At 63.9% G+C, this 108,999-nt stretch carries 92 protein-coding genes; 49 read left to right on the forward strand and 43 right to left on the reverse strand.

The window, feature by feature from the left end; genetic code table 11:
- The coding region (locus CHB90_RS08840) for a transposase (RefSeq protein WP_141135832.1) at positions 1 to 297 on the forward strand (297 nt) is incomplete at its 5' end.
- 337 nt (positions 298 to 634) lie between these two features.
- Here CHB90_RS08840 and CHB90_RS08845 read toward each other — a convergent pair.
- Both CHB90_RS08845 and CHB90_RS08850 read right to left on the reverse strand, forming a co-directional pair.
- A complete protein-coding gene (locus CHB90_RS08845) occupies positions 635 to 2,200 on the reverse strand; it encodes a 2-isopropylmalate synthase (RefSeq protein ID WP_089277509.1) in 1,566 nt (521 codons plus the stop codon).
- Between the two features lie 12 nt (positions 2,201 to 2,212).
- Complete coding sequence (locus tag CHB90_RS08850) at positions 2,213 to 2,569, reverse strand: cupin domain-containing protein (RefSeq protein ID WP_089277510.1); 357 nt, start codon at positions 2,567 to 2,569, stop codon at positions 2,213 to 2,215.
- Positions 2,570 to 2,933: 364 nt separating this feature from the next.
- On the opposite strand from CHB90_RS08850, the gene CHB90_RS08855 reads away from it, so the two are divergent.
- Positions 2,934 to 4,178 (forward strand): hypothetical protein, encoded by a 1,245-nt coding sequence (locus tag CHB90_RS08855; RefSeq protein ID WP_089277511.1) that lies wholly within the window; start codon positions 2,934 to 2,936, stop codon positions 4,176 to 4,178.
- A 95-nt stretch (positions 4,179 to 4,273) separates the two neighbouring features.
- A complete protein-coding gene (locus tag CHB90_RS08860; protein ID WP_089277512.1) occupies positions 4,274 to 7,186 on the forward strand; it encodes a calcium-binding protein in 2,913 nt (970 codons plus the stop codon).
- Between the two features lie 18 nt (positions 7,187 to 7,204).
- On the opposite strand, the gene CHB90_RS26515 is transcribed toward CHB90_RS08860, so the two are convergent.
- Together CHB90_RS26515 and epsE are read right to left on the reverse strand one after the other, a co-directional pair.
- Positions 7,205 to 7,363, reverse strand: coding sequence for a hypothetical protein (locus CHB90_RS26515; RefSeq protein ID WP_170941016.1), 159 nt, complete (start codon positions 7,361 to 7,363; stop codon positions 7,205 to 7,207).
- Between the two features lie 143 nt (positions 7,364 to 7,506).
- Positions 7,507 to 8,730, reverse strand: coding sequence for an exopolysaccharide biosynthesis GT4 family glycosyltransferase EpsE (epsE, locus tag CHB90_RS08865; protein ID WP_245823204.1), 1,224 nt, complete (start codon positions 8,728 to 8,730; stop codon positions 7,507 to 7,509).
- 138 nt (positions 8,731 to 8,868) lie between these two features.
- On the opposite strand from epsE, the gene CHB90_RS08870 reads away from it, so the two are divergent.
- From CHB90_RS08870 to CHB90_RS08900, 7 genes are all read left to right on the forward strand, one after another.
- Positions 8,869 to 9,744, forward strand: coding sequence for a glycosyltransferase family 2 protein (locus CHB90_RS08870; RefSeq protein WP_245823205.1), 876 nt, complete (start codon positions 8,869 to 8,871; stop codon positions 9,742 to 9,744).
- On the forward strand, positions 9,741 to 11,102 hold the full coding sequence (locus tag CHB90_RS08875; RefSeq protein WP_089277514.1) for an oligosaccharide flippase family protein: 1,362 nt from the start codon (positions 9,741 to 9,743) through the stop codon (positions 11,100 to 11,102). The genes CHB90_RS08870 and CHB90_RS08875 overlap by 4 nt, the downstream gene beginning before the upstream one ends.
- 179 nt (positions 11,103 to 11,281) lie before the next feature.
- A complete protein-coding gene (locus CHB90_RS08880; RefSeq protein WP_089277515.1) occupies positions 11,282 to 17,749 on the forward strand; it encodes a type I polyketide synthase in 6,468 nt (2,155 codons plus the stop codon).
- Between the two features lie 5 nt (positions 17,750 to 17,754).
- The gene (locus CHB90_RS08885; protein WP_089277516.1) at positions 17,755 to 18,771 is read left to right on the forward strand and encodes a glycosyltransferase family 2 protein; all 1,017 of its coding nucleotides are present in this window, start codon (positions 17,755 to 17,757) and stop codon (positions 18,769 to 18,771) included.
- A gap of 5 nt (positions 18,772 to 18,776) precedes the next feature.
- Positions 18,777 to 23,276: a MupA/Atu3671 family FMN-dependent luciferase-like monooxygenase gene (locus CHB90_RS08890; RefSeq protein WP_089277517.1), complete on the forward strand. Its 4,500-nt coding sequence runs from the start codon at positions 18,777 to 18,779 to the stop codon at positions 23,274 to 23,276.
- Positions 23,248 to 23,955 carry a 4'-phosphopantetheinyl transferase family protein gene (locus CHB90_RS08895; protein WP_089277518.1) on the forward strand — a complete coding sequence of 236 codons (708 nt, stop codon included), beginning with the start codon at positions 23,248 to 23,250 and terminating at the stop codon, positions 23,953 to 23,955. Before CHB90_RS08890 ends, CHB90_RS08895 begins: the two co-directional genes overlap by 29 nt.
- A 231-nt stretch (positions 23,956 to 24,186) precedes the next feature.
- Positions 24,187 to 25,515, forward strand: a complete 1,329-nt coding sequence (locus tag CHB90_RS08900; RefSeq protein ID WP_089277519.1) for a GumC family protein — start codon at positions 24,187 to 24,189, stop codon at positions 25,513 to 25,515.
- 21 nt (positions 25,516 to 25,536) lie between these two features.
- On the opposite strand, the gene CHB90_RS08905 is transcribed toward CHB90_RS08900, so the two are convergent.
- The 6 genes from CHB90_RS08905 to CHB90_RS08930 all read right to left on the reverse strand — a co-directional run bounded on the left by CHB90_RS08905 (position 25,537) and on the right by CHB90_RS08930 (position 33,779).
- The gene (locus CHB90_RS08905; RefSeq protein ID WP_245823206.1) at positions 25,537 to 27,030 is read right to left on the reverse strand and encodes a CpsD/CapB family tyrosine-protein kinase; all 1,494 of its coding nucleotides are present in this window, start codon (positions 27,028 to 27,030) and stop codon (positions 25,537 to 25,539) included.
- A gap of 217 nt (positions 27,031 to 27,247) precedes the next feature.
- Entirely contained in the window at positions 27,248 to 29,350 is a 2,103-nt protein-coding gene (locus tag CHB90_RS08910) for an NAD-dependent epimerase/dehydratase family protein (protein ID WP_089277520.1), read from the reverse strand.
- Between the two features lie 10 nt (positions 29,351 to 29,360).
- Entirely contained in the window at positions 29,361 to 30,326 is a 966-nt protein-coding gene (locus CHB90_RS08915) for a glycosyltransferase family 2 protein (protein ID WP_089277594.1), read from the reverse strand.
- Positions 30,323 to 31,591: a glycosyltransferase family 4 protein gene (locus tag CHB90_RS08920; protein WP_089277521.1), complete on the reverse strand. Its 1,269-nt coding sequence runs from the start codon at positions 31,589 to 31,591 to the stop codon at positions 30,323 to 30,325. The genes CHB90_RS08915 and CHB90_RS08920 overlap by 4 nt, the downstream gene beginning before the upstream one ends.
- Positions 31,588 to 32,622, reverse strand: coding sequence for an NAD-dependent epimerase/dehydratase family protein (locus tag CHB90_RS08925; protein WP_089277522.1), 1,035 nt, complete (start codon positions 32,620 to 32,622; stop codon positions 31,588 to 31,590). Before CHB90_RS08925 ends, CHB90_RS08920 begins: the two co-directional genes overlap by 4 nt.
- Entirely contained in the window at positions 32,610 to 33,779 is a 1,170-nt protein-coding gene (locus CHB90_RS08930) for a Gfo/Idh/MocA family protein (RefSeq protein WP_089277523.1), read from the reverse strand. The genes CHB90_RS08925 and CHB90_RS08930 overlap by 13 nt, the downstream gene beginning before the upstream one ends.
- A 175-nt stretch (positions 33,780 to 33,954) precedes the next feature.
- Here CHB90_RS08930 and CHB90_RS08935 point away from each other — a divergent pair, with 175 nt between their 5' ends.
- On the forward strand, positions 33,955 to 34,719 hold the full coding sequence (locus tag CHB90_RS08935; RefSeq protein ID WP_089277524.1) for a WecB/TagA/CpsF family glycosyltransferase: 765 nt from the start codon (positions 33,955 to 33,957) through the stop codon (positions 34,717 to 34,719).
- Here the strand turns inward: CHB90_RS08935 and CHB90_RS08940 are convergent, their stop codons facing one another.
- From CHB90_RS08940 to CHB90_RS08950, 3 genes are read right to left on the reverse strand one after another with little or no spacing between them, the layout of a single operon-like run.
- Positions 34,720 to 35,484, reverse strand: a complete 765-nt coding sequence (locus CHB90_RS08940) for an SDR family oxidoreductase (protein ID WP_089277525.1) — start codon at positions 35,482 to 35,484, stop codon at positions 34,720 to 34,722.
- A complete protein-coding gene (locus CHB90_RS08945) occupies positions 35,481 to 37,034 on the reverse strand; it encodes a GMC oxidoreductase (protein WP_089277526.1) in 1,554 nt (517 codons plus the stop codon). Before CHB90_RS08945 ends, CHB90_RS08940 begins: the two co-directional genes overlap by 4 nt.
- Complete coding sequence (locus CHB90_RS08950; protein WP_089277527.1) at positions 37,031 to 39,082, reverse strand: acyltransferase family protein; 2,052 nt, start codon at positions 39,080 to 39,082, stop codon at positions 37,031 to 37,033. Before CHB90_RS08950 ends, CHB90_RS08945 begins: the two co-directional genes overlap by 4 nt.
- A gap of 173 nt (positions 39,083 to 39,255) precedes the next feature.
- On the opposite strand from CHB90_RS08950, the gene CHB90_RS08955 reads away from it, so the two are divergent.
- Complete coding sequence (locus tag CHB90_RS08955; protein WP_089277528.1) at positions 39,256 to 39,744, forward strand: serine O-acetyltransferase; 489 nt, start codon at positions 39,256 to 39,258, stop codon at positions 39,742 to 39,744.
- A 93-nt stretch (positions 39,745 to 39,837) separates the two neighbouring features.
- Here CHB90_RS08955 and CHB90_RS08960 read toward each other — a convergent pair whose 3' ends face one another.
- From CHB90_RS08960 to CHB90_RS08970, 3 genes are read right to left on the reverse strand one after another with little or no spacing between them, the layout of a single operon-like run.
- On the reverse strand, positions 39,838 to 40,362 hold the full coding sequence (locus CHB90_RS08960) for a GNAT family N-acetyltransferase (protein WP_089277529.1): 525 nt from the start codon (positions 40,360 to 40,362) through the stop codon (positions 39,838 to 39,840).
- Positions 40,359 to 41,645 (reverse strand): glycosyltransferase, encoded by a 1,287-nt coding sequence (locus CHB90_RS08965; protein WP_089277530.1) that lies wholly within the window; start codon positions 41,643 to 41,645, stop codon positions 40,359 to 40,361. Before CHB90_RS08965 ends, CHB90_RS08960 begins: the two co-directional genes overlap by 4 nt.
- Positions 41,646 to 41,656: 11 nt before the next feature.
- Complete coding sequence (locus tag CHB90_RS08970) at positions 41,657 to 43,054, reverse strand: hypothetical protein (RefSeq protein ID WP_089277531.1); 1,398 nt, start codon at positions 43,052 to 43,054, stop codon at positions 41,657 to 41,659.
- 211 nt (positions 43,055 to 43,265) lie between these two features.
- Here CHB90_RS08970 and CHB90_RS08975 point away from each other — a divergent pair, with 211 nt between their 5' ends.
- From CHB90_RS08975 to CHB90_RS09000, 6 genes are all read left to right on the forward strand, one after another.
- Positions 43,266 to 44,456, forward strand: a complete 1,191-nt coding sequence (locus tag CHB90_RS08975; protein ID WP_089277532.1) for a glycosyltransferase family 4 protein — start codon at positions 43,266 to 43,268, stop codon at positions 44,454 to 44,456.
- 161 nt (positions 44,457 to 44,617) lie between these two features.
- A complete protein-coding gene (locus tag CHB90_RS08980) occupies positions 44,618 to 46,024 on the forward strand; it encodes a selenium-binding protein SBP56-related protein (protein WP_089277533.1) in 1,407 nt (468 codons plus the stop codon).
- A gap of 81 nt (positions 46,025 to 46,105) precedes the next feature.
- Entirely contained in the window at positions 46,106 to 46,759 is a 654-nt protein-coding gene (locus tag CHB90_RS08985) for a hypothetical protein (protein ID WP_089277534.1), read from the forward strand.
- Positions 46,760 to 46,841: 82 nt separating this feature from the next.
- Complete coding sequence (locus CHB90_RS08990; RefSeq protein WP_089277535.1) at positions 46,842 to 47,681, forward strand: SHOCT domain-containing protein; 840 nt, start codon at positions 46,842 to 46,844, stop codon at positions 47,679 to 47,681.
- Positions 47,682 to 47,801: 120 nt separating this feature from the next.
- Positions 47,802 to 49,595, forward strand: a complete 1,794-nt coding sequence (gene xsc / locus CHB90_RS08995; protein WP_089277536.1) for a sulfoacetaldehyde acetyltransferase — start codon at positions 47,802 to 47,804, stop codon at positions 49,593 to 49,595.
- A gap of 3 nt (positions 49,596 to 49,598) precedes the next feature.
- Positions 49,599 to 50,753, forward strand: coding sequence for an acetate/propionate family kinase (locus tag CHB90_RS09000; protein WP_089277537.1), 1,155 nt, complete (start codon positions 49,599 to 49,601; stop codon positions 50,751 to 50,753).
- A 4-nt stretch (positions 50,754 to 50,757) separates the two neighbouring features.
- Here the strand turns inward: CHB90_RS09000 and CHB90_RS09005 are convergent, their stop codons facing one another.
- The gene (locus tag CHB90_RS09005) at positions 50,758 to 51,609 is read right to left on the reverse strand and encodes a phosphate acyltransferase (protein WP_089277538.1); all 852 of its coding nucleotides are present in this window, start codon (positions 51,607 to 51,609) and stop codon (positions 50,758 to 50,760) included.
- Positions 51,610 to 51,842: 233 nt separating this feature from the next.
- Between CHB90_RS09005 and CHB90_RS09010 the strand changes: the two genes are divergently transcribed.
- The 3 genes from CHB90_RS09010 to CHB90_RS09020 all read left to right on the forward strand — a co-directional run bounded on the left by CHB90_RS09010 (position 51,843) and on the right by CHB90_RS09020 (position 56,396).
- Entirely contained in the window at positions 51,843 to 54,656 is a 2,814-nt protein-coding gene (locus tag CHB90_RS09010; RefSeq protein ID WP_089277539.1) for a molybdopterin oxidoreductase family protein, read from the forward strand.
- A 118-nt stretch (positions 54,657 to 54,774) separates the two neighbouring features.
- The gene (locus CHB90_RS09015) at positions 54,775 to 55,524 is read left to right on the forward strand and encodes a 4Fe-4S dicluster domain-containing protein (protein ID WP_089277540.1); all 750 of its coding nucleotides are present in this window, start codon (positions 54,775 to 54,777) and stop codon (positions 55,522 to 55,524) included.
- Positions 55,524 to 56,396, forward strand: coding sequence for a dimethyl sulfoxide reductase anchor subunit family protein (locus CHB90_RS09020; RefSeq protein WP_089277541.1), 873 nt, complete (start codon positions 55,524 to 55,526; stop codon positions 56,394 to 56,396). The genes CHB90_RS09015 and CHB90_RS09020 overlap by 1 nt, the downstream gene beginning before the upstream one ends.
- An 8-nt stretch (positions 56,397 to 56,404) precedes the next feature.
- On the opposite strand, the gene CHB90_RS09025 is transcribed toward CHB90_RS09020, so the two are convergent.
- The 3 genes from CHB90_RS09025 to CHB90_RS09035 form a co-directional block, all read right to left on the reverse strand.
- On the reverse strand, positions 56,405 to 57,019 hold the full coding sequence (locus CHB90_RS09025; protein WP_089277542.1) for a DUF1523 family protein: 615 nt from the start codon (positions 57,017 to 57,019) through the stop codon (positions 56,405 to 56,407).
- A 14-nt stretch (positions 57,020 to 57,033) separates the two neighbouring features.
- A complete protein-coding gene (locus CHB90_RS09030) occupies positions 57,034 to 57,303 on the reverse strand; it encodes a hypothetical protein (RefSeq protein ID WP_089277543.1) in 270 nt (89 codons plus the stop codon).
- A 108-nt stretch (positions 57,304 to 57,411) separates the two neighbouring features.
- Positions 57,412 to 57,744, reverse strand: a complete 333-nt coding sequence (locus CHB90_RS09035; RefSeq protein ID WP_089277544.1) for a hypothetical protein — start codon at positions 57,742 to 57,744, stop codon at positions 57,412 to 57,414.
- A 117-nt stretch (positions 57,745 to 57,861) separates the two neighbouring features.
- Here CHB90_RS09035 and CHB90_RS09040 point away from each other — a divergent pair, with 117 nt between their 5' ends.
- On the forward strand, positions 57,862 to 58,413 hold the full coding sequence (locus CHB90_RS09040) for a hypothetical protein (protein ID WP_089277545.1): 552 nt from the start codon (positions 57,862 to 57,864) through the stop codon (positions 58,411 to 58,413).
- A gap of 67 nt (positions 58,414 to 58,480) precedes the next feature.
- Here CHB90_RS09040 and CHB90_RS09045 read toward each other — a convergent pair whose 3' ends face one another.
- The 3 genes from CHB90_RS09045 to CHB90_RS09055 all read right to left on the reverse strand — a co-directional run bounded on the left by CHB90_RS09045 (position 58,481) and on the right by CHB90_RS09055 (position 61,761).
- Positions 58,481 to 59,683, reverse strand: coding sequence for an aminopeptidase P family protein (locus CHB90_RS09045; protein ID WP_089277546.1), 1,203 nt, complete (start codon positions 59,681 to 59,683; stop codon positions 58,481 to 58,483).
- Positions 59,684 to 59,932: 249 nt separating this feature from the next.
- Entirely contained in the window at positions 59,933 to 60,295 is a 363-nt protein-coding gene (locus CHB90_RS09050) for a hypothetical protein (protein WP_089277547.1), read from the reverse strand.
- Positions 60,295 to 61,761, reverse strand: a complete 1,467-nt coding sequence (locus CHB90_RS09055; protein ID WP_089277548.1) for an NAD-dependent succinate-semialdehyde dehydrogenase — start codon at positions 61,759 to 61,761, stop codon at positions 60,295 to 60,297. The genes CHB90_RS09050 and CHB90_RS09055 overlap by 1 nt, the downstream gene beginning before the upstream one ends.
- An 80-nt stretch (positions 61,762 to 61,841) precedes the next feature.
- Between CHB90_RS09055 and CHB90_RS09060 the strand changes: the two genes are divergently transcribed.
- From CHB90_RS09060 to CHB90_RS09075, 4 genes are all read left to right on the forward strand, one after another.
- The gene (locus CHB90_RS09060; protein WP_089277595.1) at positions 61,842 to 62,627 is read left to right on the forward strand and encodes an alpha/beta hydrolase; all 786 of its coding nucleotides are present in this window, start codon (positions 61,842 to 61,844) and stop codon (positions 62,625 to 62,627) included.
- Between the two features lie 138 nt (positions 62,628 to 62,765).
- Positions 62,766 to 63,296 carry an RNA polymerase sigma factor gene (locus CHB90_RS09065; RefSeq protein ID WP_089277596.1) on the forward strand — a complete coding sequence of 177 codons (531 nt, stop codon included), beginning with the start codon at positions 62,766 to 62,768 and terminating at the stop codon, positions 63,294 to 63,296.
- On the forward strand, positions 63,293 to 65,395 hold the full coding sequence (locus CHB90_RS09070; protein ID WP_089277549.1) for a vWA domain-containing protein: 2,103 nt from the start codon (positions 63,293 to 63,295) through the stop codon (positions 65,393 to 65,395). Before CHB90_RS09065 ends, CHB90_RS09070 begins: the two co-directional genes overlap by 4 nt.
- Before the next feature lie 216 nt (positions 65,396 to 65,611).
- Positions 65,612 to 67,771 carry an esterase-like activity of phytase family protein gene (locus CHB90_RS09075; RefSeq protein ID WP_089277550.1) on the forward strand — a complete coding sequence of 720 codons (2,160 nt, stop codon included), beginning with the start codon at positions 65,612 to 65,614 and terminating at the stop codon, positions 67,769 to 67,771.
- An 83-nt stretch (positions 67,772 to 67,854) separates the two neighbouring features.
- Here CHB90_RS09075 and CHB90_RS09080 read toward each other — a convergent pair whose 3' ends face one another.
- The 8 genes from CHB90_RS09080 to CHB90_RS09115 all read right to left on the reverse strand — a co-directional run bounded on the left by CHB90_RS09080 (position 67,855) and on the right by CHB90_RS09115 (position 75,477).
- Complete coding sequence (locus CHB90_RS09080) at positions 67,855 to 68,769, reverse strand: LysR family transcriptional regulator (RefSeq protein WP_089277551.1); 915 nt, start codon at positions 68,767 to 68,769, stop codon at positions 67,855 to 67,857.
- A gap of 107 nt (positions 68,770 to 68,876) precedes the next feature.
- Complete coding sequence (locus tag CHB90_RS09085) at positions 68,877 to 69,356, reverse strand: Hsp20 family protein (RefSeq protein WP_089277552.1); 480 nt, start codon at positions 69,354 to 69,356, stop codon at positions 68,877 to 68,879.
- A 133-nt stretch (positions 69,357 to 69,489) separates the two neighbouring features.
- Positions 69,490 to 70,296: a trypsin-like serine peptidase gene (locus CHB90_RS09090; protein ID WP_089277553.1), complete on the reverse strand. Its 807-nt coding sequence runs from the start codon at positions 70,294 to 70,296 to the stop codon at positions 69,490 to 69,492.
- Positions 70,293 to 71,015 carry a trypsin-like serine peptidase gene (locus CHB90_RS09095; RefSeq protein WP_089277554.1) on the reverse strand — a complete coding sequence of 241 codons (723 nt, stop codon included), beginning with the start codon at positions 71,013 to 71,015 and terminating at the stop codon, positions 70,293 to 70,295. Before CHB90_RS09095 ends, CHB90_RS09090 begins: the two co-directional genes overlap by 4 nt.
- Positions 71,016 to 71,171: 156 nt before the next feature.
- A complete protein-coding gene (glcF, locus tag CHB90_RS09100) occupies positions 71,172 to 72,455 on the reverse strand; it encodes a glycolate oxidase subunit GlcF (protein ID WP_089277555.1) in 1,284 nt (427 codons plus the stop codon).
- A gap of 1 nt (position 72,456) precedes the next feature.
- Positions 72,457 to 72,795 carry a hypothetical protein gene (locus CHB90_RS09105; protein ID WP_089277556.1) on the reverse strand — a complete coding sequence of 113 codons (339 nt, stop codon included), beginning with the start codon at positions 72,793 to 72,795 and terminating at the stop codon, positions 72,457 to 72,459.
- Entirely contained in the window at positions 72,795 to 73,925 is a 1,131-nt protein-coding gene (locus tag CHB90_RS09110) for an FAD-binding protein (protein ID WP_089277557.1), read from the reverse strand. Before CHB90_RS09110 ends, CHB90_RS09105 begins: the two co-directional genes overlap by 1 nt.
- Positions 73,926 to 74,028: 103 nt before the next feature.
- Positions 74,029 to 75,477, reverse strand: a complete 1,449-nt coding sequence (locus CHB90_RS09115) for an FAD-linked oxidase C-terminal domain-containing protein (protein ID WP_089277558.1) — start codon at positions 75,475 to 75,477, stop codon at positions 74,029 to 74,031.
- Positions 75,478 to 75,615: 138 nt separating this feature from the next.
- Here CHB90_RS09115 and CHB90_RS09120 point away from each other — a divergent pair, with 138 nt between their 5' ends.
- From CHB90_RS09120 to CHB90_RS09130, 3 genes are all read left to right on the forward strand, one after another.
- Positions 75,616 to 76,026, forward strand: coding sequence for a CopD family protein (locus CHB90_RS09120; RefSeq protein ID WP_089277559.1), 411 nt, complete (start codon positions 75,616 to 75,618; stop codon positions 76,024 to 76,026).
- The gene (locus CHB90_RS09125; protein WP_089277560.1) at positions 76,026 to 76,733 is read left to right on the forward strand and encodes a DUF599 domain-containing protein; all 708 of its coding nucleotides are present in this window, start codon (positions 76,026 to 76,028) and stop codon (positions 76,731 to 76,733) included. Before CHB90_RS09120 ends, CHB90_RS09125 begins: the two co-directional genes overlap by 1 nt.
- 69 nt (positions 76,734 to 76,802) lie before the next feature.
- Complete coding sequence (locus tag CHB90_RS09130) at positions 76,803 to 77,150, forward strand: hypothetical protein (protein ID WP_089277561.1); 348 nt, start codon at positions 76,803 to 76,805, stop codon at positions 77,148 to 77,150.
- A 176-nt stretch (positions 77,151 to 77,326) separates the two neighbouring features.
- Here the strand turns inward: CHB90_RS09130 and CHB90_RS09135 are convergent, their stop codons facing one another.
- The 4 genes from CHB90_RS09135 to CHB90_RS09150 are packed head-to-tail and all read right to left on the reverse strand — an operon-like array spanning position 77,327 to position 84,032.
- Complete coding sequence (locus CHB90_RS09135; protein ID WP_089277562.1) at positions 77,327 to 79,366, reverse strand: glutamine amidotransferase; 2,040 nt, start codon at positions 79,364 to 79,366, stop codon at positions 77,327 to 77,329.
- 12 nt (positions 79,367 to 79,378) lie between these two features.
- On the reverse strand, positions 79,379 to 82,141 hold the full coding sequence (locus CHB90_RS09140) for a DUF4159 domain-containing protein (RefSeq protein ID WP_089277563.1): 2,763 nt from the start codon (positions 82,139 to 82,141) through the stop codon (positions 79,379 to 79,381).
- Complete coding sequence (locus CHB90_RS09145; protein WP_089277564.1) at positions 82,138 to 83,016, reverse strand: DUF58 domain-containing protein; 879 nt, start codon at positions 83,014 to 83,016, stop codon at positions 82,138 to 82,140. The genes CHB90_RS09140 and CHB90_RS09145 overlap by 4 nt, the downstream gene beginning before the upstream one ends.
- The gene (locus tag CHB90_RS09150) at positions 83,013 to 84,032 is read right to left on the reverse strand and encodes an AAA family ATPase (protein ID WP_089277565.1); all 1,020 of its coding nucleotides are present in this window, start codon (positions 84,030 to 84,032) and stop codon (positions 83,013 to 83,015) included. The genes CHB90_RS09145 and CHB90_RS09150 overlap by 4 nt, the downstream gene beginning before the upstream one ends.
- A 69-nt stretch (positions 84,033 to 84,101) precedes the next feature.
- Here CHB90_RS09150 and CHB90_RS09155 point away from each other — a divergent pair, with 69 nt between their 5' ends.
- Positions 84,102 to 84,680: a DUF1285 domain-containing protein gene (locus CHB90_RS09155; protein WP_089277566.1), complete on the forward strand. Its 579-nt coding sequence runs from the start codon at positions 84,102 to 84,104 to the stop codon at positions 84,678 to 84,680.
- 95 nt (positions 84,681 to 84,775) lie between these two features.
- Positions 84,776 to 85,225 carry a ribose 5-phosphate isomerase B gene (rpiB, locus tag CHB90_RS09160; RefSeq protein WP_089277567.1) on the forward strand — a complete coding sequence of 150 codons (450 nt, stop codon included), beginning with the start codon at positions 84,776 to 84,778 and terminating at the stop codon, positions 85,223 to 85,225.
- Positions 85,226 to 85,250: 25 nt separating this feature from the next.
- On the opposite strand, the gene CHB90_RS09165 is transcribed toward rpiB, so the two are convergent.
- Positions 85,251 to 86,066 carry a sulfotransferase family protein gene (locus CHB90_RS09165; RefSeq protein WP_089277568.1) on the reverse strand — a complete coding sequence of 272 codons (816 nt, stop codon included), beginning with the start codon at positions 86,064 to 86,066 and terminating at the stop codon, positions 85,251 to 85,253.
- A 130-nt stretch (positions 86,067 to 86,196) separates the two neighbouring features.
- Here CHB90_RS09165 and CHB90_RS09170 point away from each other — a divergent pair, with 130 nt between their 5' ends.
- A complete protein-coding gene (locus CHB90_RS09170; protein WP_089277569.1) occupies positions 86,197 to 87,771 on the forward strand; it encodes a DUF5928 domain-containing protein in 1,575 nt (524 codons plus the stop codon).
- Between the two features lie 118 nt (positions 87,772 to 87,889).
- A complete protein-coding gene (locus CHB90_RS09175) occupies positions 87,890 to 88,258 on the forward strand; it encodes an HIT domain-containing protein (protein ID WP_089277570.1) in 369 nt (122 codons plus the stop codon).
- 168 nt (positions 88,259 to 88,426) lie between these two features.
- Here the strand turns inward: CHB90_RS09175 and CHB90_RS09180 are convergent, their stop codons facing one another.
- Entirely contained in the window at positions 88,427 to 89,362 is a 936-nt protein-coding gene (locus CHB90_RS09180) for an ABC transporter ATP-binding protein (protein ID WP_245823207.1), read from the reverse strand.
- A gap of 67 nt (positions 89,363 to 89,429) precedes the next feature.
- On the opposite strand from CHB90_RS09180, the gene CHB90_RS09185 reads away from it, so the two are divergent.
- The 4 genes from CHB90_RS09185 (at position 89,430) to polA (ending at position 94,493) form a co-directional block, all read left to right on the forward strand.
- The gene (locus tag CHB90_RS09185) at positions 89,430 to 89,609 is read left to right on the forward strand and encodes a zinc-finger domain-containing protein (RefSeq protein WP_089277572.1); all 180 of its coding nucleotides are present in this window, start codon (positions 89,430 to 89,432) and stop codon (positions 89,607 to 89,609) included.
- 111 nt (positions 89,610 to 89,720) lie between these two features.
- Entirely contained in the window at positions 89,721 to 90,632 is a 912-nt protein-coding gene (locus CHB90_RS09190) for a pirin family protein (RefSeq protein ID WP_089277573.1), read from the forward strand.
- A 178-nt stretch (positions 90,633 to 90,810) separates the two neighbouring features.
- Positions 90,811 to 91,506, forward strand: coding sequence for a PAQR family membrane homeostasis protein TrhA (gene trhA, locus CHB90_RS09195; protein ID WP_089277574.1), 696 nt, complete (start codon positions 90,811 to 90,813; stop codon positions 91,504 to 91,506).
- Positions 91,507 to 91,685: 179 nt separating this feature from the next.
- Positions 91,686 to 94,493, forward strand: coding sequence for a DNA polymerase I (polA, locus tag CHB90_RS09200; protein ID WP_089277575.1), 2,808 nt, complete (start codon positions 91,686 to 91,688; stop codon positions 94,491 to 94,493).
- 3 nt (positions 94,494 to 94,496) lie between these two features.
- Here the strand turns inward: polA and CHB90_RS09205 are convergent, their stop codons facing one another.
- The 3 genes from CHB90_RS09205 to nth form a co-directional block, all read right to left on the reverse strand.
- A complete protein-coding gene (locus CHB90_RS09205) occupies positions 94,497 to 95,684 on the reverse strand; it encodes a S8 family serine peptidase (protein ID WP_089277576.1) in 1,188 nt (395 codons plus the stop codon).
- 148 nt (positions 95,685 to 95,832) lie between these two features.
- Positions 95,833 to 96,822, reverse strand: coding sequence for an adenosine kinase (locus tag CHB90_RS09210; RefSeq protein ID WP_089277577.1), 990 nt, complete (start codon positions 96,820 to 96,822; stop codon positions 95,833 to 95,835).
- On the reverse strand, positions 96,819 to 97,463 hold the full coding sequence (gene nth, locus CHB90_RS09215; protein ID WP_089277578.1) for an endonuclease III: 645 nt from the start codon (positions 97,461 to 97,463) through the stop codon (positions 96,819 to 96,821). The genes CHB90_RS09210 and nth overlap by 4 nt, the downstream gene beginning before the upstream one ends.
- A gap of 219 nt (positions 97,464 to 97,682) precedes the next feature.
- Here nth and CHB90_RS09220 point away from each other — a divergent pair, with 219 nt between their 5' ends.
- The 3 genes from CHB90_RS09220 (at position 97,683) to CHB90_RS09230 (ending at position 100,027) form a co-directional block, all read left to right on the forward strand.
- Positions 97,683 to 98,525: a methylated-DNA--[protein]-cysteine S-methyltransferase gene (locus tag CHB90_RS09220; RefSeq protein WP_089277579.1), complete on the forward strand. Its 843-nt coding sequence runs from the start codon at positions 97,683 to 97,685 to the stop codon at positions 98,523 to 98,525.
- Positions 98,526 to 98,702: 177 nt separating this feature from the next.
- Positions 98,703 to 99,371: a YiaD family glycine zipper/OmpA-like lipoprotein gene (locus CHB90_RS09225; protein ID WP_089277580.1), complete on the forward strand. Its 669-nt coding sequence runs from the start codon at positions 98,703 to 98,705 to the stop codon at positions 99,369 to 99,371.
- Positions 99,372 to 99,475: 104 nt separating this feature from the next.
- On the forward strand, positions 99,476 to 100,027 hold the full coding sequence (locus tag CHB90_RS09230) for an NADPH-dependent FMN reductase (RefSeq protein ID WP_089277581.1): 552 nt from the start codon (positions 99,476 to 99,478) through the stop codon (positions 100,025 to 100,027).
- Positions 100,028 to 100,048: 21 nt separating this feature from the next.
- Here the strand turns inward: CHB90_RS09230 and CHB90_RS09235 are convergent, their stop codons facing one another.
- Complete coding sequence (locus CHB90_RS09235) at positions 100,049 to 100,447, reverse strand: VOC family protein (protein WP_089277582.1); 399 nt, start codon at positions 100,445 to 100,447, stop codon at positions 100,049 to 100,051.
- Positions 100,448 to 100,484: 37 nt separating this feature from the next.
- On the opposite strand from CHB90_RS09235, the gene CHB90_RS09240 reads away from it, so the two are divergent.
- Positions 100,485 to 101,288, forward strand: coding sequence for an HTD2 family dehydratase (locus CHB90_RS09240; RefSeq protein ID WP_089277583.1), 804 nt, complete (start codon positions 100,485 to 100,487; stop codon positions 101,286 to 101,288).
- Between the two features lie 61 nt (positions 101,289 to 101,349).
- Here CHB90_RS09240 and CHB90_RS09245 read toward each other — a convergent pair whose 3' ends face one another.
- On the reverse strand, positions 101,350 to 102,039 hold the full coding sequence (locus CHB90_RS09245) for a sugar transferase (RefSeq protein WP_245823208.1): 690 nt from the start codon (positions 102,037 to 102,039) through the stop codon (positions 101,350 to 101,352).
- A 977-nt stretch (positions 102,040 to 103,016) separates the two neighbouring features.
- Here CHB90_RS09245 and CHB90_RS09250 point away from each other — a divergent pair.
- The 8 genes from CHB90_RS09250 (at position 103,017) to CHB90_RS09285 (ending at position 108,726) form a co-directional block, all read left to right on the forward strand.
- Positions 103,017 to 103,631, forward strand: a complete 615-nt coding sequence (locus CHB90_RS09250) for a ribonuclease D (protein WP_089277585.1) — start codon at positions 103,017 to 103,019, stop codon at positions 103,629 to 103,631.
- Between the two features lie 13 nt (positions 103,632 to 103,644).
- Positions 103,645 to 104,259 carry a hypothetical protein gene (locus CHB90_RS09255; protein ID WP_089277586.1) on the forward strand — a complete coding sequence of 205 codons (615 nt, stop codon included), beginning with the start codon at positions 103,645 to 103,647 and terminating at the stop codon, positions 104,257 to 104,259.
- Positions 104,256 to 104,750, forward strand: a complete 495-nt coding sequence (locus CHB90_RS09260; protein ID WP_089277587.1) for an LptA/OstA family protein — start codon at positions 104,256 to 104,258, stop codon at positions 104,748 to 104,750. Before CHB90_RS09255 ends, CHB90_RS09260 begins: the two co-directional genes overlap by 4 nt.
- Entirely contained in the window at positions 104,747 to 105,508 is a 762-nt protein-coding gene (gene lptB / locus CHB90_RS09265; protein WP_089277588.1) for an LPS export ABC transporter ATP-binding protein, read from the forward strand. Before CHB90_RS09260 ends, lptB begins: the two co-directional genes overlap by 4 nt.
- Before the next feature lie 268 nt (positions 105,509 to 105,776).
- Positions 105,777 to 106,340 (forward strand): ribosome hibernation-promoting factor, HPF/YfiA family, encoded by a 564-nt coding sequence (gene hpf / locus CHB90_RS09270; RefSeq protein WP_089277597.1) that lies wholly within the window; start codon positions 105,777 to 105,779, stop codon positions 106,338 to 106,340.
- A 62-nt stretch (positions 106,341 to 106,402) separates the two neighbouring features.
- Positions 106,403 to 106,867, forward strand: coding sequence for a PTS sugar transporter subunit IIA (locus tag CHB90_RS09275; protein WP_089277589.1), 465 nt, complete (start codon positions 106,403 to 106,405; stop codon positions 106,865 to 106,867).
- A 255-nt stretch (positions 106,868 to 107,122) separates the two neighbouring features.
- Positions 107,123 to 108,250: an RNA ligase RtcB family protein gene (locus CHB90_RS09280; protein ID WP_089277590.1), complete on the forward strand. Its 1,128-nt coding sequence runs from the start codon at positions 107,123 to 107,125 to the stop codon at positions 108,248 to 108,250.
- Entirely contained in the window at positions 108,247 to 108,726 is a 480-nt protein-coding gene (locus tag CHB90_RS09285; protein WP_089277591.1) for a hypothetical protein, read from the forward strand. The genes CHB90_RS09280 and CHB90_RS09285 overlap by 4 nt, the downstream gene beginning before the upstream one ends.
- Here the strand turns inward: CHB90_RS09285 and CHB90_RS09290 are convergent.
- Positions 108,680 to 108,999, reverse strand: a 320-nt coding sequence (locus CHB90_RS09290; RefSeq protein ID WP_141135833.1) for a transposase domain-containing protein, incomplete at its 5' end; no start/stop codon positions are given. The genes CHB90_RS09285 and CHB90_RS09290 overlap by 47 nt on opposite strands.

The raw sequence follows: 108,999 nt of genomic DNA on the forward strand, positions 1-108,999 counted from the left end.
CATGCCGTCATACCGCCGCGCAAGAATGCCAAGCCGTGGAAGCCATCGACTGCAGGGGCTATCGCTCGGAACGAGGCGCTGCGCGCTTCGAAATACCTTGGCCGCGCCATCTGGAGAAAATGGAGCGGATACCACCGACGAAGCCGCGCCGAGACGAAGATGCATTGCGTGAAGCTGCTGGGGCAGAGCCTCATGGCGCGCGACTTCGATCGTCAGGTCGCCGAACTTCAGATCCGCGCCGCCGTGCTCAACGGCTACACCGCGCTCGGCATACCCGTCACAGAGCCTGTGGGATAATTGCGTCCGGGGAAAGGGGAACTCCGGACGTTACCGACTTTGCGCAACAAAGCCCTGGAGAAATGTCGTACAAAGTTCCATCAGACCGTTCCGCATAAGCCGACAAGGATTTAAGGACCGGTAACCGTTTTGCGCCAAAATTGTTCCAATCGGCTTGATCAAGTACAGTGTAGAGTGGTCTGATTTGCGACAAAAGTTCTGGGGCGAATTCGATTTCGGCGGCTTGGGTTGAATTTGCACCCAGCTGAATAAGGCAAAACGCCAATATGAGTTTGAACATTTTCATGACAAAAGAAGGCCGGGAAAACCCCGGCCTGTCAATCGTGATTTTTCGGTCTCACACGTCCTTGTAGCTGATTTCCCGCGTGTCGGCACCGGGGCCAACGCGGTTGCGGCGCACGATCAGTCGGTTGAGCGCCTGGATATAGGCCCGGACCGACGCCACAACCGTATCGGTGTCCGCCGATTGGCCGGTGGCGATCATGCCGTCCTCTTCCAGCCGGACAGAGACCGTCGCCTGCGCGTCGGTGCCTTCGGTCACGGCATGCACCTGATACAGCTGCAACAGCGCCTTGTTCGGGAACACCTCGCGCACTGCTTTGAAAGAGGCGTCAACCGGGCCGTCACCTTCGCAGGTGGCCGACAGATCCTTGCCCTCTATCTCCATCTCGATCTGCGCCTCGGCGGGACCGCCGGTGCCGCAGACGACGCGCAGATTGACCAGTTGCAATGCCTCAGGGCCGTCCGTCGTGGCCGAGACAAGCGCAAGGATGTCATCGTCAAACACCTCTTTCTTGCGGTCGGCCAGATCCTTGAACCGCACAAAGATGTCCTTGAGCTGGTTGTCGCCCACATCGGTCCCAAGCTCTTTGAGCTTGGCGCGCAGCGCCGCCCGGCCAGAGTGTTTGCCAAGCGGGAGCGAGGTGCCCGCCAGGCCCACGTCCTCGGGGCGCATGATCTCAAACGTCTCGGCGTTTTTCAGCATGCCGTCCTGGTGGATGCCGCTTTCATGGGCAAATGCGTTCTTGCCGACGATCGCCTTGTTGAACTGCACCGGAAAGCCGGACACGGTCGAGACGCGGCGCGAGATGTGCATGATCTTCTTGGTGTCGATGCCGGTGTAGTAGGGCATGATGTCCCAGCGCACCTTCAGCGCCATGACCACCTCTTCCAGCGCGGTGTTGCCGGCGCGTTCGCCAAGGCCGTTGATGGTGCATTCGATCTGCCGCGCGCCGCCCGCGACGGCGGCCAGTGCGTTGGCCGTCGCCATGCCAAGGTCGTTGTGGCAATGGGTGGCAAAGACAACCTCATCCGCGCCCGGCACCGTTTCGATCAAGCGCTTGATCAGATCGGCGCTTTCGACCGGGGCGGTATAGCCCACGGTATCGGGAATGTTGATGGTGGTGGCGCCCGCCTTGATGGCGATTTCAACGGTGCGGCACAGGTAATCCCATTCGGTCCGCGTGGCGTCCATCGGCGACCATTGCACGTTGTCGCACAGGTTGCGGGCGTGGCTGACGGTCTGTTCGATACGATCAGCCATTTCGTCCATCGTCAGGTTGGGGATGGCGCGATGCAGCGGCGAGGTGCCGATAAAGGTGTGAATGCGCGGCTGCGCGGCCTTTTTTACCGCCTCCCAGCAGCGGTCAATGTCGGGCAACTGCGCGCGGGCAAGGCCACAGATCACCGAATTACGGGACCGTTCGGCAATTTCGGAGACAGCACGGAAATCGCCCTCGGAGGCGATGGGAAAGCCCGCCTCGATGATGTCGACACCCATGTCGTCCAGCAGTTCGGCAATCTCGATTTTTTCGGCATGGGTCATGGTGGCGCCGGGCGATTGTTCGCCGTCGCGAAGGGTGGTGTCAAAGATGACGACCTTGTCCTTGGTCTGTTCAGTCATGGCGTGAGATCCTCAGATACTTGGTTTCGGAGCAGGCGGAATATCCGCGTCCCCGGAGTTGGGTTCGCCCTTGGGTTCGATCAGCAGCACCTTGACCTCTGCGGCGGCTTGGGGCCGGTGCATCTGACCTGCGGGCACGATCACGATTTCCCCGGCGCGCACTGTCACGGGCGCGCGGTCGGGGTAGTCCATCTGCATTTCCCCTTCGAGAACCAGAAAGAAGTCATCGGTGTCATCGTGTTTGTGAAAGGGAAATTCACCCTGGAATTTCACCACCATCACATCATTGCCGTTGTAACCGGCGACCACATGGGGATCCCAATGGGTGGAAAACAGCGCCAGCTTTTCAGCCAGATTGATCGCGTTCATGGGTTTGTCCTAACTCGGGTGTGGGGGTCTTCGGCGCGTCACACACATCCTCTGAGCACGCGCGCCGAGGGGGCCACGCTCAGAGGCGAGTTAGCAGCAGATCGGCACCATACGCGACGGCCGCCGGAAGGCGGGTCAGACGGAGGATATGGCGGTCAACGATCATGGCCGTCACTATACGCCGCGATTTTCAAATGAAAACCCACCATTTGCACGAAAACGTCGATGCCAAGTACACGCCTTTAGGGCGATTCGAGGTAGTGAACAAACGTTTAAGTGGAAATCAAGTATTACCAAAAAAGCGAATCTCGGTACAATTTTTCACTCTATAGTTGATTCTATTGGGCGGGAGGCCCTTGCAACCATGAAACGCATTCTATTTTTGATTTCAGCCCTCTGTTTCGCGCCGCCGGTGGTGGCGCAGCAGGTCCATAGTGACAACGTCACGAAATTGGCCACGGTCACCACGCAGCAATGGGTGAACTGCGCCAAAGAGGGCAAGGACTGCGCCCCGGGCACCGACGATCTGGTGATCGTGCGCTATGGCATCAGTGAGGATTTCACCTTTTTCGTCACCAAGGGCATTGAAAAAGTGCCGTGCAAGAACTTTTGGGGCGACCCGTCAAAAGGGACGGACAAGGAGTGCGCCTTTATCCTGGAAAACCTGTTCGGCGTCCCGGAGGCCGACACGTTTTCCAAGGTGGCCGATGAGGGCAAGGATTTCACCAATCCCAATAGTGAATTTCGCTGGGTGCGGTACGGCGCGGATGGCAAGTGGACCTATACGCTGATCGAAGGGTCGGATCAGCAAAAGCTGGCCTGTACCAACGACTATTTCGGCTTTGACCCGGCCAAGGGGACGGACAAGACCTGCCAGATGGGCGGCGCCTATACCCTGAGCGAAGGGGACATCGTGGAATGTGCCACCGAAGACCGTGAATGCCAGATGGACGTCGGAGATGTCGTCATGGCGCGGTACGGGGCGGACAAACGGTATGACATCCGCTTTATCAACCACACGGGAAATAAATTTCCTTGTGACAACAATTACTTTGGTGTGGACCCGATCCACAGCAACAAGCGGTGTTATTATCAGGCGCAGGTGCCGGTTTCGGTCAACACGGTGGGGCGCTGGCAAAAGGTGATCTCATGTGACGGGCTGAATTGCCCGATCAGCCATCAGATCTCTGTCGGGACGGAACGCACCAACAGCTGGACCACAACCCAGCAGTGGAGCATCACAGTCACGGAATCGATGGAGGCGGGTCTGACCATCTTTGGCACAGGCGTCACGGCATCGGCCTCTATCGCAGAGGGGTATGCGGGGTCTTATGCCTATAGCAGCGCGCTGTCGCAGTCGGTGACGCAGAACTACACCGCCACCTGTGACCCCAGCGGAAGTTACACCAGCCGCGCGCTGTGGCAGTTTTCGACCGGGACCGAGACCAGCTGTCTTGAATCCGGCACCTGCGACGGGTCGACCTTTACGGCAGAATACCTCTGTGTCGGCGATGCGCCGTCAGGTTACACAGGACCGGTCTGCATCCCCGGGTATTGCGCCAATGAACTGTGCAGCGCCTGTACCTATGAGGATGCCTCTGACCAATAAGTCTGCTGTCTCTGAATGGGGCGCGCCCGCGCCCCATTTGCTCAGCGGGAAACATCAGGCATACTGCCCCCGAGGCATAAAAAACGGGGCAGGGCATGAAACGGATCCTGACAGCGCTGGTAGCGCTATGGGCTAGCGTCGGGGTGGCGGCAGGGCGCGATGAGGCGCGCGTCTACGTCTTTGGAAATTCTCTGGTCCACCATCTCAGTGAGACCTCTGACCTTACCAATGTGCCGCATTGGTTGAACGAAATGGCCAAGGCTGACGGGCGGACGCTGGCGCTGGACGGTCAATGGGGGTTCCTGCGGAACTTTGCCGACGGGTTGCCGCCGACCGCGAACTGGGGCTTTCCCGGTGTAGCGGGAGCGTGGTCGCCCGGGCAGGGCAGCTTTCGCGACGGGCGCTTTGACGCGGTGATCGTGACGCCGGCGAACTTTATCCAGTACCAATTGCCTGACGTGCCCTACGACGGTGAGAACCCGACTGGCGAAAGCCCGCTGGGCGCGTTGCAACGCTTGTTCGACTGGGTCGGGGCCAACAGCCCGGGTACGCGCCTGTTCATCTATGAAGGCTGGTCGACGATGGACGGCATCGCCGCTGTCTTTCCCCCGAACGCACAGGAAACGCAGGCCTTTCACGCCTATAACGTGGGTGAGTACCATCAATGGTATCGCGACCTGCTGAACGTGATGAAAATCACCCGCCCCGACACGCAAGTGGAGCTCATCCCGGTCGCGTCGGTTTTGGCGGGTTTCTTGGCCGATGGTGGATTACTGGAGAATATTCCGCCGCAGGCACTGTATACGGACAGCGCGCCACATGGCACGCCGACGCAATACTTTCTGGCCGCCATGGCCACCTATTCTTGGATCTTCGACGCGCCTCCGCCCGCCGATTTCACGCCGCCGGCGACACTGCATCCCGATGTGGTGGAAAACTATGACGCGCTGGCCAAGGCGATCTGGCAGTCGGTGCCACCGCGAGAGGCGCGTGCGCCGGAGGCGGACCCTGAAACGCCGGTCGCACTGGCACTGCCGGAACGTCAGCCGGTGTCCCTGCCGCCCAGCGGCATTCGCCCGGACGGCATCCCGGCGCTGGCGATGGGGCTGAACGGCATTTCCGACTGGTCGACGCAGCACCCTTTTCTGGACCTGATGAAGTCCTCTCGTGGGTGGGTCGGCAATATCGGCGATACATGGGGCGCGGTCCGCACAGAGGAACTGCGCGAACGCGGCGATCTGGACGAAAACGACTGGCCGCTGCGGATGCCCGAGGGGGTCGATGCGCTGGAAACCGTAATCCTGACCAACCAGCCCACCGGGGCAGAGTCTCTGCGCGGCGACTATGTGCTGACCTATGACGGCAATGCCCGCGTGAAGCTTGTCGGGCGGGCCAAACGTGTACGCCGTGAGAATGGCCGCATCACCTTTTCCTATGAGCCAGGTGAGGGTCTGGTGGCGCTGTCGATCACCGGCATTGACACCAAGGACCCAATCCGCAACATCGTGATCCTGCGCAAGGAACATCAGGCCCTGTATCAGGCCGGGGCGCTGTTCAATCCCGCGTTTCTTGCCCAGATCGAGGACATGCGCGTGCTGCGCTTTATGGACTGGATGATCACCAACGGCTCTCCTGTGACGGGGTGGGACGCGCGCCCGACCATGGAAACGGCCAATTGGTCGGAATGGGGTGTCCCGGTCGAGGTCATGGTGCGGCTGGCCAATGTTGTTGGCGCGGACCCGTGGTTCAACATGCCCCACCTTGTCGATGACGCCTATATCCGCCAATTCGCCGAAGTGGTGGAGCGCGATCTTGACCCCCGGCTCAAAGCCTATGTGGAATTCTCGAACGAGGTCTGGAACCTCGGCTTTCCGCAGGCAACATGGGTCCGTCAACAGGCTGATGCGCGCTGGGGCGCTACGGGGGAGGGCTGGACCCAGTTCTATGGCCTGCGGTCGGCGCAGATCATGGACATCTGGACAGAGGTCTTTGGCCAAGGATCGGACAGGCTGGTGCGGGTGGTATCAACGCACACGGGCTGGCCGGGGTTGGAAGAGCAGATATTGCAGGCGCCGCTGGCCTTTCTGGAACTGGGACGCATGCCGGTCGACAGTTTCGACGCCTACGCGGTGACTGGCTATTTCGGCTATGAGATCGGCGGCACCGAGATGGCGCAGCGGATGGACGGCTGGCTGGATACGGCAGAAAAGATGGCACGCGACGCCGGTGAGGCAGAGGGACTGCAACGCGTCGCATTGCGCGAATACGTCCGTGAACGGCGCTTTGACGGGGCGATCGCACCCGTGGCGCAGGCATTGGCAGAGGGGTCGGTGCGGCAGATCGTGAAAGAGGTCTTTCCCTATCACGCAGGCGTCGCCCGCAAGAACAATCTGCGCCTGATCATGTACGAAGGCGGCACGCATCTTGTTGGCCACGGCGCGCGGGTCAACGATGAACGGCTGACCGATTTCTTCAACGCGTTCAGCTACACGCCGGAGATGGCCAAACTGTATGAGCAGTTGCTGGCCGGTTGGGTCGATGCGGGAGGCGTATTGTTCAACGCTTTTGTGGACGTGGCCCCGGCGACGATGTGGGGCAGTTGGGGTGCCAAACGGTATCTGGAGGATGAAAACCCGCGCTGGGACATGCTGATGGCCTTCAACGCCTCTGGCCCGAACGGCTGGGAAAAACGCGACGTTCAGGCCTTTGCAAACGGGGCGCGGGTGCTGGACGGTGCGGGCCGCGTCGAAGGCACGCCGCAAGAGGACTACATCGTCACCGGCGATGGCGATGATGTGCTGGTCTCTGGCGGTGGTGCGGATGTGCTGGCGGGTGGGCCGGGCCGCGACGTGGCGGTGCTGCCCGGCGCACGGGACGCCTATCAGATCACGCAGGACAGCGACCGACTGGTGGCCGTGGGTCCGGATGGTCCCGTGCGAATGATCGCGATTGAGGCGCTGGTGTTCCAGGATGCGCCCGAGGTGGAGGTGCCCGTCGCAGGGCTATGACGACGGCGTTGCCGACGCTCACATATGGGGCGCGCAGTCGATCGGCTCCATCTGTTTGACCGGGTCGTCGGCAGAGCAGGTCTTGTGCGTGATCGGATAGGTTCCGTCTGTCGGTCCTTCGCAGGCCGTCAGGGCAAAGATGGCCAGAGCGCAGAGAGGCAGGGCAAGACGTGTCATTTCAGGATCCACATGATTGTTCGGCCTCGATGGCCGCATTCTTCTTCCAGATCCGACAATAGGGGAAAGGGAAAAGGTTCGCCGTTGATCTTGGTCAAGCCAACGTGGATTTCGATAAAAGCATCCGGATTCAACGAGGCAGGCTAGACGTCGGCATTGCCTTCTTTCAGGCGCTGGATCTCTTCCACCAGCACCTCGGCCCCCAGCGAGGCGCGAAAGTTTTCCACAACATGTTCGCGTCCTGCCTGCGACAGGCGCAACAGCGCGTCCGGGTCATTGACCAGCGACCGGATCGTGCGGGTCAACTGGCCAGGGTTCTTGGGTTCGACCAGATAGCCGGTAGAGCCGTCGGTGATCAGCTCGGCCACACCGCCTGCATCGGTGCCGATGGTCGGCACGCCCATTGCCATCGCCTCCATATAGGCGACGCCCAGCGGTTCATGCCATGAGGCCAGCACAAACAGATGCGCCTCTTCCAGCTTGGCCTTGACTGCCCCTGCGTCAATTGCGCCAAGCAGTTTGACGTGATCCTGAAGGCGCAGTTTTTTCAGCGTGTCCTCCAGTTCGGAACGATAGCCGGTGCCGCCTGCGTCATCCTCTCCGGCGATTTCCAATCGCACGTCCACGCCCTGATCCAACAATTGCCGGGTGGCGGCCATGACATCCTGATGGCCCTTGACCACATTCAACCGCCCACAACTGAACAGGCGGATCGGGCGGCCATGTTCGGGGGGCACATAAGGCGTGGACCGCTTGAGCGCCTCTGTGTCGACACCCATCGGGCGGATGACTCGGCGGTCGGGCAGATAGTCGGCAAGGCTCTGCTCGATCTCGTCCAGAATCTTGCGGGTGATGATGGTCGCGAAACTGGCATGCCGCCATTTGATCCGCTGGCCGGGGCCGTAATCTGACAATGGCCCGTGCAGGGTCAGCGAATAGGTCGGCCCACCCATGAGGTGACAAAAGGTGGCGATCAGCGCGGCGCGACCACAGGAATGCGCGTGGATATGATCCAAACTGCGCGCCGCAGCCTCGCGCCTCAACCGTTCAGCGGCGGCCAGCGTGACCAGCGCGTCCTTGGTGAATCCGACACCTTCGCGCAGCATCCACAGCGGCAGGCCCTTTGCCGACATCTTGCCAAGGCCAATGGCGGCGGGGATCGGATCGACCCGGCCAAGATAGGCGGTGCGGGCGATCGCCTCGGCCGACCAGTCGTGTGAGATCAGCTTGCGCGGCGGCTTGCGGGTGGAAAAAACGTGAACGGCATGCCCCATCTCTTCCAGCGCCTGGATTTCGCGCCAGAAGAAAACATGTGTCTGTCCCGGGAATTGCGGGACGATATACCCGATACGCAAGCCTTGCGTCACCTGTTAGTCCTTGAGATGGCAGCCGCACCGCCGCTGGGGCGTTGGTCTCTTACAAACCTAAGTGATTCCACGCTTTGGCCACAGTTCCGGAGCAGTTTCCAGTGTGGGACATGGTGTATTTTTTCAAGGTGTGGCCACATGGGTACGGGTGTGGGCAGGGATATGGATCAGGAACATCAATCGCGCGGCGCGGATCTCTCTGTGATCGTGCCGGCCAGCAATGAGGCGGCGCTGATCGGCGGCTGCCTGAAGGCGTTGCTGACGTCCCGGATTTCCGTCCCTGTCGAGGTGATCGTGGTGGCCAACGGCTGTGTGGATGACACCGCGTTGGTGGCGCGGTCTTTTGCGGGGCAGGCCGCCGAACGGGGTTGGCGCCTACAGGTGATCGAACGCGCAGAGGGGGGCAAGCCCGGCGCCCTGAATGCAGGCGACGCGGCTGCGTGCGGGGCCATCCGGGTTTATCTGGATGCCGATGTGACGGTGACGCCTGACCTGTTGGGGCAGTTGGCCACGGTTCTGGATGTCGCCGTGCCGCGCTATGCCAGCGGACAGGTGGATATTGCCGCGACAACCGTGATCAGCCGGGCCTACGCGCGGATCTGGCGGCGCGTGCCGTTTATGCGCGATGTGGTGCCGGGCTGTGGTCTGTTTGCCGTCAACGCGGCCGGGCGCGCGCGCTGGGGCGGTTTTCCCGGCATTATCGCGGATGATGTCTTTGTCCGTCTGCAATTTGCGCCTCAGGAACGGTTTGGCGTCCCTGCCGCCTATCGCTGGCCGATTGCCGAGGGCATGCGCAACCTGATCAAGGTGCGGCGGCGGCAGAATGCGGGTGTCGCAGAAGTGGCAGCCCGCTTTCCCGGCCTGATCCGCAACGAGGACAAGCCTGCATTTCCAGCAGCGGACAAGCTGCGGATTGCCCTGGGGGATCCGCTGGGGTTTTTGATCTATGCCGGGGTCGCTTTGGCAGTCAAACTGACCCGGCGCAGCGATCAGGACTGGAGCCGGGGACGATGACCACACTTGCCAGGCTCAGAGGCGGGTCGATCACTGCGCGCGCCATGCGTTCTTCGTTGCTCACGATGGGCAGTTTTGGTTTTGCACAGGTCTTGCGTCTTGGTTCAAACCTGATCCTGACCCGTCTGCTGTTCCCCGAGGCGTTTGGTCTGATGGCGTTGGTCATGGTGTTCCTGATGGGGCTGGGACAATTTTCCGACGTCGGCGTGACCCCGTCGATCATGCAATCCAGACGCGGCGACGATCAGCGCTTTCTCGATACCGCATGGACCATTCAGGCGTTTCGGGGCGTCGGGTTGTGGCTGGTGGCCTGTGCGCTGGCCTGGCCGATGGCGTGGTTCTATGACCAGCCGCTGCTGGCGCAGATCTTGCCGGTGTCCGCGCTGACGCTGCTGATCACCGGGTTTCGCCCGACGCGGATGATCACCGCCAACCGGCATTTGATGCTGGGCCGGGTGACGGTGTTGGACATCGGAACGCAGGTGGCCGGAGTGCTTGCCGCAGTGCTGCTGGCCTGGTGGTGGGGGTCAATCTGGGCGCTGGTGGTGTCGGGTGTGATCGGCGCACTGATCGAGGTTGTGCTGAACTGGCGCTTTCTGCCCGGACCGGGCAACCGGATGCGCTGGGAGCGAGCGGCGGCAAAAGAGCTGATCAGATTTGGAAAATGGGTGTTCCTGGCCACGGTCTGCGGGTTTTTCTTTACCCAGGCCGACAAGATGCTGATTGGCAAGTTCATCGCGCTGGATGCCTTTGGCGTCTACAACATCGGGTTTTTCTGGGCGTCCTTCCCGCTGATGCTGGGCAATCTGGTGACGCACAAGATCCTGATCCCTGTCTACCGGGAAACCCCGCCGACCCACAGCCGTGAGAATTTCCTCAAGCTGCGCAAGATGCGCTTTGCCGTCTCGTCCCTTTTGATCGGGTTCGTGGCAGTTTTTGCCCTGCTTGGCGTCTGGTTGGTGCAGACGCTGTATGACGTGCGCTATGATGAGGCGGGCGCAGTGGCCGTGGTGCTGGCCTGCGCGCAAATCCCCATGCTGATCGTGATGACCTATGATCAGGCGGCCTTGGCGGCCGGGGATTCGCGGCGTTACTTTTACCTCGCCTTTGCGCGCGCGGTCCTGATGGTGGGCTGTGTTCTGATCGGCTTGCAGGCGGCGGGGCTGATCGGGGCTTTGATCGGTCAGGCGGTGGCTTTTACGCTGGCTTATCCAGTGGTTGTCTGGCTGGCGCGGCGCATGGGGGCCTGGGACGGGCTGCATGATGCGTTGTTTGCCGGGGTCGGCCTGTTGCTGTCGGCGCTGGCGCTTTGGCTGAACTGGGGGCCGATTCTGCACCTGGCGCAACAGGGGGGATAGGCGCATTTTCCCACCCGGCAACAATCTCGAAAAGATGGCGGCTTTGTTCCGACGCCGTTACAGTTATCCCCATATCTTGGCCCAATTGGGGCGGATTCAGGCGAAAACTCCTAAAAATCGCCGCAATCGCCGGGCAATTGTGACGGTGGGTGGAGGCGCAAATGCATTCGGAGTCAGCAATGACCGATGACAACGCCCGCATTGGTGAAAACGATATCGCTATCGTGGGGATGGCGGCGCATCTGCCGGGGGCTGCGGATATCGCGGCCTACTGGCGGAATTTGCGTGACGGTGTGTCGTCGATCCGGCGTTTGTCCGAGGAGGATTTGCGCGCGGCGGGCGAAGACCCCGGCCTGATGCGGCACCGCGACTATGTGCCCTTTGCTGCGCCGCTGGATGATTTCGACCACTTCGACGCCGAGTTCTTTGGATTCAGTCCAAAAGAGGCGGCGATCATGGACCCCCAGCACCGCCAGTTTCTGGAATGCGCCTGGGAGGCGCTGGAGACGGCGGGGCATGTCCCGGAACGCTTTGATGGGCAAGTTGGTGTCTTTGCCGGTTGCGGCATGGGCTCGTATTTCTATTTCAACGTCTGTTCGAACCCTGATTTGGTCGAGAATACCGGCATGTTCCTGCTGCGTCATACCGGCAATGACAAGGACTTCATGACCACCCGGCTGAGCCATGTGCTGGATCTACACGGGCCGTCGATCAACCTGCAAACCGCCTGTTCAACCTCGCTGGTAGCGACGCATTATGCGGCGCAGGCGCTGCTGAACGGCGAATGCGATATGGCGCTCGCAGGCGGCGTGACCATCGAATTGCCGCAGGGGCGCGGGTATCTCTACAAGGAGAATGAGATCCTGTCGCCGGACGGCGCGTGCCACGCTTTTGACCACCGGGCACAGGGAACGGTGTTCGGCTCTGGCGCGGGGGTTGTGGTGCTGCGGCGTCTGGCGGATGCGGTGGCCGATGGCGATCACATCTGGGCGGTGATCAAGGGGTCCGCCGTCAACAACGACGGCGCGCAAAAGGCTGGATATCTCGCGCCAAGTGTCGAGGGACAGGCTACTGCCGTAGCAGAGGCGCAAGCTATAGCCGGTGTGAGCGCGGACACGGTGGACTATGTCGAATGCCACGGCACCGGCACCTATCTGGGTGATCCGATCGAGGTGGCGGCGCTGACACAGGCCTTTGGCGAAACGCCCAACGCGGTGGGTCACTGTCGCATCGGATCGGTCAAGACCAACATCGGCCATCTGGATACGGCGGCGGGTGTGGCATCCTTGATCAAGGCGTCCCTGGCCCTGCACAACCGACAGATGCCGCCCTCGCTGGGGTATGAGGCGCCGAACCCGGCGATTGATTTTGACGGTTCTCCTTTTGCGGTGAACGACCGACTGCGTGACTGGCCGCGCGCCATGCATCCGCGCCGTGCCGGGGTGAATTCATTGGGGGTTGGCGGGACAAACGCGCATGTGGTGCTGGAGGAAGCCCCGGAGCGTAGGACAAGTACCGAGTCCGACTGGCCGTTCCAGATCCTGACGGTGTCAGGGCGCAGCAAGGCGGCCTTGGACGGAAATGCCGCGCGGTTGGCCACGCATCTGCGGGCGCATCCGGAACAGGAACTGGCGGATGTTGCCTGGACCCTGAAAGAGGGACGGCGCGCGTTTGAGAAACGCCGCGTCGTTGTGGCGGGGTCGCATGAAGAGGCCGCCCGCCTGCTGGACGGGGCCGAGCCGCGGCGGGTGTTTGACCATCTGGCGCTGGACCGGCCCGAGGTCGTGTTCATGTTCCCCGGCGGTGGCGCGCAATACGCGGGCATGGCGCGCGATCTGTATGAGACAGAGCCGGTCTTTGCCGAGTGGATGGACCGGGGGCTGGATCACCTTGAGCGGATCTCTGGCGGCGCGGTCGAAGAGGGTATTTCGGCAGAAAAGAAGCCGGGGGTCCGGGAATTGTGGCTGCCCGCGCGCGGCGCGGAGGCGGTGGCGGACACCGCCCTGCTGACGCCGTCGCTGCAACTGCCGCTGATCATGATTTGCGAATACGCGCTGGCGCAGCTGTGGATCAGCTGGGGTGTGACCCCTGTGGCACTGACCGGCCATTCGATGGGGGAAAACACGGCCGCCTGCGTGGCGGGCGTGATCGGTTTTGAGGACTGCATCGGGCTGGTGCATCTGCGCGGGCGGTTGTTTGACCGCGTGCCTGCGGGCGGGATGCTGTCGGTCGGTCTGCCAGCGGATGCGTTGCGGCCCTTGTTGGGCGATGATCTGGATCTGGGCGCGGTGAACGGGCCGGAATTGTCGGTGGCCACGGGGCCGCAGGCGGCGCTGGACATCCTGCAGGCAGAGTTGGAACGGCGCGAGGTGCAAAACACCCGCATCGGGATCGACATCGCCGCGCACAGCCGGATGCTGGAGCCAGTTTTGGCCGAATTCGGGGATTACCTGCGGTCGATAGACCTGCGCGCGCCTCAGTTGCCGCTGACGTCTAACCGGACAGGTCAGTTGATGACGGCGGAGCAGGCTTGCGACCCGGACTATTGGGTGGCGCATCTGCGCGGCACGGTGTTGTTTGCCGATTGCGTGGGGGCTGTGGCGGCCGAGAACCGGGTGTTACTTGAGGTCGGTCCGGGCAAGGCGTTGTCCTCTCTGGCGCGGCAACACGGGCAGGTGACCGGCAATCAGGTGCTGTCCTCGCTGCGCCATCCGGATGAGGCGATCGCCGACGACAAGCACATGTTCGAGGTGCTGGGGCGGTTGTCCGCGCTGGGCGTGGATATCGACTGGGGTCAGATCTGGGGTGAGGGGCAGCGCAATCGCGTGGTTCTGCCGACCTATGCCTTTCAGCGCAGCCCCTATTTTATTGCACCGGGCAAAGCAGCGACTGACAGCGCGCCGAGTTTTCTGATGCGCAACGACGACCTGTCCGAATGGGGCTGGCAGCCGGTCTGGCGACCGCGGTCCGCCCCGGTTGAGGTGGATGTGGTTGACGGGCTGCATGAGGCCGCGCCTCAGGTCTGGCTGATGTTCATGGATGAGGCTGGCGTTGCAGCGCGCGCGGTCCTGCGCCTGCGCGCGGCTGGCCATACTGTGGTCGAGGTGCGCCCCGGCGATGCCTTTGCCCGTGTCGGTGAGGGCTATGTTCTGGCACCAGAGCGCGGGCGCGACGGCTATGACCTGTTGTTGCAGGATCTTGGCGCGCGCGGGATCGCGCCCACGCGGATCGGGCATTTCTGGTTGTTGACAGTAGGTCAGGGGCATCGCCCCGGATCGAGTTTCTTCCACCGGGTGCAGGAGCAGGGGTTTTACGCGCTGATGTTCCTTGCGCAGGCCATCGAGGCCGAGGGCCTGCCGCGTCCGCTACACATGACGGTCGTCACAAATGGTGCCGCGCAATTGCGCGATGAGCCGTTGCCCTATCCCGAAAAGGCGACTTTGGCGGGGCCAGCGCGGGTGATCCCGCGCGAATTGCCGGGGGTGAGCGTCTCGACGTTGGATGTACCACTGCCGATGCCGTTGGAGGCGTCTTTCTGGACGCGCGCAAAGGTCCAGACGGCCCACGAGAGCGCAATGGAGGCGCTGGCGATGCGGGTACTGGAGGAACTGGTGAGCGACCCGGCCGACCGGATTGCAGCCCTGCGCGGCGACCGGCGCTTTGAGTGTGCGATGCGGCCCGTCGCATTGCCCGAGATGCCAAGACCCAAAGACGGTGGCGTCATACTGATCACCGGCGGGTTTGGCGGAATTGGCCTGACACTGGCGCGGGATTTTGCGGCGCATGGTGCGAAACTGGTCCTTCTGACGCGCAAATCGCTGCCCGACCGTGTCGATTGGCCCGATTACCTGCGCCGCCACGCGCCGCAAGACCGCATCGCCCGGCGGATCGCCTCTGTTCAGGCGCTGGAGGCGGCGGGGGCCGAGGTCATGGTGCTGGCGGCGGACGTTTGCAATCTGGGCCAGATGCAAGAGGTGCGGCGCGTGGTCGAGGCGCGGTTCGGTGCGCTCACCGGTGTGGTTCACGGCGCAGGTGTCATTGACGATGCGCCCTTGCTGACCAAGACGCCCGCCAGTGTCGAGGACGTGTTCACTCCCAAGATCCACGGCGCGCTTGTGTTGGCAGAGGTCTTTCCCGACGGCGTGCTGGAGTGGTTGGCGCTGTTTTCGTCCTCCTCCACCGTCACAGCGCCTGCCGGACAGGTGGACTATGTCGCCGCGAACGAGTTTCTGAACGCCTTCGCCCGCGCCCGCACCGGCAAGACGCGGGTTGTGGCGATCAACTGGGGCATCTGGAATGAGGTCGGCATGGCCGCCGAGGCGGTGGCCGCGCGCGCAGGGGACCTGCCGAAACCCCCGGTCGCGCCGGTCATGCAGGAGATGCTGGCAGAGGCCACCTTTGACAACCATGGCAACCGCGTCTTCAGCGCGCGCTATTCCACGGATGATTGGTTCATCGATCAGCACCGCACCAAGGCGGGCGATGCGCTGTTGCCCGGCACCGGCTATCTGTCGCTGGCAGCGCAGGCGCTGTTGGCGCATGGCGAGGCGGGCGCGTTCGAGATCCGTGACCTGTCGTTCCTGCGGCCCTTGTGGGTGGCTGAGGGTGGCGCGCGGGATGTGCGGCTGCGGCTGCGGCGGTCGGATGAGGGCTATGGCTTTGATGTACTGGCGGATGCCACGTTGAACGGGCGGCACGGCTTTGCCCTGACGGCGCAGGGCGCGCTGTCGCTGATGCCAATGGCGCGGCCCGCGCGGCTGGATCTGGCGGCGATCCGGGCGCGTTGCCCGGCCCATGTGGACGGCGAGGGGGGCAAGCTGACTTCGGCGCAGGAGGTGCATCTGGACTTTGGCGATAGCTGGAAGGTGCTGGATGCCCGCGCGCTGGGCCACGGCGAGGGGATCGCCGATCTGTCCTTGCCCGCACATTCCGCTGCGCCAGACACGCCTTTGCACCCGGCGTTGATGGATATTGCCACCGGCTGGGCGATGGAACTGATCGCGGGCTATCAACCCTCGCACCTGTGGGTGCCAGTCCGGTATGGCCGTGTGCGGGTGCATGGGCCATTGCCTGCGCGCGTCGTGTCCTGGGTCCGCAACGCGGCCGAAAACCGCGCCGATCGTGAGACGGCGAGCTTTGACATCACGCTGTGTGACGCGGCAGGAGAGGTGCTGGTCGAGGTCACCGGCTTTACCATCCGCAAGCTGTCCAGCGCCGATGTGCTGAAGGCGGCCCCGCCGCTGACTGTTGCGGAGCTTGAACTGGACGATGCCGATACCGCGCATCCGCTGTCCGCCGCCGAGGAACGGCTGGCCCATAACCTGAGCCAGGGCATCCTGCCCGCCGAGGGGGTCGAGGCGTTTCACCGCGCACTGGCGCTGGGCGCGCGGCAGGTGGTGGTGTCGTCGATGGATCTGGACGCGCTGACGCGTCAGGCGGCGGCGTCGGTCGCCGAGGCGACAAGCGGGCAGACCTTTGACCGGCCGCAACTGGAAAGCGACTATGTGGCCCCCGAGGGTGAGATCGAGGAGCGGCTGGCCGGGTTCTGGGAGGACCTGCTGGGCGTGCAGAATGTCGGGGTGGAGGATAGTTTCTTCGACCTTGGCGGGCATTCGCTGATCGCGGTGCGCCTGTTTGCAATGGTGAAAAAGGCCTTCCGGGTGGATTTCCCGATCTCTGTCCTATTCGAGGCCCCGACCATCCGCACATGCGCGGCGCTGATCGAGGCACAGATTGGCCCCGTTGGTGCAGAGCCCGGCACCAAACCCGCGCCAGAGCGCCGGTTTACCCATCTGGTGCCGATGCACGACGGCGACGGTGGTGCGCGGCGGCCTTTCTTCCTGATCGCCGGGATGTTCGGCAATGTACTGAACCTGCGGCACCTCGCGCATCTGCTGGGTGCGGACCGGCCATTCTACGGGCTTCAGGCGCGTGGTTTGTATGGCGGTGAGGCGCCGCACGACAGTATAGAGGCGGCGGCGCGCGACTATATCGCCGAGATGCAGCAGGTGCAGCCGCAGGGGCCCTACATGATTGGCGGCTTCTCGGGTGGCGGGATCACCGCCTATGAGGTGGCGCGGCAACTGGAGGTCATGGGCGAGGATGTCTCGCTTGTGGTGATGCTGGACACGCCTTTGCCACAGCGGCGGGCGCTGTCCCGGCGCGACAGGCTGATCATCCAGTGGCATCAGGCGCGCGAAAAGGGGCCTTTGTATCCGTTTATCTGGGCGAAGAACCGCATCGCGTGGGAGATCGCCAAGCGGCGGCAGGTGGCAGAGACTGGCCCGCAACACGGATTCCACAACGCCGAGATTGAGGCCGCGTTCTACCGCGCCATCGCGGCCTATACCGTGCGGCCTTGGGACGGGCGTGTGGTGCTGTGCCGTCCGCCGCTGGTGGGCAGATGGACGGTTTCCAATGGCGCGTTGGTGAACTCTGAACGCACCTATGTAACCGATGACAACGATTGGGGCCTGATGGTGCCCGGGGTCGAGGTGCATGAAGTGCCGGGCGACCATGATAGCATGGTGCTGGAGCCGAATGTGCGGGTCTTGGCCGCGCTGATGCGGGACGCGATCGAGGGGGCAGAGGCCGCATCCAGCGGCAATGGCGAAGTGGTGGCCTTTCCCAGCCACGCGGCGGAGTGATCGGCATGGCGCGGGTTCTGGTGGTGTCCCTGAACTACAAGACAGCAGAGATGACGCTGCGGTCCATGCGCGCCGCCTTGCGGGCGATGGATGGCATGGACGCTGAATTGGTGGTGGTCGACAACGCCTCTGGCGACGGGTCGTTTGAGCGGATCTCGCAGGCGGTTTCATCCGAGGATTGGGCGCAAGGCGTGCCGATCCGGGTGGTCCAATCAGGCGTGAACGGCGGTTTCGGCGCGGGCAACAACGTGGGTATGCGGGCAGGGATGTCCGACGGCAGCGCGCCGGATTATGTGTATCTGCTCAACTCCGATGCCTTCCCCGCGCCGGATGCGATCTGGCAATTGCACGATCATCTGGAGGGCCATCCAGAGGCGGGCTTTGCCGGCAGCTATATCCACGGCGAAGAAGGTGACGCGCATGTGACGGCCTTTCGGTTTCCGTCGATCTGGTCGGAACTCGAAGGGGCGGTACGCTTTGGCCCGGTCTCGCGGCTGCTGTCGGGCAAATCCGTGCCGATTGGTGTGCCGAAGGCCACACAACGGGTCGACTGGCTGGCCGGGGCGTCGATCATGATGCGGCACAGCGTGTTGGAGGACATCGGTCTCTTCGATGAGACGTTTTTTCTGTATTTTGAGGAAACCGACCTGTGCCTGCGCGCCGCGCGGGCGGGATATGAGACACATTATGTGCGCGACAGCGAGGTCGCGCATATTGGATCGGTCTCGACCGGCATGAAAAAATGGACACGCATTCCGGGGTTCTGGCTGGACAGCCGCTGGCACTATTTTTCCAAGAACCACGGGCGGGGATACGCGGCGCTGGCAACGCTGATGCACGGGCTTGGCGGCGCGGTCTGGCGGTTGCGCGTTCTGGTGCAGGGCAAAACCCCGTCTCCCCCGCCGCACTTTCTGCGGGATCTGCTGGCACATGATCTCAAGGCGCTGTTCCGGCCTCTGCCGGGAAAGCACAAGGCGGCCCCCCAAAGGGTACGGGTCGCGGCTGAACTGGAAACGGAGTGAACAAGATGGGTTTTTCCTGCGTCGTCTGGGGCAATGAATCGCTGTTGGTGCACTGCGCCGAGATGGCGCGCGCGCGTGGCAACACTGTTCTTGCCGTTGTGACCGACAGCGCCGAGGTGCGTCGGTGGGCCGAAGGGGCAGGCCTGCAGGTTGAGGCGCCGGGGCAGGACCTGGCAGCGCGGTTGCCGGGCGGATTTGACTGGCTGTTGTCCATCGCGAACCTGTCGATCATTCCCGAGGACGTTTTGGCCCTGCCCACCAGGGGGGCCGTAAACTTTCACGACGGACCGCTGCCGCGCCACGCCGGTGTGAACGCGCCGATCTGGGCGTTGATTGAGGGCGAAACACGGCACGGTATCACCTGGCACCTGATCGAGGGCGGCGTGGACAAGGGTGATATTCTGCTACAGGCGGCGTTCGACGTGACGGGGCAAGACAGCGCGCTGACCTTGAATGCCCGCGCCTATGAGGCGGCGCTGGGGTCGTTTCCCGCGCTGCTGGACCAGCTTGAATGCGGCGATCTGCGCCGGGTCAAACAGGACTTGTCACTGCGCAGCTATCACGCATTGGCCAAGCGGCCCGCTGGCTTTGGCCTGCTGGATTTCGGGCGCCCTGCGGTGGAACTGGAACGGCTGGTCCGCGCGCTGGATCACGGCGGTTACTGGAACCCGCTTTGCGTGCCAAAGATCCGCGCACGAGGGGCCATCTGGCTGGTGGGCCATGCCCGTTTGGCAGAGGCACACGCCGCGCCGGGCACCGTGCTGGAGGTTGGCAAGGATCATCTGACAGTGGCTTGCGGCGAACATGCGCTGGTGCTGTCGGCGCTGACGCGCCTGTGCGGCGCGCCTGTGGGCGCTGATCAGATCGGTGCCGTGGGGGATGTTCTGGACCTGCAGGATGCGGAAAGCTGGGCTGCAATCGACGCGGAGATGGGCAAGGTCGCCCGCCATGAAGGCCGAATGCGCAGCGCCATGGCGTCCTTGCAGCCCGCCGAGTTGAGCGGGTTGGAGGCTGGCACGACCACATTGAACACCCGCACGTTGAACGTGCCTGATGGCGACGTCGGCGTTGCGCTGGTGTCCCGTTGGGCGGACCGTTTGGCCGGGCAGGGCGCGGATCTGGCCTGGGCCGACGGTGCGCTGGTGCAGATGGCGATGGGCGGGTTGATCCTGCCCTGGGCCCCGCTGCGCGCGCGACACGCGATGGCGACGGATCTTTTTGCCCGCGCCCCAGAGCTGAATTGGCCAGATGTGCCACAGATTGGTGTCGCCGTGGATGGCGCGGGCCATGTGCCCGGCACCGTGGTGACGGTGATCTTTGGCGACGAGGTCCAGTTCAGCTATGATGAAGGACGGTTGCCGCCTGCCTTTGCGGAACTTCTGGCCGCACGGCTGGAACTGATGGTGGTCGCGCCGGAACAGACTTTGCCCGATCATGAACGCGATCTGGTGCTGAACCGCTGGAACGCGACAGAGACGGCGCATGACCGCACCCTGACCATGCACCGTGCATTTGAGCGCCAGGCGGCGCGCACGCCGGACGCTGTTGCGCTGATCTTTGAAAACCAGAGTCTCACGTATGCTGATCTGAACGTCCGCGCCAATCAGGCCGCGCATGTGTTGCGCGACATGGGCGTGACAAAGGGGCAGGTCGTGGGCCTGTGCTGCCGCCGGTCGATTGACCTGATGGTCGGCGCGCTGGCGATCCTCAAGGCCGGCGGGGCCTATTTGCCGATGGACCCCGGCTATCCGGCGGACCGCCTGCAGCATTTTGTTCAGGACAGCGGCGCGGGCGTGATCGTGACGCAGGCATCGGTGGAGCCATTCTTGCCCCGCCACACAGCCCAAGTCTTGGTTCTGGACGCTGAGCCGCGACTGGCATCGCAGCCCACGGGCAACCTGCCCGACACCAGCGGGCCAGCGGACCTTGCCTATCTGATCTATACCAGCGGATCGACCGGCAAACCCAAGGGCGTGATGGTCGAACATCGCAATGTCTGCAACTTTTACACCGGGATGGATGCCCATATCCCGCATGACGGCGGGACGTGGCTGGCGGTGACGTCGCTGTCATTCGACATCTCTGTGCTGGAACTGTTCTGGACCACGGCGCGCGGGCTGACCGTGGTGCTGACTGGCGATGAGGATCGCGGGTTGATTTCGAACGGGCCGATGCCGCGCGGCAATGGCATGGAGTTTTCGCTGTACTACTGGGGCAATGATGACGGCGCGGGCCGGGACAAATACGCCCTGCTTCTGGAGGGCGCGCAGTTTGCGGACGAACACGGCTTTGTCGCGGTCTGGACGCCGGAACGGCACTTTCACGCCTTTGGTGGCCCTTACCCGAACCCTTCGGTCACGGGGGCGGCGGTTGCGGGTGTGACCAAGAATATCGGTGTGCGCGGCGGGTCGGTCGTGGCCCCTTTGCACCATCCTGCGCGCATCGCCGAGGAATGGGCGGTGATCGACAACCTGACCAACGGGCGCGCGGGCATGGCGATTGCCAGCGGTTGGCAGCCGGACGATTTTGTCCTGCGCCCGGAAAACACCCCGCCAGAGAACAAACCCGCCATGATGCGCGATCTGGATATCGTGCGAAAGCTGTGGCGCGGTGAGGCGGTCGGTTTTCCGCGTCAGGACGGCACGGTGCATGAGGTGGTGACGCAGCCGCGTCCGGTGTCCAAGGAACTGCCGGTCTGGGTCACAACTGCGGGCAATCCCAAGACTTGGCAGGAGGCGGGGCAGGCGGGCTGCAACGTGCTGACCCACCTACTGGGTCAGACGGTCGAGGAAGTGGGCGAAAAGATCAAACTGTACCACGCGGCCTTGCGTGAGGCGGGGCATGATCCGGCGCAGTTTACCGTGACGCTGATGCTGCACACCTTCCTCAGCGACAGCCGCGAGCACGCCCGCGAAATTGCCCGCGAACCGATGAAGGACTACCTGCGCTCTGCCGCCGGGCTGATCAAGCAATACGCCTGGGCCTTTCCGGCCTTCAAACGGCCAGAAGGCGCGTCAAATGCCTTTGACTTGCAGTTGGACGGGTTGGAGCCGGATGAGCTGGAGGCGATCCTGGATTTCGCGTTTGAGCGGTATTTCAACGATAGCGGCCTGTTTGGCACGGTCGAGGATGCGATGGCGCGAACGGAGCAGGTGCAGGCAATCGGCGTGACGGAAATCGCGTGCCTGATCGACTACGGCATCGACCGTGAGACGGTCATGGCGGGGCTGCACCCCCTCGCCGAGGTGGTCGCCCAAACGGCTGGCCCGGCAGACCTGGCCGACGATGATTTCAGTATCGCGGCGCAGATCGTGCGCCACGGGGTGACGCATCTGCAATGCACGCCGTCGATGGCGCGGATGATCGCGATGAACGACGAGGCGCGCTTTGCGTTGAAGGGCGTTCAGCATGTGTACCTTGGCGGTGAGCCGTTGCCGGGTGCCTTGGTCGAAGAGTTCTCTCAGATCACGGATGCGACCGTGACCAACATGTACGGACCGACGGAAACGACGATCTGGTCCTCTAGCACGCAGGCCGCACCGGGGGAGGCAGTGGTCAATATCGGCACACCGCTGGCCAATCAGCAGCTCTACGTCCTGGATGAGACGCGCCAGCCTGTGGGCGTTGGTCAGGAAGGCGAGCTGTGGATTGGCGGTGAGGGTGTGACGCGTGGCTATTGGCAACGGCCTGATTTGACAGCGGAAAAGTTTACCGCCAACCCGTTTCATCCGGGTCAGATGTACAGCACAGGCGATCTGGTGCGGCGGCGCGTGGATGGCAAGATCGACTTTGTCGGACGGGTGGATCATCAGGTCAAACTGCGCGGTCACCGGATCGAACTGGGAGAGATCGAAGCCTGCCTTGAGGCGCTGGACGGCGTGTCGCAAGGGGTGGTGATTGCGCGTGAGGACACGCCGGGTGACGTGCGGTTGGTGGGCTATTTCACCGGCGCGGTGAAACCGGAGGCCGCGCTGAAGGCGGCGATGGCGCGGGATTTGCCCAGCTTTATGGTGCCGGGGCGGTTTGTGCATCTGGACGCCTTCCCACTGACACCAAACAAAAAAATCGACCGCAAGGCGCTGCCCGCGCCGCAGGCGGTACAGGCGAAACCTGTGTCTGTTTCGGTGGCCGCGCCGACAGGTTCCGGTGACGCGCACCAGGTTGAGGCTGCGATTGCCGCGATCTGGCAACGTACCTTGGGTGTCAGTGCTACGGGGCGTGACAATTTCTTTGACCTTGGCGGACATTCGCTGCTGGCAGTGCAGGCGCATCGCGCCATCCGTGAGGAACTGGGGGCGGTGAAGCTGTCGATCACCGACATCTTCCGGTTTCCGGTGCTGGCCGATCTGGCTGATCGGGTTGCCGGGTTGGTCGACGGGCTGGTTGACGGGCCCGTTTTGGCGAAATCCGCTGCAACCGCCCCTGTGGAAACAGCGACCCGCGCCCAATCGCGCAGCGACGCGATGGCCCGCCGCCGTGAAATGCGCGCGCGTCGCCGGGCCTGACACGATGCGGGCTGCACAGCTAGACCTGTTGATCCGCCGGATCGGTGGCCTTCGTGGGCTGGCGTGGGGTGTTGCGGACTTCGGCGAGGATGACCTGTTCCCCGAGGAAGCCGCCGTGATGACCCGCGCGTGCCCTGCCCGCCGGGCAGAGTTTGCCGCTGGGCGCCAGGCGGCCCGCCGCGCCATGGCGCGGCTGGGTTTGGACCCCACGCCGATCCCGATGGGGCCGGACCGCGCGCCGGTCTGGCCGGATGGCATTGTCGGCAGTATCAGCCATGCGCAGGGATTGTGCCTGGCGGTCGTGGCCCGCGCGCGGGACGTTCTCAGCCTGGGGGTCGACGTTGAAGGGGATGCCCCCCTGACCGCCGAGCTGATTCCCGAAATCTGCCTGCCCGAAGAACTGGCTTTGCTGCCAGACGCCGCCCGCCCGGCGCTGGCCACGCGGTTGTTTTCGGCCAAGGAGGCCGCCTACAAGGCGCACTATCCCTTGGCGAGCCATGTATTCGGATTTCATGGGCTTGCGGTTGATCTGACAGAGGGCCGCGCGCGGTTTACCGATCATCCGGAAGTTGCCGCAATTCCGCCCGAATCGCGCATGGATCTTCCCCTGCGCCAGGCGACAGGTGGCGGGTTGATCCTGTCGCTGTGCGCCACTCCCGCACGCGCACCGTCACACTAAGCCACAATTGCGCCGCATTTGCCCGGTGTATCCCTGTATCCTGCTGAAAATGAGGCGAAAATGTGACCGTGGTTCCCGTCTGGGACACGCAGTGTTTCCAGCATTTGCGCGGCAAGCTCATGGCAAAATTTAGGCAACTTCGATAGATTGAGGCCAGAAGATGACTTTGTTGGGCCGTGTGGCCCGGAGAGTTGTCTCCGCGCCGGGGGCGGTTTTGCGGGAGTTTTTGAGATGATGCAGTTTCAGTCGATCGGCGAAGTTCTGGTGGCCTTGCGGCGCCGCGCCCTTTTGATTCTTGTGGTGACCTTTCTTGGCTGTCTTGGCTCGCTGTATTACGCGCTGGGTCAGTCCAAGGTTTATGAGGCCACTGCCGTGGTCCAGATCGAGGACGCGCAGGTGCCAGACCAATTGGCCGGGGCGCTGGCCACCAACACCGACGCCGCCCGCCGCATTCGGCTGATCGAACAGCGGCTGATGGCACGCGACAACCTTGTACGGGTGATGGAAAAGCATGTGCTGTTCGCCGACAATCCGGCGATGACAATGACCGAGCGTGTGGGAAGGATGCGCGACGCGGTGCGCATTCAGCAACTGGTCAGCCAGGCGCAGACCTTCGCGCCGGGTGGCAATGCGCCTTCGGGTCTGATGATCACGGTACGGCTGGACGATCCGCAAAAGGCGGCGGATGTGGCCAACGAATTGATGCAGCTTGTGATCGACCAATCGCGCACACGCAGCGTCAGCCGGGCGCGCGACACCTTTGACTTTTTCGCCGCCGAAGAGGTTCGTGTCGGGGCCGAAATTGAGGGTCTTGAGGGCCGGATGGCCGCGTTCAAACGCCAAAATGCCGAGCAACTGCCCTCGGGGGTGGCGGATCTGCGGGCGCAACTCACCGGGTTGCGCGCCACGGATCTGGACCTGGACCAGCAGATTCTGACCATCGAAACCGCCAGCGACCGGACGCGGGACGACGTGCGGCTGCGCCAGATCGCGGCGTTGCAGGAGCAAAAGGCGCTGATTGCCTCGCGCATTGCCGAGATCGAAAAACTGATCCTGGGCGCGCCCGAGGTCGAACGAGAGTTCAACCGGCTGGAACGCGAGATGACCATGCTGCGCGAACAATACGAGGTGATCACCCGGCGCAAGGCCGAGGCGGAACTGGGTCAGATGCTGGAGGACCGTCAGGCAACCGACAGGTTCGAAGCGCTGGAAACCGCCCTGCCGCCCGAATTTTCCGTTTCGCGCAGCCGTAAAAAGCTGGCCCTTATGGGCGGCGTGGCCAGCGTGCTGGTCGGTCTTGCGGTGGCCTTTGTGGTCGAGACGATGAACCCGGTGATCCGATCGGCGGCACAGATGGAACGGATTCTGGGTATTCAACCGGTTGTCGCCATCCCGGTGGTGGCCACCCGGCAGGATCGCAGCCGCGGTGGGCTGAAGCTGATGGCAAAACTACTGGCGATCTTTGCCCTTGCCGGGTTGGGCCTGCGGCTGATCTGGGAACGTTCGCCGGTGCTTGCCGGGTTTGCGGAACGGTTCCTGCCCCGTGCGATCCGCCAATAACGGCGGCTGCGGAGGCCGGACCTAGTAGGTGTAGCGGCTGATGTCGGTGCCTTCGGCCATGTTCAGGACCATGCCCAGAATCGGCATGGAGTCGCCAAGGCGGCGCTCGACCTCGGAGATTTCGCTTTCGGTTGTCAGGCCGCCGCCAACCACCAGCAGCACGCCGTCAAACAGCGGTCTGGCAGCAATCACATCGTCGTAGAACAGCGCCGGCGGCAGGTCGAACAGGACCACATCCGGGGCAAACTGCTCTTCGATCGCGCTGAGCGTTTCCGCGCTGCGCGGGTCTTGTAGCAGTTCCGAGGCATAGGCCTCGGGGCGGTCGTTCAGCGCAAAGGCGATATTGCGTCCGGCGTTGATCGGGTTGCGGCCCATGCGGTGCAAATGCGTCTCTGGCGGGATCATGCCGCGCAACATGTCCCCCACCGATCCCGGCGAGTCGACGCCCAGAACGCGGTGCAGGCTGGGCCTGCGCATATCGAGATCCATCAGCAACGTGCGGCAATTTTCCTGTCGTGACAGGCTGATGGCCAGATTGGCGGCGGTAAAGGTCTTGCCGCAGTCCTTGCCTGGCGAGGTGATCGCCACACGCCGCCAGCCGTTTTCCGACAGGGCTTGCAACAGTCGGGTGCGCAACACGTCAAACGCGCCATGCGCCGGATCCTCACGCGTGGCGGTGATGATCCGGTTGCGGGCAAGATGTGCCTTCTCAACCGTCAATTCGGGCAACACAGACCAGGCGGTTTCGACATCCGCGACGGGTTGTGCGGTGGGTGTCACGGGCGCTGGTGCGGGGTCCGGGGCCGGTTCGGCGCGGCGCGTGACAGGGATCATGTCGGTCAGCGGCAAGACAGGCGCAGGGGCCTGCTGCGCCTTGCGCCGAGCGTCTTCCTCGACGCGCCGCACCTCTGCGTCGCGCGCCTCGGCGTCGGCCTTGCGTTGCGCTGCTTCGGCCAGGCGCTTGGCCTCTGCCTCCGCGGCGCGTTGGTGTTCATCAGCCAGCCTTTTGGCCTTGGCCATTTCGGCGTCGCGCAGCGCGGATGCGGCACGGTCCTCGGCATCGCGCTCGGCCCGCGCGCGCCGCGCGGCCTCTTTGGCGGCGCGTTTTTCGGCCTGTTGCCGAATTTCTGCGGCGTCTTGCGCCGCCTTTGTCGCCTCCTGACGGGTTCTGGCCTCTTCTGCCTCGCGGTGCTGGCGCTCACGCTCTTGCCGTTCGGCGTCTTCACTGGCTTTCAGAGCGTCGGCTGCGCGTTGTTCGCGGGCAGCCTTGACCCGGCGCAGTGCCTCAACTTGGGCGCGTTCCTCAAACTCGGCCTTGCGACGTGCCTTTTCCTCGGATTTTGCCTGTTCGGCGGCTTTGGCGATGCGCTGTGCCTCTGCCTCTGCCCGCAGGCGTGCGGCTTCTTGCGATGCCGCCTTGACGGCGGCGTAAGGCGATGCGGCATCCGCCGCGGGGTGGGGGGCCGTGGCCGAAGTGCGTTTGCGTTTGAATTTCGGGCTGTCCATCATGTTCATGCCCCATGCTCCGCGACGTGCCAGATGCCGCCGCTGTTCTGCGCCGCTGCCTGACCTTTTCCCTTGTCCCGGTTCATGACCCGATCTGACCCCATCTGCATGGCCACTGATCCCGAACGGAACCCGGCTTGCCGCCTCTTAAATCAGCCAATTCTGGCCAGAATAAGGTGGATTTGTCTGTATTGTTCACCAACCGAAAGCGATTTGGCGTTGCACCCTAGAAGCCAAAGAGATTGGCCTTTGTGATCGCCTTTTCAACAAAGCGCGCTTTTTCGTGTTCCGGCTGCCAGCCCAGATCCTGTTTGGCGCGGCTGTTGTCGAAGGGTGAAAAATGAGCCCGGCTTTGCCAGTCGGCGCGCGACGGGCGAATGACGCCCTTTTTGCGCAGGGCATGTTTCTTGAGCAGGTATTTCACCGAGTCCGAGGCGTAAAACGCGGTCAGATTGCCCGGGACAACCCGAATCTTGGCGCCCAATGCCTGATGAATGGCGTTGAAATAGCCGCGCGCTGACAGCATGGGTTCCCCGACGAGGTTAAAGCTTTGGCCCACCACTGGCGCGTCGATCATCCGCACCAGCCCGTCGACCACGTCGTCGATCAGCACAAACGGCAAGATGTTGCGCCCATGCCCCCAGATGCGCACCGCGCCCGCGCCATGCCAGCGCCCGATACCCCAATGCTGCAGTGGGCCGCCTTTGCCCACGACGATGCCGGGCCGCGCAATGACCAGCGGGAGGCCACGTTTGTGGTGCAATTCCAACAGCTTGCGTTCGCATTCCGCCTTGGATCGGGCGTACAGGTTGCGATCGGTCATATCCTCGGCAAATCCTGTGTCCTCGGTGATCTGAACGTTCGGGTCGGACATGTCATAGCTGGCGATGGTGCCGGTGTAGATCAACCGTTTCACGCCCGCCTGTTCCGCCGCCATGGCGATGCGCAGGGCCACGCCGACGTCGTTTTTCAGGCAGTCGGCCCATGTGTCGTCCAGCGATTTGGCAAGGTTGAACACCACCTCGATGCCCTGCATCGCCGCTGTCAGCGCGTCGAGATCGTGGAGCGAGGCAGAGACGGTTTCGACACTATCAGGCAGATCGGGGAAGGGGCCGGTTCTGCCCCGCGACAGTACGCGCACATCGCGCCCGTCCGCCACCAGCCGCCGGGTCAGCGCCCGACCGATAAACCCGGTGCCGCCGATGACCAAGGCGGTCGGTTTCGGCGTGCGGGTCTGCACGGCAGGGGCAGTGGTTTGTAGCACCTCCTCGGGCAGTTTCGCGATGATCGCGTCGATGGTGCGCATGACGGCAACGGCGCTGTGACCGGAAAACCGGGGATCCTGCGGTTTACCCTCGGCCAGCGCGCCATAAATCGCGGCGGTCATGCCGCGAAAGCTGAGGCCATAGGGATTGCGCGTGTTGAGCGACCTGAACTGCGTAAAGGCGTTGGAAAATCCCTCGACCAGGCGCTGATGGGCCAGCTCGCGCTGCTTCCTGAGCGGATTTGCCACCAGATCGGCCGCGTTTTCCCGTTCGACCACCAATACGTCTTGCGCATAGTCCAGCCGCGCGCGCGCCGACGATCCGCGCAGCGTGACGGAGCGGTCGTCGATCGTCTCGACCATGGCGATATTGAACGTGATCTCGACATGACCGGCGCGGGCGAGGATGCGAAAGCTTTGTGGGCGCGGATCATCGCCGGGCAACATCACGGGATGCGCGGCCTGCGCGTGCAGGATGTCTACCTCGCCGAACAGGTCGTGGGCAAAGGCCACCAGATGCGGCCCCAGTTCCAGCAGCAGGTTCTGCGGGCGGCGCAGCAGCCAAAGATTGAATGGACCGGACCTCAGCGGGGCCAGTGGCAACGACCAGGTGATCTCTGCGCCAGAGATGCGGCCATAGTCGCCGGCCTGCATCGCGGCCTTCATCCGGGTGTAGGAGGGCAGGCCCAGAAAGTTGTGTCCGGCGTGGAAACGTCGGCCCGAGGCATCGGCGGCGGCAAGGATTTCTGCGGTCTCATCGTCGGATTCAGCCACAGGCTTTTCCACAAGCACATGCAAACCATCCACAAGGCACTGAGTCGCGATATCCTTATGTATATTTGGCGGCGTCAAGATATGGACAGCGTCACAGGCCTTCGAATCAATCAACTGCTGCACAGTTGTGAACACCCGCGCGCCAAGTGGATCGGCGATTGCGCGGGCGGCAGAATCGCTCAGGTCACAGACGGCGGTGATCTGCACATTCGGCGTGGCGCGCAGGGCGTCGGCGTGCCAGTTGGCGATGTATCCGGCCCCGATCAGGCCGACGCGAATAGGGGTGGGCATCTCTAAGACCTCATTTGTATTCAATAATCCGCATGTCGGCACCAGACAGGCGCCGGGCGTGAAATGTCGTCATGCCGATCAGGTTCGGGAATTTGGACAGGGTCAACAGGATCGCCAATCTGCGGGCGCGGCGTGGTGGCACGCCATCGGCGCGCAGTCCGCGCACGGACCGCAGATTGCTGACAAGATAGAGCGCCACAACCCCAAGGCTAAGTACAGGTGTGGTAAAAAGACCAAAGACAAACAAAACGGGCAGGAGCAGGCCAAAAACCAGTACGCGGCGGCGTTCAGTGCGAAAATACTCCGGGTGCAAGTGCCCGACCTGGGCAAACCCGTGCCCGGTGCGCACCGCGCGGCGCCACCATTGGGCAAAGGTGGTCATGGCGGCGTCATGGCGGGTCATTGCCAGCGGCAGGCGTTCCAGTCGCCAGCCCGCCTTGCGTAGACGTGTGCAGAACTCATCATCCTCGGCGGCGATCACGCGGGGGTTCATGCCGCCGATCTCTGCCCATGCCTTGGCGCGCACCATCATGTCCCCGCCACAAGCGAGGATCTGCCCGGCGGGACGGTGCCATTCCCAGTCGCAAATCGCGTTGTAGACAGAGGCATCCGGGTGCATTTCCGCGCGCCACCCCGTCACCAACCCCAACTCTGGATGTGTCTCCAGATGCGCGCGCGCGGCGTCCAGATAGCCGGGCACAAGGCTGCAATCACCATCGATGAACTGCACGATCTGCGGATCGTCCAGTGCGTCGAACCCCGCATTGCGGGCGCGCGCGGCGGTGAACGGCACCGACATGTCCAGCGCAACAACCGTTGCTCCACTCTTGCGCGCCTCAACCATGCTATCATCGGTCGAGCCAGAGTCGACATAGACCACCTGCCGCGCCTGCCCGATGACAGAGGCCAGCGCGGCCTTCAGGCGGTCGCCTTCGTTGCGGCCAATCAGGACGACATCCACGGGTGTGCCAGTCATAGGCGCGTCCATCGGGGTTGCCGCCCTGCGGTATATTCCTGAAACAGCCATGACAGTTTCTTCGCCTCGGTGGCGATATCAAAGTCGGCCTTTACGGTTTCCTGCCCTGCCTCACCCATCTGGGCGCGCAATTCAGGGCTGTCGATCAGCGTGTTGATCGCGGCGTATAGTGCGGTCTCATTGCCCGGCGGCACCAGCAGGCCGTTGTAGGCATGTTTCACCAATTCCGGCACCCCGGCGATGCGGGTGGTGATGACGGGTAGGCCAGCGGCCATCGCCTCCATCAACACGACGGGCAGGCCCTCGGCAAAACTGGGCAGGATGAAAATGTCGGCCTCTGACAGAATATCGGCCACCTCGGACTGGCTGCGGTAGCCGGTGAATGTGACGGGCAATCCCTCTGCCTGCTGCTCCAGCGCGGCGCGGTCGGGGCCGTCGCCTACAATGGTCAGGTGTAGGGCCGGCGGGTCGTCAAAGGCGCGGTGCGGGTCGTCGGTGGGGGGGGGCTGTTGCAGGCGGCGCATGGCATTCAGCAACAGCGGCACGCCTTTGACCCCGGCCAGACGGCCCACAAAAACCAGGTCGGTTACCCACTTTTCCGCGCGGTCGGTGGGGGGGTAGCGGTCAGGTTCTACCCCGCAGTGCACGATGTGAAAGCGGTCCCAATGCGCCTGATCGGCGAAACACATCAGTTGTGAGCGACAGAAATCGCTGATGCAGACGACAAAGCTGGCGCGCGCCGCCTTTTCGTCGATCCGCCAATGGTGCGGCTCAAAGAAGATGTCCGGCCCGTGGATGGTAAAGCTGTAGGGGATGCCCGACAGCGCACTGGCCAGCATCGCCACGGTACAGGACGCCTTGGCGATGTGGTTGTGCAGGTGGTCGACGTCGTTGTCTGCCAGATGCGCGGCCAGCACCCCGGCCTCAAGGAAATAGATCAGGTTGTACAGCCGCCCCTTGAGGCCCTTGGGTGCGGTGGTCCACGCCAGTTTAAGCGCGCTCAGATAGCGACGCGGCGCGCGCATCCAGCGCAGGTGGGCGCGGGCCAGCCGTATGGGGGATTTGCAGGCCTCCAGCACCTTGAAGGTGCGGGCATGTTCGGCGCGTTGTTCGGAGCCGACAAGGTGTTCCGCCCCGGTGGTTCGGATCGAACAGGTCTCGACCTCATGCCCAAGGGTGCGCAGGGCGGCGACCTCACGCTGGATGAAGGTGTCAGAGGCGCGGGGATATTCGCCGGTCAGATAGGCCAGTTTTGGCAGCGTCATGGGCTGTTGTCCCCCAACGTGCGGGCCAGCATCCCCTCAAATGTGTCGGTGTCCTCACCGCCCAATGCGCTGCGCAGGGCGGTGTTCGGCCACGTCAGCGGCATCAGGCGGGCGCGGGCGGTAGGTTCACGCAGCAGGCCGGGCAGGTGGGGCGACAGCGGTTTCAGCAGGCGAACACCGGCCATCCAGACGCGGTAGGGAACCGGCAGGGTCAGCCGTGGCCAGCCGGTCATCCGCTGATGCGCGCGCAAGAAGCGGGCGCGCGTGGGTCGGTCATCGTCCAGCACGTTCAGGACCGGTGTGCCTTGCGGAGCGCGCATCGCCGCCTCGACCAATGCCCAGGCGGTGTGGGAAACATGGGTCAGCGGCAGTTCCCCGCCCGAGTTGATCTGGACATGCAGCTTGGAGGCCCAAAACCCAAGCAGCGCGTTCCATGTCCGTCCCGAACCCCAGACCGCGCCGGGGCGCAGGATCCACAGCGGCACGCCAGAGGCGCGGCACATCAGTTCCTGACGCCGCTTGGCTCCGGCATAGGCATCGCGGGGATGATCGGGATCGTCCAGCGGCGCGGTTTCGTCCAGCGCCGCGCCGGGGGCGATTTGCGCCGTGTCATAGACCGCGATGGAGGAGACAAGGACCAGCCGCGCGCCGCTGTCTGCCATCGTGTCCAGCAGGGTCTGCGTGCCGCGCAGTGTATCCTGCGCATGGCTGGCGGCGTCGCCGCCAAGGTGCGCGGCGGCGTGGATCACGGCCTGTACCCGTGCTGTGGCGTTGCGCAGCGGTGCGGTGGCGGCGGGGTCTGACAGGTCACCCTGCAACGCGTGGATGCCGGGGTCATTGGCCCATTGCGCCAAGGGCGCGCGGCGATACAGGGCGATCACCTCAACCCCGCGCGCCCGCGCCTCTGCCACGCAGGCGCTACCGACAAAGCCATTGGCGCCGGTGATCAGGATGCGGGTCACGTCGCCAGTGTTTTTTGGCTCCGGTTTCACGTCGCGCAGACTATTTGTCCCCGGTTTCACGTCGCCCATGGCATCGGCTCCATCCGGTCACAGGTGGTGGTCATGTGCTGCGCGCCACTGGTTTCCCCCGCGTTCTGGATTGCCAGTGTGACCTCTGTCAGGTGCAGGGCAAAATCGTTGGACAGGCGACAGGGACGGCTGTCGCGCAGCGCCTCCAGCACCTCGACAGGGCCGAGCATGAAATTCATCGCCGCAGCACCCCAGCGTTTGACCTTGGGGTGGGTGGGTTGCTTCAAGCGGACCCTTTGCGGAAACGGGTGCTCCATCAATCGGCGGCGCAGGGTGATGCGTCGGGCAAACCGGACCTTGGCCGTATTGTCCCACGCCGCCTTGCAGCTGAGCACCCCCTTGTCGCCGACGATGCGGATGCCGTGGCCATGCGGGGCCACGATGGAACAGGTTAGCCGCGTCACCGGGCCATTGTCAAAGAACAGCGTCGCAGTGGAAAAATCCGGCGCAAAGGGGCCAGTGCCCTCTTTTTCCGGGATCGTGGCAGCCGAGGTCGCAACCACCGTGCGCACCGGCCCGAACCAAGAGATCAGCCATGTCAGGTAATAGCCCGCGTGTTCCAGTGTGCAGCCCACCCGGAACTCATCCTCATAGGGCCACGGCGCACCGGACTCTGTCAGCCATTTGTCATAGGCGGCTTGCGGGACAAAACCATCGTCAAGCTCGGCATAGATCAGGCGCGGGGTGCCTGCGGTGCCGTTGCGCAGCGCGTGGCCAAGGGTCTGCGCCGCCTCACCCAGCGCCGAACAGGGGGCAGAGGCCAGCATCAGCCCCTTGTCTGCAGCCAGCGCGTGCAGGGCCTTTGCATCCGCCAGCGTCATCGCCAGGGGTTTTTCCGAATAGACGTGGCGGCCAGCGTCAAGACAGGCTTTCGACGTCTCGAAATGCTCTGCCGGGTTGGTCAGGTTCAGCACCAGCGCGTCTGGCGCTTGCGCCAGCAGGGCGGCCAACCCGTCTCGCGCGGGCACGTTCCAGTGCGAGCAAAAGGCGGCAAGCCGCGCGGCGTCCCGGTCCCAGACACCTGCAACCTCAACCCCCGGCGTGGCCCGCAAGGAGCGCATGTATAGGTCCGCGACAAAGCCACAGCCCAGCAGAACGACCTGTTCTGCCGCGCGGCTGTCCGCCCCTGCGCTGTTCGGTTTCACTGTACCACCCATGGCCCACCCTTGGTTATGGTCTTACTGGCAGGAAAACATGGCTACAATTCGACGTGGACCGGCAAATTGCGGCAGTGCGGCACCAGTTGTTTCGAAACTTGCGATGTGTGCTGTAAAGGGCACTGAAAAAATGCAGCTTTCACGTTAGACCATACCGGGGGGCCAAGGTGTTCAAATGGATTTTCGAATAGGTGACGATACGATCACCGTGAACGTGCCGACCTGGGCCGTGCTGGAGGCCCGCGTGCGTGAACGGTTTGCCCGGCGCAGCGGCTTTGCGCTGGCCACGATCAATCTGGATCACATCGTCAAGCTGCGCGCCTCTGATGCCTTCCGAGAGGTCTATGCCGCGCAGGATTTCGTTGTGGCCGATGGCTATCCCATCGTCTGGCTGTCGCGGCTAGCGGGGCGACCCGTCGCGTTAATTCCGGGGTCCGAGGCGATTTTGCCGCTGGCCCGTCTTGCGGCGGCGCAGGGGGTCACTGTGGCGCTGTTCGGCTCCAGCGCGCCGGTTCTGGCGGCAGCGGCAGAGTATCTGGAACGTGAGGTGCGCGATCTGGATGTGGTCTGCCAGATCGCCCCGCCGATGGGGTTTGATCCTGCCGGGCCGGAGGCGCAGGAGATGCTGCGCCGGATTTCCGCCTCTGGCGCACGGCTGTGTTTTGTCGCGCTGGGCGCGCCCAAGCAGGAAAGCTTTGCCGCTACTGGGCGCAGGATCGCGCCGGACATCGGCTTTGCCTCGATCGGGGCTGGCTTGGATTTCTTTGCCGGAACGCAGCAGCGCGCGCCCAACTGGGTGCGCAAGATCGCGATGGAATGGTTGTGGCGGATGATGCTGGACCCAAGGCGGCTGTTTGGTCGCTATTTCAAGTGCGCCGTTGCCTTGCCCGGTTTGGTGGTGCGGGCCCTGTTGTTGCGGCTCAGCGACCGGCGCGACTGATCACAGGCGGCGCGGCTTGGGGCGGCGCAGCAGCAGAGTATCCTTCAGTTTTGATTTCAGCCCGCGTGGGGGCAGCAATTCCATGTCACGCTCAAACGTGGTGCCGTTCAGGCCCGCGTCGCGCATTAGCGCCAGTTTGACACCCCAACGCGCGGCCACCTCTGGGGGCAGGCCGTCGGGGATGCCCATCTGGGTCGCCAGCGCGCCGGGCAGCCAGTCGCTGATCACGATATCGGGGAAACGGTCAAACAGATCGGCGATCAGCGCCCGCGTCAGGATGCGCCCAGCGCCCTTGGACACCGAATAGGCCGCCGAGGCGGGCAGGGGGGCGATATCGGCATAGCTGGCAACGTTGAGGATACGGCCCGCGCCACGCGGGGCCATGTCCTGCAAGGCCGCCCAAGAGCAGGCGTAAACCCCACCAAGGTTGATCGCCATGCTGTGCCAAAAGCGGTCCGGCGTTTCCGCCAGCACATCGCGTTTGGGATAGACGGCGGCGTTGTTGATCAGCAGTGCCAGCGGCCCGTGGCGACGGATCATCCCTGCAAAACCCGAGATCACGGCGTCAAAATCGGACACGTCCAGCGGCACCGCATCAAACCCGTCACCGCACAGCGCGGCGGTTTCTTGCAACACCTCTGCCCGGCGGCCGGTGCCGACCACGGTGAACCCTTGCGTGCAAAGCTGTTGTGCCAGCGCGCGGCCCAGCCCGGACCCGGCCCCGGTGACCACGGCAAAACCGTCCTTTGGCGTGATCTGCGTCATGTCCGGTCCTTCAGGATATGGTCCGCCACTCGCAGCGCATTGGCGGCGATGGTCAGGCTGGGGTTCACCCCCATCGACGTGGGCATGAAACTGGCATCCGCCACCCAGAGGTTGGCCAGTTCATGCGCCCGGCCACTGGCATCCGTGACCGATGTCGCCGGATCATGCCCAAACCGCAGCGTGCCGCAGGGATGGCCCCAATTCAATTCCGGCGTCATCGACAGGAACATGTGGCGGTGTCCGCGTAACCCGCGCCTCAGCGCCTTGCGAAAGGCGCGGCGGCGCGTGCGCAACTCATCGCTTAGCGTGTAGGTGACAGACAGTTTGTCGGGCTGCGCCGGATCGTAGAGCACGCGGTTCCGGGCATAAGGAAAATCCTCCATCAGCCCGACAAACAGATGCGCGTGACCCAGCAACACCTGCGCCACCGCCGCCATGGGGCGTGACAGGGCGCGCATCCGGGGCTGCCCGCGCAGGTCGAACATGCGGTTCAGAAAATGCACCATCTCACCATAGGACGCGCGGATGCCCATGGCCTGCACCGATCCTAGGCGCATATCCTCTCGGTGATAGAAATCGCGAAAGGAAATCGCCTTGGTCGCGCCGCTGTCTGGCGTGCCGCGTTTCGGCCACAGGGCAAAGCGTTCGTCGACGTGCAGCATCAGGTTGCCCCCGACAAGGCCAGAGCGGTTGGCCAGCCCCTCGGGCCAGTCCTCTGACGCGGAGGCCAGCAGCAGGCGGGGCGAATGCAGCGCGCCAGCGGCAAGAATGAACCGATCCGCCCGCAGCTGACGGATCTCACCGTCGATGCGCAGCTCTGCATGGGTGATGCGGTTGTCCTGCGTATGCAGGCGGGTGACATCCGCGCCGGTCAGCAGATGCGCGTTGCCCGTTGCCAGCGCCGGTTCCACCCCGGCAGAGCGGCCATCCATCTTGCAGACCCGTGGGCATTTCCGGCCAAGGCAATTTTCACAATCCGCGACATGGGCGATGCCTGTATGCGTGCGGTAGGGGTGCAATCCGGCGCTGCGCAGGCTGTCGGTCAGCGCGGCCTCTGCCTGATGCAGCGGCGGCGGGGTCTCCAGCGGCATGGACGCCTCGGTCGACAGCGGATCGGGCGTGCCGTGAACGCGGAATTGCTTGGCGGCGCGGTCGTACCAAGGGGCCATCTCGTCAAAGCCCACCGGCCAGCCGCCGGTTGGATGGGGCTGACCGGGCAGGTCGTCCAGATCGTGCCGTTCGGGGCGTTCCAGCGTGGCGGCGTAGAACACCGAACTGCCGCCCGGACCGCTGCCCAGCGGCGCGAAAAAGCTGGTTTGCACGCCGTCCAACGACACATGCAGCGGATCGGGCCACAGGCCCCGCGCGGCGCGCGCCTCTGGCACAAAGACCTCTGTCAGGCCGTTGCGTTCGCTGCGCAGACCCGGCGCGCCCTTTTCCACGAACAGCACCTTTTGGCCCGCCTCGGCCAGCGCGCGGCCCAGCGTGCCACCCCCCATGCCCGCGCCGATCACGATGGCATCCCAGTGCGTGTCAAAGACCGATGTCATCCGTCAGAGGCCCCGTGCATCGAAACCTCTGCTAGCAGCGGTGCAAAGACCGGGCGCAGGACGTGGCGGATGCGGATCGCGGCGCTGTTGGTCAGGTGGTTATTGTCGAAATACTGGCCCTGGCCCTGCTGGACGGCGGAACACAGGCCGTCCGCGCAGAAATATGGCCAGGTGTCCAGGAACGTGATGCGGCCCTCATCCGCCAGCGGCACCCAAGGGGAATCCGACAGGGTGCCGCGCAGGACGATGGCCGCAGCCGGAACAGACGATTCTATCTGGGCCGGCGCGGCAAGCGGCAGGCCGGCATGCGCCGCCTCACGCGCGGCAAAACGGCTGTTGTACAACGGAATTTCAGGGGGTTGGCGCAGCACATGGACGTGATCGACATGGCGGCCCAGCTCTTCGACCGTGGCGCGCGCGGCCTTGGCCAGCAATTGCGGCTGTTGCGTTCCGGTCGAGGTGGGCCGGTCGGTGGGAAACAGCGCGATCCGGTCATGGGCGTTTAACCCGACGCCCTCGCCGGTCGCATAATAGCTCCACCGTCCGATCAGCAGCACGGAGTCGAGACTGTCCAACGTCGGAAGGGCCTGCCGGATCTGTTTGTTGGCGCGGGTGCAAGCGGTGTCCTGCGCCGGGGTTGCCGCGCTTTCGACCTTGCGCAGGCCAAAGAGCGGCGCGCATCCGGCACGCCACAGAATGAGGCCGGGCACCTCTGCCTCATGCGCGGCGACATCCAGCCCTTCTTTCATCGCGCGCACATGGCTGTCACCCCAGACCAGCAGACGGGGCGGACCATCAGGGCCGATCGGGCAGACCTCCAGCCCGTCCAAGGGGCCGCTGTCGGCGATGCGGCACCTGCTCCAGTCCTGAAGGAAATCGCCGGAGGCCGCGATGTGGACCCGCGCCTGCGGGCCAAACCTGTCCGGCAGGCCGTCCCGTGTGAACAGGGCAAAGCCCACGACCAGCGCCGCCACCGACGCCACTGCCATGCCGCCAAACACCGCGCGTCCTGTCAGGTGTCGGGCATGGCGCACGGGTTGTTCGACAAACCGCCACGACAGCCAGCCAAGCCCGACCGACAAGGCCATCCAGATGAGCGATTCCGGCAGGCCCATGGCCCCGCGCAGCGCAGAGGCCAGCGTGTAAACGGGCCAGTGCCACAGGTAGAGCGAATAAGAGATCAGCCCGAAAAACCGCATCGACGGCATGGTCAACATTCGGTTCACCGGGTTGTCGCGAGTGCCGGATGACAGCAACAGCAGCGTGCCCAGAACGGGCGGCAGCGCCAACAGGCCGGGGAACAATGGCCCCGCCGGTGTGAACCAGATCGACGCGCTGACCATGACGATCCCCACAGAGGACAGCGCCGGGTGGCCGCGCCAGTTGCTGCCCCGTGTGTGGCCCCAAATCGCCAGCAACACGCCGGACAACAGCTCCCACGCGCGGAACGGGAACAGGTAAAACGCCGCGGTATGTGACACCGGGGTCAGCAGCACGCAGGCGACCAGCGAGGCCGCCCAGCACGCCACCAGCGTGCCGATCAGCCCCCACCGCCAGCGCGCCAGCCCGATCAGCAGCAGCGGCAGGAAGATGTAAAATTGTTCCTCTACCGCCAGCGACCATGTGTGCAGCAGTGGCTTGTCCTCGGACGCGGTGTCGAAATAGCCCGCCTGACGAAAGAACAGCAGGTTCGACAGATAGACCGTCGAGGCGATCACCGCCTTGCCGTATTCCCGAAACTCGAACGGCAGCAGTATCACCCAGCCCAGCGCGGTTGTGACCAGCAGCATGGTGAAAAAGGCAGGTGCAAGACGGCGGAACCGGCGGATATAGAAATTCCGCAGGTTGATGCGCCCCGTGGCATCGTATTCGCGCCAGAGTATGCCGCCGATCAGAAAGCCGGAGATCACAAAGAAGATGTCGACGCCGACAAACCCGCCCTGCAGCGGCAGGCCGAAATGGTACAGCACCACGGCCAGCACGGCGACAGCGCGCAGCCCGTCGATGTCGCCCCGGTAAGGGAGCGAATTATGCGCCGGTGCGCTCATGCCGGGCTGTATCCTCGTCCGTCGCGCGGGCGCGTCATGTCTGTCCTTCCGGGTTCTCCGGAGATGTCCGGCGGTCTGCCTGTGTGGCACTCTGTGCCCAGAGTGTTGCCATATCGCTTAGGATACCGCATTTCAGGGCAGGAATATGGCAGATCACAGGCATTGGCGCGGGCATGGCGGATACGGGCATATCGGCACAGGTGCCGGATTGGTCGCGGGAGCGGATAGAGCGGTTCTGGGAGCCGGGCAAGAAGATGATCCGCGCGCTGCGTCGCTATCAGGCGTGTCGCGGGCGCGGTGTGTTTGGCCGGGGCCTGTCCCGCTACTGGGTCGTGAATCACTGGTTCTGGTCGCTGATGTGCCAGAGCGAATTGCACCTGACCACGCAGGTGGGTGGCGGACTGCGGCTGACCCATCCGACCGGGATCATCATTCATCCAGAGGCGAGGATCGGTGTGAATTGTATGATCTTTCATCAGGTGACGCTGGCCGGTCCGGTGGTGCTGGGCGGTCATGTGGATGTGGGCGCGGGCGCCAAGCTGATCGGGCCGCTGACAGTGGGCGACCATGCGGTGATCGGTGCCAACGCCGTCGTGACGCGGGACGTGCCGGCGGGGGCCACCGTGGCCGGGGTGCCGGCGCGGGTGATCTCAGGCGGGTAGGGGGCGTCACGACGGAGGCATGCCAAATGCACGCCCCGCCGCCCTTCGGTCGTCCCCCAGGACATTTTAGGACAGAAGAAACGCAAGGGCGCGTCAGGGTTCGGATCGGGCGTCATTATTCGTGGCGTAGCGAAAGCTGCGGATGCCGTCTTTGGCGACGGAGGTGTCTTCCTTGAAGCCGGCCTTTAGCAATACACGGGCCGATGCAGGGTTATCGGTGGCGACACCGGCGTGCAGGGATTGCGGCGGGCCGTGTTGCAAATGGGTGGTGAGGCCTTGGACCAGTTCAGAGGCATAGCCCTGTCCCCAGGAGTCTGCACGCAGGAGGTAGCCAAGGTGGCACTGGTTGTCACCTTCGGGCGAAAAGAGAAACAGCAGGCCGATCAGGTCTGAGTCGCGGTTGATCAGGCTGACCTGCGCCTTTTCGCGCCGTGTGGAAATCCAGTTGGTCATGCCCTGCGGGCCCGTTTCGGGGCCGAAACCGGGCGGCAGGTGTTCCAGCACGGCGGGCGTCAGGAGGGTATGTAAACGCGTTTCCAGCAGGTGACGCGCCTCTGCGTCGTCCAGGACGGGTTCCCAAGGGAAAATCGTCAGACGCGCCGTTGTGAACGCAGTCAATAGCCCAGCCCGTTCAAGGGTTTGCCCGACATCAGCGCCTCGTAGACAGCCAGCGTTTTTTCACCTTTGCGCGCCCAGGGGAAATACCCGTCGGCATAGGCTTTGGCGCGGGCGGCGGTGTCTGCCACGTTGGCTGGGGTCTCTATGCAGGCCTCCATCTCAAGGCGGAAACCATCGACCATCCGGTCGATCCCCGCCAAGTCCACCCGTGCGCCGCGCCCTTCATCCGCCAGATCGCCCGGCGCGCCGTAGTTGGCCACGATCACCTGACAGCCGCAGGCCATCGCCTCGATCACCACGCCGGCCCCCAGTTCGCGGATCGAGGGAAAGACAAAGGCGTCAGAGGCGCGCATCATGTCGGCGACCTCCGCCTGCGATTTGCGGCCATGCATCGTCACGCAGTCCTGTAGCCCGTGTTCGGCAATCAGCGCCTCCATCCTTGGGCGTTCCGGCCCGTCGCCCGCGATGTGCAGATGATGGCGGCGCAGGGTGTCAGAGGCCGCAAAGGCGCGTAGCGGCAATTCAGGCAGTTTGTAGGGCACAAGACGCCCGGCGTAGAGGAAATTCAGCCGCCCATCGCCGCGCCGCCCCGCCGGGGCAGCCCCCTCCGCATGAAAGATCGCGGGATCAAAGCCGATCTCGGGGAAGGAGACGATGCGCGCGTCCTCCACCCTCGGCAGGTCGGCGCGGGTGTGGGAAAAGGCGCAAAGCACAGCGGCGGCCTTGTCATAAGTGCTGCGGGCGTAGGGCAGGTATTTGTAGGCGTTGCGTAGTTTGCGCAGCCCTTCCTTTTCGCGCGCCTGCTCGGCCGCAAAGGCGCGTGGCCAGTCAAGGTTGCCGTTCAGTGGCCCAATCACAAAGGGCTGCGGCACCTTGTGCGCCAGCCAACTGGGCAGAGTGGGCGACATGGGCGTGATGCGGTGTACGATGTCAAACCCGCCCGACGTCAATTCCTTGTGGAAATGTCGCCAGACGCCGCGTTCAAACGCCAGGTAGGGCAGGTAGTTGAAGATCATCGACGTGGACCAGCCGACCTCATCGCCGCCGCGGATCATCCGCGCCAGCTGGTACATCGGTGAGGCGATCCATTCGTTGTCGATATAGGCAAAGGGCAGGCCGGGGTTGGATTTCTCGATGTTGTCGCGGTTGCGCACATGGGTGGCGACGGTCACATCCGCCAGTTTGCCGATCTCCAGCGCATATTTGTATCCGACAATGGGCAGCGACGGCCACTCGGGATTGCACTCATCCGCCACCAGAAGCACGCGAAGCCTTTGGGTCATAAACAGCCTTTCTACATCACCGTGCGTCGCCGAACCCCGGCGGTGTGGGTAGCATGGCCATGGCTGGCCTGACGAAGGTTTTCGGCATAGCCGGTCAGCGCCCCGGCCATAAGCCATGTCAGCGGCGTCAGCGTGGCATTGGGGATCATGTCGATCACGTTGATCGCAAGAATCAGCGACAGCGGCCCGACAAAGGGCGAAATCGCGTCGCTGCGATGGCTGCCCATCGCCCGCCAGATCAGCGCCAGCGGTAACAGCAGTGTTCCGAACTGGGCCAGGAACCCGATCCAGCCATAGGTGCCGATGGAAATGATCCAAAAACCATCGGTGACGGTCAGGATGGCCCCGCTATAGGGGTCAAGGATGTGGTTGCGCCCCCAACTGCCCCAGCCGAAGACCGGCTTGATATAGGCGCGCTCCAGCAGCCTGTCCTCATTGTGAAAGCGAAAGCGCAGCGATCCGGCGCGGTCCGGGTCGATCTTGGCGGCCTGTTCCAGCATCTGTTCCTGCGGAACAAGATCGGCGCCCTTTAGCAGCGGATAGGCCAGGGCGATTGCGCCGATCAGCACGGCGATGCGCACCTGTGTGCGGGGGGCCAGCAGCACGACCAGCGGCACCAGCAGCACCATGAAGATCAACGACCCCAGCGATTTGGCCAGCACGAGGATGAGCGTCAGGTACAGCGCCACGCCCAGCAGCTTGAGCCGCCCCTCTCCCTTGTGCCAACGCCACAGCGCATAGGCTGACACGACAGAGGTCATCAGGAAAAAGGCGACCCAGATGCCGTGGTAGAGAAAGACAATGGGGCGGTAGCCGCCAAACCGGATCGTCTGGGCAAAGTAGTGCTGGAAATAGCCGTAGACCCAGTTGTTGAGCTGCGGTGACAGGCGGGTTTCGATCAGCATCAACGGCGTATAGACCAGCCCGCCGATCATCAGCGCGCGCAACAGTTCCTTTTGCGCGCCGCCGGTGGCCAGGTGCTGGCGCGCCAGCAGAAAGGGCAGCACCTGCAGGAATTGTTCCAGCACGAGGGCCGCAGCGTCCTTTAGCCCCAGCGCAGGCAGCCCGACGAGGCCGAAAAAAACCGGCTCTCCGTTGTTGATCACCGTCATGATCGGTGAAAAGACAAAGGTCAGCACAAGGGTCTTGCCCAGCACGGAGTCCGGCAGCAGCGGACCGCTGGGCTCACGCCGTCCCAGCAGGATGGCAAAGACCATGAGTGCGGGGATGTTGTGCTTGTCCAGCGGCGGCATCATCGGAAAATCGAAGACGGCTGGCGGTTCGGGCAGGAACAAATAGCACAGCATCATCGACCAGATAAAGGCACGCTCTACCGACAGCCGCGACAACATCACGGCCACGAAGATCGGGCTTGCCGCCAGTGCAAGGAAGGCGATCTGGTTGGGCATGGTCGCTTTGCGGTTGGGACGCACGCGTGCGCCGGGTTCGTGTTTTCCTACCAACCGGCAAAGGCAAAGTCGCGGCTGCAATGCAGCAAAACCATGAAATCGGCAGCACGGCACAGTAATGCGGCAAGATCCGTTTTTGGTCGTCGCTTAGCCGCATTTTTGGCGGGTTGTGCTAGCATGGCGAAACAAACCGGAACAACCGGGAGGAGAAATGAACCGCAAACCGCTGCGCATCGCCTATCTGTGCGACATGTCTCCGCTGGACCGGACGCTGTATTCTGGTGGCAACGCACGGATTCATGACGCGCTGCAACGGCACGCTGGTGAGGTCACGATCCTGCCCCAAACCTGGGCGCTGGCCGAACCCGTGCGGCGTCTGATCCGTGCGATGCCTGAGGCATTGAACCTGCGGGCTCGCTGGCGGGCGCAGTATGCGCTGCGCCGGGTGATCGCACGCGGGATTGAGGCGGAATTGCAGCGCGGTGGCTATGATGTGCTGTTTGGTGCCTATGCCCTGCACGCGCTGGCCGGCGTCCGGACACCTGCAGGCATGGTCACGGCCTTTACCTCGGACGCGACGCAGACCGTCTATCGCCTGTCAGAGGTGGGCCGGGCACACAAGCGGGTCTTTGTGCTGGGGCCCTTGCTGGACAAATGGGTGGAACGGCGCGAACGCGCGGCGCTGGCGCAGGCCGACCTGTTGCTGTGGCCCTCTGTCTGGCTGAAGGACGCGGTCGCGGCGCGCTATGGCGTAGACCCGGCGCGCAACCATCTGGTGCCATGGGGGGCAAACATCGCGACGCCACCGCCCCCTGCGTCCCCCACATTGCGGCGGGACGCGCCTGTCCGGCTGTTGGTGATCGGGCGAAACTGGGCTGCAAAGGGCGGGCCAGAGGCGTTTGACACGATGTCGGCCCTGCGGGCGCAGGGTGTTGACGCGCGGCTGACAGTGATCGGCTGTCAGCCTCCCGCGATGCACTGCAACGCCCATGTGACCATACATCCGCAACTGAACAAGGCGGTGCCCGCGGATCTGACCCTGTTCAATGCCGCGCTGGCCGAGGCGCATTTCCTGGTGATGCCGTCGTTCGAATCGTATGGGTTCGCCTTTTGCGAGGCGGCGGCGCACGGGTTGCCCTCGCTGTGCCTGCGGGTCGGGGGCGTGCCGGTGCGCGACGGGATCACGGGTCATGCCCTGCCGCCGGGGGCCGACGCGGCAGACTTTGCGCAGAAAATTCTTGGGTATCTCGACGACCCTGCGGCCTATGCCCGCCTCAGCCAGTCCGCGCGTGAGGAATTCGAAACGCAGCTGAATTGGGATTCCTGGGGGCAGACAACCGCCGGTCTTTTGCAAGAGGCCGTGGCGCGCAAGCGTGGCCTTGGGGCCGTCACGGCGGCCTGAAACAGGCGTGTCGGCGGCCTTGCGCGTGCTGCGACGCAGCGTCGCAGTCAGTTATTGACGGACCTGAACCGCCCGTGCCTACTGATCCCGTCTTTGCTCAAAAAAAGGTTCCAGAAATTGGCCCCCAAGGGGCAACCTATTATTATTGGGAGGAAATCAAGATGAATCAGTCTTTCAAGCCCGACCCGACATTCCATCCAACGCCCAAGATGGCCATGGATGCGCCTGTCGAAACGCTGGCCTTTACCCTGATGCTGAGTCCGGACTTCTCCCAGCCCGACGGGTTGGCGGTGGTGGATGTGGACCCGTCCTCTGACACCTTCGGCCAGATCCTGCACACCGTGATGATGCCTTACAAAGGCGATGAGTTTCACCATTTCGGCTGGAACGCCTGTTCGTCGTCGCTGTCACCGCTCAGCGGACATGCCTTTCTGGAGCGCCGCTACCTGATCATTCCCGGCATCCGATCCAGCCGCATCTATATCATCGACGTCAAGGAACCGCTGAAGGCGAAGATCCACAAGATCATCGAACCCGAAGAGGTCTTTGCCAAGACCGGTTATTCCCGACCGCACACCATCCATTGCGGGCCAGAGGGCATCTATGTCTCGACGTTGGGCGGCGGTGGCAAGGATGGCACCGACGGTCCTCCGGGCATCTTCATTCTGGATTGCGAAACCTTCGAGATCCTTGGCCGCTATGAGATGGATCGCGGCAAGCAGGACAAGCACTATGATTTCTGGTGGAACCTGCCGCGTGATTACATGGTGTCGTCGGAATGGGGGCTGCCGCCGCAGTTCGAGAACGGCATCGTGGCCGAGGATCTGTTGTCCAACAAGTACGGCCATTCGATCCACTTCTGGAACTTGCGGGAACGCAAGAACGTCCAGACCATCGACCTGGGCGACAATCATCAGATGGCGCTGGAAATCCGCCCGGCGCATGATCCGGCGAAAAAGCACGGCTTTTGTGGCGTGGTGGTGGACACCACCAATCTGCAAGGCGCGATCTTTACCTGGTGGCAAAAGGACGATGGCACCTTTGAGGCGAAAAAGACCATCACCATCGACCCGCAGCCTGCGGATGCCGACGACCTGCCCGACCTGCTGAAGGGGTTCGGCGCGGTGCCTGCGCTGGTGACGGACATTGACCTGTCTCTGGACGACAGGTTTCTCTACGTCGCGTGCTGGGGGCAGGGCGAGATGCACCAGTATGATGTCAGCGACCCGATGAACCCCAAACTGGCGGGCAAGGTCGAGATTGGCGGCATCGTCCGAAAGACCCTGCATCCCAGCGGCAAACCCTTTGGTTACGGCCCGCAGATGGTCGAGATCAGCCGCGACGGCAAGCGCGTCTACTGGACCAACTCGCTGTATTCCACATGGGACGATCAGTTCTATCCCGGCGAACGCGGGGCGGCCATGGTCATGGCGCATGTGGGGGAAAACGGCGGCTTGACGCTGGACGACACATTCTGCGTCGACTTCCCCAAGGGGTATCGCAGCCACCAGATCCGGCTGGAAGGCGGCGACTGTTCGACCGACAGTTTCTGCTATCCCAACGTTTGAGAAGACAAGACGTCCGCCCAGGGTCCGCCGCGAGTCAGGACCACTGCAGGCCCGGGGCGGGGTCTCTGTGGGATATAGGCTATGACCCCCTCCGACCTTGCACTCTGGGGCGCGGTGCTGATGGCCGGGGTCTATCACGGGGTGAACCCCGGGATGGGCTGGCCGCTGGCAGTGTCCGCCGCGCTGATGGAGCGCAAGCGCGTGGCGCTGTGGCGGGCGCTGGGCCTGTTGGCGGCGGGGCATTTTGCGGCCATGGCGGCGATCCTGCTGCCGTTCACCGCAATGGTGTCGCTGGTGACCTGGGAGGCAGAGATCCGCATCGGCGCGGGGCTGCTGGTCATGGCGATGGGCGTCTACCTGCTGATCAACCGGCGCCATCCCCGGATGCTGGCACGGGTGCCGCCCGGTCGGTTGGCGCTGTGGTCCTTTCTGGCGGCACTGGCGCATGGGGCGGGGTTGATGCTGGTGCCGATCTACCTTGGCCTGTGTGATCTGGAGGCGATGGACGCGGGGCATGTGGCCGCGACGGAACTGATGGCGGCGCACGCAGGCACCGCGCTGGGCGTGGCGCTGGCGCACACGGCGGCCATGGCCTTGGCGGGTGGCGCGCTGGCGCTGGCGATCTACCACTGGGTCGGATTGAAGTTCCTGACCCGGGGATGGTTCAATCTGGACCTACTCTGGGCGGTCAGTTTGGTGCTCGTCGGCGGAATTGGGGTCTGGACAGCGCTGTAAAAGGGCGCGGGTGGTTCTTTGTCCGGCCCTGTGCTACCGCCCGGTCAAACCCTTATTTGCCGAGAATCGGCAGGAGCCTGACATGTCCCCCCTCACCGACCACGGCGCAGCCGTGCAATCCCGCCTGAGCCAGAACTACGGCCTCAGCCCTGACGCCGTTCTCTCGATGATGGACGCCGTGTCGCGCGGCGGCGGCTCGCAGGCGCAGTTCAACATTCCCGAACTGGGCGGCATGGGCCAGTGGCAGTCCGGCGGCATGACCATGGTCGGCGACATGTTCAACAACGGCCTCAAGAACACGGTCAACAACCTGTGTGGCGAGATTGCCAACGCCTATTTTCAGGGCACGTTCTACGCCCCGAAACCGCAGCCGCAGGGCAGCTATCAGGGCCAGCAGCAGGGCGGCGCGTCGATGACCTTCTCCGGCGGCAGCTTTGGGTCGTGGTGGCCGTCGGATCTGGGCCAGCCTTCGTCGCAGGGCTCGCAGAACAACCTCAGCTACGCGATCTTCCCGCAGGCGCGGCGTCTGGCGGTGAACCTGAACGGTCAGGTCACGGTCTATGACACCGGCGATCATTTGATTGGCGGCGTGGGCCAACAGCAATCAGGCGACGCCAGTTGGACCTTCACCAGCCAGTTCGGCACCGTTTACCTGAACCAGTTGCCGGTGGTCACGGGGCAGGGCAGCATGCCCGAGCCGTCGTTCACCACGCAGCCCGACCCGGTCTTTGTCGAGCCAGAGCCTGTCCAGCAGCAGCCAGAGCCGATGCCGACAGAGCAAAGCCCGGCTCCGGCACAGCAGGGCGGCAATTCGGACCAGATCTTTGCCGCGCTGGAAAAATTGGGCAGCCTGCGTGACATGGGCATTTTGTCCGAGGATGAGTTCGCCTCCAAGAAGTCCGAACTGCTGTCGCGCCTGTAATCGCGATCTGGCCTTAACCGGCTCTGCCAACTGGCCCTATCCGGCGGCGTATGCCGCCGGTAGATTGCCCCAAAACCGCCGGCGCTTTTTGCCGGCACCTTTGCTTGGGGAACGCGGCCGATGAAAATGACCACCGAAGAAGCCTTTGTGAAGGTGCTGCAGCGCCACGGGATCGAACATGCGTTCGGGATCATCGGCTCTGCCATGATGCCGATTTCCGATCTGTTTCCACAGGCAGGGATCAAGTTCTGGGACTGCGCCCACGAAGGCAGCGCCGGGATGATGTCGGACGGCTACACCCGTGCGACCGGCAAAATGTCGATGATGATCGCCCAGAACGGACCGGGCATCACCAACTTTGTCACCGCCGTGAAAACCGCCTACTGGAACCATACGCCGCTATTGTTGGTCACGCCGCAGGCGGCGAACAAGACAATCGGTCAGGGCGGCTTTCAGGAAGTCGAACAGATGAAGCTGTTCGAGGATATGGTGGCTTATCAGGAAGAGGTCCGCGACCCGACCCGCGTGGCAGAGGTGCTGACCCGCGTGATCGCGCAGGCCAAGCGCGCCAGTGGCCCGGCCCAGTTGAACATCCCGCGCGATTTCTGGACCCAGGTGATCGACATCGAGATCCCCGAGCCAATTGACTTTGAACGCTCCTCTGGCGGCGAAAACGCTGTCGCGCAGGCGGCGGCGTTGCTGTCGGATGCGAAAAACCCGGTGATCCTGAACGGCGCGGGCGTGGTCCTGTCGGCGGGCGGCATTGCGGCGTCGATGGCGCTGGCCGAACGTCTGGATGCGCCGGTTTGCGTCGGCTACCAGCACAATGACGCCTTTCCCGGCTCGCACCCGCTGTTTGCCGGGCCGCTGGGCTACAACGGCTCCAAGGCGGGGATGGACCTGATCCGCGAGGCCGATGTGGTGCTGGCGCTGGGCACCCGGCTCAACCCGTTTTCGACCCTGCCGGGCTACGGCATGGACTACTGGCCAAACGACGCCAAGGTCATTCAGGTCGACATCAACCCCGACCGCATCGGTCTGACCAAGAAGGTCAGCGTCGGCATCGTGGGCGATGCCGCCAAGGTGGCGCGCGGTATCCTTGGTCAACTGGCCGACACGGCGGGGGACACGGGCCGCGCTGATCGCAAGGCAAAGATCGCCGAGACGAAATCGCGCTGGGCGCAGCAACTGACCGAGATGACCCATGAGGACGACGACCCCGGCACCACATGGAATCAACGCGCCCGCGCCGACAAACCCGACTGGATGAGCCCCCGCATGGCATGGCGCGCCATCCAGAGCGCGCTGCCGCGCGAGGCGATCATCAGTTCCGACATCGGCAACAACTGCGCCATCGGCAATGCCTATCCGTCGTTTGACGAGGGCCGCAAATACCTTGCCCCCGGTCTGTTCGGGCCGTGCGGTTACGGCTTGCCGTCCATCGTCGGGGCCAAGATCGGCTGCCCGGAGGTGCCGGTGGTGGGCTTTGCCGGGGACGGGGCCTTTGGCATCGCGGTAAACGAACTGACCGCCATCGGTCGCGGCGACTGGCCCGCGATCACGCAGGTGGTGTTCCGCAACTACCAGTGGGGCGCGGAAAAGCGGAACTCGACCCTCTGGTTCGACGACAACTTTGTCGGCACCGAACTGGATGAGCAGGTCAGCTATGCCGGGATCGCCAAGGCCTGCGGGCTGAAAGGTGTCGTCACCCGTACAATGGATGAACTGACAGCGGCGCTGGCCACCGCCATCAAGGACCAGATGGAACACGGCACAACCACCCTGATCGAGGCGATGATCAATCAGGAGCTGGGTGAGCCGTTCCGCCGGGACGCGATGAAAAAGCCGGTTGTGGTGGCAGGCATCAGTGCCGGCGACATGGTCCCGCAACAGCCTGCGAAGGCTGCGGAATAGTCCATGATTGACCCGACGGGTGGCGACGTCCTTGTCCTGAACGTCGGGTCGTCGTCGATCAAATGCGCTGTCTTTGACAGCAGCCTGCGGGAGGTACTGCGCGGCGGGGTCGAAGGGCTGGGGCCTCGGGCGCGTTTGCAACTGGGTGCGGCGCGCCGCGACGTGGACGCGCCGGATCATCGCGGCGGTCTGGCGGCGCTGCTGGAGGCACTGGAGGCGCAAGGCGTGGCGCTGAACCGATTGCGCGTTGTCGGTCACCGGGTGGTGCATGGCGGCCCGGGTTTGACGCAGCCTGCGCACATCACGCCGCAGGTGAGGGCGGAAATCGCCCGATGCACACCGCTGGCTCCGCTGCACAATCCGCATCATCTTGCCGCGATGGATGCGCTGGCGACGCTGGTGCCTGATCTGCCGCAGGTGGCCTGTTTCGACACTGGATTCCATGCCACCAACCCGCAGGTGGCGCTACGCTATGCGCTGCCCGCCGATCTGGCCGAGGCGGGTCTGCGTCGCTACGGGTTTCACGGGCTCAGCTACGGCGGGGTGGTCCGGCGGCTGACGGCGCTGGCCGGGGCCTTGCCCGGTCGCGTGCTGGCGTTTCATCTGGGCAACGGGGCCTCGGCCTGCGCCATTCGGGACGGACAAAGCGTGGCGACGACGATGGGGTATTCGCCCACCGACGGGCTGACCATGGGCACGCGGTCCGGCAGCATCGACCCCAATGTGGTGCTGAGGCTTGCCGAAGAGCGCGGCATCGACGGCGCGCGCCACCTGCTGACCCACGGCGCCGGTCTGGCGGGCCTGTCCGGCGGGGTGTCCGACATGCGCGCGCTGGAGGCCAGAGACGATCCCGCCAGCCGGTTTGCCATCGACCATTTCATCTACTGGGCACAGCGCCACGCCGGCAGCCTGATTGCGGCGATGCAAGGGCTGGATGCGGTCGTCTTCACCGGCGGCATCGGCGAAAACTCGGCCATGATCCGGGCGGGCATCCTGGACGGTCTGACCTGGGCTGGCGCGCGCTATGACCCCGACAGGAACAGGCGGAATGCGCCGCGCCTGCACGCCAAAGACGCAGAGGTTTCCGTCTGGGTCCTGCCCGCCGAAGAGGAATACATGATTGCGCAGGCGGCGCGTGACCTGCTGGCCACGGTATGACGGATCACCCCAGTGCCAGCGTCACCGCCGTGGCGGCGACGATATCGTCGACGGTGGTGCCGCGCGACAGGTCACAGACAGGCTTGCGGAACCCTTGCAGGATGGGGCCTAGTGCCTGCGCGCCCGCCAGTTCCTGCGTCAACTTGTATGCGATATTGCCGGAATCGAGGTCGGGAAAGACCAAGACGTTGGCATCCCCAGCCCCCAACCCCTTTTTCGCGGCGATCACCGGGCTCAATGCCGCGTCCGCCTGCAATGGTCCGGGAAAGCCGGTGATCTCTGCCGCGCGGCGCACCCGGTCAACGCTGTCCCCCGCGCCGCTGGTGCCGGTGGAAAACGATAGCAGCGCCACTTGCGCCCTGCCCAGTAGTGCGCGGGCGGTAGCCTCCGATGCGCGCGCGATGGCGGCCAGCCCGTCGGCGTCCGGGGCCACGTTCACCGCGCAGTCGGCAAAGATCAATTCCCGCCCGTCCGGCAGGATCATCAGGAAAAACGACGAGGGCAGCGTGACCCCTTCCGCCAGCCCGATCGCGATAGACGCGGCTTCTATCACCCGCCGCGTGGGCGCGTCGGCCCCGGCAACCATGGCCACTGCCTCTCCGGCGGCTACCATGGCGGCGGCGCGGTACAGCGGCCGGTCCAGCATCCGGCGCGCCACGCCTTCCTTCAGGCCGCGCCCGTCGACCAGCGACGCGATCATGGCCTCTGTCGGCGCGATCAGCCCGACCGGCTCTGCCAGTCCCTCTGCCGTCAGCCGCGCGCAGGCCGCAGCCACGCGGGGCTCGTCCATCTCGGGAAAGACGACGCGCGCCTGCCGTGCCTTCGCCCGATCGACTGCGCGGTCCAATACACTCATGCCCGGTCTCTTTCCTGTCCGCCTTCGGGCGAGAATGCAGGAACCGCCGTGCCCTGATCAAGCGAGTTGTCCAATTTCGTCAACGCCCCGAAATTTCGCCATTATTTGGGAAAACGGTTTCGGTTTTTTGCAGAAACTGAAACAGATTGGGGATTACTTGCGGATCGGCGGAATTGATATACCAGTGATGTATGATCCGGCGCGCGTCGCCACCGCGATCATGGGGAGGACATATGGCACAGCCACAGGTTGACACATCGCCCAAAGTCTCGGACGAGATCCGCAAGACCACCTGCTACATGTGCGCCTGCCGTTGCGGCATCAACGTCCACATGAAGGGTGGCAAGGTCGCCTATATCGAGGGCAACCGCGACCACCCGATCAACAAAGGGGTGCTCTGCGCCAAGGGCAGCGCGGGCATCATACAGCACAACGCGCCGTCGCGCCTGCGCGCGCCGCTGCGCCGGGTCGGGCCGCGCGGATCGGGTGAATTTGAGGAAATCAGCTGGGACGAGGCGCTGGAAACCGCTGTTGGCTGGCTGAAACCGTTGCGCGACACTGCCCCGGAAAAGCTGGCCTTCTTCACCGGACGCGACCAATCGCAAAGTTTCACAGGCTGGTGGGCGCAGGCCTACGGCACGCCGAATTTCGCCGCGCACGGCGGGTTTTGCTCGGTCAACATGGCGACGGCGGGCATCTACACCATGGGCGGCGCGTTCTGGGAGTTCGGCTCACCCGACTGGGAACATGCCAAGCTGTTCCTGCTGTTCGGCGTGGCCGAGGACCACGACAGCAACCCGATCAAAATGGGCATTGGGCGGCTCAAGGAACGCGGGGCCAAGATCGTCGGCGTGAATCCCATCCGGTCCGGCTATAACGCGGTCGCCGACGACTGGATCGGCATCACGCCGGGCACCGACGGATTGTTGATCCTGTCGCTGATCCATTGCCTGTTGAAGGCGGGTAAGATCGACCTCGACTATCTCGCGCGATTTACCAATGCGCCGGTGCTGCTGAACGGTGATCCGAAATCGCCCGACTTTGGCCTGTTCCTGCGCGATGAGGACGGCAAACCGCAGGTGATCGACCGCCCGAGTGGCAAGCTGATGGCATGGGACACCCCCGGCGTGCGGCCCGACCTCACCGGGCACATCCGCCGCGCCGGGGTCACGCACACCTCTGTCATGCACCTGATCGCAGACCGCTACCTGTCGGACGACCACGCGCCAGAGGCGGTGGCCGAGCGCTGCGGCCTGACACCGGACCGTATCCACGCGCTGGCCGCAGAACTGGCGCGCGTCGCCTTTGACGAGGCCATTACCCTCGACCGGCCATGGACCGATTTCCGCGGTGAGCGGCATGAGAAAATGATAGGCCGTCCCGTGGCAATCCACGCTATGCGCGGCATTTCTGCCCATGCCAACGGGTTCCAGACGGCGCGCGCGCTACATGTGTTGCAAATCTTGCTGGGCGCGGTCGAAACCCCCGGCGGCATGCGGTTCAAACCACCCTACCCGAAACCGGCAGAGGCGCACCCCCGCCCACACGCCAAGGCAACGCCCGGAAAACCGCTGAACGGCCCGCACCTCGGCTATCCCCAAGGCCCCGAGGATCTGGCGCTGGATGCGGACGGCAAACCACTGCGTATCGACAAGTCGTTTACCTGGGAAAACCCCATGTCCGCCCATGGGCTGATGCACATGGTGATCTCCAACGCCCACGCGGGCGACCCCTACAAGATCGACACGCTGTTCCTGTACATGGCGAACATGGCGTGGAATTCCTCGATGAATTCCAGCGGTGTGATGGAAATGCTGACCGACACGGATGAAAACGGCGATTACGTCATCCCCAACATCATCTACTCGGACGCCTATTCCTCGGAAATGGTCGCCTACGCCGACCTGATCCTGCCCGACACCACCTATCTGGAACGGCACGACTGTATCTCGCTGCTCGACCGGCCGATCTCGGAACCTGACGCCGCCGCCGACGCGATCCGCTGGCCGGTGGTCGAACCAGACCGCGACGTGCGCGGGTTCCAATCGGTCCTGCTGGACCTCGGCGCGCGGCTAAATCTGCTCGGCATGGTCGACGACACCGGCGCCCCGAAATACGCCGACTACGCCGACTACATCATGAACCACGAACGCAAACCCGGCATCGGCCCCCTTGCGGGCTGGCGCATGTCGGACAGCGGCCTGACTCACGGGCGCGGCGCGCCCAACGCGGCGCAGATCGACAGCTATATCGCGGGCGGCGGCTTTTGCACCATGCACATCCCGGAAGAGGCGCAATACTACAAACCGTGGAACACGGCCTATCAGGACTGGGCCGTGCAAACCGGCCTGTTCGATGCCGCCACCCCCTATATCTTTCAGCTCTACGTCGAACCGCTGCGCCGCTTCCAGCGCGCCGGTGAGGGCAAAGGCGATATTCTGCCCCCCGAACATCTTCGCGCGCAAATCGCGCACAAGCTCGACCCGCTGCCAATCTGGTACGCTCCCGACGCGGGCAACCCCGACAACTATCCCATCCACGCCCTCACCCAGCGCCCGATGGCGATGTACCATAGCTGGGGCAGCCAGAACGCATGGCTGCGGCAATTGCACGGCCACAACCCGATGTACCTGCCCTCCCGCCTGATGCGCGACCATGACCTGCAAGACGGCGACTGGGCCCGCATCACCTCACCGCACGGCGACATCACCGTGCCGGTGGCTGAAATGGCCGCGCTCAACCCCGATACGATCTGGACATGGAACGCCATCGGCAAACGCAAAGGCGCTTGGGCCCTGAAACCAGATGCGCCCGAGGCGACCAGGGGCTTCCTGCTCAACCACATCATCCACGAACTACTGCCCCCCAAAGGCGACGGCCTCAGATGGTCCAACTCCGACCCGGTCACAGGACAGGCCGCATGGTTCGACCTGCGCGTGCGCATCGAAAAGACGACCGCTCCGGCAGAGGCACAACCGACCTTTGCAAAACTCATCTCCCCCGTCGGCCCAGGCCCGGACCAACTGACATGGAAAACACCGTCCTGATGTTTCTTCTGGCCAAAAATATCCCGGGGGAGTCGACCGCAGGGAGACGGGGGCAGCGCCCCCTGCCCACCAAAACCTGTGCCGCGTCAGCGGCTCCGCTGGATCACGGGGGCAAACAATGACCGACCTTCCCGCAACCACCGACCGCAAACTCGGCCTCGTGATCGACCTCGATACCTGTGTCGGCTGCCACGCCTGCGTGATCTCTTGCAAAGGCTGGAACACGGAAAACTACGGTGCGCCGCTGTCGGATCAGGACCCCTATGGCGCCGACCCCTCCGGCACCTTCCTAAACCGCGTCCACAGCTACGAGGTACAGCCACAGGATGCCCCCGCCCAGCTGATCCACTTCCCCAAATCCTGCCTGCACTGCGAAGACGCGCCCTGCGTCACCGTCTGCCCCACCGGGGCCAGCTACAAACGCACCGAGGACGGCATTGTTCTGGTGAATGAGACGGATTGCATCGGCTGCGGCCTCTGCGCGTGGGCCTGCCCTTACGGCGCGCGCGAACTGGACGCCGCCGAAGGCGTGATGAAAAAATGCACCCTCTGCGTGGACCGCATCTACAACGAAAACCTGCCCGAAGAGGACCGCACCCCGGCCTGCGTGCGCACCTGCCCGGCGGGCGCGCGGCATTTCGGCGATCTTGGCGATCCAGACAGCGCCGTCAGTCAATTGGTCGCCGACCGTGGCGGCATCGACCTGATGCCCGAACAAGGCACCAAACCCGTGAACAAATACCTGCCGCCCCGCCCCAAGGACACCTGGCAAGGAGAGGTCGACGTGCTCGCCCCCTTCCTTGAGCCCGTGGCCGAAGAGCCCAAGGGCTTTCTGGCCTGGATCGACAAGACGCTGGAGAAACTCTGATGCATCCGGCCCCGTCCATCATCGCCTTCACCACGTTTTCCGGCCTCGGGCTTGGCCTGCTGTTCTGGCTGGGCATTGACCCGACAGCCCCCACCGGCTGGGTCGCCTTTGCCTTTTTCCTGATCGGATACCTGCTTGCGGTGGGCGGGCTGATGGCCTCGGCCCTGCACCTTGGCCGCCCGGAACGCGCGCTCAAGGCGTTTACCCAATGGCGGTCCAGCTGGCTCTCGCGTGAGGCGTGGATGGCCGTGGCGGCGCTGAGCGTCATGGGGATCTATGCCGCGCTGCTGGTCTTCCTGGACCTGCAAATCACCGTTCTGGGCTGGTTGGGGGCTGTGCTCTGTCTGGCGACCGTTTTCACAACCTCGATGATCTACACCCAGCTGAAAACCGTGCCGCGCTGGTACCATTGGTCGACGCCGGTGTTGTTCCAGCTTTATGCCCTTGGCGGCGGGGCGCTGTTGTCGGGGCGCGTCACCACCGGCCTTGTGCTGATCGGTCTGGCGGCACTGGCGCAGGCGGGCTGGTGGCTGGCGGGCGATCGGCGTCTGGCGGCCTCTGGCTCCACGATCGAGACTGCCACCGGGCTGGGGGCCATCGGCAAGACCCGCGCGTTTGAACCGCCGCACACCGGGTCGAACTACCTGCTGCGCGAGATGGTCTTTGTCGTCGGGCGCAAACACGGGCAGAAACTGCGGCTTATCGCGCTGGTCCTGATGGCGGTGCTGCCGGCAGTCCTGTTGCTGCTGCCTTTTGGCCATCTGCTGGCCGTGGTCGCGCTGCTGTCCCATGTGGCGGGTGTTCTGTTGTCGCGCTGGCTGTTCTTTGCACAGGCCGAACATGTGGTCGGCCTGTACTACGGCAATCGCTAGGCGGCGCGTTATTTCGACCGGCTGAACAGCCCCTTGATGCGGTCACTGCCGTCGTCCAGCCTGTCACCCGCCGCGTCCAGAACCGGGTCCACCCGGCGGGACCAGAACCGTCGCCAGCGCACGCGCAGCGCCCAGAACAGGGCCACCAAGGCGCTCAGCAGGATGATGTTCATCCACGGGATGATGGTCACGTCCGGGCCATCCACCGGGCGGATCGACACCGCGTTGGGATAGATCGAAATGAACTCATTCCGCCAGCCATAGTGCCGGATCACCGCCCATTTCGGATTGTCCGAGGTCGATTTCAGGTCCGCCGCCTCTGCCTGCAGGTTCGAGGTGTCGAACTTGAAATAGGGCGGCCAGCCCCAGCCGGTGTCCTCATTGCGGTACACCATGATCGAATCGTTGGCGCGCCGGGTCTGGACAAAGAACACGTCGCGCGCGGCCAGCGGGTCATCGCCGGTGTCGGCCTGGGTCCAGAACCAGCGGTTTTCCCCGGGATTCACGCGGGTTTCATAGGTGTCGGTGATCCGCACCACGTCATGCTGCGGCAGCGTGTAGTGCAGGAACCCCGCCACCAGCGTCCAGAACAGAACGATCAGGGTCCATTTGACGTATTTCATGCGTGCGGCGCCTTTTAGTTGAAGTTGGTCAGATACACGATGAGGGTCACAAGGCAAAGAGGCACGATATAGACGAGCAGCACAAGCACCCGATGCCGCCGCTTGTCATAGGTTTCCAGTCCGTCCCGAACATAGTCGTCCTGACTGCGCGTCTCGGACGGATCGGCGGCCCAGTCGATCTCCAGCAGATCGCGCCGCCGCGCGCGCAGGTAGAACCACAGCGACCCATAAACCACCGTGAGCACGACCGCCGCCATGATCAGGAACCGCGCCAGTGCCAACATGCCCTACCTCCTGTATTTGACGTGATACGGGTGGCGGCAAAAATCAACGGGGAATACCGCCAAACCCCCCGCGCGGGCGCGACTGGAGGTGCGACTGGCGCAGACGGGTCACCAAACGGCGGTTTTCCAGCGGCGCGGCGCGGTGGACACGGTCAGCAGCAGGATCGGCGCCCAGATCAGCGCCGCCTTGGCCCCCAGCCGCAGGAAATGACCCGCCGAGGCGGCGGGCACCTCACCCAGCAGCGCCAGAATGCCTCCGTCCTGCACCCCGTAAAGCATGGCAAATCCCGCCGAGGCCAACACCCAGCACAACAGGGTCGACACCAGCGCCATGACCACAAGGCCGGTCACGGTTTCCGGCACCAGCACCTCGACGCCCCGCGGGACGACAAAGGCCAGCAGCATCAGGCCGAAGGCGGGTAAGAGGAGGTCTGCGATCATGTCCCCAGTCATGGGGGCAGATCACCGCCAGTGCAACGGTGCGCCGATCCCCATTCTTGCCCGAAGGGCAGGTCGTCTGACAGGATGCGTCCAGAGATTCGATCAAGGGAGATTTCCATGACCCGTGTTTTTGCCGTTTTGATGCTGTCCTCTCTGGCGCTGCCCGCGCAGGCGGACGATGTGTCCGACCTGATGGAATCCGCGCTCAAGGCCTATCAGGATGGCGACATCCAATACGCGATTGATGAGCTGGACATGGCGCGTCACGCCTTGCTGGAGATGAAGACCGCCAGCCTTGGCAGCTATCTGCCCGACGCGCCGGACGGCTGGACCCGCGAGGTGAACACCGAAATGAGCGCCGGTCTGGCCATGATGGGCGGCGGCGTCGGCGCAGAGGCGACCTATACCGATGCAGGTGGCGCGCGGGTCAAGATCACGCTGATGGCGGATAATCCGATGGTGATGAGCATGTCCGGCATGATCGCCAATGCCGCCGTCATGGGGATGAAGACGGAACGCATCCAGCGTCAGAAATTCGCCGTTCAGGACAAGCAGATGATGGCACTTGTCGCCAACCGCATCCTTGTGCAGACCGAGGGTGACCCGGAACAGACCCGGCCCCTGCTGGAGGCGATGGACTTTGCCGATATGGCGAATTTTGGGTTGTAGTCAGCACAATCGGTGCCGGGTGGGGTTCCAACCCACCCGGCACCATCCTGTGTCGACAGACGTCGCCTCAGCCCACCACGTTGAACTCTGGCCCATAGGGATAGCCGGTGATGTTCTCATTGCCGTCTTCGGTGATGATCAGGATGTCATGCTCCCGGTAGCCGCCCGCGCCGGGCGCGCCTTCGGGGATCGTCAGCATCGGTTCCATGCTGATCACCATGCCCGGTTCCAGCACCGTGTCGATATCCTCTCGCAGTTCCAGCCCGGCCTCACGCCCGTAGTAATGCGACAGCACGCCAAAGCTGTGGCCATAGCCAAAGGTGCGGTATTGCAGCAGGTCGCGGTCCGCAAAAAAACCGTTGATCTGCTCTGTCACCTCGGCGCAGCTGGCCCCCGGTTTCAGCAGGCTCATGCCGTATTCATGGGCGGCCACGTTGGCCTCCCAGATGGCGCGGCTGGCGTCGTCGACCTCTTGCACAAACAGGGTGCGTTCCAGCGCGATGTAGTAGCCAGAGATCATCGGAAAAGTGTTCAGCGACAGGATATCGCCGCGTTCCAGCACACGCGCCGTGACAGGGTTGTGTGCGCCATCGGTGTTGATACCGGACTGAAACCAGACCCATGTGTCCCGGTATTCGGCATCGGGAAAGCGTTTGGCGATCTCCAGCTCCATCGCGTCGCGTCCCGCCATTGCGACGTCAATTTCCCGCACGCCGGGTTTGATCGTGTCGCGGATGGCATAGCCGCCCAGATCGGCCACCTGCGCGCCATGGCGGATCAAGTCTATCTCGGCGGCGGATTTGTGCATCCGCTGGCACATGGTGGCGGTGGCCACGTCAATGGCCCGGGACGGGCGCAGGAACGCGTCCATCAGTGCCTTTTGCGCCAGCGTCATGTGATCGGCCTCATATCCCAGCGCCGTGTCCGTGCCGGTGACAGAGGCGATCGCGCGCCAATAGTTGTTCCGCTCCCAGTCGGTGTAGGTGATGTTGTCCCCGTGGCTGCGTCGCCACGGCTGGGCCGCGTCGATGCCGGCGCTGATTGTCACGCTGTCGGTGGGGGTCACCACAAGGGCGTAGGGCCGTCCAAAGCTGCAATACAGAAAGCCCGAATAATAGGCGATGTTGTGCATCGAGGTGAGCACGACGGCATCCAGCCCCGATTGCGCCATGGCCTGCCGCAGGCCGTTCAGCCGGGCGTCATATTCCGCAGGTGCAAAGGGGAGCACGCGGTCCCCTTGGTGAAAGCGGTGGAATTGCGGACGGTGCATGATGATCCTCCTGAGGCGCGACGGTTCTTTGCTCGCCGCGCTGGCAAAGCAAGATCCCGGCGTTCAGGACGGAAAAGGGGCGCATTGGTGACGACGCCATCGTCGGACCCCGCGCGCAGGATGCGGGTTTGTCGACGCTTGTGCAAGGCCTTGGGCGTCGCGCGCGTGTCGGTTTCGGGAGCGAGGGGCCAGCCCCTCGCGCTCCCCGGGATATTTTTGGACAGAAGAAACCGGGGCGTGGCGTAGGTTTTATTGGCCGGCTTTCTTCAGCCAGACCTTGTAGTGCAGCACCGCGCCGTCGCGCTGCGCCCAGTTCAGTTTTTTCTGGAACAGCGCATAAGCCCGTTGCGGGAGGCGGTGGTCGTCCCAGTTGTCCCCCTCTGCGTCGTCCCCGAGGATTTCCCAGGACACGTCCCGGGGCGGTTCGCGAAAGCGGGGGGCGATGGCCTCCATCATGTGGACGCCTTCGGCGAATTTCAGCGCGTAGCGGGCCAGGGCATCGGCCTGCGTCGCCGTGAGCCAGGGCGATCCTTCGCCATGGCGGGCGTCCTCGCGCCAGACCGCAAGATCGGCTTGTGACGGGCCGGTGTCGGGCGCGAGGAGATTGGTCATCAGACGCTCATGCAGATGTATTTCATCTCAAGGTAGTCCTCGATGCCGTGGTGGCTGCCTTCGCGGCCAAGGCCGGATTGCTTGACCCCACCGAAGGGCGCGACCTCTGTCGAGATGATGCCGGTGTTGACGCCGACGATGCCGTATTCCAGCGCCTCGGCCACCTTGTAGACGCGGCTGAGATCCTTGGCATAGAAATAGGAGGCGAGGCCGAAGATGGTGTCATTGGCCATGCCGATTACTTCATCCTCATCCTTGAACCGGAACAGCGGCGCCATCGGCCCGAAGGTTTCCTCCTGCGCGACCTTCATGTTCTGGGTCACGCCGGTCAGGATCGCGGGTGTGATGAACGTGCCCTCCTGAACCTCGCCGCCACAAAGCAGTTTGCCGCCCTGCGCGGTCACGTCGGCGATGTGTTCCTTGACCTTGTCGATGGCGCCTTGGTTGATGAGCGGTCCCAGATCAGTGCCCGTGTCCAGTCCATCCCCGACCTTGAGTTTGCCCACGGCGGCGGCGAGTTTCTCGGCGAAGGCGTCATAGACGCCGTCCTGGACATAGATCCGGTTGGCGCAGACGCATGTCTGGCCATTGTTGCGGAACTTGCACGCGATGGCCCCGGCGACCGCCGCATCCAGATCGGCGTCGTCGAAGACGATGAAGGGCGCGTTGCCACCCAGTTCCATCGAACATTTCATCACCTGATCGGCGGCTTGTTTCAGCAAGATCCGCCCGACTTCGGTGGAGCCGGTAAAGGTCAGCTTGCGCACCTTGGGGTTTTCGCAGAACTCCTTGCCCACGTCCGAGGACCGCGACGAGGTGACGATGTTGAAGACCCCCGCCGGGATGCCCGCACGGTCCGCCAGCACGGCCAAGGCCGTCGCCGACAGCGGGGTTTCGGCGGCCGGACGCCCGACAAAGGCGCAGCCGGCGGCCAGTGCGGGCGCGGCCTTGCGGGTGATCATCGCGGTTGGAAAGTTCCACGGGGTGATCGAGGCGGCGACACCGATGGGCTGCTTGATCACCGTGATGCGTTTGTCGCGCTGGTGGCCGGGGATCGTCTCACCGTAGATGCGCTTGGCCTCTTCGCCGAAGAATTCGACAAAGCTGGCACCATAGGCGATCTCACCCTTGGCTTCGGTCAATGGTTTGCCCTGTTCGGCGGTCATGATGGTGGCAAGGTCGTCCTGATGGTCCATCATCAGCTCGAACCATTTGCGCAGCACGCCGGCGCGTTCCTTGCCAGTCCACTTGGCCCAGTCCTTTTGCGCGGCATAGGCGGCATCCACCGCGCCTGCCACATCTTCGCGCGACAGATCCGCGACCTCGGCGATCACATCGCCGCGTGCCGGGTTGGTGACGTCAAATGTGGCATCGCCGTCCATCCAGACGCCGTTGACGTAGGCACGCGGCTCCAGCAGGCTGGGGTCTTTCAGAAGGCTCTTGAGATTGGTCGCATCGTCGCGCATTCGATAAATCCTCCGTGCAGGTCTTGCCCAAGGCAAAACACCCGTTGCAGGGGAAGTATAGGGCCAAAATGGAGAAAAAGATGGACCTTGACGACGCCTACGCCAATGCCGCCCATATCCCCGATAGCGACGCCTATCCCCCGCGTTGGACCGCCGCTGCCGAGGCTTATCGTCAAAGACTGTCGGTGGCGGGGCGGGCGCGTCTTGGGCTGATGTATGGGCATGGAACGCGGGCCGCGCTGGATTTGTTCCTGCCTGATACCGCGCCCAAGGGGTTGATGGTCTTTGTCCACGGTGGCTATTGGCTGCGGTTCGACCGCTCCAGCTGGTCGCATCTGTCTGAGGGCGCGCGGGCGCGCGGCTGGGCGGTGGCGATACCGTCCTATGACCTGTGCCCAAGGGTGCGCATTTCCGACATCACTCGGCAGGTCGCCAGTGCGGTGACGGTCGCGGCGGCAGAGATACCGGGGCCGATCCGGCTGGCGGGGCATTCCGCAGGCGGGCATCTGGTGGCGCGCATGGGCGCGGTGCTGAACCCGGAGGTGGCCGCGCGGCTGTCGCATATCCTGCCGATCTCGCCGCTGTCGGACCTGCGGCCGCTGATGCAGACCTCGATGAATGCGGACCTGCGGATTGATGATGCAGAGGCGCGCGCCGAGAGCCCGATCTACTCACCGCCGCCCGCCTGCCCGGTGACGGTCTGGGTTGGCGGCGATGAGCGTCCCGTCTTTCTGGATCAGGCGCGCAAATTGTCCCGGGTCTGGGGCTGTGGTCTGGAGGTGGACGCGGGCAGGCACCATTTGGACGTGATCGACGCGCTGGAAGACCCCGAAAGTGCGATGGTCGCGCGGCTGCTGTCGGACTGAGCCGCACCTTCGGGTTTCTTCTCTGTGCAAAATACCCATTGCGGGGCGCCTTTATACGAGCGCGCGGGCCGAAGTGAAAAAAATGGGTAAGGTATCCAAGGATTGCGGATCGGGCTGCGTCTCACTCATGTGATGCGCATGGAAGTCAGCGACGAATCCCTTGCCCGCGCGGCAGCGAATGGTGACCGGCAGGCCTTTGCCCTGCTGGTGGGCCGGGTCTATGACCGTGTTTTTGGCTACGCGGTGAAACTCACCGGCAGCCGGACAGAGGCCGAGGATCTGGCGCAGGACATTTGCGCCGCCTTGCCCGCCAAGCTGCAGAGCTTTCGGGGGGAGGCCAAGCTGACCACATGGCTGTATCGCATCACGGTGAATGCCGCCCGGGACCGGTTCCGGCGGCGCAGCACCCATGCCCGCGCCGCCGATGGCTGGGGTGATTGGGAGCTGGCGCGCCGGGCCGAAATCTCGGAAACGGCAGAGCGGATCGACTGGTTGATGGAGGCGATGAAAAACCTCACGGTCGATCTGCGCGAAACACTGGCGCTGGTTCTGGACGGGGTGACCCATGCAGAGGCGGCGCACATCCTCGAGGTGTCCGAGGGGACCGTCAGTTGGCGGATCTCGGAGGCCAAGAAGAAACTGAAGGCGATGCAGGAGGCCGAGGCATGAGCGACGATCTGGACGATCTCAAGCGCGCATTCGACGCGGGCCTGCCGGGGCCTGATCCGGACAAGCGTGCCGCCACCATTGCGCTGGCGATGAAAAATTTCGACCGCACCCAAGAAAGTGCCGATCTGGCGCGTCAGACCTCTGAGCCCACCGAAAAGGCGGGCATTTTCAGAGGAGCCAAACAGATGTTTGCCAATATTTCAAATCGCGGACTTCTGACCGCAACCACGGCGATTGCCGCCGTCGCCATGGTCGCCCTGATCCCGGTATTGCAGGACAGCCAGCCGCCAGAGATCACGCTGATCCCGGCCAGCAAGCCTGAGGGCAAGCCCGCCGTCGACCCCGTCGCTCAGCCCGACGCCAAACTTGACGACAGTGTTGCCTTGGCCCCCAAGCAGCCCCCGGTCGAGCCCGAAGTGCTGGCAGAGCCCCTGGATCTTGCTTTTGATGCGCCGGTTGTCATGAACAAACGCGCCGCCGATCCCGGTGCGGCCACGGTTGGACGTCAGATGGTTGCGCCCTCGCCGCAGCCCATGGCGCCTGCCGGGGCGTCCCGGATGCGCGCACCAGCCCCGGCTTCACCGGGGGCTGGCCCGTCGGTCAGCCTTGAAACCGGGGTGTTCAACTTTGAGGGCGGCGTGCCCACCACCCGGCCCATGCCAATCCCTGTCCCCGATCAGATCGTCCGCCCCGACCCCGACACAGAGGCGTTCCCCGACGCAGAGGACAACCCGATCAAGGTCACCGCAGAGGCCCCGGTGTCGACCTTTTCCATCGACGTGGACACCGCGTCGTGGTCGATGATCCGCAATTCTCTCAGCCGTGGGATGTTGCCGCCAACAGGGGCCGTGCGGATCGAGGAGATGGTGAACTACTTCTCCTACGACTACCCCGCGCCCGAGGGTGACGCGCCCTTTGCCACCCATGTCGGGGTGGCAGACAGCCCTTGGGTGGACGGGACACAAATCGTCCACATCGGCCTGCAGGGCATGTTGCCGGATACCCGTCCGCCGATGAACCTTGTGTTCCTGATCGACACCTCCGGGTCGATGAACAACCCGACCAAGCTGCCGCTGCTCAAGCAGAGCTTTCGGCTGATGCTGGGCCAGTTGGGCGAAAACGACACCATCGCCATCGTTACCTACGCCGGTAGCGCCGGTCTGGCGCTGGCGCCGACCAAGGCGACAGAGCGCGACACCATTCTTGCGGCGCTGGAGTCGATGCATGCAGGTGGATCGACCGCCGGGCAGGCCGGACTGCAACAGGCCTATGCCACCGCCGCCAAGATGGCCAAGGACGGTGATGAGGATGCAGTGTCCCGCGTGATCCTTGCCACCGATGGCGATTTCAACGTCGGCATCAGCGACCCCGACGCGCTCAAGGATTTCATCGCCGACAAGCGCGATGAGGGCACCTATCTGTCGGTGCTGGGCTTTGGTCGCGGCAATCTGGACGATGCCACCATGCAGGCGCTGGCGCAGACCGGCAACGGGATTGCCAGCTACATCGACACGCTGGCCGAGGCGCAAAAGGTGCTGGTGGACCAGTTGACCGGCGCGCTGGTGCCCATCGCCAATGACGTCAAGATCCAGGTGGAATGGAACCCGGCGCTGGTCGCCGAATACCGCCTGATCGGCTATGAAACCCGCGCGCTGAAGCGTGAGGATTTCAACAACGACAAGGTCGACGCCGGTGAGATCGGCGCGGGCCATCAGGTGACGGCGATCTACGCCATCACGCCTGTCGGCTCTCCTGCCCGCATGACCGACCCGCTGCGCTATGCCGCTGGCGATGTGCAACCGAAACCGGATGACACGGGTGAGCTGGGTTTCCTGCGCTTGCGCTACAAAACGCCCGGTGAGGACACCAGCAAGCTGATCGAAACCCCGATCAACGCCGACGCCGCGCCCTTGGCCGAAGGCAACTGGGCGCTGGCCATCGCCGGTTTCGGCCAGATCCTGCGCGGCTCCGACCTGATTGGCGACTGGAGCATGGGCGACGCCATCGCATTGGCCCAGGCCTCCAAGGGCGACGACCCCTTCGGTTACCGCCAAGAGGCGATCACTCTGATGCGCTTGACCGAGAGCCTGCAAAAATGACCCACGCGCCCCGGGCCTGACCCTGGACCTCTGGCCCTCCGCGCGCGGCGCGGGGGGCTTTTCCATGTCCCCCGCACCAAGAAACACCCCAAGCGACACCAAAGCCGCGCTCTTTTCCCGCCCGGTGGCCGGTTTGACATTTCCGTCACCTGATCGTCACGCGGATGTTACGCCCCCGCGTCACTCCCCCTCTCAATCACACAAGAGGGACACCCCATGCACTTCCGCACTCTATGCCTGACCAGCGCCCTGGCTCTGACGGCCTCCGCCGCCGCCGCGGACATGAACTTCAACCGTATCGCGTCTTTCGCGACCCCGCTGAACATGGCGGCCGGTGAGGACACCGCGCGCGAAACCTCGGCTGAGATCATCGCCGCATCGGGCGACGGCATGACGCTGATCTACACCGACAGCCCGCTGGGCGTGGTCGGTCTGATCGACATCACCGACCCGGCCAACCCGCAACCGCTGGGCAACATCGCCCTCGATGGCGAACCAACCTCCGTCACCGTGATCGGGTCCACCGCCTTTGTCGGCGTGAACACCTCCGCCTCCTACACCGCCCCCGGCGGCAAGCTGCTGTCGATCGACCTGAACACCCGTCAGATCACCGGCTCCTGCGATCTGGGCGGCCAGCCGGACTCGACCGCGCATGACGATGCCGGCACCTTTGTCGTTGTCGCCATCGAAAACGAACGGGACGAAGATCTGGGTGACGGTCGCGTGCCGCAGATGCCCGCGGGCTATGTGTCCAAGGTCATGATCGACAACGGCGTCATGGCCTGCGACACGATCCAGAAAATCGACGTGACCGGCCTTGCCGATGTCGCCCCGACCGATCCCGAACCTGAATTTGTCGACGTCAACGCGCTGGGCGAAATCGTCGTGACGATGCAGGAAAACAACCACATGGTTGTGATCGGCACCGACGGCACAGTGATGTCGCATTTCTCGGCAGGCGCCGTGGATCTGACCCGCATCGACACTGACGATGACCGCGCCTCGCTGATGTTCACCGGCGAACAACTGGGCCGCTTGCGTGAACCTGACGGCGTGCAATGGCTCGACGACACCCATTTCATGACCGCCAATGAGGGTGACATGGACGGCGGGTCCCGCTCCATCACTGTCTTCTCGAAAGACGGCACCGTGGTGTTCGAATCCGGCTCTGCCTATGAAACCGCCGTCATTCAGGCCGGGCACTACCCGGACACACGCTCGGACGCCAAAGGCGTGGAACCCGAAGGCATGGAATTTGCCGTGTTCGACGGCACGCCCTACGCCTTTGTGCTGGGCGAACGCGCCTCGACCGTATCGGTCTACGACACCACCGACCCGACCAACCCGGTGTTCAAACAATTGCTGCCCTCCGGCATCGCCCCCGAAGGCGCCATCGCCATCCCGGGCCGCAACCTGTTTGTCACCGCCAATGAGGCGGATTTGATCGAGGACGGCGGCGTCCGCGCCCATGTCATGATCTATGCCTATCAGGATGCCCCCGCCGCCTATCCGCAGCTGACATCGGCGGGTGCCGATACGCTGATCGGCTGGGGGGCAAACTCGGGCATGGTCGCGGGTGAGGACGGCATCGTCTACTTCGTCAACGACAGCTTTTATGGCAACCAGCCAACCATCTTTACCGTCGACACCAACCAGACCCCGGCCCGCATCACCTCAGCTCTGCCGGTTCTGCGCGATGGTGCCCCGGCTTTGACGCTGGACATGGAAGGCATCACGCTGGACGGCAACGGCGGCTTCTGGATCGCCTCCGAGGGCCGCACAGACCGCGACATTCCTCATGCCCTCTACCATGTCGACGCCTCCGGTGAGATCACCCAAGAAGTCATGTTGCCCGAAGTCCTGCTGGCCAATGAGGTCCGCTTTGGCTTTGAGGGCGTCACCAAAATCGGCGACACCCTGTGGATGGCCGTGCAGCGTGAATGGAAAGACGATCCCAAGAACCACGTCAAATTGGTGTCCTACAACACCGCCACCGGCGACTGGGGGGCTGTCCACTACGCCAAGGCAGAGCCCGCCACCGGCTGGGTCGGCCTGTCGGAAATCACCGCGCACGGCGATTTTGTCTATGTGGTCGAACGCGACAACCAGATCGGCGCCAATGCCGTGACCAAAAAGATCTACCGCATCCCTGCGGCTGACATGGTTCCGGCGGAACTGGGCGGCGACCTGCCGGTTGTGACCAAGGAACTGGTGCGCGACCTGATCCCCGATCTGGCGGCCAATGGCGGCTACATCGTGGACAAGATCGAAGGTCTGGCCATCTTCGCGGACGGCACCGTCTGGGTCTCCACCGACAACGACGGCGTCGACGACAGCTCGGGTGAGACGTTCTTCTGGTCCTTCGGCAAGCTGTAAATCCTGCTTGCCCAAAACTGACGACCGAAAATCGACGCTCCGCGATTTATCGCGGGGCGTCTTTCCACATCCGCTCCCCGCTTTTACTCCGGTCGCCGCAACAGCCCCGGCAGCGCTTCGGCCAGCAACTCCCAGACAATGCGCACCCTTGGGCTGGTGCGCAATTCGCGGTGCGCCACCAGCCAGACGGGAAAGCGAAAGCCGAGATCGGGCAGCACGCGCCGCATGTCCGGGGTGGTGTCACCCAACCCGCAGGGCGCGGTGCCAATGCCAACCCCGGCGCGGGCCATTTCCCAATGCACCGCATGGGACGAGGCCAGCACCGGAAACTGCGCGGGCGTCACCGGGATGCCACGTTTTTGCAGCGCGGTGATGAAATTGTCGTTGTCCTTGAACCCGATAAACTCTGCACCCGCCAGATCCGCAGGTCCGGTCACCGGACCCAACCGGGACAGGTAGTCGGGCGTGGCATAAAATGCGCCTTCGTCCTCTCCCACCATCTTGGCGATCAGGTCCGGCTCTTCGGGGCGGGCGTTGCGGATGGCAATGTCCGCCTCGCGGCGTTTCAGGTCACGAATCTCGTTCGAGGCGACCACCTCCAGCGTGATGCCCGGCGCGACCTTGCGCAGGCGGCGGGCGATCTGCGGCAACAGCCAGCTGGAATAGATCTCCGAGGCGGTCACCGCCACATGGCCAGATGCGGCCTGCGCCTGACCGGAGGCGGCCAGCGACACGCCCACCGCCGCCTCACCCATGGCACGCACATGGCTCATCAACTGGGTGCCCGCCTGCGTCAGGACCAACCCGCGACCGACCCGTTCGAACAGGATCAGCCCCAGTTCCTCTTCCAGCGCGGTCACCTGACGGCCCAATGTCGGCTGCGTCATGCCCAGCGCCCGCGCCGCCGCCGACAGCGACCCTTCCTCGGCGGTGACCAGAAAGGCCCGCGCGCGGTTCCAGTCAAAGGTAACAGAGCGCCAATCCATACGAAGATGCATGGACAACCCCCGGGCAAAGTCAATCTCTCATGCAAAAAAGGCCCCGGAATCTCCGGGGCCTTGCGTCTCATGTCGCGCACTCTGGGGTGCGTCTGTGCGTCTGTGCGTCAGTTGACGGTTTCGGCGTCAAGAACGTCCTTCTGGACGGTCACAGCGTTTTGCGGCCGCGCAATGGCGATCTGACGCGGTTTCAGCGCCTCGGGGATCTCGCGCTTGAGATCAATGTGCAGCATGCCGTTTTCATGAATGGCCCCTTGCACCCGCACATGATCGGCAAGGTGAAAGCGGCGTTCAAACGCGCGCGTTGCGATGCCGCGATGCAGGAACGCCTTGGCCTCGTCGCCGTTTTCACCCTTGCGGGCAGAGACGATCAGCGCCTGTTCCTTGACCTCGACGGACAGCTCGTCCTCGGCAAAGCCGGCCACCGCGATCGAGATGCGGTAGGCATCGTCGGCGGTCTTTTCAATGTTGTAGGGGGGATAGCCCGTCTGCGCGGTCTCATTGGCAAGAACGCGGTCCATCATGTCGGCCATCTGGTCGAAACCGACGGTCGCACGGTAGAGCGGGGCAAAATCGAAATGTCGCATGGAATCCTCCGTTGAGCGATACCTTGGGTCTGTGCGCCTTCCCATCGGGGACAGGCACCTGATCAACCGGAACCCTGTTGCAGGCGTCCCGATGACTTAGAATTTGGACAGCGCAGGCGCGGTTTCAAGACCCTCAGGGCCGAACAAATCGCGCGCCGGTGCCGCTGCGGTCACCGACCTGCACCCGGCGCGCGCCGGTTCCCGCCTCGGGGCGGGTGTCCGCACGCCGCAGACGGCTGCGCAGGCGCGCCACATGATCGGACAGGTCCATGCCATAGGCCCGCTGGTCCCCTGACGGGTTCGGCGCGATGGCCGAAATCACCGACAGGATGCGCAACCGCCCATCCACCTTGACCAGCACCGGCGACCCCGAAGAGCCAAAGGTCACGTCGCAGTCAAACTCCAGCACACCGCCGGCAAAGCGTTCCGTCAGGTCACAGCGCCGCTGCCGCGACATCACATCGGCGCGCCCCTCGCCATAGGACACCACGCTGACAGCACTGTCCGCGACCGGCGCGTCGTGAACGATCAGCGGGTCTGCCTCGGCGGCGTGAATGTCGCGGTCCAGTTGCAACAGCGCCACGTCCCTTGCAATCATGCGCCCGCTCAACTGCTGCCCGCCGCCGCCGCTGTAGCCCTCGGCCACCACAAAGCGCCGCACGCCCCGCGCCGCGATCTCTGTGCCCAGATGATAGCCCGCGCGAAACCGCAACCGTTCGGCGGGCACCTCTGATCCGTCGCGGTCAAACACACAGTGCGCGGCCGTCAAAACCAGATCCCGCGCGATCAGCGTCCCGGTGCAAAAGCTGCGCCCGGTGTCGATCCGCCCGACCGCCTCCCAGCCCAACAGTTCACCCCGCCGGTCCATCACGTCAAAGGCGGTCTGCGCCGCTGCGGGGGCGGCCAGCGCCCAAAGGAGCAGAGCCGCCAGCCGTCTCATGGGCGCACGAACTTGGCGCCGGTTTCACGCCGCGTCCCCGCCGCCATCCGGTCCAGCCCGGCCCCCGGATCGCGATCCGCAGACAGCGCATCGCGCAGATCCGCCAACGGCCCCTGCAACGGCGTGGCCAGCGCCACCGGCGCGCCATTGGCCTCTGCCTTGGATGAGACGATCGACACCATGCGCGCCAGACCGTCCGGCCCGATCCGGAACACCGGCGATCCGGACGCGCCGAAATCCACCGAACACGACAGCACCAGCATCCCGTCCTGATGCGCCAGCACCGCACAGGTTTCCTGCAACGACGGCGCCTCGGACCGGTCATGGGCATAGGATACCACGCCGACTGTATCGCCTGGCTCGGGGCCGATGTCGGTGGCAAAGGGGGTGATTGTGGTGTTGCGGATCGGGTGTTGCAACTCGATCAACGCCAGATCGTGGCGCACCCTGTCGGCGTCGGCCTCACGGCCATAGGCAAACCCCGGATGCGGCACCGCCTTGCGCACCCGCCGATAGGCCGCCGCGCGGCCGTTGCGCCACCCGGCAAGGAACTGCATGTCGTCCACCGGCACCCGCAGCCCGGTGTCGGGGTCAAACAGGCAATGCGCCGCCGTCACCACCAGACGCGGCCCGATCAGCGCCCCGGTGCAAAACGACGTGCCAGCAATCTCAAGCCGACCAACCGCCTCCCATCCGCGGCCATCCTGGGCCGAATCCATGCTGAACAGGCTCTGGGCGCTCGCCGCGCTGCCCAAGAGCCAGAGAGAGAAAACCAGAAGAAATCGCACGAACACTCCCTCAACAGTTGCATGTAAAATACGCACGGCATCTGGGCAAAAATGAGGCAAACTCGCCTCAAAGACAGTCTGTTTTTGTCACGTCAACGATCGCGGCTTGGGCCCACCTGTCGCCCAATCCAACAGCTCGACCGTATGCACAATCGGCACCTGCGTCCCGCCGCCGATCTGCATCATGCAGCCGATGTTTCCGGCGGCGATCACATCCGGCTTTTTCGCCTCTAGGGTCTGGACCTTGCGCGCCTTCAACTGCTTGGAAATCTCTGGCTGCATAAGGTTGTAGGTGCCGGCGCTGCCACAGCACAGATGGCTGTCGGCAGGTTCCACCACCTCGAAACCCGCCTTTTTCAGCAGGTCTTTGGGGGCGTTTTTCACCTTTTGCCCGTGTTGCAGCGAACAGGCAGAATGATAGGCCACGCGCAGGCCTTTGGGCGCGCCCTGCGGGATCTCCAGCCGCGACAGCAATTCGCTGATGTCCATGGCAATGCCCGCCACCTTGGCCGCGTCCCCGGCCAGTGGATCTTGGGCAAACATGTGGCCGTAATCCTTGACCGTGGTGCCGCAGCCGCTGGTGTTGATCACGATGGCATCCAGTCCGTCGCCCGCCATCTCTGTCGTCCAGGCGCGGATATTCCGCGCCGCGCTGGCGTGGCTCTCATCGGTCTTGCCCATGTGATGGGTCAGCGCGCCGCAACAGCCCGCGCCCTTGGCCACCACCACCTCACAGCCCAGCCGCGTCAGCAGGCGGATGGTAGCGTCGTTGATGTCGGTGTTCAGCGCCTTTTGCGCACAGCCGGTCATCAGGGCCACGCGCATCTTTTTCCCGCCCTCGGGGGCAAAGCTTTGCGGGTCATCGTTGCGGCTGACCGGGGGAATGGTCTTTGGTGCCATTTCCAACATCGCACGCAACCGGGGGTCTGGCATCCATTTGGCAAAGGGCCGGCCGACCTTCGCCCCCAGCAGCGCCAGCCGGAACCGCCCCGGATAGGGCAGGATCTTGGCCAGCGTCCAGCGCAGCGCCTTGTCGTGCCACGGGCGGTCATAGTGTTTTTCGATATATTCACGCGCATGATCGACCAAATGCATGTAATGCACCCCCGACGGGCAGGTGGTCATGCAGGCCAGACAGGACAAGCAACGGTCGATGTGCTTGACCGTCTTTTCGTCCGGAACCCGTTCGTTCTCCAGCATGTCCTTGATCAGGTAGATGCGCCCGCGCGGGCTATCCAGCTCATCGCCCAGCACCTGATAGGTGGGACAGGTGGCGGTGCAAAACCCGCAATGCACGCAGCTGCGCAGGATCTGGTTGGCGCGCGCGGTGCCCGCGTCCGTCAGTTGCTCGTCGGTGAAATTCGTCTGCATGTCAGTCCATCATTTGGGCGGTGGCAAGGCCGAACCAGGGGAGGGGGGCGGCCATCAGCGCGCCCAGCAATGTCAGTCGGCGGGGAGTGCGCCCCGGCAGGCGGCGGCGCAGGGCCTGGCCCACCATGGCCACGGCCACAACCCAGCCAAACCAGAAAGAGATCAGCGCCGCCAGAGGCGACCGTCCCTGCAACACCACAGCCAGCGCCGCCGCACAGATCACCGTCAACGACAGCGCGACCAGCACCGCCAGCGTGGCGGGCAGGCGCAACAGGCCCGCCACAACCAGCGGCCCGGCCACAAAGGCCACCACAAAGGCGATAAGTGCGGGATGCCCCATCAGGCCATGATCCCGGGGTTCAGCATGCCCTTGGGATCAAACCGGGCGCGGATGCCCTGCGTCAGCGCCGCCACCGCAGGCGGCTCGGGCTGGAACACCGGCAGGCTCAGGCGGGTCTGCTCAGAGGCGCGGATCAGCGTGGCATGGCCTTGCAGCCCCTTGGGACGCAGGTCCGTCCCCGGCGCACAATCCACCCAGATCAAACCGCCCGCCCAGTCATACAGCACCCGAGAAATCTCGTGCCGCGCCCGCAGTTCGGCCACCACACCGGGCGCAGCACTTGGCCGGACCGACAGCTTCCAGACATCGCCGCCGGTGCCCTGCATCATCTCCACATCGCGCACCCAACGCCACAGCGCCGCCACCTGGCCCGGGTCCGTCTCGACCCGCACCGACAGATCCGCAAACATCTCTTGCAAACGCCCCAGACGATAGCTGACCGACCCGGCAAAGCCCTCGATCCGCAACAGCGTCAACGGCACGTCCCCCGGCCCCCCCGGCGCATGTGCCGCGCCGGTGATCTCGAACGGAGAGGTCACCGCCCGGCTCATCACCTCCTGCGCCGCACCCTCGCTCAACCCGTCGATCATCAGACAAGCGCTGGTTTCCGGCCGCGGCAACACCTTCAGACTGACCTCGGTCAACACACCCAAGGTGCCCCAACTGCCGCTCATCAGCTTGACCAGATCATAGCCGGTGACGTTCTTCATCACCCGCCCGCCGTTCTTCACCACCGTCCCGGTGCCATCGACAAACCGCACTCCCAGCATGAAATCGCGGCACGCCCCGGCCTGCACCCGGCGCGGCCCGCTGACATTGGCGGCCACAACACCGCCAATCGTCGGCGCACCCACCGTCCCCAACAACCCGCGATGATCCATCGGCTCAAACGCCAGCCGCTGTCCTTCGGCGGCAAGCGCCGCCTCGATCTCCACCAACGGCGTCCCCGCCCGCGCCACCAACGTCAAGGCGCCCGGCTCATACAGGGTGATGCCCGACAAACCGCCGGTCTCCAACACCTGCGGGGCCGTCGTCACCCCAATCGCCCGCGTCCCGCCGCCGCGAATGTGAAACGCCTCACGCGCCCCGGCGATTCCCTCGGCCAGATCCGCTTCGCTTTCAGGTCTCATGCGCCACGCTCCTGGCTTCTTCTTTGTGAAAATACCCCGGGGGAGTCGCCCTCAGGCGACGGGGGCAGCGCCCCCACCGATTTTTCGCAGTAAAATCGTCTCTTCATTCCGCCGCCACCCGCACCACGCGCCGCGCCTCGGACGAGGCCAGCGGGAACACCTTCGCCGGGTTCAACAGCCATGGCGGATCGAACACATCCTTCACCGCCATCTGCGCCTCCAGATCCGCGGTCGCGTATTGATCCACCATCAGGTCGCGCTTTTCGATGCCCACACCATGCTCGCCGGTCAGGCAGCCGCCCACCTCGACACACAGCTTGAGGATCTCCGCGCCCAAGGCTTCACATTTTTCCAACTGTCCGGGGGTGTTGGCATCGAACAGGATCAGCGGATGCATATTGCCGTCGCCCGCGTGGAAGACATTGGCCACGTCCAGCCCGAACTCCTTCGACAGCTCGCCGATGCGCTTGAGCACAAACGGCAGCTCGTTCACCGGGATTGTCCCGTCCAGACACATGTAATCGTTGATATTGCCCATCGCGCCAAAGGCAGACTTGCGCCCCAGCCAGATCCGCCCGGCCTCATCCGCGTCCTTGGCCTCGCGCAGCTCCACCGGGTCGTGCCGCCGCGCAATGGCAAGGATCTTGCCCAGCTGTTCGTCGATCTCCTCCGGGCTGCCCTCGACCTCGACAATCAGCAGCGCCTCGCAATCGGGATAGCCCGCCTGCGCAAACTCCTCTGTTGCGCGGATACAAGGCCGGTCCATGAACTCGATCGCCACCGGCAGGACACCCGCCTTGATGATGTCGCTGACACAGGCCCCCGCCACCTCGTTGCTGTCAAACCCCATCAACACCGGCCGCGCGCCCTCGGGCTTGCGCAGGATGCGCAGCGTCGCCTCTGTCACCACACCCAACTGGCCCTCGGACCCGCAGATCAGCCCCAGCAGGTCCAGCCCGCCGGCGTCCAGATGCGCGCCGCCAATCTCGACCACGGTGCCATCCATCTGCACCATGGTCACGCCCAGCAGGTTGTTGGTCGTCACGCCGTACTTCAGACAATGCGCCCCGCCGGAATTCATCGCGATATTGCCCGCAATCGCGCAGGCCAGCTGCGACGACGGGTCCGGGGCGTAAAAGAAATCCTCTTCTTCCACCGCGCCGGTCACGCTCAGGTTGGTGCGCCCGGTCTGCACCCGGATGATGCGGTCGGCATAGTCGACCTCCAACACCTCATTCATCCGCGCCACGCCCAGGATCACCGAATCCGCCGTCGGCAGCGCGCCCCCCGCCAGCGAGGTGCCCGACCCGCGCGGCACCACCGGCACGCCCTCCTCAAAGCAGATCTTCAGCACCGCCGACACCTCAGCGGTCGAGGACGGCAACACGGCGGCCAGCGGCGGACAGCGATAGGCGGTCAGCGCGTCGCATTCATAGGCGCGGGTCTCTGCCTCATCCGAAATCACCCGGTCGGCAGGCAAAACGGCAAGCAACCGTTCGACAATCCGACCCTTGCGGGCAAGGATAGATGGGTTCGGCTCTGGCATCTGCATGGGGTCTTCTCCTCTGCACGCGCTGATGCGGCATAATTGGTAAGTTTATATAACCAAAATGCCCATTGCACCACCGCGAATCCTTGAACGTTGGCGCGGCATCTTGCCATTTTAGCGATACAGCGGTCAGGTGCGGACATGAATTGGATCAAGATCATACATCTTCTTTGCGTCATGGGCTGGATGACCTCAATCTTTGCCGTACCGCGCGCGCTGATCTACTGGAAGCGGGAACACGCCAAGCTGGGTGAAAACGGCCCGCTGGGCGATCTCACCTATCGCTTGTACCGCTTTTCCGCCGGTCTGGCGGCCATCGCGGTGATCACCGGGCTGTGGCTGGCCTGGGACTGGGGCTTTCCGGTCTGGACCCACGTCAAAATCGCGCTCGTGGCGCTGCTGGCGGGGCATTACCTGTGGACCGGGCGTCTGGTGCGCCGCGCCCAACGCGGCGAATTCCGCGAAAGCGACATGTATCTGCGCATCTTCAATGAGGTCAGCGTGATCGGGGTGATTGCGATTCTCTGGGTTGTTGTGGTCAAACCGTTCTGATGGACTGGAACACCCTGACCGCCGGATTTACCATCTGGGACGTCGCCGCGCTGGCGCTGTTGCTGCTGTCATGGGCCGGGGCCACCCGCCTGATCGAACATCCGCCGAAAAACCGCCCGTCCACCTCTGTCCTGATGGCCGACTATCGCCGCGCGTGGATGACGGTCTTTGTCACCCGCCAACCGCGCATCTTCGATTCGCAGATCGTCGCCAGCCTGCGGCAGGGCACCGCCTTTTTCGCTTCGGCCAGCATGATTGCCATTGGCGGCGGGTTTGCCCTGATGGGCAATGCGGACCAGTTGCGCGGCGTGGCGCAGGACTTCGGCACCAACGTGGACCCGGTCGTCGTGTTCGAGATCAAGCTGATGCTGATGCTGATGTTCGTCGCCAATGCCTTTCTGAAATTCGTCTGGTCGCATCGGCTGTTCGGCTACACTTCGGTGCTGATGGCAGCGGTCCCCGAAAACTCCGATGACCCGGTGACTCTGGCCCGCGCCCGCAAGGCGGGAGAGATCAACGTGACCGGCGCGCGCAGCTACAACCGTGGCTTGCGGTCGGTCTATTTCGGCATCGCGGCGGCGGGGTGGTTGTTGGGACCTGTGGTTCTGATGGCGGCCACGCTGTTGACGCTGGCGGTGATCCTGCGCCGCGAATTTGCCTCGCATTCGCGGGCCGTACTGCTGGACGCCAGTGACGGGCCCCTATGATGGCGGCAGATGCCGGATTTTCGGTCTTCGGGATCGCCCCCACGTCAAACCCTCTGCTAGGCTGACCTCATGCGATATGTGATTCCCCTGCTGCTGCTTGCCGCCCCGCTGTATGCCGAGGCACCCGTGATCGAAGCCGCCACTGCACAGCATGGCGGTGGCGGCTGGACCGTCTCCGTCACCCTGCGCCACCCGGACAACGGATGGGATCACTACGCCGACGGTTGGCGGGTGGAATTGCCGGATGGCACGGTGCTGGCAACGCGTGAGTTGCTGCATCCGCATGAAACCGAACAGCCCTTCACCCGCGCGCAATCCGGCATTCGCATCCCGGCAGGGACGGCACAGGTGCTCATCCGCTCCCGCTGTCTGGTCGATGGCTGGTCAGAGCAAACGCAGGTCCTGACGCTGCCCTGATGCCGGCGTTCTCTGCGGGTCAAATCCTAACGGCAGGTAAATTCGTCTCTGTAACCCATTGATTTTGCGTGACCGCACGGCTGTCCACGCGTGGACAGCGCAAAATCCTGACGGTCACATCTCAATCGACCCGTAGGCCGGGCTTCAGCCCGGCACACCGCGCCAACTCCATGCCATCAGCTACGCCCCTCCCGCAGCCAAGCCCCCACGATCAGCCCCGCCGCCAGCAGCAGAACCAGCCATTCAGGGGCCAGCGGCGTCTGCCTCACATCCAGCGTTTGATAGGCCTCACGCGGGGTCAGCCCGATCCATCCCCGCCCGGCGGCAGGCCGCCCGGCGCGCACGTCCCGGATTGAGGGCAGACCCTCTTCCAGCCGCATAACCCCGCCGCGCAGCCCCTCGATCATCGGCGACAAGGCAGCCCCGCTGGCAATGGTCTGGATGAACTCACGCGGTGCCGAGGGACCCAACCCCACAACGGCGGACAGGGCGTTCTCTTCCAGTCGGTACAGCCCAATCTCCGGCCCGTCGTAGATCGCCTCATAGCGGCCCGGGCTGACCTCTTCCAACGGCACCTCAACCTCATCGCTCGAGGGCGTGATCACCGTCACAGAGCCGACAAATTCATTCAGCGTCCGCCGGATGATCCGCATCGACTGCCCTGCAGGCTCGGCCCACAGCGCCTCTTCTTCCAGCTCTGGCTCTTTCATCATCCAATGCGCCAGCCGCCGTAGCAGGTCCAGTTGCGGCCCGCCGCCCTCATAGCCACGGTTCCACAGCCACGCCTGATCCGAGGCCAGCAGCGCCACGCGCCCCTCACCGACACGGTCCAGCACCAGCAAGGGACGGTCGTCCACGCCTGACATGACCACATCGCCCTTGATCGGCTCCACCTCGATCTGGCGCAGCCAACGGCCCCAGGTGTCGGCCCCTTGCAGCCCGCTGGTCACGGGATGGCGCAGGCCAAGCTCTGTGACCGCAGGACGATACCCCTGATCCACGACGCGTGCCGTCGGCTCAGCCGGCAGGATATCCGCCAGTGGCGAGCGATAGATCGAATCCGCCGAGGCAAAATCCGGCCCCGCCGCAACCAGTACCGCGCCGCCCTGTTCGACATAGTTGCGCACGTTGTCGAGGTAGATGGCGGGCAGGATGCCGCGCCGTTTGTAGCGGTCAAAGATGATCAGGTCGAAATCGTTGATCTTTTCCAGAAACAACTCTCGGGTCGGGAAGGCGATCAGCGACAGTTCATTGACCGGCACACCGTCCTGCTTTTCCGGGGGCCGCAGGATGGTGAAATGCACCAGATCAACGCTGCTGTCAGATTTCAGCAGGTTGCGCCATGTCCGTCCGCCCGCGTGCGGCTCACCCGACACCAGCAGTACCCGCAGCCGGTCCCGCACGCCATTGATCTGCACCAGTGCCTTGTTGTTGCGGTCGGTCAACTCGCCCTCGGCCTCGGGGACGGTGAATTCGATCACGTTCAACCCGCCGTGGGGCAGGGTAATCGGCAGGGTCAGATCTTCGCCGATCGGCACGGTAAAGGTGTCTGGTGCCGCGCCATCGATCGAGATCAGGATCTGAGTGCTGAGGTCGCCCGGTGTCGCGCCGTCATCCTCGATCCGCAGGGTCAGTTCGACCTCCTCGCCAAGGATGGCAAAGGCGGGGGCGTTGCGCACGATCAGCCGCCGGTCCCAATCCTCTTCCAACCCGGTCAGAAGCAGGTGCATCGGGGCGGGCAGATCAGGCGCGCGTTCCAGATCATGCAGACGGCCATCGGACAACAAAACGACACCGGCGATGCGACCGCGTGGTTCCTCTGCCAAGGCATTGGACAGCGCGGTCATCAGCAGCGTCCCGGCATCGCCTTCGCCATCGCGCACGGGGATGCGCCGCACCTCGGTATTCGGGCGGGCCAGCAGGCGTGCCTCCATCGTGTCGGCGGCCTCTGCGGTGACTTGTGCCCGTTCGGCCAGCATCTGCGAGGCGGTTTCATCCACCAGCATCAGCACGATATCGGCCAGCGGCGCGCGGTCCTCTATCTGGTAGGAGGGCTGCGCCAGCGCGCCGACCAGAACGACCCCGGCCAAAAAGCGCAGCGCCCAGCCCGACAGCCCGCGCCACAACGCAAGGCCGGTGCCCAGCAGCGCCAGCGCCGCCAGCACGGCGATCACCGCCCAGGGCAGCAGCGGGTCGAATACGATCTGTCCGTTCATCTCTGCTCTCGCTTATTGACCAAGCCGGTCCAGTAGGGCGGGGACATGGACCTGGTCGGATTTGTAGTTGCCGGTCAGCACATGCATCACAAGGTTCACGCCAAAGCGGTAGGCGATCTCACGCTGGCGTTCGCCGGTAAAGCCGCTGCCCAGCGGGACCAGCGGGTTGCCCCGATCATCCATCGCCCAGGCAGAGGCCCAGTCGTTGCCGCCGATCACCACCGGCGTCACGTTGTCGTTGAGATCGCGGAACGGCATGCCCTCGATCAGTTCGGCATCTGGCGGTGCCGCTTCTACCCAGACCTCACGCCCGACATGTCGGCCCGGGAAATCCTGCAACAGGTAAAAGGTGCGGGTCAGGACGTGGTCCTCTGGCACCGGCTCCAGCGGGGGGATGTCCAGCGGGGCGGCCAGTTGCTGCAGCTTGCGGCCCTGCGGCGTGGCCGCGCCAAACCCGGCGATATCCGCATCGCGGGTGTCGAACACGATCATGCCGCCGGTGCGCAGGTAGGTGTTCAGCTTGGCATAGGCCTCTCGTGACGGGATCGGCTGATCTGCGGTGATCGGCCAATAGATCATCGGGTAAAAGGCCAGCTCATCGGTTTCAAGGTCCACCCCCACGGGCGTGTTCGGCTCGACCGAGGTGCGGAAATACAGCGTCTCCGACAGGCCACGCAGCCCGGCAAGCGACAGGTCGTCAACCTTGTCGTCGCCAGTGATCACATAGGCCAGCACCACCTCCGAGGTGGCGGCGATGGCGGCGCGTTCCTCTGCCGTTTGCGCCTGTCCGTCCTGCGGCAGCAGCATCAGCGCCGCAAGGGCAACACCCGCCGATACCGCGCCGCGCAACCGGCCTGACAGCATCAGAGAGGCGATCACATCGGCCAGCAGCAGTGCAATCGCCCCAGCCAGCAACCACCCCGCCAGCGGTTTTTCCTGCGGGCGCGAGATGCCCTGCACCGGGATACGTTCGGGCCAGACCATCGGCGTCAGTTCGGTATCCGCCGTCACCACGTTGCGCGCAAGGCTGCGGTCCTCACCTTGATACACGCCGGGGCGCAGATCCGGGCCCAGCGGGGCCTCGATCAGGGCGGGGCCATCGACGCCGGGCAGAGTGCCCGCCTCACGCGGGCGGCCAAAGGCGTCCAGCACGCGGATCGGCTGCCAGACGGTGCCTTCCATGTCCTCGATTTCCGGCTGCGCGGCGGCAGAGGACACGGCCAACCGTTCCAGCATCTGCACAAACAGGCCTGACAGCGGCAGGGTCGACCATTCGGCGTTGGCGGTGACGTGGAACAGCACGATCTGGCCCTGTCCCACCGATTTGCGGGTGACCAGCGGTGTGCCGTCGGTCAGCTGCGCAGCGACGCGAGACGCCAGCGTCGGATCGGGCTGCGCCATGACCTGACTGTTGACGGTGACGTCACTGGGCACGGCTAGGCCGAAGAACGGGCTTTCGGCGGGGAAAGGCGCCAGCGCCTTGGGCTCTCCCCAGCTCATCGCGCCGCCCACGGTGCGGCCACCGGCGCGCAGGCGCACCGGCATCAGCGGGTCTTCGCGGTCGCGGCTTATGTCCGACGCCGCAAGGCGCGGCCCGGCAAAGCGCAACAGCATCCCGCCCTTGTCGAGCCATTCCAGAACAGCGTCCTCTTCTGCCGCTGACAGGGTCGCCACATCGGCAAGGATGATCACGTCCGGGTTGGCGGGCAGAATGTCCAGCAAGGCCCCGTCCAGCAGGTCGGCGGTGGGGACCAGCGCCTTTTGCAGGTAATGCAGCGGCGACAGCAGCTCCAGCCCCTCACGGTCGGTGCTGCCCGCGATCAGGGCGACCTCCCGGCGGCGCAGGCTGTCGTCGGGCAGGGTCACGGCCCCGGCGCTGCGGGTGCCTTCGATCTCGAACCGCTCGATGCGAGCGCGCAATTCCGCGGGCAAGGCGATTTCGGTCGTCGTCTCCAGCATCCCGGCCTCAAAATTCAGCGTATTGCGGGTCAGGACTGCGGGGTTGCCCGCCGGGTCTTTGCCATGTCCCGCCAGTATCAGTTCGGTGGCGCCACCTTCGCGCAGGCGGCGTGCGGTGATCAGCAGATTGCCCTCGGACACCTGCGCCGGTTCCAGCGCGTAGAGCGTGCGCGGGGCCTCAAACACCGTCACCCGGCCTTTGGCTTCCAGTGCGTCCAGCAGGGGCGCGCGGCCCTCGCGGTCCAGCGCATCGGACATCCAGTAAGTGTCAAACCGCGTTTCAGGTAGAAAGCCGATGGCGCGCTCTGTGCTGTCAGCGTCGGGTTGCCAAGGTTCCGGTTGAATGCCGGACAGGCGGGTGCGCAACACGTCGGCGCTGAGGAATTGCACCGGCGTCGGGTCCGTCAGCCGCATCAGCGCCACGGGGCGCGTGTCCCGCCCAGCCTCTGCCAGCAGACCGTCCAGCGCGATCATCCGCCCGCGCCAATCGGCGGCTGAGGCCCAGCTGGCATCCATCACCACCAGCAGCGGGGCATCGCCTGCGACCTCGCCATCGTTGTCCGGGTTCAGCACCGGTCCCGCCAGCCCGACGATCACCGCCGCCACCGCCAGCATCCGCAGCAGCAACAGCCACCAGGGCGTGCGGTCTGTGACCTGTTCCTCATCCTTGAGGCCCAGCAGCAGCACCACGCCGGGAAACATCCGCCGGATTGGCGCGGGTGGCACGGCGCGCAGGATCACCCAGAGGATGGGCAGCGCCAGCAGTCCCAGCAAGAGCCAGGGGGTCGTGAAACCGATCAGGCCGAAAAGGGTCATCCTTGGCTCCCGTCCAGCGCGCGGTAGACCCAGAGAAGGGCCGATTGCGCGGTCTGGTCCGTGTGATGGGTGAAATGCTGCCAGCCGGTCACGCGACAAATCGCGTCCAGACGGGCCTTACGTTCGGCCAGACGCTGCAAATAGGTCTCGCGCAGGTCGCCAGCCTTGAGCGTTTCATGGCGCATCGTCTTGTTGACGCTCTCAAAGATCGTGCGCCCGTCAAAGGGAAACGCCTCTTCGCTGGGGTCCAGAACCTGCAACAGCACACCGCGCACGCCCCGATCCGCCGCCTTGGTCAGCGCCGCCTCAACCGGTTCTACATCACCCAGGAAATCAGAGACAAACAGCGCCTTGGCATTCGGCAACATGCCGCGCGCCTCGGGGGCGGCGTAGTCGTCTTCGCCGTCTTCGGCGAACATCTCCGCCAATCGCAGGGTTTGCAGATCGCCGCGTCGGGGGGGCAGCCGCCATCCGGTCAGGCCGACACGTTCACCGCCCCGGATCAGCAGGATGGAGGCGGCCAGCGCCACCAGCCGCGCGCGGTCCGCCTTGGTCGGCAGCGACTTGTGACCGGAAAAGCGCATCGAGGCACCGGGATCCACCCAGATCTGAACGCTTTGCGCGATCTGCCATTCGCGTTCGCGCACGAATTGCTCATCCCCGCGTGCGGATCTGCGCCAGTCGATGGCGCGATAGCTGTCGCCCGCCTGCAATGGGCGATATTGCCAGAAATCATCCCCCAGACCGGACCGCCGCCGCCCGTGTTCGCCCAAGAGGACCGTGCCGGCCAGATGCTCGGCACGGGCCAGCAGCGCGGGAAAGCGGCTGGCCTCTTCCTGGGCGCGGGTGCGCAGATGGGCGACGGTGGCTGTCACGCTGCGGCCTCTGCCGGGCGCAGACTGGCCGAGACCTCATCAATGAGCGCCCCCAGATCCTCACCCCGCGCACGGGCCGAAAAGGTCAGCGCCATGCGGTGCACAAGCACGGGTTTGGCCATGTCCAACACATCCTCGGGCGAGGGCGCAAGACGCCCTTGCAACAGCGCGCGGGCACGCACGGTCAGCATCAACGCCTGTGCGGCGCGCGGGCCGGGGCCCCAGGCGACAATGTCCCGGACCCGTTCGGGCGAGGACGGATCGGCGGGGCGGAAGGCGCGCACAAGATCAAGGATCATCTCGACCACGGCGTCGCCCACGGGCATCCGACGCAACAGGTGCTGTGCGGCGATCAGTTCCGGCCCGGTAAAGACGCCGTGCGACTGCGCCTCTTCGGTGCCGGTGGTCGCCAGCAGGATGTCGCGTTCGGTTGCGCGGTCCGGGTAGGCCACGTCAATCTGCACCAGGAAACGGTCAAGCTGAGCCTCGGGTAGAGGGTAGGTGCCCTCTTGTTCGATCGGGTTCTGGGTGGCCAGCACATGAAACGGCGCTTCCAAGACGCGGGTCTGACCGGCGACGGTGACCTGCTTTTCCTGCATCGCCTGCAACAGCGCCGATTGCGTCCGAGGCGAGGCGCGGTTGATCTCATCTGCCATCAAGAGCTGACAGAAAATCGGGCCTTCGATGAATTTGAACGCGCGGGTGCCATCAGTGCCGGTTTCCAGCACCTCAGAGCCCAGAATATCGGCGGGCATCAAGTCTGGCGTGAACTGCACGCGGTTGCCGTTCAGGCCCATGACCGTGGACAGGGTTTCGACAAGCCGCGTCTTGCCAAGGCCGGGCAGGCCGATCAGCAGGGCGTGACCGCCACACAGCAGGGCGGAAAGCGTCAGGTCGACGACCCGTTCCTGCCCGATGAAACGCGCGGTGATCGACTGCTTGGCGCGGGCCAGCTTGTCTTCCAGCGCCTCGATCTCGGCGACCAGATCCTCGGTCGAACCGGCGTGATCGGACATGATAACTCTCCACTTCATGCTATCTCTTTGGGTAACTATGTATCTACTGAGAGGAGAATGGCAAAAACTATGAGTGGACAAAATCTCGTGACCCCATCGGCAGAGGGCCTTGCCGCCTCGGCGCGCGCGGCCGGGAAAGGCCGGGGCCTGCCCCCCGTACACAAGTGGAATCCACCCTTTTGCGGCGATCTGGACATGCGAATCGCCCGGGATGGCACTTGGTTCTACCTTGGCACGCCAATCGGCAGATTCGGGCTGGTGCGGCTTTTCTCATCGATCCTGCGCAAGGATGGGGATGATTATTTTCTGGTCACTCCGGTCGAAAAGGTCGGAATTACCGTCGATGATGCGCCGTTTGTGGCCGTGGACTTTGAGGCAGAGGGGACAGGTGAGTCGCAAATCCTGACCTTTGAGACCCATGTGGGTGACTTTGCCGCCGCCGGTCCCGATCATCCGATCCGGGTGGAACGCGACCCCGAGACGGGAGAGCCGTCACCCTATGTGCTGGTCCGCGCCAACCTTGAGGCGCTGATCGACCGCAAGAGCTTTTACCGGCTGGTCGAACTTGGCGCGCACCATGACGGATGGTTCGGCGTCTGGTCGGGTGGACAGTTCTTTCCGATCATCCCGTCTGCGGACTTGGGCTAAGGCCGCCGGGTCACTTTGGCTGGGCATGCGGGCCAAGGCCATGCTAGAGGCTGCCGCAAACTCCAGAGATCCCCGGAAAACGGAACCAAGCCGCCATGACCGACACAAAACGTATTGTCCTGTCCAGCGACCATGCCGCCATCGACCTGCGGCAGGCCATCGCAAAACATATCGCGGCCAAAGGCTGGGAGGCGGTGGATATCGGGCCGACCACCCCCGAAAGCACCCATTACCCGGAACACGGCGCTGCGGCGGCGCGTCGGGTGGCCTCTGGGGATTGCAGTCTGGGCATCATCCTTTGCGGCACCGGGCAGGGCATCATGATGGCCGCCAACAAGGTGGCAGGCGTCCGCTGCGGTGTCTGCTCTGACCCGTTTTCGGCGCGCATGATCCGTGCCCACAATGACGCGCAGATCCTGTCGTTGGGCGCGCGCGTGGTAGGTGAGGGGCTGGCGCTGGACATCGTCGACGCCTTTCTGGAAACCGCCTTCGAAGGCGGACGCCACGGCACCCGCGTCGACATGATCACGGCACTGGAAGGCTGAACACCCGCGCGGGGCCGGGCGGCGATCAGTCGCCCAGCTTGGCATGGACCTCGTCGAGGTCGATCTCTCCGACGGGCAGTTTGTTGCCCGGATTGTCGAAATCATATTTGAACAGGTCGAAATCCCGCCCGTACATTTCCTTGATCAGATGCATCGACATGTCGTCAAAGTAGTCCTCGACCGGATGCGCGCGTTTCGGTCCGTGGCCTTCGGACTCGTTGAACCGCGGGATCGCCGACAGGTCGACGGGGTGCGGCGTCTGGATGTTGTCCAACACCTCCTGCATCCCCGCGTCAAAGGCCTCTGTCCAGACGATCTTGTTGTAGCGGCCGCCGTTGACGATGAAGGTGCCGACGTGACCTGACATGCCGGACCAATGAATGTCCGGCTCCATCGGGCGGCGCCAGCGGATGGTGTCGCGGGCGAACAGCAGGAACCGGCGAAAGCTGCGGATCTGGTCAAACTCGAAATCCGGGGCGTCGCCCACCTCGATCCCGTATTTCTGGATCAGCAGCGGCACAAGGTTGCCGCGATAGCGTTTGCCGTTGCGCTGGATGCCGCAGATCTTGTCGAAAAAGCTGGACAGGACGCGGGTGTAGGGGTTGCGCACGCAGGTGAACGCATAGGCAGAGCGCGTCTTGACGTTGGCGCTGATGATGGGCTGGCTGGGTTCCAGCGCCCATTTGTGCAGGCCGCTTTGCGCGTCATGAATGTCGCCGTCGAAAAACGCGCCGTGGTCGGAATAGTACAGGATCTGACCGATCGTCGAACAAGCGCATTTGGGCACGACGCGGTACACGACGCTTTCGCTTTCGGTCATCCAGGTGCCGGGAAATCCCATACTTTTTACCCCTTTGGTCCCCGCTGCCGGTGTGACGGGGAAAAATTCCCGGCAAAGCAGGTTTATTCAACAGGTCTTCATCACTATCAACATAAACAATCGGGCGAAATTGGGGCGATTGATCACGACAATGGCGAAAATTGCCTTCATCCTGCTGTGCCACAAAGACCCTGACGCCATCATCAAGCAGGCGCAGAGCCTGACGACCGTGGGGGACTACATCGCGATCCATTTTGATGCGCGCGCCGGGGCGGAGGGGTATGACCGCATCCGGTCCGCGTTGAAGGACAACCCGAATGTCGCTTTTGCAAAACGGATCAAGTGCGGTTGGGGAGAATGGAGTCTGGTGCAGGCGACCCTGAACGCCGTCACAGCGGCGGTGGATGCCTTTCCGCGCGCCACCCATTTCTACATGCTGTCGGGCGACTGCATGGCGATCAAATCCGCGGAATACGCCCACAGCTTTCTGGATCGGCGCGAGTGCGACTATGTCGAGAGCTTTGACTACTTCAATTCGGACTGGATCAAGACCGGCTGGCGCGAAGAGCGGCTGGTGTATCGCCACTGGTTCAACGAACGCACGCAAAAACGCCGGTTTTACGCGATGTTCGAGACGCAAAAGCGGCTGGGGCTGACTCGCAAGATCCCCGAGGACATAGAGGTGATGGTCGGCAGCCAATGGTGGTGCCTGCGGCGGCGCACCATCGAGGCGATCCTTGAGTTCGTCAAAAAGCGACGCGACGTTGTGCGGTTCTTTGCCTCGACATGGATCCCGGATGAGACGTTTTTCCAGACGCTGGTGCGCCATCTGGTGCCCGGACAAGAGATCGAAAGCCGCACGCTGACCTTTTTGCTGTTCACCGACTACGGGATGCCGGTGAGTTTCTACAACGATCACTACGATCTAATGTTGAGCCAGGACTATCTGTTTGCCCGCAAGATCAGCCCCGAAGCCTCTGAACTGCGCCGCCGTCTTGGTGTGCTCTATGCCGCCGAAAAAACGCGGTTCCGGATTTCGAACGAAGGGCGGTCGCTGTTCAGTTTCCTGACAGAGCGGGGCCGGACCGGGCGGCGGTTTTCGCCCCGGTTCTGGGAGACCGAAAGCTCGTTGGGGCGTGAGCGCGAGTTGCTGATCGTGATCTGCAAGAAATGGCATGTGGCGAAGCGGCTGACCGATCGTATCCGGCAGATGACCAACGTCCCGTGCATTGAATACCTGTTCAACGAAGACAGTTGTCCGCTGCCCGATCTGGGCGGCATCCAGTCGACGATGGGCAAACGCCACCGCCATCGCCGCGCGCTGATGCGGATGCTGTATGACTATTATGAAACCGACCGGCTGGTGATCTGTCTGGACCCCGGCAGTCTGGACCTGCTGGAGGATTTCGCCCGCGACCGCGCACAGACCCGGATGTTGGAGATCGAGTGCCATTTTTCCGACGAGTACCTTGTCGGACATGCGATGCGATCAGGTCTTGCCGGGGACCGGACGCCGGCGGACACGCTGGCGCGGTTGCTGCCGACAGTGCGCAATGACCTGCTGCACGAAAGCGACCGCATTCGAGATGCGAAATTCGACAATCATTCCAGTCTGCGTGAAACGGACTCGCGTGTGGCCCATACGCACGCGATTGAGACGTTCCTGTCGGTGCCAACCGCCGTCGCAGAAGAGATCGTATCGCATGATCATCTCTTCGCAGACTGAAATGCCGCGTTGGGGATTGAGAATCCGGTGGCGTTTGGCGCTGTAGCGGCTATGCCACGGGACGAAGCCCGCCCCGGCGCGCGGGGCGCGGCACTTTTCCGCTCTGATGAGGCGCAGCATGGCCTATACCTACGATCCCGAGAACATTTTCGCGAAAATCCTGACGGGAGACATCCCCAACAAAACGGTGCTGGAAACAGAACATACGCTGGCCTTTCGCGATATCTATCCGCAGGCTCCGGTGCATGTGCTGGTGATCCCAAAGGGGCCTTATGTCTGCTATGACCATTTTGCTCAGGATGCCTCGGACGCCGAGATCCTGGATTTCACCCGCACCGTCGGAGAGGTCTGCAAGATGGAAGGGCTGGAGGCGGACGGTTTTCGCCTGATCGCCAACGCCGGTGTCAACGGTGTGCAGGAAGTCCCGCACATGCATGTGCATATTCTGTCGGGCCACCCTTTGGGCCGGATGCTGGACAAGGCGTGATCCGGTAGAGCGCCTTGCGGCGCGCTGGGTGTCTCACCCTTCGGCCTTCGGCCTGCGGGTTCGGGGGGGGTGGAGAGGTGACGTCCCATTGGGAGGGGTGCGCCGCAGGTTGGCGGCATATTTGAGTATTTGACCCAAGACGAAACCTGATTGGGCGGTGTTTCGCGATCAGGCGGCGGTGTTGCGGGTCAGCGCGAGAAAGACGTCCTCTAGATCGGGTTCCTCCGTGCGCAGGTCGCGGATGCGGATGCCTGCTGACTGCACGGCGGTGAGCACATCCTGCGCGCTGGTCCGGGTAGAGCGATAGGTCAGCGCGAGACTGCCATCGGGGCGTGTTTCCGCCTCGATCCCCGGCGCATCCGGCAGGGTGTCGGGGGCGGTTTCGGGTTGTATCACCATGGTGCGCGCATCAAGGCGGCTCAGCAGGTTGGACGTGCTGTCCTGCGCCACCTTCTGGCCGTGGTTGATGATGGCGATTTCATCGCACATTTCCTCGGCCTCTTCGAGGTAGTGGGTGGTCAGGATGATGGTCATGCCCCGTTCCCGGTTGAGGCGGCGGACGTTCTGCCACAGCATCTGGCGCAATTCGATGTCGACCCCTGCGGTGGGTTCGTCCAGCACCAGCACCTGCGGGCTGTGCACCAGCGCCTTGGCCAACAACAGCCGCCGCCGCATCCCGCCGGACAGCGTGCGGGCATAGGCCCCGGCCTTGTCCGTCAGGCCAACCATTTCGAGGATCTCGTCCGAGCGGCGCTGTGATTTGGGCACGCCATAGAGCCCGGCCTGCACCTCCAGCGCGTCGCGCGGGCTGAAAAACGGGTCAAGGTTCAACTCCTGCGGCATGACGCCGATGGCGGCGCGGCTTTGCCTTGGGTTGCGGTCCTGATCCCAGCCCCAGATGTCCACCTTGCCGCTGGTCTTGATCACCAGCCCGGCGAGAATGTTGATCAACGTGGACTTTCCGGCACCGTTCGGCCCGAGCAGGCCAAAGACAGACCCGGCCGGGACGGTCAGGTCGATGCCTTTCAGCGCCTGTTTGCCGCCGGCATAGGTTTTGGTCAGCCCCTTGATGTGGATTGCTGCGTCGCCCTGTTTGCTGTCCAACGTCTTGCTCCCCTTCACGGCATTGTTCATAAGGCAGATAGGCCAGAGCATCTCGAAAGGGAACCAGATGACGACCCAAGCGCCCGAGACGAAGATTGTCGAGAGCTATCGCATCTCGTGTGACGGTGGGGACGGGGCCCTTGGGCACCCGCGGGTCTGGCTGCAGATCCCGCTGGAGACCGGCTTTGTCGAATGCCCGTATTGTGATGCGAAATACGTTCAAGCGGATTTCGAAGGCAAGGTCTGAGGGGCCGCCCTTTCAACCCTGTGACGGCGCGCACCATCTCTGTGCGGGGGTGGGCCTTTGGCGGCGGGCTTTGCCGCTTTATGTTTGGTCAAGCTTCAACAGGAGTTTGCCATGACGTTCCGACCCGTTCTTTCACAGTCCCATGCCCAGCCCACGATGGAGGGTGCAGGCGTTCACCTGCACCGCGTCTTTGGCTTTGGCGACACGGCTGAGACCGATCCATTCCTGTTGCTGGATGATTTCCGCAACGACGATCCCGCGAGATATGCGCGCGGCTTTCCGTGGCATCCGCATCGGGGGATCGAAACGATCACCTATGTCTTGGAGGGAGAGGTGACCCACGGCGATTCGCTGGGCAATGAGGGGGTGTTGGGGGCCGGGTCTGTCCAGTGGATGACCGCCGGGTCGGGCATCCTGCATCAGGAGATGCCGCGCGGGAACGCTGCCGGTCAGATGCATGGCTTTCAGTTGTGGGCGAACCTGCCGTCTTCGTTGAAGATGACCGGCCCGCGTTATCAGGACATTCAGGGCGCGGATATTCCCGAGGTCATCGACGATGATGGCACGCGGGTAAAAGTCATCACCGGCGGGTTTTGGGGCAAGCGCGGGCCGGTCGACGGCATCGCCGCTGATCCGCTGTATCTGGACGTGTCGGTGGCGCCGGGTGTGACCAAGGTTTTGCCGGTCGATACGCGGGCCAATGCCTTTGCCTATGTGTTTGCCGGAGCGGGCCGCTTTGCCGAGGCATCGGCCCCCGTGGGGGTGCGCGTCGAAAAGGAGTTTGGCGGGCAGGAGGTGAACATCCGTGATCTTTCCGGCAACCGGACCCTGGTGAGATTTGGCAATGGCGATGAGGTCAAGGTGACGGCGGGGCCGGAGGGCGTGCGGTTCCTGCTGGTCGCGGGGCGGCCCATTCAGGAGCCTGTGGCCTGGCATGGGCCGATCGTGATGAACACGCAAAAAGAGCTGCAGCAGGCGATGAAAGACCTGCGCAACGGCAGCTTTATTCAGCCTGCTCATTAGGGCTGTCCACGCGTGGACAGCCATGCGGTCACGCAAAATCAACGGGTTACAGAGACGTTTTTACGTCTCGGTAACCTTTGCGCACCAAATTGCGGCATTTCTGCACAGGCGGTCACGACTTGCTTACCCTTCGGTGGCAGGCTGTTGAAATGACAGCCTGTTTCTATACCCTGAGGCCATGAACGACCAAGGTCACACATCCCCGGCGCCGATCCCGCTGCCGCCGCGCGTTTACAGCCCGGCGGAACTGACCAGCGACATGATTGTGCATCTGGCCGCGCTGGTGCTGGCGCTGGGCGCGGTGCCGGTGCTGATCACGCTGACGGCGATCTGGCGCGGCGATGCCGCCGGGATTGTCGGCGTGACCATTTACGGTGTGACCCTGATCGTGATGCTGACCGCCTCGCTGCTGTACAACCACGTCGGGCGGCCGCATCTGTCGGATTTGTTCCGCCGGATCGACATGTCCGCCATCCACCTGAAAATCGCGGGCACCTATACGCCCTTTGCGCTGCTTACCGGCACCAGTTGGGGTTTGCTGACGGCCATTTGGGGGGCTGCGGCGGGGGCGGCGGCGGTCACCTTGATAAACCGGCGGCTGCCGACGGGGGTGGCCGTGGCCATGTGCCTTGCCACTGGCTGGGCCGTGGTGATCGGCGGGCGTGATCTGATGGGGGCACTGCCGCTGTCCATCACCGTGCTGATGGTGGTGGGCGGGGTGCTGTATTCTGCCGGAACGCCGTTTTTGATGGCCTCCAGACTGCGGTTTCACAACACGATCTGGCATTCGATGGTGGTGGCCGCCTCTATCGTCTTTTTCGTGGCGGTGTTCCTGTGTGCCGCGATGCCGGGCGTGGTGGTGGCGGCGAACTGACCGGGGTGAACTGACCGGAACGCCCCTCTTGCATCGCGCTGATCAAACCGCCGGATAGCGGCTGTGTCCGGTATCCGTGTGGGCGGTTGATTTTTCCCCGCGACCCAATCGGCGTCTGGCACCCTGCCGCCGTTCATGGCACATCTTGGAAAACATCACGACATGAGGGGAGGCCGGGCATGGCCAGCACATTCGGCAAGGGATGCCACCTGCATCTGATCGACGGATCGGCCTATATCTTTCGCGCCTTCCACGCGCTGCCGCCCCTGACTCGCAAATCCGACGGGCTGCCCATCGGGGCGGTCAGCGGCTTTTGCAACATGCTGCACCGCTATGTCGAGGGCAACACCGGCCCCGACGCGCCGACCCATGTGGCGGTGATCTTTGACAAGGGCAGCCACACGTTCCGCAACGACATGTACGATTTGTACAAGGCCAACCGCGAGGCGATGCCAGAGGATCTGCGCCCGCAGATCCCGCTGACGCGCCGCGCCACCGAGGCGTTCAACATCGCCTGCAAGGAGATCGAGGGGTTCGAGGCGGACGACATCATGGCCACGCTGGCCTGCCGCGCGCGTGAGGCGGGCGGGCGGGTGACAATCCTGTCGTCGGACAAGGATCTGATGCAGCTGGTGGGCGACGGTGTCGAAATGCTGGACCCGATGAAAAACCGGCGCATCGACCGCGAAGGGGTGATGGAAAAATTCGGCGTCGGCCCGGAACGGGTGGTCGATGTGCAGGCGCTGGCCGGGGATTCCGTTGACAACGTGCCGGGCGCGCCGGGGATCGGGATCAAGACGGCGGCTTTGCTCATCAACGAATTCGGCTCACTTGAGGAACTCTTGGACCGCGCCGAAGAGATCAAACAGCCCAAGCGCCGCCAGACCCTGATCGAAAAGCGCGAACAGATCGAGCTGTCGAAAAAGCTGGTGCAGTTGGATGAGGGCATGGAGCTGCCCTTTACGCTGGATGACCTTGAGGTGCGCGACCCGGAGCCGGAGGTGCTGTTGGGGTTCCTGACAGAGATGGAGTTCCGCACCCTGACCAAGCGGATTGCCGATGGTCTGGGGGTCGAGGCGCCGGTGATCCCCGACACCAGGCCTGAGGGGGCCAATCCGCGGTCTGAGGACCCGGATTGGCCCGCCATCGACCCGGACCGCTATGAAACGGTGGGCGATCTGGACGCTTTGCAAAAGTGGATCGACCGCGCGCATGAGCGCGGCACCGTTGCCTTTGACACCGAAACCACGGGCCTGAACGAGATGACCTGCGATCTGGTGGGGATCTCATTGTGTATTGATCCGGGGCACGCCTGTTACATCCCGCTGATCCACCGGGCCGAGTCCGGTGAGGGGCTGTTTGGGTCGGATGAATTGGCCGAGGGGCAGATCCCGCTGGACGATGCTCTGGCCGCGCTGAAACCGCTGCTGGAGGACGGGGCGGTCATGAAGATCGGCCAGAACATGAAGTACGACGCCAAGGTCATGGCGCGCTACGGGGTTCAGATCGCGCCGATCGACGACACCATGCTGATGTCCTACGCGATGAATTCCGGCCTGCACAATCACGGGATGGACGCACTGGCCGAGCGGTATCTGTCGCACACGCCGATCCCGATCAAGGAGATCATCGGCAGCGGCAAGAGCCAGATCACCTTTGATCTGGTGCCCATCGACAAGGCGACGCGCTATGCGGCCGAGGATGCGGATGTGACCCTGCGGCTGGCGCGGGTGTTCAAGCCGCAACTGCATGTCGCCCGCGTGACGCGGGTCTACGAGGGGCTGGAACGCCCGCTGGTGCCGGTGCTGGCGCAGATGGAGATGACCGGCATCACGGTGGACCGCGAGGTGCTGCGCAACATGTCCAGCGCCTTTGCCCAGAAGATGGCGCAGCTGGAAGAGGAAATACACGAACTGGCGGGGGAGAAATTCAACGTCGGCTCGCCGGCGCAACTGGGCGACATCCTGTTCGACAAGATGAGCCTTGAGGGCGGCAAGCGCGGCAAGAACGGCAAGTATTCCACCGGCGCGGATATCCTTGAGGATCTGGCGACGGAACATGAACTGCCGCGCCGGGTGCTGGACTGGCGGCAGGTGTCCAAGCTGAAATCGACCTATACGGACGCCTTGCAGGAACACATCAACCCGGACACCGGGCGGGTGCATACGTCTTATGTGCAGACCGGCGCGAACACCGGGCGTCTTGCGTCCACCGATCCGAATTTGCAGAACATTCCGGTGCGATCAGAGGAGGGGCGGCGCATCCGCACGGCCTTTGTCGCGCCCGAGGGGCATGTGCTGGTGTCGCTGGACTACAGCCAGATCGAGCTGCGCATTCTGGCGCAGATGGCCGAGATCGACGCGCTGAAACAGGCGTTCCGCGAGGGGCAGGACATTCACGCGATGACCGCGTCAGAGATGTTCAACGTGCCGATGGAGGAGATGACGCCGGATATCCGGCGGCAGGCCAAGGCGATCAACTTTGGCGTGATCTACGGGATTTCCGGCTTTGGTCTGGCGCGCAACCTGCGGATTCCGCGGTCCGAGGCGCAGGGGTTCATCGACCGGTACTTTGAGCGGTTCCCCGGCATTCGGGCGTATATGGACGCGACGGTGGAGTTCGCCAAGGAACACAAGCGGGTGGAGACGCTGTTCGGGCGGCAGATCCACACGCCCGAGATTGCCGCCAAGGGGCCGCGTGCGGGCTTTGCCAAGCGCGCGGCGATCAACGCGCCGATCCAGGGGACGGCGGCGGATATCATTCGTCGCGCGATGATCCGCATGCCCGAGGCGATCAAGGGGTTGCCCGCCAAGATGCTGTTGCAGGTCCACGACGAACTGCTGTTCGAGGTCGAGGAAGGCGCTGTGGATGACCTGATCGGTGTGGCGCGCGGCATCATGGAAAACGCCTGCGATCCGGTGCTGAAGCTGGACGTGCCGCTGGTGGTGGACGCAGGTCAGGGGGCGAACTGGGCCGAGGCGCACTAGGCGTTACTCCAGCGCGCCTTTCGGGGCTTGCATCAGGCCGTGTCCGCACTCGACACATGACGCACCCGGGCCAAGAGGGGCGCGGGTGGCGGTGTCGATCAGTTTGGCCGCCAGCGACCGTGCCGTCACAGGCTCGTCGTCGTTGGGCATCTTTTCGACCCAGAGCGCCGCGACCCCGACGGCATGGGCCAGCGCCATCGACGTGCCGTTGAGCGAGCGCAGACCGCCGCCCAGCCCGGCAGAGATGATCCCGACACCGGGCGCCACCAGCGCCGCGCCCGCGTTGGTGAACGGGGCGGGCGACAGTCCGGCCTCATCCACGCCGCAGGCTCCGATTGCCAGCACCCCTGCGGCGGAGGCCGGGGCAGAGGCGCCGGTTTCAAATTCGGGCGTGATGGTGCGCAGGCAATCGTTGCCCACCGCCCCCAGCATCGCGGGTGCCTGACCTCCTCCGATCATCTGCAACAGAACCTCGCAGAGCCGCAGGTTGCCGCGATAGGCGTGGACGGCGGCCAGCGTGGCCAGCGCAGTCGGATAACCCTCTTCGGCCAGCGCCTCGATCTGGCCGGACACGTCGAACGCCAGTGCAAAGCCGATGACATCCGCCCTTTCCCCCAAGGCCCAAAGCACCGCGTTCAGGAAATCCTCGGACCGGCCTCGGCCATTGTCGGCCAGCGCCTTGCCGACCAGCAGATCGGTGACACCGCGCGCGACACCAACCCGCGTGCCGCCCAGATCGCGGCCCAGCACGGTGGCGGCAACATGGGTGCCGTGGCCATTGGCATCGACAACGCCAGTCCCGGCAAAATCCCGCGCCGTGACGTCGACCCCGGCAAAAACCGGATGGTGCGCGTCAATCCCGGTGTCCAGCAGGGCAACCCGCACGCCCGCGCCGCTGACCGGCGTCCAGTCCGCCCCGGTGGCGCGCAGACCCCAGCCCGGCACCGCGTCGGCAGAGCGCAGCTCATCCATCGGCTCGGGCGCGATCAATCGGGTGGGCATTGCGGGCTGGATGGTCAACAGGGTGGGATCACCGGCGGCCTCTCGCAGCTCCAGCGGCGACAGATCGGCGGTCTCGATCACCGGCGCGGCGGGGGCGTCAGGATCCTGCGGCGCAATTCCCCCGGCCAGCGGCACGGTGGAGCGGCGCCAGTTCCCGGTCGTGTCGCGCAAAAGGATGTACCGCGTCATGAGCCACTCCACACCGGTCCCCACCCTCTGACAGGTTAGCGCCGGGACGAGCGGTTCGGAACGGGGACAGCGTGAATGCGGCGTGAAATCGCCATGACGTCGAGGTGAAATCCGACCGCCAGCGCGGCGGTCGGCAAGGAGAGCAGGCTCAGATGAGGCCCTGCGCGCGGAACAGATCCTGCAGGTTTGCCTCGGGGCGGGGGCCCATGTGGCTGATCACCTCGCGCGCCGCGCAACTGCCCATGCGCGCGGCCAGTTCCATGTCCGCACCGATGGCGAGGCCGTAGAGGAACCCGGCGGCAAACTGGTCGCCCGCGCCGGTGGCATCCACGGGCACGATCTTTTCCACGCTGACGTCGATGCGCGTGCCCTCATGCAGGACCGACACGCCGTCGCCGGACCGGGTGCAGACCACCAGCGGACAGATGGCCCCCACGGCGCGCAGATCGGCCTCCAGGTCATCGTTCTGGTAGAGAGAGCGGATCTCATCCTCATTGCCGATGACAAAATCCATCTCGTTCTCGATCAGGGTCAGGAAATCGGCGCGGTGGCGTTCGACGCAGAACGGGTCGGAAATGGCGATGCCGGGCTTGCCACCCGCCGCCTTGCAGGCGCGCGCGGCCTTGAGGAAAGCCTCTTTGCCCTTGTCCTTGTCGAACAGGTAGCCCTCCAGAAACAGGTATTCTGCCTCACCGGCCACATCCTCGGACACGTCCTCGGGGCCGAGTTCGGCGGAGATGCCAAGGTAGGTGTTCATCGAGCGTTCGCCATCGGGTGAGACAAAGATCATGCTGCGCGAGCTGGGCAATTCGCCGCCCGCCACCGGATCGTTGACGAAGGCTATGCCCTCATTGCTCATGGCCGAGGCATAAAAGACGCCAAGGTCGTCGTCCGCCACGCGCCCGATAAAGGCGGTGCGCGCCTTGAGATTGCCCAGCCCGGCAATGGTGTTGGCGACCGACCCGCCGGGGGTCTGCACGCGGTTGCCCATGGCGCCATACAGCTGTTCGGCGCGCTCGCGCTCGATCAGTTGCATGATGCCTTTCTCGATTCCCATGTCGGCCAGAAAGGCATCCTCGGTGCGGGCGATCACGTCGACGACGGCGTTGCCGATGCCGACAACCTGGAATTTCTTCATGTTGTCTTTTCCTCGAATGGGCAGAGATCGTTGATGATGCAGGCCTTGCACTTGGGTTTGCGCGCCACGCAAATATACCGCCCGTGCAGGATCAGCCAGTGATGGGCGTGCTGTTGGTAATCGACGGGGATGTTGTCCTCGATCGCTCGTTCCACGGCGACGACATCCTTGCCCGGACAGATGCCGGTGCGGTTGCCGATGCGAAAGATATGGGTGTCGACCGCCTGTGCCGGATAGTGCCACCACATGTTGAGCACCACATTGGCGGTCTTGCGGCCCACCCCCGGCAGGCTTTCCAGCGCGGCGCGGGAATTGGGCACCTCGCCGCCGTAGTCGTCCACAAGGATCTGCGCCATCTTGATGACGTTCTTGGCCTTGTTGCGGAACAGGCCGATGGTCTTGATATGCTCGGTCACGCCCGCCTCGCCAAGGGCCAGCATCTTTTCCGGCGTGTCGGCGATCTGGAACAGCTTTTCGGTGGCCTTGTTGACGCCTGCATCGGTGGCCTGCGCCGACAGCGCCACGGCCACAACCAGCGTATAGGCGTTGGTGTGGTTCAACTCCCCCTTGGGCTCCGGCTCTGACTCCTGAAAGCGGGCAAAGATCTGCCGGATCGTATGATAGTCGAGTTGCTTGGCCATAAATGCCCTAATGCCCAGAACCCACCCGTGCCGCAAGCCCCCGCCCCCCGGCTTCTTCTGTCCAGAAATATCCCGGGGGAGGCGACCGCAGGGAGACGGGGGCCCTGCTGCAAGCATGCCTCTGGCATGACGCCCCCCTGCGCCGCTGGTCCTATGCGCAACAATCGGATCGTCCGCATTGTCTGTCCACGTTATGACGGACCCCAAGGAGACTTCGCCATGCCCAAGGACGACGAACAAAGCTATCACTATCAGGTCATGGGCCGCGCGATTGATGTCGTCGACCGGCTGGGTCCGCAGGCAACGCTGGACCAGATCGCCGGTGAAATGGGCATGAGCGCAGCGCATTTCCAGCGGTTGTTCAGCCAATGGGCCGGTGTTTCGCCCAAACGCTACCAGCAATACCTGACGCTGGGCCATGCCAAGACGCTGTTGGCCAGCCGGTTCACCACGCTGGAGACAGCCCATGCCACGGGGTTGTCAGGGGGCGGGCGTCTGCACGATCTGTTCCTGCGTTGGGAGGCGATGAGCCCCGGTGACTTTGCCCGCGCGGGCGCGGGGCTGACGATTTATTGGGGCAAGTTTGACAGCCCCTTTGGTCCGGCGCTGGTCATGGGCACCGACAAGGGGCTGTGCGGCATTGGTTTTTCGGCGGACACCACCGAAGACGCGGCGATGCAGGATCTGGTGGGGCGCTGGCCGAAGGCGGAGTATGTCGAGGCCCCGGACCGGCTGCGCCCCTGGGTGCAGGCCGCTTTTGGCGTCAAGGCAGAGGGACCGGTGCCGCTGTACATGATCGGCGCGCCGTTTCAGATCAAGGTCTGGGAGGCCCTGATGCAGGTCCCCTCTGGCCATGTCACCACCTACTCGGAAATCGCGCAGGCCATCGACCATCCCAAGGCAGTGCGCGCCGTCGGCACGGCGGTGGGGCGCAACCCGATCAGCTACCTGATCCCCTGCCACCGGGCGCTGCGCAAATCGGGCGGGTTGGGTGGCTATCACTGGGGGATTCCGGTCAAACGCGCGATCCTGGCATGGGAGGCGGCCCGACTGGAGGCTTGAAGGGTTAACGCCTTGTAAACAGGGAGTGTTTCGCACGCGAAACAAAAGCGCCGTGAGGTCATGCGCGGAGCTTTGCCGATTTTCCCCATGACAAGGCTGGGCGTTTGGCGGATGATATTGCATATCGGCAGTGAAAGACCCCAATCAACTGGGGCAAACATCAAAAAGAGGCTCCTCATGATCCGGGCGAAATCCCCCATTCTTCTTTCCGTCGTGGCTGTTCTTGGCCTCAGCGCCTGCACCACCGGCCCGATGGTCGACGACAACGACCCCAACAAGAAGGCCAAGCAGGGCGCTCTGATCGGTGCTCTGGGTGGTGCTGTTGCCGGCCGTCTTGCGGGTGGCAGCGACGTTGGTGAACGCAACCGCGCCACCGTGGCCGGGGCGCTGGTCGGTGCCGCCGCCGGTGCCGCCATCGGCAACCAGCTGGACAAGCAGGAGGCCGAACTGCGCCAGCAGCTGGGTGACAGCGCGACGATCCGCAACACCGGCGACCGCCTGATTGTCACCATGCCGCAGGACATCCTGTTCGCCACCGACAGCGCCCAGCTGCGTTCGACCCTGGTGTCGGATCTGCGCGATGTGGGCCAGTCCCTGCTGGCCTATCCGAACACCACCTCGCAGGTGATCGGCCACACCGACAGCGACGGTGCCGCCGCTTACAACCAGGACCTGTCGCAGCGTCGCGCGCAGGCGGTGGCCAATGTGCTGCTGTCCGAGGGCGTGCCGCGCAGCCGCGTTTCGGTCATCGGCCGCGGTGAGGATCAGCCGATCGCCTCGAACCTGACCGCCGAGGGCAAGGCCCAGAACCGCCGGGTCGAGATCGTGATCCTGCCGAACGGCTAAACGCACAGGGGCTGTGCCCCGGTCGCGTATATTCTGCAAAGCGCCGCGCCTTGTCGCGGCGCTTTTTTATTGTAGGTCCGGATAGAGCAGTCTGGAGACAACCGATGAGTGACATGAAACTGGTGGGCCTGTGCGGGTCGCTGCGCGCCGAGTCAAGCAACCGCAAGCTGATGTTCGAGGCCGCGCGCCTGTTTGCCCCCGACGCGTTCACCGAACTGGATCTGCGGTTTCCGCTGTTTGACGAAGACAGTCAGAACGCCGACGGAATCCCCGCCGCTGTGCAACAAGCGGCGGACCAGATTGCCGGTGCGGATGCGGTGCTGGTGGTGACGCCGGAATACAACAAGGGCATCTCGGGTGTGCTGAAAAACGCGCTGGACTGGATCTCGCGCACCGAAGGGACGCCGTGGCAGGACAAGCCGGTGGCGCTGTTGTCTGCGGCGGCGGGACGTGCGGGCGGGGAACGGGCGCAAAACATGGCGCGGCTGTGCCTGACGCCGTTCCGTCCGCGCCTGGTGGCCGGGCCGGAGATGATGCTGGCGCAAAGCCGCTCGCAGTTCGGCGATGACGGGCGGCTGATCGACGCGCGCGGCCAGGGCCTGTTGCAGTCCTTGATGGAGGAATTGCGTACCGAAGTGGGGCGGATGCGGGACTGAGGCGCGCAGAGGGGCCTGACCCTAGAACCGGTTTGAAATCTCGATCAGGGTGCCGTCCGGGTCCCGCGGGTAGATCGACAGGATTGGTCCGGTGGCGCCGGTGCGGGTCACGGGGCCTTCTTCGACCCTTATGCCTTTTGCGACCAAATGGGCCATCCAGTCAGAAAGCGGCGTTGCGCTGAGGAAACACAGATCCGCCGATCCGGGTGTGGGATGCGAGGCCTTGGGGTCAAACTCCTGCCCGGCGACGTGCAGATTGATCTTTTGCGCTCCAAAGCTCAGCGCCCAGCGGGTGCTACCATCCGCCGGAGAAAAGGCCAGCGCCTGCATCCCGAGGATGTCCTCATAGAACGCCCGCGTCGCCGCCAGATCGGCAACGGTCAGTACAAGATGGTCGAGCGACTGGACGGCGGGCGGCATGACTGGAATAACTCGCGCAAGACATGAGGAGCGGTCGATGCAGAATGCAGCGCAGGCAGAGCGGCGTCAAACCGACGTGATGGACCCGGAGCGGGCAAATGCGCTGGCCGTTGCGCTGGATCTGGTGCGCGGGGTTGACGTGGGCGACGCCTTGCCACCGTTTTTTCACCAGATCTATTTCTGGGAGGTCCAGCGGCCCAGCCTGCTGGGGCGGGACGGGCATCCGCGTGTGGGAACCGGGCTGATCCCCGATCTTGGTCTGCCCCGGCGCATGTGGGCTGGTGGAGCCTTGCAATTTCACGCCCCGCTGCGCGCGGGCTACATGGCGGAAAAACGGTCCTGGGTGGCGGATGTGACGCGCAAGCAGGGGCGCAGCGGACCGCTGGGGTTTGTCACGCTGGCGCATGAGATCTGGCAGGGCGGGCAGCTGTGCGTGACCGAACGGCAGGATCTGGTCTATCGCGAGGAGGCGGCGCCAGAGGTGGGCGCACCCGCCCCGCCCAAAGCGCGCGACGATGAGGACAGCGACCGCATCATGGGGTTTTCCCCGACACTGCTGTTTCGCTATTCGGCGCTGACCTTCAACGGGCACCGTATCCACTATGATATCGACTATGCCCGCGCGGTCGAAGGCTATGGCGGGCTGGTGGTGCATGGGCCGCTATTGGCGCAAGGGTTGTTGTTGATGGCCGAAGAGGCGGCCCCGGTGCGCGGGTTCACCTTTCGCGCCACCGCGCCCTTGATGCATGACGAATTGGCGACGCTGTGCCGGTCAGGCGTTGACATGTGGGTGCGTGGACCGGATGGGCGGCAATGTATGGCTGCGACGGTCGAGCACTGAGCGGGTTTGGACACGAGGCCCCGGCACGGGGCCGGTGCGGGCGGGGGTCGTGTGTGGCGGCCTAGCAGCCGGTGCCGCGCAGCACCACGCGCACCGTCTTGACCAGCACCCGCAGGTCATTGAGCAGCGACAGCTGTTCCAGATAGGCGGTGTCAAACCCGGCGCGCTGGGCAAACGAGCTTTCGTTGCGCACCGACACCTGCCAATAGCCGGTGATCCCCGGGCGCATGGCATAATAGGCGGAGCCGGGATAGATGTCCTGCTGACAGGGCATCATCGGGCGCGGGCCCACCAGCGACATGTCGCCTTTGAGCACGTTGAACAGCTGCGGCAGTTCGTCGATCGACGTCTTGCGGATCAGTTGGCCCACGCGGGTGATCCGGGGATCATGGCGCAGTTTCTGAGAGCGGTCCCATTCCGCACGGGCCGCCGGGTTTGCGGCCAGATGGTCGCTCAACCGGCTATCCGCGTCGGGGACCATGCTGCGCAGTTTCCAGATAACAAAGCTGTGGCCGTTTCGGCCAATCCGTTTCTGGGTGTAAAAGGGCGAATGTCCGTCGCGCGCCACGATCAGCGAGAACAGGCCGACGATCAGCAGAGTGGGCAGCGCTGCCACCAACACGATTGCGATATCCAGCGCACGCTTGAAGAGGTCGCGGTACAGGGTTGGCCCGCTTTCGGCGGCGAGAACCTCGGAAATCAGTTTTTCAATCCGAGCCGATGGCAGCGGCTGGCGCAAATGCATTGTCACGATGATCTCCTGACCTCATGCGTTGACGAGAGATCGGAAAAGCGCGCCGAGGCGTCATGAAATCCGGACATAGCCCCGCCATGGCACGCGCAGCGCGTGTCCCCCCATCTGGCAGACGGGCCGAAGCCTCAAAATGTTATCGGATCTTATTTCGCAGATACCGCCGCAAACTTTACCGGATACTCCCGACGTGGCAGCACCAACCCCCAGGTGCCGTGTTTCACGAAATGCGTCCAAAACAAGACAAACACATTCCGCAAAATTGTTATGACGTGCCGGAGGGGCGTCGTCAATGAGCGCGATGAGACACAACTTAAAGGAGAAAATCGCGCGACATGTATTGGTTGCAAGGCGCGATGTCACGACGATGGGGGCTCTGCCGATTGGTGTTCCCGGGCGCGTGACGCCCGCCGTTTCGTCACCGGCAGGATCGGCGCGCAGACGTGCCGAACGGGCTGAGTGGTGCAGGAATTCGTGAAACAATTTACCGAAAACACGGCGGACTCTGTTTCCGAAACGGGGACAGTCCATAATAACTTGTAAAACTATGCCTGAACCGTGTCTTGTTTTGTCGGCGGATCCCCGCGCATCGAAAGGCTGAATTGAACGTGGGAAACAATAACGAACCCATGCCAACCCGGACATTGGGCTGTTTCAAGGGGTCTTGGCCGCCCGCCCGGCGCGGGCAGGCAATAGAGTGTAACGCTGGGTCAAGGTGAGGAGCCGTGACAATCCTAGGGGGAATGCCGCAACTCACGAAATATTTCAAAAGTGAGAAAAACGCGAGGCATCTGCCTTGATGCTGCCCGAATCGGGTCGTTTCTTGTCACCGATTCGCCCGATCACGCCCTCGATTTGCCCCATTTCGGCCATCAACCCACGAATTGTGGCCTTTCCGGACCGCAGGGCGGAGTTGAAAGCAGACGGGTGCGCAGATATGTCGGGCCGGTAAGCAGGTGTGTCAGAAGGGGCGGATCGTGACCAATTATCTGTATCAGGGCGATTTGCCGGACAATCTGGATCTGGGGCCGGTCGTTGCCATCGACTGCGAGACCATGGGACTTAACCCGCACCGTGACCGGCTGTGTGTGGTGCAGCTGTCGGGGGGCGATGGCAACGCGCATCTGGTGCAGGTCGCCAAGGGCCAGACCGACGCGCCGAACCTTGCGCGACTGCTGACCGATCCCGACGTGCTCAAGCTGTTTCATTTCGGTCGGTTCGACATTGCGGCCATGTACCATGCCTTTGGGGCGCTGGCGGCCCCTGTCTATTGCACCAAGATCGCCAGCCGCCTGATCCGGACCTATACCGACCGGCACGGGCTGAAGGTGCTGACACAGGAACTGCTGGGTGTCGATATTTCCAAACAGCAACAATCCAGCGACTGGGGCGCGGCAGAACTGACCGCGGCGCAGCAAGACTATGCCGCCTCGGACGTGTTGCATCTGCACCGTCTGCGCGCCGCGCTGAACGCCATGCTGGAGCGCGAAGGACGGCGCGACCTGGCACAGTCCTGTTTCGATTTCCTGCCGACCCGGGCGATGCTCGATCTTGAGGGTTGGCCGGAGACCGACATCTTTGCGCACGCCTGAGCCGGGCCGGGCCATGCGACGGGGGGACGGATTGTATTCGCGGGTGATCGCCTGGCTGAAGATCCTGCTGCCGCTTGCCGCATTGGCCATGCTGTCGACACTTTTCCTGTTGTCGCGGTCGTCCGAGCCACTGCAAAACGTGCCCTTTGTCGAAGCCCTGCAGGAAAACACCGCCGCCGAACGGGTCAGCGCCCCCTATTTTGCCGGCACCACCCCACGCGGGGATGTGCTGAGCGTGACCGCCAAAACAGTGCGCCCGCAGGACGATGGGCGTATCCGCGCCGATCAGCTTGAGGCGCGGATGCGCCTTGCCGATGGCAGCGAGATCCGGGTGGATGCGGTTGAGGCCGATCTGAACGATGCTGACAGGCAGGCGTTGATGCAGGGGGGCGTGCGGATCGAAAGCTCTCAGGGGTATGTGCTGACGACCGAGGGGCTGTTGTCCAGCCTTGACCGGGTGGAGGCAGAAAGCCTTGGACCAGTGCAGGGCGACGGTCCTGTGGGCCGTTTTGAGGCCGGGCATCTGCGGATCACACCCGCCGGAGACGACGGTGCCGTGCAATTGATGTTTTCCGGCGGCGTAAAGCTGGTATACCAACCGCCAGAACAAGAAAGTGCTGCCGAATGATCCGTTTTCTGTCTGTCGTCCTCATGCTGTCCATCGCTCCTGTGGGGCTTTTCGCGCAAGGGGCCGAGGTGGCTTTTGGCGGGTTGCAGCAGGATACCAGCGCCCCGGTCGAGGTGACCGCCGACGCGCTGCGGGTCAACCAGTCGGACGGAACGGCGCTGTATACCGGCAACGTGCTGATCGCGCAGGGCCAGATGCGGCTGGCCGCGCCGCGCGTTCTGGTGGTCTATTCCGAACAGGCCGGGCGGATCAAACGGATGGAGGCGTCCGGCGGCGTGACCCTGGTCAGCGGATCAGAGGCGGCAGAGGCGCAGCGCGCCGATTATGACATCGAAGGCGGACAGGTCATCATGTCCGGCAACGTCCTGCTGACGCAGGGGCCGAGCGCGCTGACATCGGAGCGGATGGTTGTCGATCTCAAGGACGGCACGGCGCAATTGACCGGCCGCGTGCGGACCGTGTTGCAACAGGCGCCGGAGGCGCAACCGTGACCGCCCCCCCGGAATTGAGCGTGACCGAAGGCGACGTCGGCCTGAGGGTCAACCATCTGCGCAAGAGCTATCGCAAGCGGGTCGTGATCCGCGACGTGAGTTTGCGGGTGGATCGCGGCGAGGTGGCAGCACTGCTGGGGCCAAACGGATCGGGCAAGACCACGTCGTTCTATGCGATTGCGGGGCTGGTAAATCCAGAAGGCGGGCAAGTCCTGATTGACGGACGCGACGCGACCTTTTTGCCGATGTACCGGCGCGCGCGGCTGGGCATCGGCTATCTGCCGCAGGAGATGTCGATCTTTCGCGGCCTGAGTGTCGAGGACAATATCGGCGCGGTGCTGGATATTGCCGAAAAGAACGTCCACCGCCGCCGCGAACGGCTGGAAGAACTGCTGGGCGAATTTTCGATCGAGCATCTGCGCCGCGCGCCCGCGCTGGCGCTGTCAGGTGGCGAACGCCGCCGGGTCGAGATCGCGCGCTGTCTGGCGGCCAATCCCCGCTATCTGTTGCTGGATGAACCCTTTGCCGGGGTTGATCCGATCAGTGTGGGCGACATCCGCCACCTTGTTTCCGATCTCAAGACGCGCGGTATCGGCGTGCTGATCACCGATCACAACGTGCGCGAAACGCTGGAGATCGTCGACCGTGCCTATATCCTGCACGACGGTCAGGTGCTGATGTCCGGCACACCAGAAGAAGTTGTCCAGAACGAAAACGTCCGGCGCGTCTATCTGGGTGAGAACTTTCGCTTTGGTTGAACCTCTGTCGCCACAGGCAAAGGCGCGCGGGAACACTTTGTCGCCAGATGTCGCCGTATCCCGGAGCGGTTTCCATTGACAGCACCGGCGGTTTCCAAGTCAAATAAACCCATGGTGCTTTGTATCGCGGCATTACGATCTGGCGGTTTCCTCGTTTCCGGGGCTTGCCGCCCGCATTCCGCGTCAACGCGCCTTCCCTGAACCTGTGACGTCGCGGCGGGGTCCGCTCCCCGTTTCGGCGTTCGGGTGCATAAGAAAAGGACAAATGATGCGCTATCAGATCACGGGAAAACACATCGACATTGGCGATGCGCTGCAGGTGCACGTCACAACCGAACTGGGCAGCGTGCTGGACAAGTACGGCCAGCGTCCGACCGACGCGACGGTGGTTTTTTCGAAGGCGGCTCATGAATACCACTGCGAAGCGAACGTTCACCTGTCGAGCGGGCTGAACGCGGCCGCAAAGGGAAGTGCGACCGAGATTTATGCGGCGTTTGAGTCCTGCGCCGAAAAGATGGACAAGCAGCTGCGCCGTTACAAACGCAGGCTGAAGGATCATCACAAGGACCGCCCCGACCCGGTTGAACATATTGGGGCAGCCTCGTATATCCTCGCCAACGAAGCGGATTCGGGTGATGACGAGCCCGAGACGCTTCAGCCGATAATCGTGGCGGAGATGCAAACGCGGATCCCGTCACTCTCGGTCGGTGAGGCCGTGATGCAGATGGAGATGGCGGGCGCGCCGGTCCTTGTGTTTCGAAACGAGAAAAAGGATGGCGTGAACGTCGTGTACCGGCGGGAAGATGGCAACATCGGATGGATTGATCCATAAGGACCAACCGCCACCGGAGCCCGATCCGCGCGACGACTGCGCCTCAGACACAGGCAAGATCCATGAAGTTTGTCGATCTCATCAAGCCGACGGCTGTCAAAGTCATCACATCGACCTCCAGCAAGAAACGCCTGATGCATGATGTGTCTGACCTTGCGGAAAGCGCGTATGGCCTGAGGGCGCCTCATATCCTTGAGGCGCTGATGGAACGTGAGGCACTGGGGCCGACGGGTGTCGGCCACGGTGTCGCCCTGCCGCACGCGCGGATCAACGGCGTGGATTCCGTGGTGGGGGCGTTCATTCTTCTGGAAAGGCCGATCGACTTTGACTCTGTCGATCGGCAGCCGGTGGATATCGTCTTTGGCCTCCTCGCCCCCGAAGAGGCCGGGGTCGAACACCTCAAGGCGCTGGCGCTGGTGTCGCGCAGCCTGCGCAACCCCGCGCTGTGCGCCAAGCTGCGGGCCAACCCGGTGCCTGCGACGCTGTATACCATCCTGACCGCCGCCGAGGCCGAAAAGGCCGCCTGAGGCAAAGGGGCCACAGCGCCCCATGGGTCCGGAATTCCCCCGTTGGCGCAAAGGCGGCAGCGGGGTATACGCTCCCGAACAGTCACACCCGATATCAGAGGAGGGCACCACATGATTGCATTGCACAATGACGCCATTTCCTCGGATTGTCGGGGCCGCTGACCGTTCCGCCCTGCGGGGCAGGTTTCCAGCACATCTGACGATCCGTCTTGCGGCCAGAGTGGCCGCACCTCTCTGTTTGAGAAAGACGGACCTATGGGCAATTCTCCCATTCGGACACCTGCGCGTGTCCGAGAATTCTATTCCGACAGCGCCTGGATCGAAGGCCGGGCGGTCGATCAACTGCATGACGTTGCGGGCTGGGCCGGGATGCGGGCCGTGGCCGCGTTTCCCGACCTGCATCCGGGCCGCTTTGGCCCGGTGGGCGGCGCGTTCCTGGCGGACCGGATCTATCCGCAACTGATCGGGCCGGACATCGGCTGTGGCATGGCGCTGTTCCGGCTGGACCTGCCGCGCCGCAAGCTGAAACTGGACAAGGCCGCGCGGCGGTTGCAGGCGCTGGACGAAAGCGCAGATCCCGAAACCGGCGCTGCGTCGCTGGATGGAACCGGCGCGGCGCGGTTTGGCCCCTATGGCCTTGGCACGCTGGGCGGCGGCAACCACTTTTGCGAGGTTCAGGTTGTCGATGCGTTGACAGATCCGGCGGTGGCATCCCGGTTGGGGATGGATGTCGGTGACTTGTGCCTGCTGGTCCACAGCGGATCGCGCGGACATGGGGCGGCGGTGTTTACCGGCATCGCGGACACCTGGGCTGACGGATTTGCGCCGGGCAGCGCCGCGGCAGAGGCGTATGTCACCCTGCACGACGCGGCGCAGGTCTGGGCGCGGGTGAACCGGGCGTTGATCGCCGCGCAGGCGTCAGAGGCGCTGCGCTGTGACGCGCGGCTGATCTGCGACGCGCCGCACAACCACCTTGAGCAGCGGGCGGATGGCTGGCTGCACCGCAAGGGGGCGGCCGCCCCGGACCGGGGGCTGGCCCCACTGGCCGGATCCCGCGAAAGCCTCAGCTATCTCATGGCGGTGCCGGAGGGGCCGCCAGAGGCGCTGGGCTCTGTCTCGCACGGGGCCGGGCGGCGCTATGACCGCGCTGCGATGCACGGGCGCATTCGCCGCGTGAAATCGGAACTGGAGGCGATGCGCCAGACCCGCTTTGGCGGTCGGGTGATCTGCGCCGACCGCGATCTGCTGATCGAGGAGGCGGGCAACGCCTACAAGGACGCAGGCGCGGTGCTGCGCGACCTCGAAGCCTTTGGCCTTGCACAGGAGGTGGCCGCGTTTGCGCCGCTGATCACTTTCAAGACCGGCAAAGGAGCGCGCGGATGACCTGTCTGTTGATTTCCAGCGGCAATGGACCGGGCGAATGCCAGCAGACGGTGGACCATGTGCTGACGCGCATGGCGCAAGAGGCGGCGGACCTGGGCGTCACGCTGGATCTGGCCTGCCGCGCGGGCCGCAACGGGCCGATCTCTGCGGTGGCCGTGCTGTCCGGCGCGTGCGTGGATGAATTTGCTGCCCGCTGGACCGGCTCGCTGTTGTGGCGCTGTCCCAGCGCACTGCGCCCCCGCCACAAGCGCAAGACATGGTTCGTGCAGGTCTTTCGCCTGCCGGACGCGCCGCGCGGGACGGCAATCGACCCGCGCGCGGTCGAGATGGTGGCCATCCGTGCCGGGGGGCCGGGTGGGCAGCACCAGAACAAAACCTCCAGCGCGATCCGCGCGCGCTGTATGCGTCCGGCCACGCAGCGCTTGACGCCTATTTCGGCGTCCAGTTCCATGGCGCGAGTTCGCCGATGCGGTTGATCTTGTGATCGGCGATCCGTTCGAGAACCCAGGTGAGCCAGGCTTCGGGATTAACGCTGTTCATGCGGGCGGTTTCGATGAGTGTGTAGGCGACAGCCGCGGCCTTGCCGCCACCTTCCGAACCCATGAACAGGTAGTTTTTCCTGCCGAGAGTCAGGGGCCTGATTGACCGCTCGCAGATGTTGTTGTCCAGTTCCAGAAGCCCGTTATCGAGGTATGGACGCGCCTTGGGCATGCGGCCGAGCGCGTAGCGGATCGCCTCGGCCAGCTTGG

This window comes from Antarctobacter heliothermus, assembly GCF_900188425.1.
Classification (GTDB): Bacteria; Pseudomonadota; Alphaproteobacteria; order Rhodobacterales; family Rhodobacteraceae; genus Antarctobacter; species Antarctobacter heliothermus.

What these genes read in the sequence shown, in the direction of transcription:
- CHB90_RS08845 (WP_089277509.1), bottom strand. Translation starts at nt 2,200, where the DNA reads ATGACTGAACAGACCAAGGACAAGGTCGTCATCTTTGACACCACCCTT.
- CHB90_RS08850 (WP_089277510.1), bottom strand. Translation starts at nt 2,569, where the DNA reads ATGAACGCGATCAATCTGGCTGAAAAGCTGGCGCTGTTTTCCACCCAT.
- CHB90_RS08855 (WP_089277511.1), top strand. Translation starts at nt 2,934, where the DNA reads ATGAAACGCATTCTATTTTTGATTTCAGCCCTCTGTTTCGCGCCGCCG.
- CHB90_RS08860 (WP_089277512.1), top strand. Translation starts at nt 4,274, where the DNA reads ATGAAACGGATCCTGACAGCGCTGGTAGCGCTATGGGCTAGCGTCGGG.
- CHB90_RS26515 (WP_170941016.1), bottom strand. Translation starts at nt 7,363, where the DNA reads ATGACACGTCTTGCCCTGCCTCTCTGCGCTCTGGCCATCTTTGCCCTG.
- CHB90_RS08870 (WP_245823205.1), top strand. Translation starts at nt 8,869, where the DNA reads ATGGGTACGGGTGTGGGCAGGGATATGGATCAGGAACATCAATCGCGC.
- CHB90_RS08875 (WP_089277514.1), top strand. Translation starts at nt 9,741, where the DNA reads ATGACCACACTTGCCAGGCTCAGAGGCGGGTCGATCACTGCGCGCGCC.
- CHB90_RS08880 (WP_089277515.1), top strand. Translation starts at nt 11,282, where the DNA reads ATGACCGATGACAACGCCCGCATTGGTGAAAACGATATCGCTATCGTG.
- CHB90_RS08885 (WP_089277516.1), top strand. Translation starts at nt 17,755, where the DNA reads ATGGCGCGGGTTCTGGTGGTGTCCCTGAACTACAAGACAGCAGAGATG.
- CHB90_RS08890 (WP_089277517.1), top strand. Translation starts at nt 18,777, where the DNA reads ATGGGTTTTTCCTGCGTCGTCTGGGGCAATGAATCGCTGTTGGTGCAC.
- CHB90_RS08900 (WP_089277519.1), top strand. Translation starts at nt 24,187, where the DNA reads ATGATGCAGTTTCAGTCGATCGGCGAAGTTCTGGTGGCCTTGCGGCGC.
- CHB90_RS08905 (WP_245823206.1), bottom strand. Translation starts at nt 27,030, where the DNA reads ATGAACATGATGGACAGCCCGAAATTCAAACGCAAACGCACTTCGGCC.
- CHB90_RS08910 (WP_089277520.1), bottom strand. Translation starts at nt 29,350, where the DNA reads ATGCCCACCCCTATTCGCGTCGGCCTGATCGGGGCCGGATACATCGCC.
- CHB90_RS08915 (WP_089277594.1), bottom strand. Translation starts at nt 30,326, where the DNA reads ATGACTGGCACACCCGTGGATGTCGTCCTGATTGGCCGCAACGAAGGC.
- CHB90_RS08920 (WP_089277521.1), bottom strand. Translation starts at nt 31,591, where the DNA reads ATGACGCTGCCAAAACTGGCCTATCTGACCGGCGAATATCCCCGCGCC.
- CHB90_RS08925 (WP_089277522.1), bottom strand. Translation starts at nt 32,622, where the DNA reads ATGGGCGACGTGAAACCGGGGACAAATAGTCTGCGCGACGTGAAACCG.
- CHB90_RS08930 (WP_089277523.1), bottom strand. Translation starts at nt 33,779, where the DNA reads ATGGGTGGTACAGTGAAACCGAACAGCGCAGGGGCGGACAGCCGCGCG.
- CHB90_RS08935 (WP_089277524.1), top strand. Translation starts at nt 33,955, where the DNA reads ATGGATTTTCGAATAGGTGACGATACGATCACCGTGAACGTGCCGACC.
- CHB90_RS08940 (WP_089277525.1), bottom strand. Translation starts at nt 35,484, where the DNA reads ATGACGCAGATCACGCCAAAGGACGGTTTTGCCGTGGTCACCGGGGCC.
- CHB90_RS08945 (WP_089277526.1), bottom strand. Translation starts at nt 37,034, where the DNA reads ATGACATCGGTCTTTGACACGCACTGGGATGCCATCGTGATCGGCGCG.
- CHB90_RS08950 (WP_089277527.1), bottom strand. Translation starts at nt 39,082, where the DNA reads ATGAGCGCACCGGCGCATAATTCGCTCCCTTACCGGGGCGACATCGAC.
- CHB90_RS08955 (WP_089277528.1), top strand. Translation starts at nt 39,256, where the DNA reads ATGGCGGATACGGGCATATCGGCACAGGTGCCGGATTGGTCGCGGGAG.
- CHB90_RS08965 (WP_089277530.1), bottom strand. Translation starts at nt 41,645, where the DNA reads ATGACCCAAAGGCTTCGCGTGCTTCTGGTGGCGGATGAGTGCAATCCC.
- CHB90_RS08970 (WP_089277531.1), bottom strand. Translation starts at nt 43,054, where the DNA reads ATGCCCAACCAGATCGCCTTCCTTGCACTGGCGGCAAGCCCGATCTTC.
- CHB90_RS08975 (WP_089277532.1), top strand. Translation starts at nt 43,266, where the DNA reads ATGAACCGCAAACCGCTGCGCATCGCCTATCTGTGCGACATGTCTCCG.
- CHB90_RS08980 (WP_089277533.1), top strand. Translation starts at nt 44,618, where the DNA reads ATGAATCAGTCTTTCAAGCCCGACCCGACATTCCATCCAACGCCCAAG.
- CHB90_RS08985 (WP_089277534.1), top strand. Translation starts at nt 46,106, where the DNA reads ATGACCCCCTCCGACCTTGCACTCTGGGGCGCGGTGCTGATGGCCGGG.
- CHB90_RS08990 (WP_089277535.1), top strand. Translation starts at nt 46,842, where the DNA reads ATGTCCCCCCTCACCGACCACGGCGCAGCCGTGCAATCCCGCCTGAGC.
- xsc (WP_089277536.1), top strand. Translation starts at nt 47,802, where the DNA reads ATGAAAATGACCACCGAAGAAGCCTTTGTGAAGGTGCTGCAGCGCCAC.
- CHB90_RS09000 (WP_089277537.1), top strand. Translation starts at nt 49,599, where the DNA reads ATGATTGACCCGACGGGTGGCGACGTCCTTGTCCTGAACGTCGGGTCG.
- CHB90_RS09005 (WP_089277538.1), bottom strand. Translation starts at nt 51,609, where the DNA reads ATGAGTGTATTGGACCGCGCAGTCGATCGGGCGAAGGCACGGCAGGCG.
- CHB90_RS09010 (WP_089277539.1), top strand. Translation starts at nt 51,843, where the DNA reads ATGGCACAGCCACAGGTTGACACATCGCCCAAAGTCTCGGACGAGATC.
- CHB90_RS09015 (WP_089277540.1), top strand. Translation starts at nt 54,775, where the DNA reads ATGACCGACCTTCCCGCAACCACCGACCGCAAACTCGGCCTCGTGATC.
- CHB90_RS09020 (WP_089277541.1), top strand. Translation starts at nt 55,524, where the DNA reads ATGCATCCGGCCCCGTCCATCATCGCCTTCACCACGTTTTCCGGCCTC.
- CHB90_RS09025 (WP_089277542.1), bottom strand. Translation starts at nt 57,019, where the DNA reads ATGAAATACGTCAAATGGACCCTGATCGTTCTGTTCTGGACGCTGGTG.
- CHB90_RS09030 (WP_089277543.1), bottom strand. Translation starts at nt 57,303, where the DNA reads ATGTTGGCACTGGCGCGGTTCCTGATCATGGCGGCGGTCGTGCTCACG.
- CHB90_RS09035 (WP_089277544.1), bottom strand. Translation starts at nt 57,744, where the DNA reads ATGATCGCAGACCTCCTCTTACCCGCCTTCGGCCTGATGCTGCTGGCC.
- CHB90_RS09040 (WP_089277545.1), top strand. Translation starts at nt 57,862, where the DNA reads ATGACCCGTGTTTTTGCCGTTTTGATGCTGTCCTCTCTGGCGCTGCCC.
- CHB90_RS09045 (WP_089277546.1), bottom strand. Translation starts at nt 59,683, where the DNA reads ATGCACCGTCCGCAATTCCACCGCTTTCACCAAGGGGACCGCGTGCTC.
- CHB90_RS09050 (WP_089277547.1), bottom strand. Translation starts at nt 60,295, where the DNA reads ATGACCAATCTCCTCGCGCCCGACACCGGCCCGTCACAAGCCGATCTT.
- CHB90_RS09055 (WP_089277548.1), bottom strand. Translation starts at nt 61,761, where the DNA reads ATGCGCGACGATGCGACCAATCTCAAGAGCCTTCTGAAAGACCCCAGC.
- CHB90_RS09060 (WP_089277595.1), top strand. Translation starts at nt 61,842, where the DNA reads ATGGACCTTGACGACGCCTACGCCAATGCCGCCCATATCCCCGATAGC.
- CHB90_RS09065 (WP_089277596.1), top strand. Translation starts at nt 62,766, where the DNA reads ATGGAAGTCAGCGACGAATCCCTTGCCCGCGCGGCAGCGAATGGTGAC.
- CHB90_RS09070 (WP_089277549.1), top strand. Translation starts at nt 63,293, where the DNA reads ATGAGCGACGATCTGGACGATCTCAAGCGCGCATTCGACGCGGGCCTG.
- CHB90_RS09075 (WP_089277550.1), top strand. Translation starts at nt 65,612, where the DNA reads ATGCACTTCCGCACTCTATGCCTGACCAGCGCCCTGGCTCTGACGGCC.
- CHB90_RS09080 (WP_089277551.1), bottom strand. Translation starts at nt 68,769, where the DNA reads ATGCATCTTCGTATGGATTGGCGCTCTGTTACCTTTGACTGGAACCGC.
- CHB90_RS09085 (WP_089277552.1), bottom strand. Translation starts at nt 69,356, where the DNA reads ATGCGACATTTCGATTTTGCCCCGCTCTACCGTGCGACCGTCGGTTTC.
- CHB90_RS09090 (WP_089277553.1), bottom strand. Translation starts at nt 70,296, where the DNA reads ATGAGACGGCTGGCGGCTCTGCTCCTTTGGGCGCTGGCCGCCCCCGCA.
- CHB90_RS09095 (WP_089277554.1), bottom strand. Translation starts at nt 71,015, where the DNA reads ATGGATTCGGCCCAGGATGGCCGCGGATGGGAGGCGGTTGGTCGGCTT.
- glcF (WP_089277555.1), bottom strand. Translation starts at nt 72,455, where the DNA reads ATGCAGACGAATTTCACCGACGAGCAACTGACGGACGCGGGCACCGCG.
- CHB90_RS09105 (WP_089277556.1), bottom strand. Translation starts at nt 72,795, where the DNA reads ATGGGGCATCCCGCACTTATCGCCTTTGTGGTGGCCTTTGTGGCCGGG.
- CHB90_RS09110 (WP_089277557.1), bottom strand. Translation starts at nt 73,925, where the DNA reads ATGAGACCTGAAAGCGAAGCGGATCTGGCCGAGGGAATCGCCGGGGCG.
- CHB90_RS09115 (WP_089277558.1), bottom strand. Translation starts at nt 75,477, where the DNA reads ATGCAGATGCCAGAGCCGAACCCATCTATCCTTGCCCGCAAGGGTCGG.
- CHB90_RS09120 (WP_089277559.1), top strand. Translation starts at nt 75,616, where the DNA reads ATGAATTGGATCAAGATCATACATCTTCTTTGCGTCATGGGCTGGATG.
- CHB90_RS09125 (WP_089277560.1), top strand. Translation starts at nt 76,026, where the DNA reads ATGGACTGGAACACCCTGACCGCCGGATTTACCATCTGGGACGTCGCC.
- CHB90_RS09130 (WP_089277561.1), top strand. Translation starts at nt 76,803, where the DNA reads ATGCGATATGTGATTCCCCTGCTGCTGCTTGCCGCCCCGCTGTATGCC.
- CHB90_RS09135 (WP_089277562.1), bottom strand. Translation starts at nt 79,366, where the DNA reads ATGAACGGACAGATCGTATTCGACCCGCTGCTGCCCTGGGCGGTGATC.
- CHB90_RS09140 (WP_089277563.1), bottom strand. Translation starts at nt 82,141, where the DNA reads ATGACCCTTTTCGGCCTGATCGGTTTCACGACCCCCTGGCTCTTGCTG.
- CHB90_RS09150 (WP_089277565.1), bottom strand. Translation starts at nt 84,032, where the DNA reads ATGTCCGATCACGCCGGTTCGACCGAGGATCTGGTCGCCGAGATCGAG.
- CHB90_RS09155 (WP_089277566.1), top strand. Translation starts at nt 84,102, where the DNA reads ATGAGTGGACAAAATCTCGTGACCCCATCGGCAGAGGGCCTTGCCGCC.
- rpiB (WP_089277567.1), top strand. Translation starts at nt 84,776, where the DNA reads ATGACCGACACAAAACGTATTGTCCTGTCCAGCGACCATGCCGCCATC.
- CHB90_RS09165 (WP_089277568.1), bottom strand. Translation starts at nt 86,066, where the DNA reads ATGGGATTTCCCGGCACCTGGATGACCGAAAGCGAAAGCGTCGTGTAC.
- CHB90_RS09170 (WP_089277569.1), top strand. Translation starts at nt 86,197, where the DNA reads ATGGCGAAAATTGCCTTCATCCTGCTGTGCCACAAAGACCCTGACGCC.
- CHB90_RS09175 (WP_089277570.1), top strand. Translation starts at nt 87,890, where the DNA reads ATGGCCTATACCTACGATCCCGAGAACATTTTCGCGAAAATCCTGACG.
- CHB90_RS09185 (WP_089277572.1), top strand. Translation starts at nt 89,430, where the DNA reads ATGACGACCCAAGCGCCCGAGACGAAGATTGTCGAGAGCTATCGCATC.
- CHB90_RS09190 (WP_089277573.1), top strand. Translation starts at nt 89,721, where the DNA reads ATGACGTTCCGACCCGTTCTTTCACAGTCCCATGCCCAGCCCACGATG.
- trhA (WP_089277574.1), top strand. Translation starts at nt 90,811, where the DNA reads ATGAACGACCAAGGTCACACATCCCCGGCGCCGATCCCGCTGCCGCCG.
- polA (WP_089277575.1), top strand. Translation starts at nt 91,686, where the DNA reads ATGGCCAGCACATTCGGCAAGGGATGCCACCTGCATCTGATCGACGGA.
- CHB90_RS09205 (WP_089277576.1), bottom strand. Translation starts at nt 95,684, where the DNA reads ATGACGCGGTACATCCTTTTGCGCGACACGACCGGGAACTGGCGCCGC.
- CHB90_RS09210 (WP_089277577.1), bottom strand. Translation starts at nt 96,822, where the DNA reads ATGAAGAAATTCCAGGTTGTCGGCATCGGCAACGCCGTCGTCGACGTG.
- nth (WP_089277578.1), bottom strand. Translation starts at nt 97,463, where the DNA reads ATGGCCAAGCAACTCGACTATCATACGATCCGGCAGATCTTTGCCCGC.
- CHB90_RS09220 (WP_089277579.1), top strand. Translation starts at nt 97,683, where the DNA reads ATGCCCAAGGACGACGAACAAAGCTATCACTATCAGGTCATGGGCCGC.
- CHB90_RS09225 (WP_089277580.1), top strand. Translation starts at nt 98,703, where the DNA reads ATGATCCGGGCGAAATCCCCCATTCTTCTTTCCGTCGTGGCTGTTCTT.
- CHB90_RS09230 (WP_089277581.1), top strand. Translation starts at nt 99,476, where the DNA reads ATGAGTGACATGAAACTGGTGGGCCTGTGCGGGTCGCTGCGCGCCGAG.
- CHB90_RS09235 (WP_089277582.1), bottom strand. Translation starts at nt 100,447, where the DNA reads ATGCCGCCCGCCGTCCAGTCGCTCGACCATCTTGTACTGACCGTTGCC.
- CHB90_RS09240 (WP_089277583.1), top strand. Translation starts at nt 100,485, where the DNA reads ATGCAGAATGCAGCGCAGGCAGAGCGGCGTCAAACCGACGTGATGGAC.
- CHB90_RS09255 (WP_089277586.1), top strand. Translation starts at nt 103,645, where the DNA reads ATGCGACGGGGGGACGGATTGTATTCGCGGGTGATCGCCTGGCTGAAG.
- CHB90_RS09260 (WP_089277587.1), top strand. Translation starts at nt 104,256, where the DNA reads ATGATCCGTTTTCTGTCTGTCGTCCTCATGCTGTCCATCGCTCCTGTG.
- hpf (WP_089277597.1), top strand. Translation starts at nt 105,777, where the DNA reads ATGCGCTATCAGATCACGGGAAAACACATCGACATTGGCGATGCGCTG.
- CHB90_RS09275 (WP_089277589.1), top strand. Translation starts at nt 106,403, where the DNA reads ATGAAGTTTGTCGATCTCATCAAGCCGACGGCTGTCAAAGTCATCACA.
- CHB90_RS09280 (WP_089277590.1), top strand. Translation starts at nt 107,123, where the DNA reads ATGGGCAATTCTCCCATTCGGACACCTGCGCGTGTCCGAGAATTCTAT.
- CHB90_RS09285 (WP_089277591.1), top strand. Translation starts at nt 108,247, where the DNA reads ATGACCTGTCTGTTGATTTCCAGCGGCAATGGACCGGGCGAATGCCAG.